At 38.5% G+C, this 104,520-nt stretch carries 103 protein-coding genes and 1 tRNA gene (1 of these 104 cut by a window edge); 69 read left to right on the top strand and 35 right to left on the bottom strand.

Annotated features, from left to right (window positions below; genetic code table 11):
- Positions 1-858: 858 nt before the first annotated feature.
- The 6 genes from HJC33_RS03705 (at position 859) to HJC33_RS03680 (ending at position 5,376) form a co-directional block, all read left to right on the top strand.
- Positions 859-1,194, top strand: a complete 336-nt coding sequence (locus tag HJC33_RS03705) for a single-stranded DNA-binding protein (protein WP_171657448.1) — start codon at positions 859-861, stop codon at positions 1,192-1,194.
- 70 nt (positions 1,195-1,264) lie between these two features.
- The gene (locus HJC33_RS03700; protein WP_171657447.1) at positions 1,265-1,714 is read left to right on the top strand and encodes a JAB domain-containing protein; all 450 of its coding nucleotides are present in this window, start codon (positions 1,265-1,267) and stop codon (positions 1,712-1,714) included.
- A gap of 18 nt (positions 1,715-1,732) precedes the next feature.
- Entirely contained in the window at positions 1,733-1,930 is a 198-nt protein-coding gene (locus tag HJC33_RS03695; RefSeq protein ID WP_171657446.1) for a hypothetical protein, read from the top strand.
- A 410-nt stretch (positions 1,931-2,340) separates the two neighbouring features.
- Entirely contained in the window at positions 2,341-2,910 is a 570-nt protein-coding gene (locus HJC33_RS03690) for a BfmA/BtgA family mobilization protein (protein WP_171657445.1), read from the top strand.
- Positions 2,879-3,907, top strand: coding sequence for a MobB family relaxase (mobB, locus tag HJC33_RS03685; protein ID WP_171657444.1), 1,029 nt, complete (start codon positions 2,879-2,881; stop codon positions 3,905-3,907). Before HJC33_RS03690 ends, mobB begins: the two co-directional genes overlap by 32 nt.
- Complete coding sequence (locus HJC33_RS03680; RefSeq protein WP_171657443.1) at positions 3,904-5,376, top strand: type IV secretory system conjugative DNA transfer family protein; 1,473 nt, start codon at positions 3,904-3,906, stop codon at positions 5,374-5,376. The genes mobB and HJC33_RS03680 overlap by 4 nt, the downstream gene beginning before the upstream one ends.
- Here HJC33_RS03680 and HJC33_RS03675 read toward each other — a convergent pair.
- Positions 5,373-6,221, bottom strand: a complete 849-nt coding sequence (locus tag HJC33_RS03675) for an AraC family transcriptional regulator (RefSeq protein ID WP_171657442.1) — start codon at positions 6,219-6,221, stop codon at positions 5,373-5,375. The two genes, HJC33_RS03680 and HJC33_RS03675, sit on opposite strands and share 4 nt — an antisense overlap.
- Before the next feature lie 241 nt (positions 6,222-6,462).
- On the opposite strand from HJC33_RS03675, the gene HJC33_RS03670 reads away from it, so the two are divergent.
- The 18 genes from HJC33_RS03670 to HJC33_RS03585 all read left to right on the top strand — a co-directional run bounded on the left by HJC33_RS03670 (position 6,463) and on the right by HJC33_RS03585 (position 29,537).
- On the top strand, positions 6,463-9,537 hold the full coding sequence (locus HJC33_RS03670; protein ID WP_171657441.1) for a SusC/RagA family TonB-linked outer membrane protein: 3,075 nt from the start codon (positions 6,463-6,465) through the stop codon (positions 9,535-9,537).
- An 11-nt stretch (positions 9,538-9,548) separates the two neighbouring features.
- Positions 9,549-11,168 carry a RagB/SusD family nutrient uptake outer membrane protein gene (locus tag HJC33_RS03665; protein ID WP_171657440.1) on the top strand — a complete coding sequence of 540 codons (1,620 nt, stop codon included), beginning with the start codon at positions 9,549-9,551 and terminating at the stop codon, positions 11,166-11,168.
- A gap of 26 nt (positions 11,169-11,194) precedes the next feature.
- Positions 11,195-12,319, top strand: a complete 1,125-nt coding sequence (locus HJC33_RS03660; protein WP_171657439.1) for a SusE domain-containing protein — start codon at positions 11,195-11,197, stop codon at positions 12,317-12,319.
- 169 nt (positions 12,320-12,488) lie between these two features.
- On the top strand, positions 12,489-14,447 hold the full coding sequence (locus HJC33_RS03655) for an alpha-amylase family glycosyl hydrolase (protein ID WP_171657438.1): 1,959 nt from the start codon (positions 12,489-12,491) through the stop codon (positions 14,445-14,447).
- A 9-nt stretch (positions 14,448-14,456) separates the two neighbouring features.
- Entirely contained in the window at positions 14,457-16,589 is a 2,133-nt protein-coding gene (locus HJC33_RS03650) for a beta-L-arabinofuranosidase domain-containing protein (RefSeq protein ID WP_171657437.1), read from the top strand.
- Positions 16,590-16,607: 18 nt separating this feature from the next.
- Positions 16,608-17,897 carry a serine hydrolase domain-containing protein gene (locus HJC33_RS03645; protein ID WP_171657436.1) on the top strand — a complete coding sequence of 430 codons (1,290 nt, stop codon included), beginning with the start codon at positions 16,608-16,610 and terminating at the stop codon, positions 17,895-17,897.
- Complete coding sequence (locus tag HJC33_RS03640; protein WP_171657435.1) at positions 17,890-19,893, top strand: beta-L-arabinofuranosidase domain-containing protein; 2,004 nt, start codon at positions 17,890-17,892, stop codon at positions 19,891-19,893. Before HJC33_RS03645 ends, HJC33_RS03640 begins: the two co-directional genes overlap by 8 nt.
- A gap of 14 nt (positions 19,894-19,907) precedes the next feature.
- The gene (locus HJC33_RS03635) at positions 19,908-21,317 is read left to right on the top strand and encodes a sugar porter family MFS transporter (RefSeq protein WP_171657434.1); all 1,410 of its coding nucleotides are present in this window, start codon (positions 19,908-19,910) and stop codon (positions 21,315-21,317) included.
- Positions 21,318-21,336: 19 nt separating this feature from the next.
- The gene (gene manD, locus HJC33_RS03630) at positions 21,337-22,548 is read left to right on the top strand and encodes a D-mannonate dehydratase ManD (RefSeq protein ID WP_171657433.1); all 1,212 of its coding nucleotides are present in this window, start codon (positions 21,337-21,339) and stop codon (positions 22,546-22,548) included.
- A gap of 2 nt (positions 22,549-22,550) precedes the next feature.
- Positions 22,551-23,357: an SDR family oxidoreductase gene (locus HJC33_RS03625; RefSeq protein WP_171657432.1), complete on the top strand. Its 807-nt coding sequence runs from the start codon at positions 22,551-22,553 to the stop codon at positions 23,355-23,357.
- Positions 23,350-24,222, top strand: a complete 873-nt coding sequence (locus HJC33_RS03620) for an SMP-30/gluconolactonase/LRE family protein (RefSeq protein WP_171657431.1) — start codon at positions 23,350-23,352, stop codon at positions 24,220-24,222. The genes HJC33_RS03625 and HJC33_RS03620 overlap by 8 nt, the downstream gene beginning before the upstream one ends.
- A 2-nt stretch (positions 24,223-24,224) precedes the next feature.
- A complete protein-coding gene (locus HJC33_RS03615) occupies positions 24,225-25,136 on the top strand; it encodes an aldose 1-epimerase (RefSeq protein WP_171657430.1) in 912 nt (303 codons plus the stop codon).
- Positions 25,133-26,179: a sugar kinase gene (locus HJC33_RS03610; protein ID WP_171657429.1), complete on the top strand. Its 1,047-nt coding sequence runs from the start codon at positions 25,133-25,135 to the stop codon at positions 26,177-26,179. Before HJC33_RS03615 ends, HJC33_RS03610 begins: the two co-directional genes overlap by 4 nt.
- A 26-nt stretch (positions 26,180-26,205) precedes the next feature.
- Positions 26,206-26,874, top strand: a complete 669-nt coding sequence (locus HJC33_RS03605) for a bifunctional 4-hydroxy-2-oxoglutarate aldolase/2-dehydro-3-deoxy-phosphogluconate aldolase (protein ID WP_171657428.1) — start codon at positions 26,206-26,208, stop codon at positions 26,872-26,874.
- Positions 26,875-26,956: 82 nt separating this feature from the next.
- Positions 26,957-27,790, top strand: coding sequence for an RteC domain-containing protein (locus tag HJC33_RS03600; protein WP_171657427.1), 834 nt, complete (start codon positions 26,957-26,959; stop codon positions 27,788-27,790).
- A gap of 260 nt (positions 27,791-28,050) precedes the next feature.
- Entirely contained in the window at positions 28,051-28,329 is a 279-nt protein-coding gene (locus HJC33_RS03595) for a helix-turn-helix domain-containing protein (RefSeq protein WP_171657426.1), read from the top strand.
- A gap of 6 nt (positions 28,330-28,335) precedes the next feature.
- On the top strand, positions 28,336-28,866 hold the full coding sequence (locus tag HJC33_RS03590; RefSeq protein ID WP_171657425.1) for a hypothetical protein: 531 nt from the start codon (positions 28,336-28,338) through the stop codon (positions 28,864-28,866).
- Positions 28,863-29,537 carry an ATPase gene (locus HJC33_RS03585; RefSeq protein ID WP_171657424.1) on the top strand — a complete coding sequence of 225 codons (675 nt, stop codon included), beginning with the start codon at positions 28,863-28,865 and terminating at the stop codon, positions 29,535-29,537. Before HJC33_RS03590 ends, HJC33_RS03585 begins: the two co-directional genes overlap by 4 nt.
- Positions 29,538-29,541: 4 nt before the next feature.
- Here the strand turns inward: HJC33_RS03585 and HJC33_RS03580 are convergent, their stop codons facing one another.
- From HJC33_RS03580 to HJC33_RS03570, 3 genes are read right to left on the bottom strand one after another with little or no spacing between them, the layout of a single operon-like run.
- A complete protein-coding gene (locus HJC33_RS03580; protein WP_171657423.1) occupies positions 29,542-30,351 on the bottom strand; it encodes an ImmA/IrrE family metallo-endopeptidase in 810 nt (269 codons plus the stop codon).
- Positions 30,338-30,739: a hypothetical protein gene (locus tag HJC33_RS03575; protein WP_171657422.1), complete on the bottom strand. Its 402-nt coding sequence runs from the start codon at positions 30,737-30,739 to the stop codon at positions 30,338-30,340. The genes HJC33_RS03580 and HJC33_RS03575 overlap by 14 nt, the downstream gene beginning before the upstream one ends.
- Positions 30,736-31,329, bottom strand: a complete 594-nt coding sequence (locus HJC33_RS03570) for a hypothetical protein (protein WP_171657421.1) — start codon at positions 31,327-31,329, stop codon at positions 30,736-30,738. Before HJC33_RS03570 ends, HJC33_RS03575 begins: the two co-directional genes overlap by 4 nt.
- Before the next feature lie 307 nt (positions 31,330-31,636).
- Here HJC33_RS03570 and HJC33_RS03565 point away from each other — a divergent pair, with 307 nt between their 5' ends.
- From HJC33_RS03565 to HJC33_RS03545, 5 genes are read left to right on the top strand one after another with little or no spacing between them, the layout of a single operon-like run.
- Entirely contained in the window at positions 31,637-32,593 is a 957-nt protein-coding gene (locus HJC33_RS03565) for a nucleotidyltransferase family protein (protein WP_171657420.1), read from the top strand.
- Entirely contained in the window at positions 32,593-34,260 is a 1,668-nt protein-coding gene (locus HJC33_RS03560; protein WP_171657419.1) for a ThiF family adenylyltransferase, read from the top strand. The genes HJC33_RS03565 and HJC33_RS03560 overlap by 1 nt, the downstream gene beginning before the upstream one ends.
- Positions 34,257-34,724 (top strand): Mov34/MPN/PAD-1 family protein, encoded by a 468-nt coding sequence (locus tag HJC33_RS03555; RefSeq protein ID WP_171657418.1) that lies wholly within the window; start codon positions 34,257-34,259, stop codon positions 34,722-34,724. Before HJC33_RS03560 ends, HJC33_RS03555 begins: the two co-directional genes overlap by 4 nt.
- Before the next feature lies 1 nt (position 34,725).
- Positions 34,726-35,541, top strand: coding sequence for a DUF6602 domain-containing protein (locus HJC33_RS03550; protein WP_246245476.1), 816 nt, complete (start codon positions 34,726-34,728; stop codon positions 35,539-35,541).
- Positions 35,528-36,604 carry a nucleotidyltransferase family protein gene (locus tag HJC33_RS03545; RefSeq protein WP_171657416.1) on the top strand — a complete coding sequence of 359 codons (1,077 nt, stop codon included), beginning with the start codon at positions 35,528-35,530 and terminating at the stop codon, positions 36,602-36,604. Before HJC33_RS03550 ends, HJC33_RS03545 begins: the two co-directional genes overlap by 14 nt.
- 73 nt (positions 36,605-36,677) lie before the next feature.
- Here HJC33_RS03545 and HJC33_RS03540 read toward each other — a convergent pair whose 3' ends face one another.
- A complete protein-coding gene (locus HJC33_RS03540) occupies positions 36,678-37,283 on the bottom strand; it encodes an N-acetylmuramoyl-L-alanine amidase family protein (RefSeq protein ID WP_171657415.1) in 606 nt (201 codons plus the stop codon).
- Positions 37,284-37,502: 219 nt separating this feature from the next.
- Between HJC33_RS03540 and HJC33_RS03535 the strand changes: the two genes are divergently transcribed.
- The 8 genes from HJC33_RS03535 to HJC33_RS03500 are packed head-to-tail and all read left to right on the top strand — an operon-like array spanning position 37,503 to position 44,282.
- A complete protein-coding gene (locus HJC33_RS03535; RefSeq protein WP_171657414.1) occupies positions 37,503-37,790 on the top strand; it encodes a hypothetical protein in 288 nt (95 codons plus the stop codon).
- Position 37,791: 1 nt separating this feature from the next.
- Complete coding sequence (locus HJC33_RS03530; protein ID WP_171657413.1) at positions 37,792-38,076, top strand: hypothetical protein; 285 nt, start codon at positions 37,792-37,794, stop codon at positions 38,074-38,076.
- Positions 38,063-40,465, top strand: a complete 2,403-nt coding sequence (locus HJC33_RS03525) for a TraG family conjugative transposon ATPase (protein ID WP_171657412.1) — start codon at positions 38,063-38,065, stop codon at positions 40,463-40,465. The genes HJC33_RS03530 and HJC33_RS03525 overlap by 14 nt, the downstream gene beginning before the upstream one ends.
- A gap of 18 nt (positions 40,466-40,483) precedes the next feature.
- On the top strand, positions 40,484-41,065 hold the full coding sequence (locus tag HJC33_RS03520; protein WP_171657411.1) for a conjugal transfer protein: 582 nt from the start codon (positions 40,484-40,486) through the stop codon (positions 41,063-41,065).
- 3 nt (positions 41,066-41,068) lie between these two features.
- Positions 41,069-41,911: a hypothetical protein gene (locus HJC33_RS03515; RefSeq protein ID WP_171657410.1), complete on the top strand. Its 843-nt coding sequence runs from the start codon at positions 41,069-41,071 to the stop codon at positions 41,909-41,911.
- Positions 41,912-41,945: 34 nt separating this feature from the next.
- Complete coding sequence (locus HJC33_RS03510; protein ID WP_171657409.1) at positions 41,946-42,593, top strand: conjugal transfer protein TraK; 648 nt, start codon at positions 41,946-41,948, stop codon at positions 42,591-42,593.
- Positions 42,574-43,503 (top strand): conjugative transposon protein TraM, encoded by a 930-nt coding sequence (gene traM, locus HJC33_RS03505; protein WP_171657408.1) that lies wholly within the window; start codon positions 42,574-42,576, stop codon positions 43,501-43,503. Before HJC33_RS03510 ends, traM begins: the two co-directional genes overlap by 20 nt.
- On the top strand, positions 43,500-44,282 hold the full coding sequence (locus tag HJC33_RS03500; RefSeq protein WP_171657407.1) for a DUF4138 domain-containing protein: 783 nt from the start codon (positions 43,500-43,502) through the stop codon (positions 44,280-44,282). Before traM ends, HJC33_RS03500 begins: the two co-directional genes overlap by 4 nt.
- On the opposite strand, the gene HJC33_RS03495 is transcribed toward HJC33_RS03500, so the two are convergent.
- The 3 genes from HJC33_RS03495 to HJC33_RS03485 form a co-directional block, all read right to left on the bottom strand.
- The gene (locus HJC33_RS03495; RefSeq protein WP_171657406.1) at positions 44,274-45,530 is read right to left on the bottom strand and encodes a site-specific integrase; all 1,257 of its coding nucleotides are present in this window, start codon (positions 45,528-45,530) and stop codon (positions 44,274-44,276) included. The two genes, HJC33_RS03500 and HJC33_RS03495, sit on opposite strands and share 9 nt — an antisense overlap.
- 265 nt (positions 45,531-45,795) lie before the next feature.
- A tRNA-Arg gene (locus tag HJC33_RS03490) sits at positions 45,796-45,869 on the bottom strand.
- Positions 45,847-46,218, bottom strand: coding sequence for a GIY-YIG nuclease family protein (locus tag HJC33_RS03485; protein WP_216366643.1), 372 nt, complete (start codon positions 46,216-46,218; stop codon positions 45,847-45,849). The genes HJC33_RS03490 and HJC33_RS03485 overlap by 23 nt, the downstream gene beginning before the upstream one ends.
- A gap of 10 nt (positions 46,219-46,228) precedes the next feature.
- Between HJC33_RS03485 and HJC33_RS03480 the strand changes: the two genes are divergently transcribed.
- Positions 46,229-46,741 carry an adenine phosphoribosyltransferase gene (locus tag HJC33_RS03480; RefSeq protein ID WP_171657405.1) on the top strand — a complete coding sequence of 171 codons (513 nt, stop codon included), beginning with the start codon at positions 46,229-46,231 and terminating at the stop codon, positions 46,739-46,741.
- On the opposite strand, the gene HJC33_RS03475 is transcribed toward HJC33_RS03480, so the two are convergent.
- Both HJC33_RS03475 and HJC33_RS03470 read right to left on the bottom strand, forming a co-directional pair.
- Entirely contained in the window at positions 46,738-46,881 is a 144-nt protein-coding gene (locus HJC33_RS03475) for an SsrA-binding protein (protein WP_171657404.1), read from the bottom strand. The two genes, HJC33_RS03480 and HJC33_RS03475, sit on opposite strands and share 4 nt — an antisense overlap.
- Before the next feature lie 94 nt (positions 46,882-46,975).
- A complete protein-coding gene (locus tag HJC33_RS03470) occupies positions 46,976-48,754 on the bottom strand; it encodes a DUF885 domain-containing protein (RefSeq protein ID WP_409557878.1) in 1,779 nt (592 codons plus the stop codon).
- A gap of 690 nt (positions 48,755-49,444) precedes the next feature.
- Between HJC33_RS03470 and HJC33_RS03465 the strand changes: the two genes are divergently transcribed.
- Positions 49,445-50,383 carry a calcium/sodium antiporter gene (locus HJC33_RS03465; protein WP_171657403.1) on the top strand — a complete coding sequence of 313 codons (939 nt, stop codon included), beginning with the start codon at positions 49,445-49,447 and terminating at the stop codon, positions 50,381-50,383.
- A 65-nt stretch (positions 50,384-50,448) separates the two neighbouring features.
- Here the strand turns inward: HJC33_RS03465 and HJC33_RS03460 are convergent, their stop codons facing one another.
- The gene (locus HJC33_RS03460; protein WP_171657402.1) at positions 50,449-51,459 is read right to left on the bottom strand and encodes a glutamine synthetase beta-grasp domain-containing protein; all 1,011 of its coding nucleotides are present in this window, start codon (positions 51,457-51,459) and stop codon (positions 50,449-50,451) included.
- Positions 51,460-51,666: 207 nt separating this feature from the next.
- Between HJC33_RS03460 and HJC33_RS03455 the strand changes: the two genes are divergently transcribed.
- The 10 genes from HJC33_RS03455 (at position 51,667) to pyrF (ending at position 61,572) form a co-directional block, all read left to right on the top strand.
- On the top strand, positions 51,667-53,853 hold the full coding sequence (locus tag HJC33_RS03455) for a glutamine synthetase III family protein (RefSeq protein ID WP_171657401.1): 2,187 nt from the start codon (positions 51,667-51,669) through the stop codon (positions 53,851-53,853).
- Positions 53,854-53,858: 5 nt separating this feature from the next.
- Complete coding sequence (locus HJC33_RS03450; RefSeq protein WP_171657400.1) at positions 53,859-54,851, top strand: serine/threonine dehydratase; 993 nt, start codon at positions 53,859-53,861, stop codon at positions 54,849-54,851.
- Positions 54,852-54,916: 65 nt separating this feature from the next.
- Positions 54,917-56,095: an AIR synthase related protein gene (locus HJC33_RS03445; protein ID WP_171657399.1), complete on the top strand. Its 1,179-nt coding sequence runs from the start codon at positions 54,917-54,919 to the stop codon at positions 56,093-56,095.
- Positions 56,096-56,141: 46 nt separating this feature from the next.
- Entirely contained in the window at positions 56,142-56,582 is a 441-nt protein-coding gene (locus HJC33_RS03440; protein WP_171657398.1) for a QcrA and Rieske domain-containing protein, read from the top strand.
- Positions 56,583-56,603: 21 nt separating this feature from the next.
- Positions 56,604-57,041, top strand: coding sequence for a thioredoxin family protein (locus HJC33_RS03435; protein ID WP_171657397.1), 438 nt, complete (start codon positions 56,604-56,606; stop codon positions 57,039-57,041).
- Positions 57,038-58,033, top strand: a complete 996-nt coding sequence (locus HJC33_RS03430) for an FAD:protein FMN transferase (RefSeq protein ID WP_171657396.1) — start codon at positions 57,038-57,040, stop codon at positions 58,031-58,033. Before HJC33_RS03435 ends, HJC33_RS03430 begins: the two co-directional genes overlap by 4 nt.
- A 9-nt stretch (positions 58,034-58,042) precedes the next feature.
- Positions 58,043-58,249, top strand: a complete 207-nt coding sequence (locus HJC33_RS03425) for a DUF4266 domain-containing protein (RefSeq protein WP_171657395.1) — start codon at positions 58,043-58,045, stop codon at positions 58,247-58,249.
- A 4-nt stretch (positions 58,250-58,253) separates the two neighbouring features.
- Positions 58,254-59,561 (top strand): DUF3570 domain-containing protein, encoded by a 1,308-nt coding sequence (locus HJC33_RS03420; RefSeq protein WP_171657454.1) that lies wholly within the window; start codon positions 58,254-58,256, stop codon positions 59,559-59,561.
- A 59-nt stretch (positions 59,562-59,620) separates the two neighbouring features.
- Positions 59,621-60,697 (top strand): peptide chain release factor 1, encoded by a 1,077-nt coding sequence (gene prfA / locus HJC33_RS03415; protein ID WP_171657394.1) that lies wholly within the window; start codon positions 59,621-59,623, stop codon positions 60,695-60,697.
- A gap of 44 nt (positions 60,698-60,741) precedes the next feature.
- A complete protein-coding gene (gene pyrF, locus HJC33_RS03410) occupies positions 60,742-61,572 on the top strand; it encodes an orotidine-5'-phosphate decarboxylase (RefSeq protein ID WP_171657393.1) in 831 nt (276 codons plus the stop codon).
- On the opposite strand, the gene HJC33_RS03405 is transcribed toward pyrF, so the two are convergent.
- From HJC33_RS03405 to purU, 4 genes are all read right to left on the bottom strand, one after another.
- Entirely contained in the window at positions 61,569-61,763 is a 195-nt protein-coding gene (locus HJC33_RS03405) for a hypothetical protein (protein ID WP_171657392.1), read from the bottom strand. The genes pyrF and HJC33_RS03405 overlap by 4 nt on opposite strands.
- A 158-nt stretch (positions 61,764-61,921) precedes the next feature.
- Positions 61,922-63,448 (bottom strand): helix-turn-helix domain-containing protein, encoded by a 1,527-nt coding sequence (locus HJC33_RS03400; RefSeq protein ID WP_171657391.1) that lies wholly within the window; start codon positions 63,446-63,448, stop codon positions 61,922-61,924.
- Positions 63,449-63,805: 357 nt separating this feature from the next.
- Complete coding sequence (locus HJC33_RS03395; RefSeq protein ID WP_171657390.1) at positions 63,806-64,507, bottom strand: DUF4197 domain-containing protein; 702 nt, start codon at positions 64,505-64,507, stop codon at positions 63,806-63,808.
- 69 nt (positions 64,508-64,576) lie between these two features.
- Complete coding sequence (gene purU, locus HJC33_RS03390; protein WP_171657389.1) at positions 64,577-65,425, bottom strand: formyltetrahydrofolate deformylase; 849 nt, start codon at positions 65,423-65,425, stop codon at positions 64,577-64,579.
- Between the two features lie 141 nt (positions 65,426-65,566).
- Between purU and HJC33_RS03385 the strand changes: the two genes are divergently transcribed.
- Positions 65,567-69,019, top strand: a complete 3,453-nt coding sequence (locus tag HJC33_RS03385) for a methylmalonyl-CoA mutase family protein (protein WP_171657388.1) — start codon at positions 65,567-65,569, stop codon at positions 69,017-69,019.
- A gap of 12 nt (positions 69,020-69,031) precedes the next feature.
- Here the strand turns inward: HJC33_RS03385 and HJC33_RS03380 are convergent, their stop codons facing one another.
- Positions 69,032-69,430, bottom strand: a complete 399-nt coding sequence (locus HJC33_RS03380) for a hypothetical protein (protein WP_171657387.1) — start codon at positions 69,428-69,430, stop codon at positions 69,032-69,034.
- A 123-nt stretch (positions 69,431-69,553) separates the two neighbouring features.
- Here HJC33_RS03380 and HJC33_RS03375 point away from each other — a divergent pair, with 123 nt between their 5' ends.
- Positions 69,554-70,006, top strand: coding sequence for an Lrp/AsnC family transcriptional regulator (locus HJC33_RS03375; RefSeq protein WP_171657386.1), 453 nt, complete (start codon positions 69,554-69,556; stop codon positions 70,004-70,006).
- Positions 70,007-70,070: 64 nt separating this feature from the next.
- The gene (locus HJC33_RS03370; RefSeq protein ID WP_171657385.1) at positions 70,071-71,486 is read left to right on the top strand and encodes an alpha/beta hydrolase; all 1,416 of its coding nucleotides are present in this window, start codon (positions 70,071-70,073) and stop codon (positions 71,484-71,486) included.
- Here HJC33_RS03370 and HJC33_RS03365 read toward each other — a convergent pair.
- Positions 71,473-72,159, bottom strand: a complete 687-nt coding sequence (locus HJC33_RS03365; protein ID WP_246245474.1) for a DJ-1/PfpI family protein — start codon at positions 72,157-72,159, stop codon at positions 71,473-71,475. The two genes, HJC33_RS03370 and HJC33_RS03365, sit on opposite strands and share 14 nt — an antisense overlap.
- A 109-nt stretch (positions 72,160-72,268) precedes the next feature.
- On the opposite strand from HJC33_RS03365, the gene HJC33_RS03360 reads away from it, so the two are divergent.
- Positions 72,269-72,907 (top strand): DUF1684 domain-containing protein, encoded by a 639-nt coding sequence (locus HJC33_RS03360; RefSeq protein ID WP_171657383.1) that lies wholly within the window; start codon positions 72,269-72,271, stop codon positions 72,905-72,907.
- Between the two features lie 60 nt (positions 72,908-72,967).
- On the opposite strand, the gene HJC33_RS03355 is transcribed toward HJC33_RS03360, so the two are convergent.
- From HJC33_RS03355 to crcB, 4 genes are all read right to left on the bottom strand, one after another.
- Entirely contained in the window at positions 72,968-74,023 is a 1,056-nt protein-coding gene (locus HJC33_RS03355; RefSeq protein WP_171657382.1) for an outer membrane beta-barrel protein, read from the bottom strand.
- A 124-nt stretch (positions 74,024-74,147) separates the two neighbouring features.
- Complete coding sequence (locus HJC33_RS03350; protein WP_171657381.1) at positions 74,148-75,431, bottom strand: ammonium transporter; 1,284 nt, start codon at positions 75,429-75,431, stop codon at positions 74,148-74,150.
- A 26-nt stretch (positions 75,432-75,457) separates the two neighbouring features.
- Complete coding sequence (locus tag HJC33_RS03345) at positions 75,458-75,796, bottom strand: P-II family nitrogen regulator (RefSeq protein WP_171657380.1); 339 nt, start codon at positions 75,794-75,796, stop codon at positions 75,458-75,460.
- Positions 75,797-76,066: 270 nt separating this feature from the next.
- Positions 76,067-76,441, bottom strand: a complete 375-nt coding sequence (gene crcB / locus HJC33_RS03340; protein WP_171657379.1) for a fluoride efflux transporter CrcB — start codon at positions 76,439-76,441, stop codon at positions 76,067-76,069.
- Positions 76,442-76,980: 539 nt separating this feature from the next.
- On the opposite strand from crcB, the gene HJC33_RS03335 reads away from it, so the two are divergent.
- A complete protein-coding gene (locus tag HJC33_RS03335; RefSeq protein WP_171657378.1) occupies positions 76,981-77,367 on the top strand; it encodes a pyrophosphohydrolase domain-containing protein in 387 nt (128 codons plus the stop codon).
- A 30-nt stretch (positions 77,368-77,397) separates the two neighbouring features.
- On the opposite strand, the gene HJC33_RS03330 is transcribed toward HJC33_RS03335, so the two are convergent.
- Entirely contained in the window at positions 77,398-78,465 is a 1,068-nt protein-coding gene (locus HJC33_RS03330; protein ID WP_171657377.1) for a branched-chain amino acid aminotransferase, read from the bottom strand.
- A gap of 194 nt (positions 78,466-78,659) precedes the next feature.
- Between HJC33_RS03330 and mnmC2 the strand changes: the two genes are divergently transcribed.
- The 9 genes from mnmC2 (at position 78,660) to HJC33_RS03285 (ending at position 87,672) form a co-directional block, all read left to right on the top strand.
- Positions 78,660-79,325, top strand: a complete 666-nt coding sequence (gene mnmC2, locus HJC33_RS03325; protein WP_171657376.1) for a tRNA (5-methylaminomethyl-2-thiouridine)(34)-methyltransferase MnmC2 — start codon at positions 78,660-78,662, stop codon at positions 79,323-79,325.
- A gap of 133 nt (positions 79,326-79,458) precedes the next feature.
- On the top strand, positions 79,459-80,418 hold the full coding sequence (locus HJC33_RS03320) for a TIGR01777 family oxidoreductase (RefSeq protein WP_171657375.1): 960 nt from the start codon (positions 79,459-79,461) through the stop codon (positions 80,416-80,418).
- A 128-nt stretch (positions 80,419-80,546) separates the two neighbouring features.
- Complete coding sequence (locus HJC33_RS03315) at positions 80,547-81,119, top strand: nucleotide exchange factor GrpE (protein ID WP_171657374.1); 573 nt, start codon at positions 80,547-80,549, stop codon at positions 81,117-81,119.
- Positions 81,120-81,125: 6 nt separating this feature from the next.
- Positions 81,126-82,244: a molecular chaperone DnaJ gene (gene dnaJ / locus HJC33_RS03310; protein WP_171657373.1), complete on the top strand. Its 1,119-nt coding sequence runs from the start codon at positions 81,126-81,128 to the stop codon at positions 82,242-82,244.
- Between the two features lie 184 nt (positions 82,245-82,428).
- Positions 82,429-83,367, top strand: coding sequence for an ABC transporter ATP-binding protein (locus HJC33_RS03305; protein WP_171657372.1), 939 nt, complete (start codon positions 82,429-82,431; stop codon positions 83,365-83,367).
- The gene (locus HJC33_RS03300) at positions 83,360-84,700 is read left to right on the top strand and encodes an ABC transporter permease (RefSeq protein WP_171657371.1); all 1,341 of its coding nucleotides are present in this window, start codon (positions 83,360-83,362) and stop codon (positions 84,698-84,700) included. The genes HJC33_RS03305 and HJC33_RS03300 overlap by 8 nt, the downstream gene beginning before the upstream one ends.
- A 6-nt stretch (positions 84,701-84,706) precedes the next feature.
- A complete protein-coding gene (locus HJC33_RS03295; RefSeq protein WP_171657370.1) occupies positions 84,707-85,606 on the top strand; it encodes a mechanosensitive ion channel family protein in 900 nt (299 codons plus the stop codon).
- A 35-nt stretch (positions 85,607-85,641) separates the two neighbouring features.
- Positions 85,642-86,499: a DUF6268 family outer membrane beta-barrel protein gene (locus HJC33_RS03290; protein ID WP_171657369.1), complete on the top strand. Its 858-nt coding sequence runs from the start codon at positions 85,642-85,644 to the stop codon at positions 86,497-86,499.
- A gap of 9 nt (positions 86,500-86,508) precedes the next feature.
- Entirely contained in the window at positions 86,509-87,672 is a 1,164-nt protein-coding gene (locus HJC33_RS03285) for a sigma-54-dependent transcriptional regulator (protein WP_171657368.1), read from the top strand.
- 1 nt (position 87,673) lies between these two features.
- On the opposite strand, the gene HJC33_RS03280 is transcribed toward HJC33_RS03285, so the two are convergent.
- Complete coding sequence (locus tag HJC33_RS03280) at positions 87,674-88,387, bottom strand: type 1 glutamine amidotransferase family protein (protein ID WP_171657367.1); 714 nt, start codon at positions 88,385-88,387, stop codon at positions 87,674-87,676.
- 179 nt (positions 88,388-88,566) lie between these two features.
- Here HJC33_RS03280 and HJC33_RS03275 point away from each other — a divergent pair, with 179 nt between their 5' ends.
- Both HJC33_RS03275 and HJC33_RS03270 read left to right on the top strand, forming a co-directional pair.
- Positions 88,567-89,451, top strand: coding sequence for a PPK2 family polyphosphate kinase (locus tag HJC33_RS03275; protein ID WP_171657366.1), 885 nt, complete (start codon positions 88,567-88,569; stop codon positions 89,449-89,451).
- On the top strand, positions 89,448-90,845 hold the full coding sequence (locus HJC33_RS03270; protein WP_171657365.1) for a M20/M25/M40 family metallo-hydrolase: 1,398 nt from the start codon (positions 89,448-89,450) through the stop codon (positions 90,843-90,845). The genes HJC33_RS03275 and HJC33_RS03270 overlap by 4 nt, the downstream gene beginning before the upstream one ends.
- A 62-nt stretch (positions 90,846-90,907) precedes the next feature.
- Here the strand turns inward: HJC33_RS03270 and HJC33_RS03265 are convergent, their stop codons facing one another.
- The 4 genes from HJC33_RS03265 to HJC33_RS03250 are packed head-to-tail and all read right to left on the bottom strand — an operon-like array spanning position 90,908 to position 93,006.
- The gene (locus HJC33_RS03265) at positions 90,908-91,327 is read right to left on the bottom strand and encodes a DUF1801 domain-containing protein (protein ID WP_171657364.1); all 420 of its coding nucleotides are present in this window, start codon (positions 91,325-91,327) and stop codon (positions 90,908-90,910) included.
- Between the two features lie 22 nt (positions 91,328-91,349).
- Complete coding sequence (locus tag HJC33_RS03260; protein WP_171657363.1) at positions 91,350-91,739, bottom strand: VOC family protein; 390 nt, start codon at positions 91,737-91,739, stop codon at positions 91,350-91,352.
- A gap of 5 nt (positions 91,740-91,744) precedes the next feature.
- Entirely contained in the window at positions 91,745-92,368 is a 624-nt protein-coding gene (locus tag HJC33_RS03255; RefSeq protein WP_171657362.1) for a class I SAM-dependent methyltransferase, read from the bottom strand.
- A gap of 35 nt (positions 92,369-92,403) precedes the next feature.
- Complete coding sequence (locus HJC33_RS03250) at positions 92,404-93,006, bottom strand: short chain dehydrogenase (RefSeq protein ID WP_171657361.1); 603 nt, start codon at positions 93,004-93,006, stop codon at positions 92,404-92,406.
- A gap of 241 nt (positions 93,007-93,247) precedes the next feature.
- Between HJC33_RS03250 and HJC33_RS03245 the strand changes: the two genes are divergently transcribed.
- On the top strand, positions 93,248-94,180 hold the full coding sequence (locus HJC33_RS03245; RefSeq protein WP_171657360.1) for a peptidylprolyl isomerase: 933 nt from the start codon (positions 93,248-93,250) through the stop codon (positions 94,178-94,180).
- 468 nt (positions 94,181-94,648) lie between these two features.
- On the opposite strand, the gene HJC33_RS03240 is transcribed toward HJC33_RS03245, so the two are convergent.
- On the bottom strand, positions 94,649-94,843 hold the full coding sequence (locus HJC33_RS03240) for a cold-shock protein (protein WP_171657359.1): 195 nt from the start codon (positions 94,841-94,843) through the stop codon (positions 94,649-94,651).
- Between the two features lie 86 nt (positions 94,844-94,929).
- Complete coding sequence (locus HJC33_RS03235) at positions 94,930-95,568, bottom strand: peroxiredoxin (protein ID WP_171657358.1); 639 nt, start codon at positions 95,566-95,568, stop codon at positions 94,930-94,932.
- 163 nt (positions 95,569-95,731) lie between these two features.
- On the opposite strand from HJC33_RS03235, the gene HJC33_RS03230 reads away from it, so the two are divergent.
- Positions 95,732-96,274 (top strand): YfiT family bacillithiol transferase, encoded by a 543-nt coding sequence (locus HJC33_RS03230; protein ID WP_171657357.1) that lies wholly within the window; start codon positions 95,732-95,734, stop codon positions 96,272-96,274.
- Here the strand turns inward: HJC33_RS03230 and HJC33_RS03225 are convergent, their stop codons facing one another.
- Genes HJC33_RS03225 through HJC33_RS03215 form a run of 3 tightly spaced genes read right to left on the bottom strand, consistent with a single transcriptional unit; the run spans position 96,275 to position 97,689 of the window.
- Positions 96,275-96,784, bottom strand: a complete 510-nt coding sequence (locus tag HJC33_RS03225; protein ID WP_171657356.1) for a GNAT family N-acetyltransferase — start codon at positions 96,782-96,784, stop codon at positions 96,275-96,277. It abuts the gene before it with no gap.
- Between the two features lie 7 nt (positions 96,785-96,791).
- Positions 96,792-97,118: a cupin domain-containing protein gene (locus HJC33_RS03220; protein ID WP_171657355.1), complete on the bottom strand. Its 327-nt coding sequence runs from the start codon at positions 97,116-97,118 to the stop codon at positions 96,792-96,794.
- A gap of 10 nt (positions 97,119-97,128) precedes the next feature.
- Complete coding sequence (locus tag HJC33_RS03215) at positions 97,129-97,689, bottom strand: thioredoxin family protein (protein ID WP_171657354.1); 561 nt, start codon at positions 97,687-97,689, stop codon at positions 97,129-97,131.
- A 110-nt stretch (positions 97,690-97,799) separates the two neighbouring features.
- Here HJC33_RS03215 and HJC33_RS03210 point away from each other — a divergent pair, with 110 nt between their 5' ends.
- Positions 97,800-98,717, top strand: coding sequence for a bile acid:sodium symporter family protein (locus HJC33_RS03210; RefSeq protein ID WP_171657353.1), 918 nt, complete (start codon positions 97,800-97,802; stop codon positions 98,715-98,717).
- Positions 98,714-99,760, top strand: coding sequence for a 1-acyl-sn-glycerol-3-phosphate acyltransferase (locus HJC33_RS03205; protein ID WP_171657352.1), 1,047 nt, complete (start codon positions 98,714-98,716; stop codon positions 99,758-99,760). The genes HJC33_RS03210 and HJC33_RS03205 overlap by 4 nt, the downstream gene beginning before the upstream one ends.
- Here the strand turns inward: HJC33_RS03205 and HJC33_RS03200 are convergent.
- The 3 genes from HJC33_RS03200 to HJC33_RS03190 form a co-directional block, all read right to left on the bottom strand.
- Positions 99,735-102,254 (bottom strand): M14 family metallopeptidase, encoded by a 2,520-nt coding sequence (locus HJC33_RS03200; RefSeq protein ID WP_171657351.1) that lies wholly within the window; start codon positions 102,252-102,254, stop codon positions 99,735-99,737. The genes HJC33_RS03205 and HJC33_RS03200 overlap by 26 nt on opposite strands.
- A gap of 86 nt (positions 102,255-102,340) precedes the next feature.
- Positions 102,341-102,712, bottom strand: coding sequence for a PUR family DNA/RNA-binding protein (locus HJC33_RS03195; protein WP_171657350.1), 372 nt, complete (start codon positions 102,710-102,712; stop codon positions 102,341-102,343).
- A gap of 82 nt (positions 102,713-102,794) precedes the next feature.
- Positions 102,795-104,520 carry the 3' portion of an ABC transporter ATP-binding protein gene (locus HJC33_RS03190; protein ID WP_171657349.1) on the bottom strand. Its footprint extends 26 nt past the window's final position, so the window shows 1,726 of its 1,752 coding nt (coding positions 27-1,752); the start codon falls outside the window, past its right edge; its stop codon occupies positions 102,795-102,797.

Raw genomic sequence — 104,520 nt, 5'->3', positions numbered from 1 at the left:
TTAATTTCAAATAACTTTTTGTTTAAAAACTCACGCTCCGGTTCTTTAACACACATCGGATATTCTTTTTACGAATTGTGAAAAAGAGGGCACCGAATAGTATGATTTTATATGAAATCAAATAGATTGGATCAAAATGAAAAAGTCTGTGAATCAATGATTTACAGACTTTTTGAATTAAGATAAAAATCCTGAGTGACCGCGGCAGGATTCCAATGTCCAAGCGGTAAGCCTTATATTTTATAGATTTTAATGAACTTGTTAAAATCAAGAGGTAACCGATTAGCTACCATATTGATTGAACTGGATTATTGAGAATTGAATTTCAATCATGGTAAAATTACATAAAATATTTCATCAAAATATCGGAAGGGCAACCCCCCGGTTTTCTTAACAGGATTATAGACAAAGCCTACTTGGGCCTTTGCTCGATAATCCTTAAAAACCTAGCTCCGCCTTGTACATTTTAAGGGGTTTATAATGGATAAAGCCTTTGTCGTTTTTCGGGGCGTCGAAAAACGGGCGCAGTATAACCAATTCTATTCCAAACCCCGTCCCCTTCACTCGCTTAACTACCTGTACGCTCCCTTGTGGGCGGCTTTTGAAGAATTGTTAATACTCTTATGGAACTTGTCAAGACTGTACAAAGTTTCAGTGAAAAATAAGGTTTCCACTGCCTTGTTTTTAGCCCTTCGGTAAAAACTACGTTGCAGACACTCCTGATATGTTCCCTAAAAGTCTTGACAAAACCCACTTTATCCATTTGTGCCATGCACGCAAGAAATCAAACAAACACCCCTTAAAATTTAATCACGATTGAATGGAAAATGGAATTATTAATCTTTTAAATATTTAGTTATGAGCAGTATTAAAAATCATGTACAGTTGATTGGAAACGTTGGGCAGGAACCGACCGTTACAAACCTTGAAAGTGGCAAAAAAGTAGCCCGTCTGTCATTGGCGACCAATGAGTATTACAAGGACAGCAAGGGCGAAAAACAGACCGACACCAATTGGCACACAGTTGTCGCTTGGGGCAAGGTTGCCGACATCATCGAAAAATATGCCGAAAAAGGCAAGGAAATCGGTATCGTGGGTAAGTTAAAGACCCGAACCTACACTATGGATGATGGCAACCAACGCTATGTTACCGAAGTGGTGGCCGATGAAATCCTGTTAATGGGCAACAAGTAAAAAAGTAAAGAGGGTGTTACCGTCGAAAGCTACACCCTCTTTTTCATCATTCACATTAAACTATAGAACAATGAAGAGTAAAGTTAACGAAATACAGATAAGTTACCGAGAAAAGATAGCAACTTTAAAATCCGAGCCTATCAAAAGTTCCGAGCATGCAGCAAAATTGCTTTATGAGAATTGGGACAAAAATACCATAGGATTACAGGAAACCTTTAAAATCCTGTTGTTGAACAACTCCAACAAAGTCAAAGGGGTCTATCCATTATCGACCGGAGGCATTACGGGGACTTTGGTAGATGTGCGCATCCTGTTCGCCATAGTACTAAAGACCCTTTCCGTTGGGATTTTACTTGCCCACAACCACCCGAGCTATAAGACCGAACCCAGTGAAGCGGACAAAAAGCTGACCGATAAGATTAAAAAGGCAGCGCAACTTTTTGACGTGAGGGTACTCGACCATTTGATTATCACGCCTAATGGGGAGTATTACAGTTTTGCCGATAACGGATTGTTATAACCTTTTAACATTGAAGCCATGATTCATTTAAATTATAACAATCTCGATGACGAAACCCAACAACGGTTGCTATCTATGTCAAAAAAAGACATTGAAAAGCGGTTTGGGGAACAATTAAGGAACTACGCCAGGGAACACTTTGAAAATTACCAGACCCTGTTGGAAGAAGAAGCGATACGAAATCTATACAATTACAGGTATATTTTTAAAATCTGAAATGTCAAACAGCACCAAACAGGCCCATTTATTATGATGGGCTTTTTTTATGCCCAACAAGATGAAAATCGTATCTTTAAAGCGTTATACAACAACATTTTTTTGGTCATTACCAATCCCGTCTCGATGGCTATCGGGATGGGCGATTTGACTTTCCTTGAATGACCAAATCCATAGAAATGTAACATAAAAGGCAACCGATTTTTAATCGGGTTGTTCGGAAAATTTTTGGTCCTTCGGGACGAAAATTGGAGAAGCAAGAGGGTAACACGCGCTGCAGTGTTACGGTTATTTGTTTTAATGTAAAATATTGTAAATCAACAATTAAAAATATTTAAGAAATTGATTAACAAGGGCTTTTACAGTAAATGCGGCCAGACCGCCCATAAACAGGCGATTTTTTACAGTAAATGGAAGAAAGTATCTATCAAAAATACCGGTTTTCGGCCATTAGTATCAAAAAAGACGTGGCTTTGCGCTTTCGGGAGTTTTCCCGTCTGGTGTCGGATTCGCATACCTTGACTTTGGTGGCCGTGATGGATTTTTTTGAACGAAACGACCTTTCTCCCAATGATGACTTGGGCATCAATAACAACCGCACCAACAAGCGCATCAATGCGGTCATAGCCATTTTGAAGAACATCGAGAAATATCAGACCCTGCCCACGAAGACCATGATGGATTCCCTTTTCCATGAGATGACGGAAATGGAAAAGGAGGAAGAGGAAACCCTCGATTTTGGAGCCCCGAAATTATGGGATGCCAACGAAGAGCTTGAGTTCTATAAAACCGGATATGGGAATCTACAGGAACAATTGACCAGTGTCCGGGAAAAAGTGGGTTCCCTCATGGAAAAGGTCATTTATGTAAAATCAGCATTTGGTCCCGGGTATTTAAAACTGGATTTGGACAGGGAGTCATTTGATAAACTTAAAAACGAACTGCAACATGTACATCACGATTACGGCACAGAAGATTGACAGCAACTATGCCCAAAGCTCCGCAGATTTTGTTTCCTATCTCGAAAAGGAGAACGAGGGCAAGGTTATGGAAGAACAGGAACTTTTTTTTAATCAGTATGGGGAGGAAATATCCGCAGACGAGGTCATTAAAGAAATCGACGGGAACACGGCCAAGCTCAAAAGGACCGAGCCAAAGTTCTATTCCATTACCCTCAACCCAAGTGCCAGGGAACTGAAGGCCATACAGGATTCCCCAGAGACACTTAAACGTTATACAAGGGAAGCCATGAAAGAATACGCCAAAGCATTTAATCGGGAAATCGATGGAAAACCCATCAACGTTGATGACATTAAGTACTATGCCAAGGTGGAACGACAGCGCACCTTTAAGGGCACCGATAAAGAAATCCGGGAGAACCAACCCTTTGCCACACAGATATTGGAACTTAAACAACAGATACGTGGAATTGAATCAGGTGGAAAGTCTGGCAACGTTAAACTATTGAACAAAGAAATACAGAGGCTGGAAAAGGAAGCCCCCCATCAATTGGATGGCAAACGCATTGTCCGTGGTATGGCCAAACCGGGACACCAGAGCCATGTCCATATCATCGTAAGCCGTAAGGATGCCAGCAACCGTTTCAGCCTATCCCCAGGGAGCAAGCACAAGGCCTCTGAAGTGGAGATGCACGGCAAGACCGTAAAAAGGGGATTCGATAGGGATGCGTTTATCAAAAATTCGGAAAAGACCTTTGATGACCTGTTCAAGTACCGGCGTAACTACGTGGAGACTTATGTAGCCAGAAAAACTTTTTTGAAAGACCCGAAAAAATATTTTTCAATGATTTCTGGCCTCCCCACCAATGAAAGGGCAATAGCATATAAATTGCTCTCCAAAACTGGTGTTCCCATCCCTAAAATTCCTGTTAATACCGTGCAGCTTACCTATAAGGCTATCAATAAGATTAAAAAGGGAATTGGAAAGGCCATTGAATCAGGTTCTATAGGAATATGAGTTGGGACTGGCCACATATCGTTTTGTTCTTTGTCGTTCCAGTGCTGTTTTTGGGTACAATAATTTATGTTTTTGTAATTGGCAAGAGCGCGAACAAAAAGGATAAAAAATACCAAGTACGTTTCAATATGAGAAATGGCAGATTTAAAATCGACAACATAAAACGTGGGGCATCCATCATTGGTTCAGCGGGAAGCGGCAAGACCGAAAGCGTGGTCCATAATTTCTTGCAGCATTTCGCCAAATACCATTTTAGTGGTGTTATCCATGACTACAAGGATTTTGAACTTACTGAGATTGCCTATCCTCTTTTTAAGGACAGTGAGACCAAATTTTATACGATAGCTTTTGACCAGATCCATTATAGGGTTAACCCCATTGCACCAAGATACCTTCCCAATGAGGAAAGTGTCAACGAGGTTTCTAGGGTGCTCATGGAAAACCTCTTGGAACAGAACCTTTCGGAAAACACGGGGAGCAACAAATTCTTTTCAGATGCTGTAGAGGGTTTGTTGGCGGGGCTTATTTGGAAGATGAAAACGGCGTATCCTGATTTATGCACCCTACCCCATATCATTGTCCTCTATCAGACCATGAGCACGAAAAAACTTGTGGCATTCCTGAAATCTGATTTTACCTCCTGGAACCTGGCCAGTGCCTTTATCAACGGTATTGAATCGGAGAAGCAAACTGCAGGTATAAAAAGTACACTTTCCAATGCCTTTAAAAAGATAAGCTCACAAAAACTGTTCTATGTGCTGTCCAAGGACGAAGTACCATTGGACATCAACAATCCCAAAAATCCGTCGGTCATTTCCTTGGTCAACCATCCAAAATACGATACGGTCTATTCGCCCGTAATCGCACTGATACTGCACACCATCATCAAACAGATGAGCATCCGGAATCGTAATTCCTCTTTTTTGCTGATGGAAGAGGCACCTACCATTAAACTGCCCAACATGCACCGCATTCCGGCTACGCTCAGGAGTTATGATATCTCTACCATTTACGTGATGCAGGATAAAATACAGAATGACTTATTGTATGGGGACAAGGCCAGTAAAGCAATTTTAAGCAACCTTTCCTATCAGTTTTTCGGCAAGGTGAACGACCCCGATACAGCCAAATATTACGAACGGTTTTTTGAGATTATAAAAAAGCCAACCATGAGCATCAGCAAAAATTCTGGTTTTACTTTGGAAAGTAGAATTACCAAAGGCGAAAAGGAGGTTTCTAAGCGTAGAGCAGATGTCTTTTTTAGGTTGAAACCAGGAGAATTTATTGCATTTGCTGATGGTAAGGATAAAAAAATTTATTTAGCTCCGATCGAACTGAACAACAATAACATAAAAATGTTACAACCCAAGTATATAACCAATGTAGTTCTTTTTAATCGCAGCCAAGAAATTTATTTGGAGATTGCTTTAACCTTTAATGTTAGCCCAATAATAAACAAAAAGAGTTAAGCTACGGGTTTAAATTGACTTCTGTATTCACTTGGCGACACACCGCAAGTTTTCTTAAACTGGCTACTGAAATTTGACCAATTACGAAAACCACTTTCATAGCAAATTTCTGTAATAGTCTTATCCGTGTTTTTGAGTAGCTTACAAGTATGTGATATTCTAACCTCATTCAAAAATTGAATGTAAGTCTTTTTAGTATTCTTTTTAAAATACTTACAGAAGTTTGAAACACTTTGGTTTGTAAGATTGGCTACCTGTTCCAATTTGATTTGGTCAGTAAAGTGGTTCAAGGTATAGTCAAAAACCGCACTTATTCTCATTTGCTCCTCTTCACTATAAGCTGAGAAATGCGTATTGGTCAACAGATCATACTCTTTTGAAAGACTGATTGAATGTAGACAGTCCAATAAAACGCTAATCTGTTCATAGCCATTCAAAGACTCTATTTTTGTAAGTCGCTTTTTAATTTGCTTCCTCAATCCCCCCTTAAGTCGTAGCCCCATACGTGAGATTTGGAGCAAGGATTTTATTTTAGAAAGTTCGGGAAGATTAAGAAACACTTGGCCAAAAAGATCTTCTTTGAACTGTACCACCACTGTTTTTCCCCGGAGATGATCCAGTTTTCTAAACCAATGCGGCAGGTTTTTCCCGAACATATAAACGTCCCCTACCTTAAACTCTCCTATGTAGTCACCAGCGAAAAGAGAGCCTTCCCCTGCTTGACTTAGCATTAATTCGACAGTTTCATGCTGATGCCAAGGAGTTTCATATAAAGGTGTTTCATAGGTTCTAGCTACGAATGAAGTTCCTTCAGATAATGGGAGCTTCTGAATTATCGGTTTCATCTGCTATATTTCTTGAATAAGACTAATTTCTTGTAAAGATAAGAAAATAACATATGTGATTAATAAAATACTGATTGGTGTTACATTAAAAAAATCCAACTTTTGAACCAATGAATAATCCTCAATATACAATCAAAATATTAATGAATTTAATAATATATGGTATTTATTTCTGACAATGTGTAATTATTGGCTGAAAAATAAGGATTGAGAACTTAGGAATTTAACTAAACTAATTAATATGAAGGAATTTTTCAACTCATTAAAAATCAAACCTTTAAAAAAAGGTGTTGATTCTTCCATTGGAATTTGTATAGCCCTCCTATTTTTCTGTATTTCCTTTTTACCTTCTTGGGCCAATGAGGGCAACCGAACATCATTAGTCAATTCAGAAACGGCAATCTATAATCAACAATTGACGGTAACAGGAATCGTCTTGGATGAGACAGGATCACCATTGCCCGGCGCGAGTATTGTGGAAATAGGAACCACCAATGGGGCTGTGACGGATTTTGACGGTGATTTCTCGATTACATTGGGTAATAAGACCGCACGCCTATTGATTTCCTATATAGGCTATGAAGCCCAAGAGTTGTTGCCGGATTTTGACAATCCTATGAACATTAGTTTGGTTCCTTCTTCACAACAATTAGATGAAGTTGTAATCATAGGCTATGGATCAACTACTAAAAAAGATGCAACAGGAGCGGTAGTTGGAGTAACTGAGGAAGAACTGAATCAAGGATTCATCGCTTCACCACAAGACCTTTTGGTGGGAAAAGCTGCTGGTGTAAATATTACAACTGCAGGAGGTGCACCAGGAAGCGGCAGTGAAATAAAAATAAGGGGGGGAGCTTCACTAGATGCCAGCAATACGCCCTTAATTATCATTGATGACGTACCCTTGGATAATGCTAACAATCCAGGTTCAAGAAACATATTTGATTTTATAAACCCTTCTGACATTTCATCATTCACTGTTTTAAAAGACGCTTCGGCAACCGCCATTTATGGCTCCAGAGCTTCGAATGGGGTCATAATAATAACAACCAAAAAAGGGATATCGGGAGAACTGAAATTTAATTTTGGGACGTCCATGTCCGTAAGTGCACTAACCGATAAAATAGACGTATTGAATGCCGATCAATTCAGGAGCGTGATTGCACAGCGATTGCCGGGTCGGGTTGCCGAATTGGGAAACTACAATACGGATTGGCAGGACCAAATCTTTAAAGGCGCTTTAGGAACTGACACTAATTTTAGTGTCAGAGGGGGTCTCTTCGGAATACCATTCAGGGCTTCAATTGGCTATACCCAACAAGATGGTATCTTGAAGACCGAGGCTCTGCAGCGCACCACGGCATCATTCAATCTATCCCCCAAACTATTTGACGAAAAGCTGAGAATTCAATTAAATGCAAGGGGATCCTATATCGAGAATAATTTCGCTGATACGGGTGCTATTTTTAACGCGATACAATTTGATCCAACACAACCTGTTTTTGACCCAACATTGCCGGAAGGTTACTTTGATTATTATGAGTCCAATGGTGTTCCTACATCAAATACGGCCGTAAATCCATTGGCCTTATTGACTCTTAGGGACAACAGTTCAAATCTGAGACGTTTGGTGGCCAATGCCAAGTTAGACTATCAACTGCATTTTTTTCCGGATGTTACAGCTACCTTAAATTTGGGTATTGATAAGTCTGACACAAATGGTGTCGATAACCAACCTGGAACAATTTCAACCCAGGCATTGACAGATGGTCGGTTCACAAATTACAGTCAAGATGAGGAAAATACTCTGTTAGATTTTTATGTAAAGTACAGCAAGGAGCTTGAAAAATTAAAATTGAGATTTGATGTTACCGCAGGCTATTCCTATCAAAATTTTAATGACAGGCAAAACTTTGATCAGGTAAGAGGAGATGGTGTTGGAGGAACTATTGTTACAAACACAATTCTTGAAAACAATTTACAATCCTATTTTGGTAGGGCCAACCTAATCCTCTCGAACAACTATCTGTTCACCTTTACTTATAGGAGGGATGGGTCTTCAAGGTTTGGTGGGGACAATCGTTGGGGCAACTTTCCTGCAGCCGCTTTTGCTTGGAACGTGAGCGATGAAAATTTCATGGAAAATTCGAAATGGTTTTCCAATCTGAAATTGCGTTTCGGGTGGGGTATTACCGGCCAACAAGATGTAATCCAGGGGAACAATACACAGCCCTATTTACCACAGTTCTCTCCTAGCTTTAATGGTGCCTCGATACAAGTGGGGCAAGATGACAATGGCAATCCAATCTTTTCATCAACACTGAGAGCCGAACCCTACGATGTAAACATAAAATGGGAAGAGACCACAACCTATAATTTAGGAGTTGATTTTGGCCTTTTTGATAATGTTCTTAGTGGTTCTGTGGAGCTCTACCAAAGAGATACTGAAGATTTGTTAAGCACAGTAAACATTCCATCGGGCAGTAACCTGTCCAACCGATTGCCGACCAATATAGGAAGTCTTTCCAATAAAGGTGTTGAAGTAACCTTGAATGCAAAGGTATTTGATACCGAAAGCTTCTCATGGGATTTGGGCTTTAATTATGCTTACAATGAAAATGAGGTGGAAGAACTCTTTCTTTCCAGTAATGATCCTGGTACGGGTATAGCGGTACCGGGCACCGTGCTGGTTGGTTTTGGTGGTGACGATGGCGCCCAATATCATTTAATTGGTGAACCTACCAGAAGTTATCTAGTTTATGTTCAAGCCTATAATTCTCAGGGCAATCCAATTCCCGGAACTGTAGTGGACTTAAATGGTGATGGTCGAATCAATTTCCTTGATAGAAGGCCCTACCGCCAAGCTGCTCCTTTAGTAAACCTAGGTCTCAATAGTCGCTTTAATTGGAAAAAATGGGACATGAGTTTCTCAATGAGAGCAAATATTGGCAACTACAATTACAATGGTGTTGAAGTTCAAAATGGAACCTTTGCCAATGTGAATATTGGTCAGGATCTGCGCAACGTTACCCTGGCAACACTCACCAATGGTTTTGCCAATTATATTGATGAAATTACCTTTTCAGATTACTTTGTTCAGGATGCTTCTTTCGTCAGACTCGATAATGTTTCATTGGGGTATACATTCAATGATATTTTCTCTGAACAATCTAGGTTGCGCCTCTATTCAACTCTACAAAATGTCTTTGTAATAACAGATTACGAAGGACTTGACCCGGAAGTGACAAATGGGATAGACAGAAATATTTTCCCTAGACCATTCATTGCCCAATTAGGACTATCTATTGACTTTTAAATAAAATTAGGATGAAAAAAAATCATTTCATATTACTCATATTTAGCGTACTGATCATCGTACTTTCCAGTTGTTCCGATGATCTTGAAAATATCGATACCAACAATCTGAATTCAGAAAATGTATTTGATAATCCGGAAACTTACCTTCAGTTTTTGGCAAAATTATACGCTGGGTTGGACCAAACGGGACAAGAAGCCCCAGAGGGCCAACCTGACTTGATAGGCTTTACGGAAGGCATTACCAGTTATATCCGTCTTTGGTGGAACTTAAATGAACTGCCCGCTGACGAGCTCAAATGGAGATACAATGAACCTGGCATTATCGATATGGTTAATCATTCCTGGACACAGGATAATGACTACTTCAGTGTCATGTATAGTAGAATATACTTTCAGATAGGTCAGGCAAATGAATTTCTGAGACAAACCGCACCCAATGTCTTGGATGAAAGAGGTATTACCGGTGAACTGCGGGGGCAGATTGAGGGTTACAGGGATGAAGCTAGATTCTTAAGGGCGTTGGCCTATTATCATACCCTGGATTTTTTTGGCGGCAATGTTCCCTTTGTGACCGAATCAGACCCCCCAGGTGCGTTTCTGCCACAACAGACCAATGGGAGCGTCCTTTTTGATTTTATCGAGTCTGAATTGCAGGCCATAGAGAATACGATAGCGCCACCAAGGCAGAATGGATATGGCCGCGCGGATAAAGGAGCCGTTTGGACATTGCTGGCCAAGTTATATCTGAACGCGGAAGCTTTTACGGGAGAAGCGAGATATGCAGATTGTCTTGAGTACTGTAATCTGATCATCAACGATGGCACCTATGCCCTGGAACCAATTTATGCAAACGTTTTTAGGGCCGACAACAATCGCTCCGATGAAATTATATTCCCGGTGACTTTTGATGGTGTTCAATCACAATCTTTTGGAGTAATGTACTCATTGACAAATGGCGTATTGGATGTCAATATTTTGGAGAGCGAACCTGGCGCTTTTGGTACCAACCTAAATGCTTTCGCCGCTTTGACATGCAAAGAAAGTTTTGTGAACCTTTTCGAGTTCGAGAACAACGATCCCTTTTTGGACAGTCCTGATGTAAGGGCCTCATTCCTATATAAAGATGGCCATTCTGTGGATTTGCCCTCAGAACCCATAGGAAGTGCTTTTCAGGAGGGTTTTGGATATACCAAATTTAGAAATGTCACTTCAGACGGGGTGCCGGGGGAGGGTGGTCAATTCGCTGATGTTGATTTTCCCCTATTTCGTTTGGCCGATGTTTACCTTATGTATGCCGAAGCTTTCTTAAGAGGGGGCGGGGGTTCAGAGTCACAGGCCCTCGATCTGGTCAACGCGATACGGGAAAGAGCGTATGGCGACGCTACAGGGAACATCAGCACTTTGACACTTGAATTTATCATTGATGAGCGAGCTCGCGAATTGGGTTGGGAAGGAAAACGAAGAACTGATTTGATTCGGTTTGGGCGTTTTACCGGTAACACCTATTTATGGGACTGGAAAGGCGGTGTCCAAAATGGGGTTTCAATTGATGGACATTTGGCCATTTACCCTATTCCCGCTTTTGATATTTCCGTAAATCCAAATTTGGAACAGAACCCTGGATATTAACAATAACAATTTTAAAACTACTGATTATGAATAAGATACTCAACACAGTTTTTATGGCATGCATGATTGCCGTTTTGGCTATCTCCTGCAGCGAGGATGATGGCATCAACATCGTATTACAACCTGACCCCACGGGCATTGAATTTACAAATTCCCTCTCGTCAAACTATCTGCTATCATCGGCAGCGGCATCGAATATAGCGGAAAGGTTGGTCTGGAACCCAGTGGATTTTGGTGCTCCAATCGAGGCCACTTTCAGGCTTGAGGGTTCAATCGATCAATCCATGTATACTGAAATTTCAACAAGCGGGGAGAACAACATCGCTGTAAAGGTGAGCGATTTGTTGACCCTTGCCGAAGAATTGGGCCTTGACGAAGATGCTGCCACCACGGATAATGTGGGAAACCCAAATAACACAGGAGTGGTGTATGTAAGGGTTGTTGGAATATCTGGAAGTAACAGCACGGCAAATACAGAACAGGTTATATCAGATGTATTGCCAATGAACATTGAATTGATCGAGTCTGGTGAGGCATTGGATCCTGTGGTACTTTCCTCTTTTGGTCTTGTTGGTGAAGCCATAAACAATTGGGGCGGTGATGGGCCGGATATTCCAATGTATACCCGAGATGAGAAAGTTCATTTTGTGGCCATCAACAATCCAGGTGCCGGTACACCCTTTAGTATTCGTCAAAATAATGATTGGGTGGTCAACTATGGTGGTGATTTAGATGCAGGTACTCTAGAAACGGCATCATTTGACAATGGCTTGGTGTTTCCTGAAGGAAATGTCTTTATCCTGGTAGTGGATACAGAAAACCTAACCATTTCTTTGGAAGAAGGTGATTCATGGGGGCTTGCCGGTGAGAATATCAATGCTTGGGGCACTGGCCCGGATATCCGATTGTCGCCAGATCCCAAGCAAGAGGGAATCTGGATCGCATTGAACGTTGATATACCAGCGGGAGCGGCAAACTTTAGACTCAACAACGATTGGAGCAGTGTTCTTTCACCCGTGGAGGAAGGCTCAAATATTTTGGGCTTGAATCTTGGTTTTGGACCGACCCTTAATTTGGACGCAGGGACTTTCAACATTACCCTTGACACAAGAAATCCAGATGAAATCACTGTTGATTTTGAAAGTTTGTAATGATAAAATAATGGCTTGAGTTAGTTATTTTGATTCTTGTGATTCCTAGCTGTCGAAAGACAGCTAGGATTTGCTCCATTGCTAGAATAATTCTTCAGGTTTGCACTTAGTTGATTAGTTCTTGAATAAGTAAAAATACTCATGAGATTAAATATTTGAACAACTTAATATGAAAAATATCGGGACTTTACTATATACAATGCTCATTTTGAATGTCCTGCTCGTATCAGGATGTAAATCCAAGTTGAAGGCTCCTTCTGAGCAGGAAGATGAACAAATAAGTATTACGGCTTTCGAAGATGTCCCCAATTGGGCAAAAGAAGCCATTTGGTACCAAATCTATCCAGATATTTTTCGAAATGGCGACAAAGGGAACGACCCCAAAGCAGAAAATATTGTGGGCTACTATCCTGGTCCCGTACCCTCAAATTGGGAAATCACGGATTGGGGTATGGATTGGTATAATCTACAGGAATGGAATGAGGAAATTAGAGGAATGACCGATATTGAAGGGTATGAAATTCAACATTTTGGTCAATTTAATCAATTACGCTATTACGGTGGTGATATTCAGGGTATTATCGACAAACTTGATTATTTAAAGAATTTGGGTATTAATGGATTGTATATCAATCCTTTATATGACGCCCCGTCTTCACACAACTTTGATGCCCGCAACTGGCGACACATTGATATCAATTTTGGACCAAAACCGGTAGATGATTTGAAAATAATGGCTAAAGAAACACCGGACGATCCATCTACATGGCAATTCACGAACGCTGACCAATTGTTTTTAAAATTAATAGAGGAAGTTCATAAACGCGACATGAAGCTGATTATGGACTATTCTTGGAACCACGTTGGCCTAGAATTCTGGGCATGGAAAGCCGTACTTAAAAACCAAGAACAATCCAAGTACAAAGATTGGTTTTGGATAAACACATTTGATGACCCAAATACACCGGAAAATGAACTCGATTACCCAAAATGGTTGGAATCGGTGAAGCATTTGGTACAAGTGAAGGAAACGGAATATGTAACGCACATACCAGAGTCTCATTATTGGGAGGGAAACTTGGCAAGCGAAAGCCTTAAACAACATATTTTCAACATTGCACGTCGTTGGTTGGACCCCAACGGCGATGGTGATCCATCTGATGGAATTGACGGTTACCGCTTAGATGTGTATGCTGAAATTCCTTTGGGTTTTTGGCGTGATTACCGAAAAGTGGTACGGGAAGTAAATCCCAATGCATACATTGTTGGTGAGGCATGGTTCAAACGCTTTCCGCATTCCATGCTAGATCCCGAACCCACGCTCCGTGGGGATATTGCCGATGGGGTAATGAACTATCGCTGGTACAAAACGGCAAGAGAATTCTTTATACATCCTGATAAGGGAATCGCTCCAACGGAATTTAGGGATTCTTTGGAGCGTATTACCAAAAATATAAGACCTCAAAATTTACGAGCTATGATGAACACGGCATCAACACACGATTCCCCGCGACTCTTGTCTTCTGTTTTTAATCATCAATATCCATATAAAGTCAACCAAAACCCAAATGCCGAAAATGGCTATAAAGTGTACAAACCAGATGCACAAGCCTATGAAACCGCTAAACTCATACTCGTAAACCAGTTCACTTTTTTAGGTGCACCACATATTTGGCAAGGTGAAGAATTGGGCATGTGGGGCGGTGATTTTCCTGATTGCCGTAAGCCTATGGTTTGGGATGATATTCAGTTTGAAGATGAAAAAACACATCCGTACGGAGTGGAACGCCCGGTAAATAAGGTAGAAGCAAACAAAGAGGTTTTCGGTTTTTATCAAAACCTTATTGAACTTCGTAAAAACAACCCGGTCTTGGTCTACGGTGATATAGCATACATTCATGCCGATGACCAAAAGAAAACCTTTGCCTACAGAAGGTTCAACGATACTCAAGAAGTGATTGTAGTGTTCAACACTTCTAGCACTGCTCAAAAAATCAAATTAGAAGCGAAATACAGTGGTGACGTGTATGACTTTTTCAAAAACCAAACCGTTCAAAAAAATAGTAAAAAGATACAATTAGAATTGCCGGCGAGGTCATCGGCGGTTCTTATTCAATCGCACAAATAGTTTCAAGATATGAAGAGTAAAACAAAATACATTGCCCAGGGTTTGATGATATTTCTATTATTCAGCCCTGCGGCTTGCAAAAAAAACCAAAAAGCTGAAGTGGGCAGTCAGGGTGCTGATTTTGAAAAGAATATAGCTGCTACTTTAAAAGACCCTAATCCGGTTCCAAATGACCAATTGGCTTTTTTTGAAGGAGACCGAAATCCGAAGGAAGCGTTTTTTGAATTGCTGCCATTAGGTGATGTAAAACCAAGAGGCTGGATTTATGACCGAATGAAACAAGATATCACAACAGGCTTTGTAGCGTTCTTAGATGATCTGGCTCCGGATATTATGAAAGGTGATGACCTTTTTAATACAACACGGAGAAATAATCTCACGGATATTCCCGATGTAGGCGACCAAACCTTAACGGGTGCAGCTTGGGAAATTTCCATGCAATGGTGGTCTGGTGAGACCTTGGGGAACTGGTGGGACGGATATATGCAAAATGCCTGGTTAACAGACGAAGAGCCTGCAAAAAAAAGAATCCATGATATTGTAGATTATATACTCTCAACACAAGATGATGATGGCTATATCGGTATTTATGGAAAAAAATTACGCTACAACCATAAAGGCTCCAATGGTGAATTATGGACGCAAACCACAGTTTTTAGAATGCTACTTGGTTATTACGAGCTGACTAAAGACAAACGGGTTTTGGGCGCTGTTGAAAAGGCCATGGCATTAACCATGAAACGCTATGGTCCGGAAGGGAATAGTCCCTTTAAAGTGGGCGTGGATTATGGTGGAGTTACCCATGGACTAATGATGACAGATGTTTGCGAGGCATTGTTTAGGATTACTGGGAAGCAAGCGTATAGAGACTATGCCGTGTATTTGTACCAAGAATTTTCAAGGTATCCGATTACTCGTTCCATGAACGATATGCGCTATGAATACCTCCTTCACGACTCACTTTATGTAAGCCATTCCGCGCATACCTACGAACATCTCCGAACGCTCATTCATGCTACATACGCAACTGGCTACCCTCAGTTGGACCAAGCTTATAATAGTGCCATGAATAAATTGAGTAAAACCATTTTACCCAGCGGTTCCGGTTTTGGAAATGAGTGGTTGAACGGTGAGGAGGCCGACCCGGAAACCACGGGGGCCGAGGTTTGTGGTATGTTCGAATTGGGTGGCTTCTTCGAATCTGCCCTACAAAAAGTTGGCGATCCAAAGTTTGGCGATATGATAGAGAAACTAACCTACAATGGTATATTGGGATCATTGAATGAAGATGGTTCAGGACTTGTGTATTGCAAAACCGATAATTCATATCGATTGGATAACACAGCGCCCCAAAGGGGTTTTGAGGAATTTGATTTCAGATATAAATACTCCCCCACACATGCCGATGCCGCCGTTTGTTGTAATCCAAGTTATTCCAAACATTTTCCGCAATTGGTAAGAAATATGTGGATGAAAACAAAAGACCATGGTCTGGCTGCGGTCATCTATGGTCCAAACGAGTTAAAAACCAATATAAACGGGCAGGAAATCACAATTACCCAAGAAACTAAGTATCCGCTAACAGATCAAATTACTTTCACAATTGGCGTGGACCAACCTACCCAAGTGTCGTTATATTTTAGAATTCCGAGTTTTTCACCGGAACTTTCTTTAGAAACAAAAGGAAAAATAACAAAAGAAAGCGGTTGTTACAAAGTTGACAATATATGGAAGAATGGGGATGAGATTATATTAAACATGAACAATAAGTTGCTAACATTTCCATCAAATGATAATACTAGATATTTTCAGCGCGGACCGATTGTATATGCATATGATATCCAACATAAAACCGAAGATATCAAAACCTATGGCCTAAAAGGTTTTACTGATTATTTGGTTTATCCAAAAGAGGAATTGTACGAGCACTTGACTTTAAAGGGTTCTGAAGACAATGCATTTGGTTTTTCGGTCAAAATCAATGATGTGCCAGCAGAAGGTAATATTTGGTATAGCGATATTAATTATCTGATGGGTACACTGTTAAATGGTCATGAGAATAAAGAGGTCGCCGTAAAACTGGTTCCTATGGGACGCTCTGTGCTCAGACGTGTAACTTTTCCACTCAATCAATTCCACTAATAAAAAAAATTATTTCATATGTACTTTACAAACAATCGATTAAAACAAAAAATTACAGTCCTTCTGATTTTTATGCTATTTGCAGGATTAAGCCTTAATGCTCAAGTTTTAACAACTGGTAGTCCCGAAGAGGTGGGCATGTCCAGTGAAAGACTAAAACGTATGGACAACATGCTCCAGTCGGCAATAAGCAAGAATGAAATTCCTGGTGCCGTGGCATTGGTGGCCAGAAAGGGTAAAATCGTCTATCTTAAATCCTTTGGGGCCGCAGATTCCGATAACAGAGCCTTAAAGGCAGATGACATTTTCCGGATAGCTTCCATGACCAAAGCGATTACATCTACCGCGGTAATGATGCTTTACGAAGAAGGGAAATTTCATTTGGAAGACCCCATTTCAAAATGGATTCCAGAATTTAAAAATCCACAGGTGTTGGATTCTCTGCTGGATGATGGCACCTATACCACCATCAAGGCGGACAAGGAAATTTCAATTCGTCATCTGCTTACGCACACTTCTGGTTTGGGGTATGGTGAAATTGATGCTGACGAACGCATGAAGCGCATTTATAAAGATGCCGGTATTAAGGAACTCTATTCAACCGAAGCGATAAGAATTCAAGACGTCGCAAAAGAAATAGCCAAACTTCCATTGCACCATGATCCTGGTGAAAAATTCACTTACGGGGTGAGCCTTGATGTGTTAGGAGCACTTGTTGAAATTGTATCGGGCAAACCCTTGGACCAGTTTTTTGAGGAATACATTTTTGAACCCTTGGGCATGAATGATACCTATTTCTATCTAGATGAAGAAAGGGCAAAGAGGTTGGTGCAAGTACAAACCAAAAAGGAAGGTGAGTTTGAACCGTTGGTAGCCGATTTCTATGATGTGGATTTTCCTATAAAAGGTGCAAAAACATTCTTTAGTGGTGGTGCGGGACTGTCGAGTACCGCTGAAGACTATGCCAAATTTTTACAGATGTACCTAAATAACGGAATGTATAATGGCAAGCGGTTATTGAGCAGAAAAACTATCGAGTTGATCATGTCCAAACAAGTAGACGATTTGTATGGTGAAGGGGCAAAACACTACGGATTGGCATTTAGTGTGGTGTACAAACAAGGTGGCTCTTGGGCAAGCTCGCAAAGCGTGGGCACTTTCATTTGGGGCGGTTATTTTAATACGTATTACATGGCCGATCCAGAAGAAGATATAATTGCAATTTTAATGAAACAAACCTTTGATATTGGTCTTGACACCACCACCCTGTTGTTTCAGCAAATTGTTTACCAAGCTATAAATGATTAATTCAAAAGTATTGATTAAGAAGATTCCGAGCCGTTCAGCTTTATTACTTATAGCCTTAGCGTTTACAATAGTCCAATGCGCACAGCAACCTGAAAAAAAAATGGTGGCCACCCATTCACACTTCGTTAAGATGTCCATTGATGAAATAGAACCAAAAGGATGGATTGTCGAGTTCTTGTCCAGACAAACGGACGGATTGAGTGGAAATATTGGCGTGGCAGGCTACCCGTACAATACATGCCTATGGGGATGCCCAAAAATGAAAGGATCCACGAAAGCCTGGTGGCCGTATGAACAAACGGCGTATTACCTCGATGGAATAAACCGGTTGGGGATCTTGACCAATAATAAAGGACTGCTCAGCGAGGTAAAAAGGAATACTGACTATATCAAGGCAAATATTGATTCCACCGGTCGGTTTGGCACTAATCTACAAGACCGTTGGTGGCGTTGGCCCTATACCAGTATCAATCGGGTTTTTATGACCGATTACGAATTAACGGGCAACGAAGAGTTGGTGCATCTGCTCGCAAATCATTATGGCACCTTTGCAGCAGAGGATTTTTGTGACGACCTCGAATTGGCCAACGTAGAGCAACTTTGCTGGCTTTATGGTGAAACTGCTGACAAAAAATTCATTGAAATGGGTGAAGAGGCCTACGCTTGTTTTAAATCGGATATTGAAAATAGGAATAGGTTAGACAGTGATATCCAATTTGGAGCGAATAGAAAGCCTGATCATCATGGGGTTGTCTATCTGGAGTTGGTTAAGATTCCAGCACTGCTCTATAAATATACGGGAAACAAAGCCTACCTAGAAGAGTCAATGAATGGTATCACAAAAATGGAAAAATATCATATGCTCGTTTCTGGATTGCCTAGTACTACGGAGCATTTTGCCGATGTGTCGGAGGTGGCGGGCCATGAGACCTGCAATACCGCTGTATTGCCACACACCTATGGATATCTTATGAGAATAACTGGGGAGTCGTGGTTCGGGGATCGAATAGAAAGGGCTGTTTTTAACGCCGGTATAGGTTCTGTAACAAAGGATTTCAAATCACACCAATATTTTTCAGCGCCTAACCAGATTTTGGCAACCATAAACTCCAATCCTTTTGGACACCATCCAACGAGAATGGCTTTTGCTCCCGGTCATGATGTCGAGTGTTGTACCGGTAATGTTAATAGATTTATGCCATACTATATAGAACAGATGTGGGCAACATCTAAGGATAACGGTCTTGTTGCCGCTCTCTACGGTCCTTCCACAATTTCAGCCAAAGTTGGAGAAAATAATCAACCAATCACCGTAAATCAGATTACAAACTATCCTTTTTCAAATAACATTAGGTTTGAAATCCTAATGGAACGACAGGATCAAGTGAATTTCCCTTTTTCAATGAGAATTCCGGAATGGGCCAATAACGCCAAGATTATTGTGAATGGGACAACAATTCAAAATGAAATAACTCCTGGATCATTTTTTAGACTAAAAAGGGATTTTAAATCTGGAGATATCATTGAATTGGAACTTCCAATGGAAATAAGAACTACTCAATGGCCCAATAATGGAATCGCAGTGGAAAGAGGCCCAATAGTCTATAGTTTGGCATTGACCGAGAAGAAAGACACCATTCATGACTATGAAAAATCAACCACAAGTTTTCCGGCGTTCACAATGAGTCCTACTTCAGAATGGAGATACGGTTTACCTAAAGATAATCTTGATTTTGAATTGATTCAAAAAGAATTCGATGGATACCCCTGGGAGGTGGCCAACACTCCGTTAAAAATCAAGGTTAAGGGATTCAAGATTAGGCATTGGCAACTGAACAACTACTTTGATGAACGCATTGACTCAGAGATTACCACAACCCCAAGTTTTCCAAAACAAGTTGAAGTTGAAGAAAACTCAGAAACCTCATTGGAATTAATCCCTTATGGTACCACGACCTTAAGAATGACTGTTTTTCCCGTCGTATCAAATGAGTAGCTTTTAAATAATTTATGAAAGAAAATCAAGCGAAAAATTATATTACCCTACTTTTTGTAAGTACAATTGCAGCACTTGGAGGTTTCCTCTTCGGATATGATACCGGAGTTATCAACGGTACACAATTTTACTTTAGCAAATATTTTGAATTAGACCCTGCTACAAAAGGATGGGTCGTAGGCAGTGCCTTACTAGGCTGTTTTACTGGAGCAATAGTTTCTGGGCCGCTTAGCAAACAATACGGAAGAAAAGTATCGCTTATTATCTCAGCTATTCTTTTTACAATTTCCGCTTGGGGTTCTGGTCTACCTGATTTTTTACCTCAAACTGTTCGGGTTCTAGTCTTTTTTAGGATTATCGGTGGCTTGGGAATCGGTATAGCCTCTATGAACGCCCCTATGTATATAGCAGAACTATCCCCTGCACATATAAGGGGACGAATGGTTACCCTATATCAAATGGCTGTTGTTTTTGGCTTTTTTATCGTATTCTTCGTTACTTACCAAATAGGTGCAGGAAAAACAGAAGCCTTTAATATCCAAGTTGGATGGAGATACATGTTTTGGTCAGAATTAGTGCCCTGTATTCTTTTTTTGCTGCTTCTATTCTTGGTTCCAAAAAGTCCAAGGTGGTTACTGCTAAAAAAACAAGAAGAAGCTTCACTTAAAGTGTTGGCAAAAATACATGGATTGGATCAAGCAAATACCAGGGCTAAAGAAATCAAGGATTCTATATCAAAAGATACGAGTATTGGTATTAAAGATATTTTCAAAAATGGAATACTACCAATAATCTTAATTGGAAGCGGGTTATCTTTTCTTCAACAATTCACAGGTATCAATGCCGTGCTATATTATGGGGCCGATATTTTCGAAAAAGCCTTGGGTTTTGGTCAGGAGGATGTTTTGGCACAACAAATTCTGCTGGCTGGCGTAAATGTAGCCTTTACTATTCTAGCCATGGTTACTGTTGATAAATGGGGGAGAAAGCCGTTGATCATTTCAGGTTCTTTGGGAATGCTGTTTGGCTTTGCACTTCTTGGCATTACTATAATGACGGATAATGTGGGGCTTCTTTCGTTGATAGGCATTCTATTTTTTGTCGGGGCCTTCGCTATGTCAATGGGACCGGTTGTCTGGGTCATATTATCTGAAATGTTTCCCAATAAAATCAGGGCAATAGGTATGTCCATAGCGGTAGCCGTACAATGGGGTGCTAACTATCTGGTATCTCAAAGTTTTCCTATAGTTGCTGAGAGCAAAATTAATGTTGAAGGAATTTGGCAGGGGTCACTTCCATACTTTCTATTCATGTTCTTTATAGTACTCATTATATGGTTTGTAAACCGACTGCTGCCGGAAACCAAAGGCAAAACCTTGGAAGATATTGAAACGGTTTGGAAAGAACGCTATCGTAATAAATAAACGAATAAGATAAGGAAATATGAAAATTATTAATGCAGAGGTAATCGTCTGTTCACCGGGTCGAAATTTCGTGACCCTTAAAATTGAAACGGACTCAGGAATATATGGCCTTGGTGATGCTACACTAAATGGCAGGGAGTTAGCGGTTGCGACCTATTTACAAGAGCATTTAATTCCATGTATAATTGATCGAGATCCTTTTGATTCCGAAGATATATGGCAATACCTGTATAGAGGTGTATACTGGAGAAGAGGTGCCGTAAATATGACCGCCATTGGGGCAATCGATATGGCACTTTGGGATATCAAAGGAAAGGCATTGGATGTCCCTGTTTATAAGCTTTTGGGTGGTAAAAGTAGACATAGGCTTTTAGGCTATACACATGCCCAGGGCAAAGATACCGATGAAACACTCCAAAAAATATCGGATACATTGAAAAAGGGGTTCAAAGCAGTTCGTGTTCAGTCCGGTATTCCCGGTATAGAAAAAATTTATGGAATTGCAAAAGATGAAGGTGCCTACGAACCCGCCATAAAGGGAAGCCGACCTGATGAAGAAACTTGGAATACTGAAAAATATCTAAATCACATTCCTAAATTATTCCAACGTGTTCGAAAGGAATTTGGGGAAGACGTACAGCTATTACATGATGCACATCACCGACTTACACCAATTGAAGCGGCAAGATTGGGTAAAGAACTGGAACCTTTCCATTTGTTCTGGTTAGAAGATACGGTAGCTGCAGAAAATCAAGAAGGTTTTGAAATAATTAGAAGGCATACAACCACGCCTTTGGCGGTTGGCGAAATTTTTAATACCATTTATGATTGTCATCATCTCATTACCACACAATCGATAGATTACATAAGAATGACGGTTGCACATGGCGGTGGACTCACCCCTATGTTGAAAGTAGCCAATTTAGCCAGCATCTATCATGTAAGGACCGGATGTCACGGACCATCTGATTTATCGCCCATAAATTTAGCCGCATGTCTTCATTTTGGTACCGCGGTAAACAATTTTGGAATTCAAGAATACATGGGATATGATCCACAAACGAGTAACGTGTTTTCATTTACACATCGCTTTGAAGATGGTCATTTTATTATGAACGATGAAGCCGGCCTGGGTGTCGATTTCGATTTTGAAAAAGTAAAAAACATTCCTTACAAACAGGCTTTTCTTCCGGTAAATAGATTGGAAGATGGCACATTATATCATTGGTAAATATGAAAAGATTTAAGAATAAGGTCCTTGTTGTAACTGGGGCATCCAAAAAAGGTGGAGTCGGTGCTTGTGTGGCAAAACTATTTGTTGAAGAAGGTGCCAAAGTACTTATGTTGGACATGGATGAAGAAAATGGAAATGACCTCCAAGAAGAATTGGGAGAATCAACCCTTTTCAAAAAGTGCAACATTGCACTGGAGGAATCCGTAAAATCCTGTATTACAGAAGGAATTTCAAAATTCGGAGATATTGATTACTTGGTTAATAATGCCGCTATTCTTGGCTATACGGCTGTTCACGAGACATCATTAGATGAATGGAACAAAATTATAGGGGTAAATGTTACAGGGCAGTTCCTTTGTGCTAAACATGTACTCCCCAGCATGATGAAAAAGGAAAATGGAGCGATTGTCAATGTTGGCAGCGCACAATCATTTATGAGCCAGAAAAAAGTTGCGCCCTATGTTACATCCAAAACAGCTATTTTAGGTCTTACCAGAAGTATTGCTGTTGATTATACCCCAAAAATAAGATGCAATGCCGTGTGTCCTAGTACTATTGACACACCCATGCTTCAATGGGCTTTAAAACAATCGCCTGACCCACAAGCTGTTCTTCAGGAAAGTATAGACATGCACTTATTAAAGCGCATAGCAAAACCCGAAGAAATAGCTTCGCTGATAGCATTTCTCTGTAGTGATGCCGCTGCCAATATTACAGGACAGTCCTTCCGAAGCGATGGAGGTATCGGTTTACTTATCGAAGGAAGCAAACAAGAATTAATGGAAACGGAACATCTACATGAATAAATGCAACACCATAGAGTTGGCCTTCAGTAGTGTACTGCAACATGGCGAGGGACCTATATGGGATGGAAGAAATGGTTGTTTTTATTGGGTTGACTTACTGAAGGGTAATCTTTACAAAGGGCATTTGAAAAGTGGGAAGGTCGATAGTATTAATATTGGTCAGGCCCTAGGTGCTGTTGGGCTTTCCAACACAAAAAATTTGGTCTTGGCTGTTGAAAAAGGTTTCGGTGTTTACAATATCGAAGCAAAGAATTTTATGTTAATCGACCCTATTGCAGAAACTTTGAATCCCAAGGTCAGGTTCAATGACGGCATTGTAGGGCCGGATGGGAAGTTCTATGCCGGAACGATGCATTGGGACGGCAAAAATGGCTTTGGAAGCTTAATTCGATTTTCTCCCAATGGCAAGTATGATATAATTGAAAGTAATCATACAATTCCCAATGGCATGGGATGGAATAACGATAGGGATACATTTTTCATGGTGGATACTGGACACCATTGCATCTATGCGTTTGATTTTGTAGAAGGTGAATTATCTCGTAAAAGGGTTATTAAAAAATTCAAGAATGATGAACATCCTGATGGTATGGCCATTGATTCTAAAGACCATTTTTGGATTGCTATGTGGGGAGGGGCAAAAATTGTTCATTTAGATGAAAAAGCAAACTATGTTGAAGAAATAGGCCTACCGGTAAAATATCCAACCAGTTGTTGTTTTGGAGGAGAAAATAAGAAACAGCTTTTCATTACTTCTTCCCGTCTGCCCTTAGATAAAAGTGAATTGGAGAACGATCTGCTCTCCGGAAGCTGTTTTGTAATCCAGACCGAACATACAGGCAAAACGGAATATAGATTTGGGTAATCATGGAAACAAGAGAGAACTACATTTCAGGAATTAAAACTATAGAAGTATGGGATGAAAATCATAACCTGCTTTTTACCATGACACCTTCAAAGGGAGCCAAAATTCTCCATTTGAACATGGTTAAAGATAATAAACCGGTACCCATACTTTGGAAAGTAAACGTAGATGAACTCGAAAATAATGAGTTTGGCAAAAACGATATTCTCTTTCCTTTTCCAAATCGGCTTAAGGGTGGAGTCTATCAGTACGGAGGAAAAAAATACACATTCCCTATAAACGAGATAGAAAGAAATAATAGCATCCACGGCTTTATAAGGGACCACGATTTTACCCAAAAAAATATCCAGGTATTAAATGATGCTGTAAATATGGCATTTTCATATACATTTCATGGCGAGCCATATTATCCATTCCCATTTAACTTTGAAGTTTCATATCACATTAAAAATGATTATTTCAGGATTGCGTTTTCCATCAAGAATACCGGAAATGGGAAAATGCCATTTGGATTGGGTTGGCATCCGTATTTTGTGTTGAAAGGGAACGAAAAAATCAAGATCCCAGGGGTAACGGAGTATTTGGTGGATAATAATTTTATTCCCACTGGCAATACCTTGGATTTTGAGAGTAAATATTTTGTTCCAGATAACACCTTCTACAATGCCACATTTAAAGCACTAGATGTTAAAAAACCCATATATAAAATATTCTCAAAAGATGATGTCATCGAATTGAGATGTTCAGAAAACTTTGGTTTCCTTCAGCTTTATACTCCACCAGATCAGCAAACCGTAGCAATTGAACCTATGACCTGCTGTATTGATGCTTTCAACAATGGTATAGGTTTAATGGAACTTAAACCATTAGAAGTTTTTGAAGGAAACATTGAAATTAAATTATTGAGTAGATGAATAAAGTAATCACATTTGGGGAAATCATGCTACGATTGGCACCCCAAGGATTTTTAAGATTTTCACAGGCCAACAACTTTGATGCGGTGTATGGTGGGGGAGAGTCCAATGTGGCGGTCTCCTTGGCCAATTATGGAGTCCCCGTGGATTTTGTGACACGGCTTCCCAAAAATGATATAGGGGACTGTGCCCTGATGGAAATGCGAAAAAGAGGAGTTGGTACGGAACATATTGTATTTGGCGGAGATCGTCTTGGGATTTACTTCTTGGAAACCGGCGCAGTTAGTAGGGGAAGTAAAGTGGTCTACGACCGTGCACACTCGGCCATGGCCGAGATTACCAAAGGCATGGTGGATTGGGACACTGTTTTTAAAGGAGCCGAATGGTTTCATTGGACAGGAATCACTCCTGCCATATCCCAAGGAGCTGCGGATGCCTGTATCGAAGCGGTCAAGGCCGCCAAGAAATTGGGACTTACCGTTTCCACAGACCTTAACTATAGGGCCAAACTATGGAAGTACTGCGACGATGCAAAACGGGAGGAAATCATGTCCGAACTCACCTCGTATTGTGATATCGTCCTAGGAAACGAAGAGGATGCCGAGAAACACTTCGGGATCAAACCGGAAGGATTGGATATCACCACCCAAGGTGAGCATGTAAAAGCAGAAGCCTTTTTATCAGTCTGTAGGCAGATGATGGAACGTTTCCCAAATGCCAAAAAAGTGATTACTACCCTAAGGGGATCAATATCTGCCTCGCACAACACTTGGGCAGGAGTTTTGTATGACGGGAAGACCATGTACAAGTCCAGTGAATACCAAATTACCCATATTGTGGATCGTGTAGGTGGTGGGGATTCGTTTATGGGAGGACTCATTTACGGATTGCTCAAGTACCCGGAAGATGACCAAAATGCATTGGACTTTGCGGTAGCGGCCTCTTGCCTTAAACATACCATCAAAGGGGATGCGAACTTGGTAACCGTGGATGAAGTGGAGAAACTCATGGGAGGAGATGCCTCTGGAAGGGTTGCCCGATAATAATTATTTAGAATAGAAGAAGATATATGGCAAGGTACAGTAGATTGGAAGTAGCACAGGTGATGCAGGAAACGGGCATGGTCCCGTTGTTCTATCACCCTGATGTGGAACTAGGAAAAAAAGTGCTCAAGGCATGTTATGACGGTGGGGCACGTTTGTTGGAATTCACGGCCCGTGGCGATTTTGCGTACGAGGTCTTTGCAGAGCTCAACAAGTATGCTTTGGACGAACTCCCGGGCATGATCCTGGGAGTGGGATCTATCACGGATGCAGCTGCCGCTTCATTTTTCATACAAATGGGAGCAAACTTCATCGTTACCCCATCGTTGCGAGAAGACATTGGGGTGACCTGTAACCGCAGAAAGATAATGTATTCGCCCGGCTGTGGCAGTCTAACGGAGATTAACCAGGCGGAAGAGCTTGGCGTGGAAATCATTAAACTGTTCCCAGGATCAACCTATGGCCCTGGTTTCGTGAAGGCGATAAAAGGACCCCAACCATGGTCCAGCATTATGCCAACTGGAGGAGTGAGTACTGAAGAATCTAATTTAAAAGCTTGGTTTGAAGCAGGTGTTACTTGTGTCGGACTTGGTTCTAATTTAATATCCAAAAACATCATCGAATCACACGATTTTGTTAAACTCAAATCGCTTACAGAAAGTGTGCTAAAAACTATAAAAAAAGTGAGAGGTTAATATGGATTTAAGAGTTAACTAAAATACCAGATGCATATAACTAACCGACATATTCATAGCAGTAACCTAAACCGACTGGAATATGTTCTATATAAATATTATCAATGAATTTAATAAAAAAATAACAGAGATAGAAGGTAGGGCCCAAACCGAATTAAAAAAAGTGAATGCCGGTATCCAAATTTCATCTTGGGCCCTGGATCTGTTCAAAGAACACGTAGCCGAGTTCGGGTTTGATTCTATCAAGGATGAAATCAGTTTTTTTAAAGGTATCAAGTGCATACCCATGAAACATTTGATTCTCTACACGGAAATACGTTCCTGCGAACTTCGTATACCCAAATCGAATGTAAAAAGGCAGCTCACATTTTTAGACAAACAGGCAAAAAAGGTCAACCAGTTCTTTGGTCGGCATACGGAGTTTTTACTCTACATGGAACTTGGCTATGACCATTTTGATGAACATTATTTTACACGTAAAAATCTGAACAACAACCCTGTCGTTAAAAGTTATCCTTACTACAAGGATTCAGTATTCAATACCTCCCATGATGAAATCTGGGCAAGAATAAAAGGGCTCGCCATGTATGTCAATTATCTAAAGAAAAAAAAGGAGGAATTAACCAATACTGATAAAAATATCGGCAAAGGGAAACTTAATTGGACCGGCAGTTATGCTGCTTTGGTAGAAATGCTCTACGGTTGCCAGGAGATGGGATATTTCAACAATGGAAATATTGGAATAAATAGTGTAATTGATACCTTCAGTGAATTTTTGAATGTCAAAAAAGGAAATCCCACCCGCACATATCAAGACCTGAAGGCACGTAAAGGTTCGCCTATAAAGTTTTTTGAGGAAACCGGGCAAAAGCTCCTTCAGAAAATGAAAGATGAGGACGATTTGTCCAATTCCTAAAAACCGAGTTTGGATTTCACTCGGTTTTTTAAACTTGCTATAATTTTATTGACACTATAACTTTTTAGCGTTTGAATTGAGCACCAAATCATACCAAAGCACACCAAAACTTATATGTGTTAAATTCTGCCCCAACTCGGTTTAGACTCTGATGGATAACCACCAGACTCTCACAATTTTGCTGAACGAAAGTCAAATCACGGCAAAGTCGCTTTAAAAAGAAATAACCTCGGCGGCTTTGCTTTTTTAAAACGTTTACAATGGGTGCAACGATTATTACTACGGAAGATCTGAGGGAGTTCAAGATGGAACTGCTGGACGACATCAAACAACTTTTACAAGATCATGATGGCCAGACCAACAAGAAATGGCTCAAATCCAATGAGGTCAGACAGCTTTTGGGAATTTCCCCTGGGACACTTCAAAATCTCAGAATCAATGGCACGCTACCCTATACCAAAATAGGAGGAGTGCTTTATTACGAATATCATGAGATTATGGAAGTCTTGGAAAAGAATAAGATCCATAATAGACTTTAAGGCTGTTTGGAAACCATCAATTACATCAAGCACCTCAATGGGGTGTTTGAGCAATTTTCCAAGGATAGTAGATTAAATCCAACCCATATTAGTTTGTATGTGGCTTTGTTCCAAATTTGGAACAACAACTTTTTTAAAGATGAATTCTACATCAACCGAGAAGAAGTCATGGGCTTTTCAAAGATTGGTTCCAAATCTACCTATCACAGATGTATTAAGGAATTGAGCCATTGGAATTATTTGCTCTATACCCCATCCCACAATCCATTTAAGGGAAGCCGCATCAAGATGTTCGATTTTGGGACAAGCAGTGGACAAGTGCTGTACCCAAGCCGTACCAAAAACGGGACAAGCAGTGGACAAGCACTGGTACCTATAAACAAACATATACAAACTATAGAAAACAGTGAAAACTTAAACAAACGGCAATTTTTAGAAAATTCAGATTCTGAATATAAAGAAAACCATTTGGCAAGTGTCCCATATCAGGACAACTTGAAGACAAGTAAAGATAAAAACTACAATGAGCCTTTATGAGCAATCCAAAGCCACATATCATTGTTGAAGGAGCTATACAATACTCATTAGGTACAATGCGAGGCAATCAAATTTTATATGATTTCGATAAAATGTTGGTCTACCTTGATGCTAAAGGCAAGTTGCTTTTTGGTCAGCAATTTAAAATCTACAAGGAAGACCGAGACATCCTCTACAAACTATGCCTGTACTTCATCCAGGATAGAATTGCTTGTGAAGAGTTTGGAATTGATATCGATAAAGGAATTTTACTTTCTGGTCCTGTAGGCTGCGGAAAAACTTCTTTGATACGATTATTAAAGCATCTCGTACCACACCGAAAGCCTTACGAAGTTGTACCCACTCGAAATATCGTTTTTGGTTTTAACCATATCGGTTACAAGACCATTGAAGATTATGGTAATTCCCAATTTTTCTGTTTTGATGATTTGGGAGTTGAACCTATGGGAAGGCACTACGGTAAAGACTGTAATGTGATGGGTGAAATCCTACTATCTCGCCATGAACTTTTTTGTCACCCTGAGCGCAGTCGAAGGGTAAAAACCCATGCTACTACCAATCTAAATGCTGCTGAATTAGAAGAGCTTTACGGCATTCGTGTTCGTAGCCGTATGCGACAGCTTTTTAATTTGGTGGCTTTTGATAGGGGAAGTAGGGATAAGAGGAAGTGAGGCTTTACTCCTCCCAAACAACACTCAATACTGAGTTATGTGAACTTGAAATAATACAATACTCAAAGAAATTAAAATTGTTGTCGTCTTCCCAATTTTTCAAATCAAACCATGTAGACTTCCATATCTTCTGTTTTGATTGAGCTTTGGAGTAAATCTTTCCTTTCTCAAAAAATTCCGTAGCAACAGAATCTTCAGGTGGTTCAAGTTTTGTTCTATCGATAATAAAATGCGGATAGCCCTCAGGCCATTTCCAATAACTTACCGTTTTATTATGCGAATGAAAAAGGCAAATAGGATGGTCACCTAAGTCAAAATATTTGAAAGCAATCGAAGTTATGCTGGTTTTGAAAAAGGAAGCCAAATCTCTAAGTAATTGAGGAGAGAATTTTTTCCCCTTTTGTTTTTCATAAAATAAAGTACTTGGCATTAGTAATTCAGAAGCAAACTGATTTGCTTCATACTCCACACGTCCATGTTTTGCTTGTTTTTCCTTATTATTGAACCACGATGTAGTAGCCTCATTATCATTATGAACATCAATGCCTTTATGAAGTATGAAATGCCCAATTTCGTGAGCAAGGGTAAAACGCTTTTTTTGTTCAAATTCAATATTCTCATTGATTTCAATTATTGTATGCTTTTTACCGAAGATTATTCTTCCATCTGAATTCAATAATGGTTTTTCGATTACCGTAGCCCCAAGACCACTGGCAAATAATTCTAACGGAAAGTCCAGTAAGCTATCAAAGCCATTTTGCTCTAATATGTTTTTAGCAGCAGCAGAACCTTTATTATATTTATAATTCTTCATTATCTAATTCATCCATCAAGTCAACTAAATTTTTCCCTTTGATAATTTCTTTTATTTCATCTGCAGTCAACTTATCTAAGTTTCTGAACTGTACTGACATTTTCTTTGACTCTACTAAGTTCATCAATGTCGCAATAGGCTTATCTATATTTTTATTAATGGCAGCTTGAAATTTCTCAACAATTTTCTCAATTAGTAATAGATTACTTTCTTGTACTAACTGAGCTGTTTGGGTGAATCTCAACTTTTTCAAGAATCTGTCAATTTCTGTACTCTCTTCAGATACATTCACACCTTCCTCCTGTAATGAATTTTTAATCAATTCAATATCAGAATTCAAATAAAACTCTGTAAGTCCCTTTTCTATTTTATCTTTTAAGTTGCTCATTTTAATTGAATGTTTAGTTTACTTTTTCTTCTTTCAAGCCTTTTAACTGCATTGTAAAGCTCTGTGACATCTACTTCCAGAAAATCCGAAATTTCTTTTGGCTTATAGATGCCATCACACCAGCATTCAAATATCAACATCTCCAAATCTGATGCTCCTGAGTCTTCAAGTAACTTAACATATTCATTTTTTATTTTTTTGTTATCCATTTCGTCGAAGGAAGGGTCAGTATGTCCAACTTCCTCTATATAAATTGGTATATCGAGAATATAAGATTCCTCATTCTCGTTTTCCTCCTCTGGAGGTTTACGTCTTTTAACTTTTTCGTGAAAAGAACTTATTTCGCTTTTTAAAACACCAAAAAGGAAATTTTCGAAGTCACATTCACTTTTATCCCATTTACGAATATTGGTAAGTGCCTTTTGGAATACTGTGAAAACAAAATCCAATTTTTGTTGGCCATTGTGGTTATCATCATAATCCCCAAGTTTTTTCTTAGCGAAAGCTCTCATTCTTAGAATGAGTTCATTTAATTGTTCATTGCTGTATTCTTTAAGTAGTGCCGCAACCTCTTGACTAGATTCCTCCATAAACTGTGGTATTCTATTAAGGTTATGCTTGTACAACTAAAAAATTTTCCATCTAGTGGCAAAAAAATAAAAAAGACAAGCATAAAAGTTTAGAAGCACAATATAAAAATATGCTGTTAGAAAAACCTTTAAAAATTGTAGGAATGTATGAGCGGAACTCCACAGCTCTGAATGGAGATTTTCTAACCTTAAAATTCAGCTTTTAATCGGCTGCTGTAATGAAATTTACAAATCAGCCAATTTGGCACAATAAATATTTAAAACTGATTGGTGTAATAATTGCAAATAAAATGTTAAAAATTAGAGTATGGATAAAAGTAACTATTTGAGTGAAGTGTTAGACACTCACAAGATGTCTCATATTTCATCCCTATTGGATAAGTATAGAGAAAAAAGACAAGAAATAAAGGAAGCGATTGAAGAAAAGTATGGAACTGACATATATAATCCGTTAAACTCTGGGTCTTATGCTAAGCATACGGCTATTAATACAAAGTTCGATTTGGATGTGGTTATCCCTTTTAAAAAGGATTCTTTTTCTACCCTTGAAGATATGTTTGAGGATATTTTCGATTTTCTGTATGACAAATATTCTGATGAAGCTACTGTTAGAAAGCAAAAAGTTTCTATTGGGATTGAGTTTTTTGCAGATGATGATGGTGATGTTATTAGTATAGATATTGTACCAGGTCGAGAATTAAACAAAGACCAATATGATGAAGATTATAAGCTGAACTTGTATGTTAATTCCAAATATGGTCTTATTTCTGAAAAAAGTTACATACAAACCAATATCAAGGCGCAAATAGACCATATTAAGAACAAAGAGAATGAAAGGAAAATAATCCGACTCTTAAAAATATGGAAGTCATCAAATAATGAAGATTACAAATCTTTTCTGTTTGAGCTTATTACTATTAAGGCTTTTGATAAAGCGAATATCAGTGGAAATTTGTGGGAAAAATTAGAAGCAGTAATGGAATACATCAGGGATAATATAACCAAAGACGATTTTTCTCTTAAAGACCCAGGAAACAGTGGTAATGATGTTGCTGATACTCTGGAGTCTTGGCAAAAAGAAAATTTATCAAACAAGATGAACAATATGCTCGATAGAATTGAAGAGAATGAAGATAACTTAAAAATATATTTCCCGACCAATGAAGCTTTTGAAGAGGATGATGATGAAAGTAAAAGCGGTTATGGTGTAAAAGAGGGAGCCAGTACCTTTTCGATTCCAACTCAAAATCAGCGATTTGGTTAATGAAGCAAAGTAGAATTAAGAGAGTTGAAAAGACGGTTGAGACAATTCCGTATGTATCAGTTATAAGAGCTTTTTCAGAAAACGATACCAACATTGAAGGCGTTGTATCTATAAATCTTGATGCTTTAGAATCCCCTCTTGAGTTCAATGTTGTTATTTACCCACAATACCCTTTTAAAAGTCACGAGTCCGAAACCATAAAGTTCTTCAATACGGATTTATTGGAGTATAATCATGTTATGGAGAATGGAGTGATTTGTATTCATACATCAAGCTGCCCCAATATTGAAAAAAAATTGCTTATAGATTTTGAATCTCTTAAAAATTGGATTGTAAAATATTATCTCAATAAAGATAATGACAACCATTACGAACATCTGATAGTTCCAGAATCTACTGTTAACAATGAGACTTATGCATTTTCATTTACTGAAGTTGACTACAAATTTTCAAAAGAGGACTATGGCTTTGTAAACTTAACATTCCTATCTACAGGGAAGTACCGAGAAACAAAAATAAATAATTACCTAACCCAAGGTTTTGTAAATGCCTATGGGGACAATCTTGCCCTCTGCAAATGGAATGATGCCTATAAGAAAAGTGAAAATTACAATCATGGAATTTTCGTCTTCTTGGAAGAGGCACCAGCAAAACATAAAAGATTTATACTCACAAACTGGATAGAATTTTCAGAAATATTAAGCGAGGAGTTTTTAAAATTTCTTCATAATTGTGAGAAAGAATATATTAAACAGAAGAGAAAAGGACAATATATCCCACTTTACGTGGGGTATAAAATTTCAGATACCGAAATTCATTGGCAAACAGCGATGATTGAAATCGGCAACTTCCCCATAACAGGCATCAAGGAAAATCAAAAGTGGTATAGTCGTTTAATAGAACAAGAAATAAAATGGGGGCTTACAAGAAATGCATCTTATAAATATTTCTTTGGAAGAGGCAAATTCGTCAATTCAATAACCGATAAGAAGATTTTAATAATTGGATTGGGAGCAATTGGGAGTATTGTAGCCAAAACGTTGGTAAGATGTGGGTGTAAGAAAATTGATTTAACCGACTATGATAGAAAAGAACCTGAAAATATATGCCGTTCAGAATATGAGTTCTTACCAGGAGTAGCAGATAAAGTTGAAGAGCTAAGTAATCATCTTTATCATGTTTCACCATTTGTTCATATAAATCATGTTAATCAAACTTATTTTGAAGTTGTCTCTAAGTCATTATTTGATGAACCAAAAGCAAAAAAAGAACTAGGAGATTTCCTGAATTCCTACGATATTATTTTTGATTGTTCTACTGATAACGACTTAATGTACATTCTAAATTCCTTGTCTTTAAATAATGAAATGATAAATATTTCGGTGACAAACCATTCCAAGGATTTGGTATGTGCATTTTATCCCAACATATACAACTTTGTAACAAATCAATTTTCTAAAGTACTGGACAATGATGTTGAAGACTTGTATAATCCCACAGGCTGTTGGAGTCCCACATTTAAAGCTTCATATAACGACATTAACTCTCTTGTTCAATACGCCTTAAAACAGATAAACTTGATTTTTCAAAAAAAAGCCAATAAGAACAACTTTGTTATATCTAGTGATATTGAAAACGGCTACCAATTAAAATTAAAGCAATATTGATATTTTTTAACGAGCATAAAAGTGTAAAAGTGGTATTTCCTGACCATCTCCTTGAGGAAATAGGAGTTTATGGAACTAAATCTTATCCAAAAGAGTTCGGTGGAATTTTAATTGGAGAGTACACTGAAGATTTTAAGACATTAAATATCAGAGATACAATCCTGCCCAAAAAATATAAAGGTGAACGTCATAGTTTTGAAAGGAGCATTACAGGTTTGGTAGAACATCTGAAAAAAATATACAAATCAACTCCAAGTCAATATTATGTTGGAGAATGGCATACACATCCAGATGGTTCAACTCATTATAGCAATACAGATTTGAATTCAATGATAGAGATTGCTGATTGCAAAACTGTTAATATCAAAAATCCCGTGCTACTAATCTTAAGTGTTAATAGTTTAAAAGTGAATGACTTAACACTGTATGTATATGATAATAAAAAACTTTTAAAATATGAATAAGATGGACCTAAAGGCACTGTTTTCAGGCCTTCAGAATCAAATGGCTACCCAGCTGAATACCAATAGAGACTTCATTTTACATCCAGGTTCAAAAGGGGATGCATTGGAAAATGCTTGGATAGAGTGGTTACAAAAATACTTGCCGAATAGGTACAGCGTAGATAAAGCTATAATTATAGACTCTGACGGACATACAAGTCATCAAATGGATATTGTTATTTATGACAATTGGTATACGCCTTTTATTTTTTCACAAAATGGATTTCATTATATACCAGCTGAAGGTGTTTATGCAATCTTTGAGGTAAAGCCAGATATTCAAGGAAACGTTGGTGAGAAAACTTACATTGAATACGCTGCGGAAAAAATCGAAAGTGTAAGAAAGTTAAAAAGAACTAGTACTAGTATGATTAACTCTGGAAGGAAGTTTGCACCAAGACCATTGACTAAAATAATTGGAGGAATATTAACAAGTACAAACTCTTTTACTCATTCAAATAATGACACCATTATTAATCATTTAAGTAAACAATCTGGCTTAAAAAGCATCGACTTGGGGTGTATAGCGGATTATGGTTCTTTCGTTGTTGACTATGAACCTAACGAAGAAATCAAAGATTTAGGAAATGACAAGTTTGTGGAGTTTTATGAAAATCGAAGTATAAAAGAAGTTCGATTTAGCCAACAGGAGAATTCATTAGTGACATTTTTTATGCAGCTAACCCGTTACTTACAGCAAGCAATTGGGACAGTGCCTGCTATTGATTTAAAAGTGTATTTAGATAAAATAGGGGAAAAATTAGATGAAGAAATCTGATAAAGAGACGATTGAAACAGGAGCTCTAATCGGTGGTATTTTGGGTATGATTATAAATACTACGGAGCAGCATAAGGAAAAACAGCTCAATCCTAATAAGAGTTTTGATTTTCAATCCTTGGTAGTGGCTGGTGCCATTGGAGCGATAATTGGTATAGCAAGTTTAAGTTTGATAAAGTTCTTTTCTACGGTTTTCCGTACAAGAAGAGAAATTCTAAATGATGCTGACGAAATAAGCTACCTCGGTTCTGTTTTAAAATCTTATCAACCAGATGAAATAGATTCTCTTGTATTATTGAAAGGAAAGAAAGTTAGAAACGCTATAAACCAAAGGTTTAATTCAGATTTATTGGGAAGAGCTAGTTATCAAGGTTCTGTTGAGCAAGGCACAGCATTAAGTGGGTTGTCAGACTTAGATATTCTTGTGAAATTCAAAAAGACAAGTTTTTACTCCGAACGGGAAATGTTCAATACAATTCATGACTTTTTCAAATACGAATTTAAGGATGTCGATTTAGTAAAAGTTCGAGAACAGAAAGTGTCAATCGGCTTAACCTTTGACATTGATGGATATGAAGAAACCATAGATATTGTGCCAGCATTAAGAACTGACTTTGTTCGTGGTAAGAACGATTATAGTTTATTTAAGAACCCTAAATTAGCTTCTGGTGGAAGAAAGATAAAGATGAACCCTTATAAACAGAAGGAGTTTGGTGATTATGAAGAGCACAAGAAAAATGTCATAGGGTTAATTAAGGTCTTAAAGGCAAAGGAGGAATTGCCTCTTAAATCATTTTTAATTAAAGAATTAACGAAGCAGGCATTTGATAAAAGCCATAATATTCCTAAGGGATTGAATGACAAACTAATAATGACCCTAAAGTTTATAAGAGACAATATCAAAACTATCGTGCTAAAATCACCTGATAATCCGAAGGTTCTTCTTTCTAATACAATCACTGACCAAGAAAAAGAAAAAATTTACGAAGCACTAGATGAAATACTGGATTTAATTCAAGAAGACAAAGATTATGTTCTGGAATATTTTCCAGAAAAATCTTGATTTTGAGAATGGCTTAGTAAAATACTTTCGTAATTTACTTATAAGCTAATCATAATTACAATAAAAACTTCCCTCACAACCCATTATTTAAATACCCCATAACCCCCATCAAAACAGTCAACGCCAACGCCTTAATATTTCTTGTTTCCAAAAAATAATCAGCTTCGTCAGTATCGGTCATAAACCCCATTTCTACTAGTACAGAAGGACAATAGGAAATAGTTTCCCGTAACACCTGAAAATTGGCAAACTTCACACTCCGTTTCTTAAAACCAAGTTTTTGGGTGTTTTCATTCAGGACAGCAACACCAAGAGCAAAAGACGTTTTACTGTTTGAACTTTCTGAATTATGCACATAAACTTCCACTCCTCTAGAAGTATTTTGGGAAGCATTACAATGCAAAGACACAAACACATCCGCTTTTAAACTTTTAGCCAATCGGCTTCTATCAGATAGGGAAATGAGGGTATCATTATATCGGGTCAAATAGATATCCAATTCGTTGTTAAAAAGGGACTTGTTCAGTTTCAAAATCTCTTGGGCAACATCCAAAACCACATCCTTTTCATAAATGCCATTTACACCGATAGCACCCGAATCCATTCCACCATGACCAGGGTCGATGACCACGACTTTTTTCTGACCAAAAACCAAACACATTTTCAGCAGTAAAATCATAAAACTGACGTTTTTGAGCGTTGGGCGATTCAAAAATTTTAGAGTTATCAACATAGATGTTTCAATTTTTCATACAAATTGATGCCAATTCACAGCATTGAAAATCAATTGGATATAAATAATATTTTATTCACAAAATACTGATTATCAGCATTTTGATGTTTAATATAGTGTATTTTTCAAATAACGAAATCCAACAAATTTTAAATCAATTTCGACATGAAAAAAACACTATTCCTGACCGCTTTTTTACTGCTCATTTCCAATACCATTTTTGCCCAGATTGGAGGTATCGAGGACTCAGTTAATGATGTTTCCGATACCATAAGAGCCATCTTTCCCATTATTCTGGGAGTCATCTTTCTGATAGGTTTTCTGTTCAATGCAGGACACTTTTTTGGTGAGAATGCAGACCTTAAAAAAGGAATTACCCGTGTATTGGTCTTTGTACTTATTGCGGGTGCGGTAGTGGGCATATTTACCTATCTCATAGGCATTGTAGTGTAGCATGAAACGCTACGAAATCTATAAGGATATCCGAAAGCGAGCTGTGATAATGGGATTGCCCATTTCATTGTTCGCTTTGATGATGACATCAGTCATCGGGTCATTGCTGTTTATCATCTTTTCCTTCAGCTTTTTGGTCATCATATCGGTATTCCTTTTTAACGGAGGTCTATATGTGGTATTGACCCAACTGACCAAACATCCCTCATTACTGCATTTTAAAAAAGTATTTCCAATCGCCATCAGTAACAAAAAGCAAAGTCTATTGCATTATGAAGAAAATTAACCTATCCGCATACCATCCTATCCTGAGCATAGAAAAGCATATCGTTTTTGCCAGTAATGGCAATGTAATATTGTGTTATAAAGCAGATTTACCAGAAATCTATTCCCTATCCGAAAAAGATTTTGAGGACATACACGGCTCTTGGTTTCAGGCATTCAAATCCCTACCGATAAGTACGGTTATCCATAAGCAGGATATCTACAAAAAAAATAGCTATGAGGCAGACAATCTACCAAACAAAAGCTTTTTAGAAAAGGCAACCTATCGTCATTTTAAAGGGCGGGAATGTCTCACGCATCAATCCTATTTGTACTTCACACTGCCTTTGGGTAAAGCTTTGAACGCTTCCAAGTTTACCAATCCGTTCCGTAAGGTGGGAAAGGGCATTCACAAACAACTGGACCATAATGTACAAGAGTTTATTGCTTCGGTAAATGATGCGGTTTCCTTTATCAATAACAGCCGCAGGGTGTCCCTGAGACAACTAAAAGAGGACGAAATTTTAGAGCTTACAAATGCCTATTTCAACGGGTTTAATGAAGGTTTTGATACGGATGTTCAATTGAAAAAATCAGCAATTGAAATTGGAGAAAACCATTTTGATGTATTGGCGGTAAATAGCGAACTCTGTTTTGGTGATGCGTTACAAAGCAGTAAAACCAATGATAAATTCACTTCTGATGATTTTGTATTCCATCAAGGCTTTATTGATGGATTGGGATTGAACCTAAATGAAAACCATATCATCAACCAAATCATTTACCTCGATGACAAACACAAATGGAGAAAGCTTCTGGACAAAAAAATTGAAGAACTCAGTAAGAGTTCCAACTTCGGAACACAGAACAAAGTCATTCAAAGGAAAATTGAAACCATTGTTGCTAAAATTAATGAAGACGACAGTTCAAGAATTATACGTGGGCATCTCAACATTGTTTTCTGGTCGCCAGAAGCCGGACAGCTAAAAACTATTGCCTCAAAAATAAAGACCGAATTCAAGGAGCTGGACATAGTTCCCTATTACCCAAAAGGTGAAGAACGAAAGCACTATTTTCTTAACTCTTATTGTTGTTTCAGTTCCAACTTCTCCAATGAGGATTTGTACGTCACCGCTTTAAAGCATGCGTTGTGTCTGTACATCAATAACAGCAATTACAAATCAGATGGGCAGGGTATCATTTTCAATGACAGGCAATACAATATTCCCGTTTTAAAAGATGTATGGGACGAGCAAAAGAAACGCATCAAAGCCAGAAACTTTGCCATTTTCGCCCCAACAGGGGAAGGTAAATCCTTTTTAGCCAATAATATACTTCGTCAGTATTTCGAGCAGCAAGTCCGACTGGTCATTATCGATTTGGGAGGTTCGTATTCCAAGTTTGCCAAGCTCTATCCCGATGACCATATTATTCTGAGATATGAGCAGGGAAAGAATTTGGGTATCAATCCCTTTTACATTTCCAATGAAGCGGATTTGACCCCTGAGCGATTGGAAGACCTCGCCATTTTCCTTTTGGAACTGTTGGCTGAAGGTAACCAGGTTTCAAAAGCTAAAGAAGTTGCCATTAAAAAAGTACTACTGCATTATTATAAACACATCCGTTTAAATCATTCACTAGCTTCTTTGTATCAATTTATAGACGATAAAAAAGATAGCCTCATAGAGGCTCTTAGTATAAGGGAAGAGCATTTTAGTGTTTACAACTTCCTGCATATCCTTTCTGAATATGTGGATGGTGGTTTGTACAGCTTCCTATTTAATGTGAGTGAAGACCAGACCTATAAAATCGAGGATAAGCGAATGATTGTCTTTGAACTGGATGAAGTGAAAGACAATAAGGAAATCCTTTCTGTTATGCTGAAGCTTATCAAATCAGCTATCCAAAGAACCATCTGGAGAAACCGTTCCGAACGGGGAATTATCCTTTTTGATGAGTTTGCCAAACAACTGAAGTTTGATAATGTTCTGGAAAGCGTGGAATTCTATTACCAGGCTATCCGAAAACAAAATGGAGCTATTGGTATTATTCTGCAATCCATTAACCAATTGCCGAACAATTCCACATCGGCCAGTATTCTGGAGAATACACAGGTTATTTACAGTCTTCGGAATGAAAAGGGATACGAAGAACTTCAAAAGCGATTGAACCTATCAAGCCACGATTTAAACCAATTAAAGTCCATTCGCAACAACCTTACGGGGGATAGAAAGTACACGGAAATGTTCATCAAAATTGGAAAGGAGAGCAACATTTTTCGCCTTGAAGTACCCAAAGAAGTGTATGCTGCCTACCTCACGGACGGCAAAGAAAGCGAGGCCATAATGGCCATTTATAATAGCACCAATAATATGGAAGAAGCTATAAAAACATTCATTAAACAATTATAAATCAAAAAAACGAGAACCATGAAGAACAAAATCAAAATCCTAGTATTAGCATTTGCCATAATCATTTTATTGCCTACTCGTGCTACGGGCCAGGGAATGCCTGTTTATGACAATACCAACTTTATTTCCTTTATGAAATCGTTGTTGGAGTCAGGTAAACAAACCGCACAACTATTAAAGACCGTAAAATTTTTAAAACAACAGAAGGAGAATATAGATAAGGTCAATAGTGTGATTAAACAGCTTAAGGCCGTAAAAGAATTAGCTAAGAACAACCAGAGGCTCTTCGATATCGTTCAAGATGATTTAAGGGAAATTCTCAATTCACCCTATATCAAACCCGATGAAGTGAATCGGGTCTCGGAATCCTTCAATTCCATCATTGAAAACTCCATTGATGGACTGGACTATATCGACCAGATTCTTTCCAGTGATAACCTTAAAATGACCGATGCTGAGCGTGCAGAAGTCCTAAAGGACATGGAATTGAAATCCAAAGAAATGGTGGCTGAGATTGAAGCCAAGACCAAACGCTATCGTGAGATTATCGCCTTTCGTGAAATGCAGGCCGTTATCAACGGCAGGAAAGCAAAAATTTAATTGATGTCAGGGATAACTTTAAGCATAGGGTTGGAATATGTTGATGCGGTATTTGCCACCATCAAGAACAGTGACTTCTCGCAGTACACCATTACGGGGATGAAGACGCTGGCCATTCTGTTCTTTCTCATCAATATCCTTAAAAAATACAACGAAGGTGTTGCCAATAACGAGGGGTATACCTGGGGACTAACTCCAGCAGAACTGGCAAAGAATTTTGCGGTGGTCATTCTGGTCATTTTCTCAACACAGGTATTAAATGTTTTTGATGCCATTCTGGTGGCTATCGAAACCCAATATCGGGACACGGCTCCTGCGCTCCTCCCGTTACAGATGCAGGACATCGATTTGGAACAGGATGTGGGCGCATTGGAAGCCGCCAAAAAAGCAATGGCCATGTTGTATGAGGCCCTGGTAACACCGCTGTACGGATTAAAGATGTTGGCTTTTATCATTGGGATATTTCTATGGCTATTGGATTTGTTCATCTATCCCTTATTCTTGGCAGAACGTTTCTTTCTGTTGGGTATCATGCAGGCTTTCTTCCCTTTGGTGATAAGTCTTGCCGTATTTGAAAAGTTCCGTTCATTGGCTTACAACTTCTTTAAACTCTATGCTGGGGTTTATATGTTGGTGCCTGCCTTTTTTCTGGTCAATGTATTTGTAAATAACCTTTATACGGAAATCAACACCAACTTTTGGAATACCCTCTTTGGAACGGATTGGGGCAGTACATTTTTTGCACCATTGCTTCAATTTGGCTCCATTGGATTTATCGTGTTACTCAAATTCAAGCTCTACCGTAGGGCGACATCATTCGTCTTTAAACTCTTTTCCGGTGCCTAAGGCACATTTGACAAATCCAATCAAAACTTAAAAAATGAAAACACCCTATCAAAATATTTACAACGTACTCCGCTTGAACCGATTCATTGTTTTGGCAGTCGTTATTGGAGCAGTTTTAGCTTGTGTTATCTCCGTACTTATGGTCATAAAACTTCACAAAGAATCCATCAATAATGCCTTTGTGGTCAATTCGGATGGTAGTGTCATTCCCCTTAAAATGGTACAGCAAAATGAAAACTTGGAAGTAGAAATATTATCGCATTTAGAACTGTTTCATACTTATTTCTATCACATCGATGCGAGCAATTATGAAAAGAACCTGGAGAAAGCTTTATGGCTAGGGAATAGTTCTGTGGATGCATTGTACAGACAGAAAAAAGCTGATGGCGTCTACAATCGATTATTGCAATATTCCTTAGTGCAGAAAGTCTTGAAAATTGAATCGAAAATCGATATCCAACAAGAACCTTATCGATTTGAAACTACTGTCATTTTTGAAATCAATCGTGGGTCGATAATCGATATTTATGAATTAACAACAACGGGAAATATTATCCATGTGGATAGAAACTTTCCTAACAATACCCACGGATTATTGATAACCAACTTTTTTGAAAACAAACTTAAAAAAGTCGATAATGAACATTTAAAAACTCACTCAAATGAAGATAGAGAAGAATAAAATCGTGTTCGCTGCCATTATTTTATGCGTGGTGCTCTTTATTGGCTCCTATGCAGTGATTGTGTTAGGAGATGAAGAAGAACCAACAATTGAAAACAATCAAATTCCAGTTCCAGAATTGGAAGATGGGCAAAAGGAATACGATTCTAAGTTAGAAGCCCTGGACGACCTAAAAGAAGTACGACAAAACAATGCTCCTAGTATTTATGATGAGTGTTTATTGGATTCCACAGGAGTGTATGACCCCGATTTATTGGATAAAGAAAAGATGCGAATTGTGGATAGTATCTATAATGAAGGGCGCATAAGCTATTCTGACCGAAGTTATAGAAACCCAAAACCTACTCTTCCTTCAGCAGTAGTTCAAAAGGATTCCACATCCAAAATCGCAAAGAAAGAAAGTGACATTGCATCCAAAGAATTAGGGTTGGAGCATCAACTCTTTTTCGCTTCACACCCTATAGAAAACGAAAATATAATTTCTCAAAATACCGATGACTTTATCTATGTTCGGGTAGATGGCACACAAACGGTACGGAACAATTATCGTTTGCAAATGCGATTGACCAAAGATGCACTCATCAATGGTAATACTGTCCGAAGAAATACACCTATTTATGGTTTCGTAAGTTTTAAGCCTAATCGAACCATCATAGAAATTGAAAATATCAATCACAAACCTGTCAAACTAAATGCTTTTGACCTTCAGGACGGAAGCGAGGGCATCTACATAGAGAACAGCTTTAGAGCAGAAGCCAGACAGGAAGTCGTCGGAGATATTGTGGATGATATCAATATCGTTGGCGTTCCACAAGTAAGCGGAATTAAAAGGATATTCCAACGTAATAACCGAACTGTAAAGGTTACCGTAACCGATAATTACCAACTCATTCTAAAACCTATCCTATGAAAACTATGATCATAATTACAATAGCACTGTTCACAAACCTTGTAGCTGCCCAACAAACATTGGATACCATATACGCCAACGATAAAAAGAATGTAGTCCTGTTTTTTCCAGAACCTATTCGCCAGGGAATTACAGGAACATCCAATTTTGTGTTTACGTACAACAGAGAAAAAGAGCAATACTTTGGTTTGCTGCAAGCCACTCCAGGAACCGAGAGCAACTTGCTTACGGTAACCAAAAATGGTCAGGTCTATTCCTATATTTTGAAGTATAAGGAGAAGTTGCCAAGGCTGAATTACTTCATTACATCTAACGAAAGTATCGGCAGTGAACGACCTCTAACTTTGAAACAAAAACCAGTCGCACAACCACTTGACAGGAAAGATTATTTCAGAAAATTCAGTAATCACTTATTGAAATCAGATTCTGGTCCTATAGCAACTAAGAGAAGAAAAGGCATTAAATTACAGTTGCAGAAGATGGTGTATAATGCTTCTGAGGTTTACCTAGTATTAGAAATCAAGAACAAGTCGGAAATTGATTTTGGGGTAGATTACTTAAATGTCTACAGAGTTAACGGCAACAAAAAACGTAAGGCTTCTTACCAAAAGCTCCTTGTAAAAGCTGATTATAAATATGAAATGCCCAATTCTGTGTCCCATGGCCAGACCCAACGTTTTGTATACGTATTGCCCAAGTTTGTATTGGGTGATGATAAAAAATTGATGGTTGAGCTTAAAGAACTGAATGGAGAAAGGAAAATCCAGCTTTTAAGATGAAGCTGAATTTCCTTTTTCTTCCTTCTTAGGGTTTAATTTCATTCGTAGCGCATTCATATCATCACTGAGTTTTCTATCAAGTACCCTAGCATAAATTTGTGTAGTGGCAATTTTAGTATGCCCTAACAATTTTGATACGGTTTCTATGGGAACCCCATTGGATAAAGTAACGGTTGTTGCAAATGTATGTCGGGCCATATGAAAGGTCAGGTTCTTTTTAATCCCTACTGCATCAGCTATTTCCTTGAGATACAAATTGATTTTTTCATTGGTAAGTACTGGGAGTAATGTTTCAGAAACAATGGTAATTGGATTCTCAGCATACTTTTCAATGATAGATTCTGCTTTGTCCAATAAGGGGATTTTAACGGGTGTTTTTGTTTTTTGCCTTTTGGTGTAAATCCATTTGCTACCGTCCATTCCCAAGACAATATTATCTACCGTTAACTTGATGATATCCGCATAGCTAATTCCAGTGTAACAACTAAAAACAAACAAATCACGAACCCTATCCAGTCGTTCCAATGGAAATGTATACGTTTCTAGATTAGAAAGTTCATTGGCACTTAAAAATTCACGTTGCTTTGTCTCAAAGGTGGGTTTCCATCTTACAAATGGATCTTTGTCTATCCATTCTAAATGATAGGCCAAAGTCACAATCTTTCTAAGTCTTTGAAGATGCTTCATCACAGTATTATGGCTCATCGCTTTCGGGTGCCCCTTTGGATAATATCCAATCAAAAAAGTTTCGAAATCTGATATAAATTTGTAATTGAGCTGTCTTAAGAAAACGTCTGAGGTCTTTAGTTTTTGTTGTAAAAAGCGATTGATATAATTTTCACTGATGCCGAAATTTCTAATGGTCCCAGGAGCTAGTGTTTTTTCAATTTTTTGATTATGATATTTTAGAATTTCTTGAAGAGTATTTGAGTCGCTATCTTCATTAAGATATTTTGCTTTGACCAAGCTGGCCGTTACCAGTTCTCCTTTCAAATTTAAGTCACTATAGCACTGAAATAGAGACGTTTCAACTTGTGCTAAGTATTTATTGATTTGTTTGGACTCTTTAGAACTTCCAATAGCTCTTTTGGCTTTTACATCCCAATTGTCAAGGTTCGCTTTACATTTTAAGCTAATGTTTACCCGTTTTTGGTTAACCGTTATTCTAGCATAGATTAATGCTTCGTTGTTTTTGGCCTTTTTTTGGTCGGCCCAAAAAAGAATGGAAAAGGTGTTTTTTGTACGCATAGTTGTCGTCTTTAAAAATTAAACATTCATCGAGACGAAAGTCAAATCAACTATACCAGTTCAATAAGATCATTTAGGCAAAGTGTCAGTTGAACTGACACTTTAAAAAATAACTGACGGATAGCTACCATTTTAATGCATATCCAATCAAATTAAATGAACCCCTAAAAACTAAGAAACCATGTAAATCATAAGACTTACATGGTTTTAAAGCAATTTGTTGTTTGCCCTTAGTGACCTCGGCAGGATTCAAACTGCCTTTCAGTGACCGCGGCAGGATTCAAACCTGCAACCTTCTGAGCCGTAATCAGATGCGCTATTCAGTTGCGCCACGCGGCCTAATATTTTCTTTTCTCCACTTTCTGCCTGCAGCTGTTTTTAGATACTTTTCTCTGCGTCTAGCTCCAAGCCTCGTGTCGAAACTTTCATAATATACCACCTCCCAAGGTAAATAGGCTTTGGTCGATGTGTTTTTTCCATTATTATGTTCATTCAGTCGTCGTCCTATATTTGTGGTAAGCCCTACATAATATCTGTCATTTTTTTCACTGTAAAGAACATAAACATAAAATATACTCGATGTTTCTATGCGCCCTGCCCTAAAGTGCCGTCCGGTACGGGCGGACACACGGACTTTTAATGGGGTGCAAATATATTTCTTTTTACCTTTATGGCAAAACCACTTCATCTAAAAACTTATGGATTTTCAACCCTTTATCAGGGATATTGCGGACTTTCCCAAACCCGGAGTTGTTTTTAAGGATATTACCCCACTGTTAAAAGATTATAAAGCACTTCAAAAAGCATGTGATGTACTTTGCGAAATGGTAGAAGGACATGCTATTGATAAAGTTGTTGGAGTTGATAGTAGGGGATTCATCTTTGCGCCTATGATTGCCTCAAGAATTAAAGCTGGCTTTGTGCCAGTCCGTAAAAAGGGTAAGTTGCCCTATAAGACGATGTCCGCCAACTATGAGCTTGAATATGGCACGGACACTTTGGAAATCCATACAGATGCTATATCAAAAGGAGAAAAGGTGTTGGTGCACGACGATGTGTTGGCTACAGGGGGTACTGCTAAAGCGGTATGCGAATTGGTGGAAAAATTGGGAGGCGAAGTAGTGCAGTGCAATTTTTTGATACACTTGACCTTTCTCAACGGAACCAAAAAACTTAACGGACGTGAAATTAAAAGTCTATTGGAATATTAACCCAATGCTCTAGTAGTTACATAATAACGCCAGCCAATAATGGCCAATTGTAGTTTTGAAGCTTTGGAGAGATCTAATTGCTTCTTGGAATAAGAGGGTAGTAACAATTTATTGATCTTAGCTAGAATTTTATACAGCATGATTTTTTGAGTTGGTGAAACAAATATAGTTAGGGTCTAAGCATCATGTTTTAAGGTTTTATAAATGGGGCGCCATAGGCGCCTCATTTCAATTTTACTTATTGGCTTCAATCCAATCATTGATTTTAGCTTCTAAAAGGGCTAGGGGGATACATCCTGTTTCCAAAACCTGGTTATGGAATTGGCGGATATCAAACTTGCTTCCAAGCTCATTTTTTGCCTTTTCGCGTAGCTCCCTGATTTTCAATTGTCCAATTTTATAGGAAAGTGCCTGACCTGGATTGGCCATGTAACGTTCAATCTCTGAAATGATACTTGCTTCGGATTCGGCTTCATTGTCCAAAGAATATTGAATGGCCTGCTCACGGGTCCAGCCTTTGGAATGAAGTCCAGTATCCACCACCAAACGAACAGCTCTATGCATTTCTGCTCCAAGCATTCCAAAAAGTTGATAGGGGTCGGTATAAAGACCTAATTCTGTTCCAAGAGATTCGGTATAAAGTGCCCACCCTTCACCGTAGCCACTGTACCATAAGGTTTTTCTGAATTGTGGCAGCTCTTTGTTTTCTTGGGTCAATGATATTTGATAATGGTGCCCAGGGATTGCTTCGTGCAAGAAAAGCGACTCATCTGAATACACATTGTATTTAGTGGCATCAGGAATCGGAACGTAAAAAACACCTGGACGGGTACCATCCAAAGAACCTGGATTGTATTCTGCACTGGCTGATTTTTCACGAAATGCTTCTGTGCGTTTTACTTCAAAAGGAGTTTTGGGCTTCATGTCGAACAGCATTTCCAACTTTGGTTTCATGTGCTCATGAATTTGGTTGAAATTATCGATGATTTGTTGGGGCTCGGTATAGGGCATCAATTCTTTGTTGCTTCTAACAAAATCGAAAAAAGCCTTCAAATCACCTTCAAAGCCAACTTGCTCCTTAATTTTTTCCATTTCAGAGCGAATGCGGGCCACTTCATTCAATCCTAATTCATGAATTTCAGAAGCGGTCATATTTGTAGTGGTGTATTTCTTGATTTGATGGGCATAGTAGGCATCACCATTAGGTTCACCTTGAATGCCACTTGATTCTCTGCCAGCTTCCAAATAATCTCCTGCCATGAATGTATGAAGCCTGGTATAGGCAGGTATTATTTTATCGTTGACCATTTGTTCATAGGCAGTGGTGAGCTCTAATTTTTCCTCATCCGAAAAACTATCTGGAAGGTTTTTGATTGGGGAATAAAAAAGATGTTGGTCCAAATTAGCCACTGTAAGAGGTTTCAATTGTGGGAGTACTTTCAAAATCAAAGATTTTGGCAGTACATAGCCTTTTTCCATACCTTCTTTCATTTTATCCTCCGCACTGGACAGCCAATCCAAATAGCCATCAACACGGGTCATCCAATTTTTATAATCCTCTACAGTTTTAAAAGGTTGGGCACTTGAACCACTGGCCAATTGTCCCATAAATAGATTAATGGACCACATTTGGTCTATTGGGGTAAGATTGGCATTATGCTTAAACTCATCCAAATTAATATTGCACTCCCATTCCAAAATTGCTTTACTCATTTGTTCGCTTGGCAAAAGACTGTCCTTTGGAAACTGCTCTAGTTTCTTTTTATAGTCTTCAAAATGCGACTTATTCAAAGCTGCATATGCATCTGAGAGAAAGTTGGGGAACTCATCATTGTAACGATTGTCACCTGCAAGAGTAGCATTAATGGGGTTAAGCTTTAGTCCATCTTCATAATAATTGTCCAAAAGCGCGGCAAATTCTGAATTAGGTTCTAGTGGAGCCACTTCTTTGGAATCCTCTTTGCAAGAGTACATTAATACGATGGTGGTTAGTAAAAATGTTATTTTTTTCACTTTTTAGCGTTTAAATTGTTATAAAACCTAAATGTAGCCAAAAAACATAACTTTTACGCTCTAACACAATTCTGTGTGTATCAATACATGATGCATCAAAAAGTAATGGATAAATTACTGAAGGATTGCTCAATCAGTTCTTTACAATTCTGAGGTTCAAAGAAAAATAATGGCGATGAGCTCTATGAGTAACATCACAAAAAATTTGACGATTGTAATCATTGGTCGATTGATTTTTAAGTTGAAAAATGGTGTTATTGAACCGGTTACTTTTTGAAGATAAAATGAGAAAAATCATGTTTCCAAATTTTACGACCAGAATCTATACAATTGCATACAAGATTGTAGGGTTTTAAACGGGAAAGCACTATGATTTTTATTTTTCGTCTTGATAAAAATTACAAAATGTAATTAGTTAGTGCTGTTATTGGTAATAAATGTTAGAATTATAGGGGCGTTTTTAGTGCTGTTTTGAAAACCTAGGGGCATTTTGTTTAAAAAATGACTTCTTTAGAAAATCTCGTTTGTATTGTCAGCTTTGGGTTCTGTTATTTTATGGATTTAATTTTCGCTGTTTGTGGCAAAAAAGTGATGATTTTAAGCTTGCTTTTTAACCTTTTCTAATGGCTTTTGATATTTTAATGATAACCACAAATAGATCTTCATCTATATTTGCGCAAATTCTGACTTTTGGAAAACTTACTTTATATAGTTCTAGGTTTGGTCTTGCTTATTGTGGGTGGTAATTGGTTGTTAAAAGCAGCAGTTGCATTGTCCCTTAGGTTATCCATTCCAAAAATTGTAATTGGCATGACCGTGGTCTCCTTCGCCACTTCAGCTCCTGAACTTATTGTGAGTGTTAAGGCTGCCCTTGATGGCTTTCCTGATTTATCCTTCGGAAATGTAGTGGGTTCCAATATCGCCAACCTTGGACTTGTTTTGGCAATTACGGTGATTTTGGGCAGTATTAACGTACGGAAAAGTTTTTATACCACAGATTGGCCCGTAATGATGGTAGCTTCATTGTTGTTTTGTGGGTTTGTTTACTTTGATGGGGTTTTACAGCGTTACGAGGGCATCATCATGATAGTCTTTTTGTTTTTGTTCTTGGTTTATCTGCTTAGGTTTCAGAAAACTGCTGTTGAAGATGAAATGCCAGAGGATGATGTGCTTTTACCCCACTATAAAACCGTTCTTTTCTTAGGAATAGGGGGAGTCGGATTATGGGGAGGTTCCGAATTATTGATTGATGGTGCCGTGGGAATGGCCTCAGCTTTTGGTGTGAGTGATAGAGTGATTGGGATAACCGTGGTATCCGTGGGGACAAGTATTCCGGAATTGGCTGCCTCTGTAATTGCGGTAATTAAAAAGGAAAAAGCTATATCCGTAGGGAACTTAATAGGATCCAATATTTTTAACCTGTTGGCTGTATTGGGTATTACTTCCATAATTACTCCAATAACAGTGGTGGATCAAGGGTTGCTGTCCAATGATATTTTTTGGATGCTGGGAATTTCCTTCTTGATTTTACCCTTAGTATTTTTCCCAAAGGGACTGCGTTTGGGTTGGAGGGATGGATTGATTTTGCTAGCGTTTTACGTTAGTTTTATTTACTTGACAGTGCAATAAAAAACCGCCCCAAAAAAAACTGGAGCGGTCACATCTATAATCAACAACTAATTTATCTATTCTTCTTACACGTCTGCAGACTTAACTGTCTTAATGATCCTTGCAGCAACTTTGTATGGATCAGCGTTAGAAGCAGGTCTTCTGTCTTCCAACCAACCTTTCCATCCTTTTTCAACGGTCATGATAGGAATTCTGATAGAAGCACCCCTGTCAGAAACGCCATAGCTGAAATCCTTGATAGAAGCGGTTTCATGCAATCCTGTTAAACGTTGATCGTTGAATTCACCATATACTGCAATGTGTTCAGAGGTTACAGGTCTGAAAGCTTCACAGATTTTCTCATAAACTTCTTTGGAACCACAAGTTCTCAAAGTTGTGTTGGAGAAGTTGGCGTGCATACCAGAACCATTCCAATCCCCTTTAATAGGTTTTGGGTGATATTCGATATAGTAACCGTAGCTTTCGGTCAATCTTTGTAATAAATAACGGGCCACCCATATTTCGTCACCTGCTTTTTTAGCTCCTTTTGCGAACAATTGGAATTCCCACTGTCCGGCAGCAACTTCTTGGTTGATACCTTCAAAATTGATTCCGGCTTCCAAGCATAGATCGGCATGCTCTTCAACCAAATCTCTACCCCAAGTGTTTTTTCCACCTACGGAGCAGTAGTAAAGACCTTGAGGTCCAGGATAACCACCAACAGGGAAACCTAGTGGCAACAAAGTAGCGGTGTCCATAATAAAGTACTCTTGCTCAAATCCAAACCAGAAGTCATCATCCTCATCATCAATGGTAGCTCTTGAATTACTTTCGTGTGGAGTTCCATCAGCATTCAAAACCTCGGTCATTACCAAGAAACCATTTTTTCTTGCAGGGTCTGGGTAAATGGCAACAGGCTTCAATAAACAGTCGGAAGAACCACCTTCGGCCTGTTTGGTAGAGGAACCATCAAAAGACCACATGGGGCAATCTTCCAATTTACCACTAAAATCTTCTTCAATTCTTGTCTTGCTTCTAATGTTGGCGGTTGGCTCATAACCGTCCAACCAGAGATACTCTAATTTAGATTTGCTCATAATTACGGTAGTTATTTGTTCTCAAATTTATGATTGACAAAAATAGTAGATTTGGACTATAATATATGTTTTGAGGGGTTAAAATCACAAATTGGACGTGATAATTTATATTACCCCTATTTTGAGTGGGGTTGAATGAAAAAAAAGTAATTTTTCTTAGTAATATTATTAAATTGTTAATTGTAGTTTTGTAAAAAATAATGAGAAATGCCTAAGATGCGATTTGAAGCCTTGGCGGAAAGCCGAAAAAGAAGTCACACTAAAATTGATGAAATTGGTAAGCGTTCGGAGCTGTTTGGAAAGTATGTTTTCAATGAGGAAAAAATGCGTCAATTTTTGACCAAAGAAGCTTTCGATAATGTCAAGTCCGCTATATTTCAAGGGAATAAGATCGATCGTAAAATTGCCAATCAAGTGGCAGAAGGCATGAAGGCGTGGGCATTGTCCATGGGGGCAACACATTATACACACTGGTTTCAACCGTTAACGGGTTCCACGGCAGAAAAACATGATGCTTTTCTTGACATTTTACCGGAAGGTAGAGCCATGGAAAGATTTGATGGAGGGCAGTTGGTGCAACAAGAGCCAGACGCGTCCAGTTTTCCCAGTGGAGGGATTAGAAATACTTTTGAAGCTAGGGGCTATACTGCATGGGATCCTTCTTCTCCTGCATTTGTTTACAAAACAACCCTCTGCATACCAACAGTATTTGTTGCTTATACCGGTGAGGCCCTGGATAACAAGGCCCCATTGCTGCGAGCTTTGCACGCTATAGACGAAGCCGCTACAGGGGTGGCTCAATATTTCGACAAAAACGTTAGAAAGGTTTACGCTACGTTGGGCTGGGAGCAAGAATATTTTTTGGTGGATAAAGCTTTATTAAGGTCTCGTTTGGATTTGGTGATGACAGGACGAACCTTGGTGGGAAATTCAGCAGCAAAAGGTCAACAGTTGGATGATCATTATTTTGGAGTAATTCCGCCTCGTGCGTTGAGCTTCATGAGCGATTTGGAAAAAGAATGCATCAAACTGGGGATTCCTGTAAAAACCCGACATAATGAGGTGGCTCCAAATCAATTTGAATTGGCACCAGTATTTGAGGAAGCCAATTTGTCCATAGACCACAACCTTTTGTTGATGGATGTAATGGAGGAGATAGCAGATAAGCATGATTTAGCGGTTCTTTTTCATGAAAAACCTTTTGCAGGTGTCAACGGTTCAGGAAAACATAACAACTGGTCTTTGGCCACAGATACAGGAGTGAATCTTTTGAGTCCGGGATCTACTCCCATGAAAAATTTGCAGTTTTTAACCTTCTTTGTGAATACCATAAAGGCAGTGGATACCTATGAAGAATTGTTGCGGTCCTCAATAGCATCTGCCAGTAACGATCATAGATTAGGGGCCAATGAGGCACCTCCATCCATATTGTCCATTTTTATAGGAAAACAATTAAGTGATGTTCTGGATGAACTTGAAGGTGTTTCCAAAGGAAAATTATCACCGCAGGAAAAAACTGAGCTCAAACTCAATGTAGTGGGTAAGATTCCAGAAATCCTTCTGGATAATACGGATAGGAACAGGACATCCCCTTTTGCTTTTACAGGAAATAAGTTTGAAATGCGTGGGGTTGGTGCCAAAACCAATTGTGCCAAACCAATGACCATTTTAAACACTATTGTTGCTAAACAATTAACTGATTTCAAAAAAGAGGTCGATCAATTGATAGATAAGAAAAGTCTAAAAAAAGATGAAGCTGTTTTTAATGTCCTTCGAGAGTACATCAAAACCTCTAAAAGAATACGGTTTGATGGTGATGGTTATGGTATGGAATGGCAGGAAGAAGCCAGAAGGCGTAAGTTGAGCAATAATAAAAACACACCAGAAGCTCTTCAAGTATTAACGGCCAAAGAGAGTGTTGCCCTATTTAAGGATATGGGAGTAATGAGTGAAGTGGAGCTCAAAGCACATCAAGAAGTGGAACTAGGGGCCTATGTTTTTAATATTCAGATTGAAGGTAGGGTTTTAGGAGAAATGATTTACAACCATATTATTCCGGCAGCTATTCGTTATCAAAATATTCTTCTTGAAAACATTGGCGGACTAAAAGATGTTTATGGGGCAGCCCATAAGAAAGTTGCTGATGGACAGTTGAACATTCTGGAACAGATTGGAGAGCACATTTCAGAAATTAAGGGATTGACGGATAAGATGACCGAAGCTCGTAAGCGTGCCAATAACCTGTCTTCCATCAATAAGAAGGCTCAAGCCTATTGCAACAATGTAAAACCGTATTTTGAAGCTATACGTACTCAATCCGATAAGTTGGAAAAACTTATTGCTGATGACCTATGGCCATTTACAAAGTATCGGGAAATGTTGTTTGCAAAGTAGCTCAAATGAGTTTGAATCTTAAGCACATAGAAAAAGCCAAGTCCAGGATTTTGGGCTTGATCAATCAAACCCCAATATTGACTTCCCAATTGTTGAATCAATGGTTGGGGCATGAAATTTTTTTTAAGGCTGAGAATTTTCAAAAAATAGGAGCTTTTAAGGCACGCGGGGCCTGCAATACCTTGGCTTGGTTGCAAGAAATAGGGGAAAATCCAAAGCATATTGTGGCAAATAGTTCTGGGAACCATGCCCAGGCGGTTGCATATGCGTCAAGTAAATTGGGTATTTCGTCCACTATTTTTATGCCGGGGTATTCTTCCAAAATAAAAATTCAAGCTACAAAGTCCTATGGTGCTCAAGTGGTTTTAAGTGAAACTAGGGATATTGCCGATCAAGAAGTGAAAGAGGCGGCACGGCAGCAAGGCACCTATTGGATTCCGCCATATAATCATGAACAAGTGATTTGTGGTCAAGGTACAGCAGCTTATGAGGCATTAACGGAGCTGCAAGAAATTAATGCGCTTTTTGCACCCTGCGGCGGTGGAGGCTTGTTATCTGGTAGTCTTCTTGCCACTAGAGGATTATCTCCAAAAACCAAGGTAATGGGGGTGGAGCCACTCAATGCAAATGACGCTGCTGAATCCCTTAGACATGGAACCATACAAAGATTGTCCGGTGTGCCCGATACTTTAGCGGATGGCGCCATGACCATGGCCGTGGGCAAAATTACTTTTGAATATCTAAAACAGCTGGATGATTTCTTTGAAATAGAAGAAGAATATTTAATGTATTGGACACAATGGCTATCCCACTTGCTCAAATGCCGTGTGGAACCCACAAGCGCTATGTCCATGGAGGCGGTGAGAAGGTGGTTAAGTACGCAAAAAACCAAACAGAAAGTTTTGGTTATTATATCGGGAGGAAATATAGATCAACCCACCACTCAAAAAATTTGGAAAAAGGATTGTTTGGGTATTGTTCCCAGTATTCTGAATTAAAAACTCGTTCTATAAAAGCTAGCTAAAGATTCTAGTTTGCCTATTTTTGCCCAAACCTTTACAAGATGTCTTCAGATTCAAGTAAAAGATATGCGCAACGGGGAGTTTCTGCTTCCAAGGAAGATGTGCACAATGCCATAAAAAATATAGACAAAGGATTGTTTCCTAAGGCATTTTGTAAAATTGTTCCAGATTATTTAACAGGCAGCGAAGACCATTGCCTAGTAATGCATGCAGATGGCGCAGGGACTAAATCATCCTTGGCGTATATGTATTGGAAGGAAACTGGAGATATTTCGGTTTGGAAAGGGATAGCACAAGATGCCCTTATTATGAATGTAGATGATTTGATCTGTGTTGGAGCTATAGACAATATCATGCTTTCTTCGACTATAGGTCGAAATAAGAATTTGATTCCTGGAGAAGTGATTTCGGCTATCATCAATGGAACCGAGGAATTGATTGCTGATTTGGAAAAACACGGAATAGTTATCCGGTCTACCGGAGGAGAAACTGCTGATGTTGGCGATTTGGTAAGAACCATTATTGTTGATAGTACTGTAACGGCTCGAATGAAGAAAGCGGATGTGATTGACAATGCGAATATCAAACCTGGAGATGTTATCGTTGGTCTTACTTCTTATGGACAGGCCACTTATGAATCGGAATATAACGGTGGTATGGGGAGTAATGGACTTACTTCTGCACGACATGATGTTTTTGGGAAATACTTGGCCCATGAATATCCTGAAAGTTATGATCCCTCAGTTCCGGATGAGTTGGTGTATTCTGGAAATGTGAAATTGACAGATTCAGTACAAGACGCACCGCTGGATGCGGGTAAATTGGTCTTGTCCCCAACACGTACTTATGCGCCAATCATCAAAAAAATATTGGAAAAGTATAATTCAGCAGATATTCACGGTATGGTACACTGTAGTGGAGGTGCCCAGACCAAAATTCTCCACTTTGTGGAGAATCTGCATATCATTAAGGATAATCTTTTTCCAATCCCCCCATTATTCAGGCTGATTCAAGAGCAATCCAATACAGATTGGAAGGAAATGTACCAAGTGTTCAATTGTGGGCATCGTATGGAATTGTATGTTGATGCTGAAGTGGCAAACGATATAATTGCCATCTCGAAAAGCTTTAATGTGGATGCCCAAATTATAGGTCGGGTTGAATCTGCCGAACACAAGAAACTAACCATCCAGAGCGAGTACGGAAAGTTTGAATATTAGCATACGATTCACCATAATTTAGCGTTCTTTCTATAAACCTCACGCTATGGAAAGAAAAGAATTCCTCAGGAGTTTGGGCGCTGGTGCTGCTTTTGCTCTTACTTTTCCCTGTATTCATGGATGCTCAAAGGATGAAATCCAAGGAGATATCGTAGAAGAACCTACTGGAGTGGATTTTACTATCGATTTGACTTCTGCTGAGGCTCAAGCCCTAGGTGCAAATGGAGGTTTTATACTTAAAAACTTGGTGGTCATTGCAAGAAATTTGGAAGGAGAGTACATAGCTGCAAGTCAGGTTTGTAGTCACGAATCTTACGATCAGGTACGATTTGTGGACCAAAGCGGAGGAATTTTTTACTGTGATGTGCACGGTTCCCGATTTGATCAAGATGGAAGTCCGTTAAATCAAGTGGATAGTAATCCGGCCAAACCCATCAAGGTTTACAATACCGAGCTTGATGGTTCCTCTTTGAGGGTATTTGAGTAGATTTTAGTACAATCAGATGAAATGAAAAAACTATTAACACTAATAGGTTGTCTTTGTTTTGGTCTTATTCAGGCCCAAGAATGGCATATGAATTATGCTGATGCTGTCAAACAAGCTAGTGAAGAGGATAAACCTATAATTTTAGTATTCTCTGGTTCTGATTGGTGTGCTCCTTGCATACGTCTTAAAAGACATATTCTGGATTCAGAAGAGTTTAAATCCTATGCAGCTACGCATTATGTGCTTTACAAAGCTGACTTTCCAAGGAAAAAGAAAAACCAACTTTCAGAAAAAATAACAAACAGCAATAGGTCCCTTGCCGAAAAATTTAACCCTAAAGGATATTTCCCATTAGTGGTGGTTTTGGATAAAAAAGAAACTGTCTTGGGAAAAACAGGTTTCTATACCAAACCTTCTCCAGAAGATTACATTGCGCTGTTGAACAGTTTTGTGCAATGAGAATAGTTCTGATTCTTGTTTGCAGTCTTGCCTGTCTGCTGTCCTTTGGGCAGTCAGAAAAAGATATTACCGTTAAGAGAACCCTTAAACTTATGGGCACTAGGTTTGAGATAACCGTTGTTGCCCCCAATGAAGAAATTGGATACCTGGACATAGATGAGGCCGTTTCAGAAATAAAACGCATTGAAAAGATAATCTCCTCTTGGGATGAAGAATCCGAAACCTCATTGATCAATAGAAATGCAGGGATTAAGCCGGTCAAAGTAAGTACAGAACTTTTTGGATTGATAGAGCGTGCAAAAAAGATTTCAGAAATAACAGATGGAGCTTTTGATATATCCTATGCTTCTATGGATAAAATCTGGAAATTTGATGGATCTATGCAGCAGAGACCATCAGAAAAGGAAATTCAACGGTCCATTGCCAAGATAGGACATCAAAAAATAGTATTGGATGCGGAAAAGCATACTGTTTTTTTGACCGAACCTGGAATGCGCATAGGATTTGGTGCTATCGGTAAAGGATATGCCGCGGATCGTGCCAAAGAACTTTTGGTCTCCAAACAGGTAAAAGGAGGTATCATCAATGCTTCTGGTGATCTTACCACTTGGGGAACAAAGGCAACTGGAGAGAGATGGTTGGTGGGTATTGCCAACCCCTTGAGCAAGGATAGGGTGTTCAGCTGGTTGCCAGTGATTGAATCTTCGGTGGCTACATCTGGAAATTATGAGAAATACATTATTCTGGATGATAAAAAATACTCGCACATTATTGATCCCCGTACCGGATATCCAACAACAGGAATCAATAGTGTTTCGGTTTTTGCAAAGCAAGCAGAGCTATGTGATGCTTTGGCAACAGCTATTTTTATTATGGGTAAGGATAGTGGTATTCACTTGATCAATCAAATTGATGGGGTGGAAGTGGTTGTTGTGGATTCCGATAATAAAATTCACAAGAGTTCTGGGATTTTTTTTGATACGAATCAGTAATTTTAAGCTATGGCAAGACCTATTTTTTTATTGCTTTTACTTTTGGCCAGTTCCTGTGTTGTGGTAAGAGAGTATGACAAAGCGTATGTAAATGATGAGGAGATGAGGTTAGGTGCAAAGGTGTGTGAACGCTTTGAGACCAATTTTCATATCTACCGTGAAGCTTCTTCCGGAGCAAATGGAGGTAAAACAGGTGGTGGCTGTGGATGCAATTAATAGTATGGGCAAAGTAATTGGTGTAAGGTTCAGCACTATCCATTTTTTAGGTTTTGCTATTTTCTTCCTGACAGTTGGTTTTGGATGGTCTCAACAGACCGATAATTCCTATGCCAAAAGGGTGCTGGAGGCCAGTGAAATTGATGTATTGTTTAGTTATTACGATCAAGATGGTCAAAATGCAGCGGTTACTGGTGGTGAAGGAACCGAAGAACTCACGGATGCAACCTCTTCTTTAGTGTTGCGCATGCCCATGAATGAAAATGATGTATTGACTGTGGATGTAGGTCTTTCTGCCTATACTTCTGCCTCTTCAAGTAATGTTAACCCTTTAGATGGGGGATTCAATGTAACTCCTTTTGATGCTTCTTCTGGAGAATCGAGAAAAGATGTGTTGGCTTATATCAATCCCAGTTATCAGCATAGTTCTGTTGATAGAAATACCATTTGGAGTGCCAACGCTTATTTTTCTTCAGAATATGATTATTTCTCTATTGGTTTTGGAGGAAGTTTCACCAAACTTTTCAATGAAAAAAATACCGAACTTACTTTAAACGGTCGGGTATTTTTAGATAAGTGGAATGCTATTTACCCGGTAGAGCTTCGTTCGGGATTTTTTGATGACCGAATTACGGGCAATGGAACTTACACTCCTAATTTTACCGGATTTGATCAAGAGAACCGAAATTCCTATTCGCTTTCTCTAAGTTTTTCACAGATTTTGGGGAAGAAATTGCAAGGAGCGCTTTTTATGGATGTGGTATCGCAAAATGGTTTGTTGAGTACGCCCTTCCAAAGAGTTTATTTTGGAGATGTTGAGGACTTTTTTATTGATGATTTTCAGTTGGCGGACGATGTCGAGCGTTTGCCGGAAAATCGATTCAAGATGCCTTTTGGGGGAAGATTGAATTACTATCTTAATGATTTGTTGGTTCTTCGAACATACTATCGTTTCTATTGGGATGATTGGGGTATTACTTCTCATACCGCCAGTCTTGAAATTCCTTTTAAATTGACTGATAAATTTACCTTGTACCCTACCTACAGATACTATACCCAAACAGCAGCGGATTATTTTTATCCCAAGGAGGAGGCGCTTTCAACGTATGAATTCTATACTTCAGATTATGATTTGTCCAAATACGACGCCCATCAATATGGAGCGGGAATCCAGTATAAGGATATTTTTACCAGTGCCAAGATTTTTGGCTTTGGATTGAAGACCATAGATGTACGTTTCAATCAATATGATCGTAGTGATGGTCTTAGCGCTTTTATCATCACCTTGGGAACTACTTTCATAGCAAATTGATTCAAAGAAGAATCCATTCAAAAATCGTAAATTCGCATTCTTAATACGCGGATTGATTTATGCTTGACAAACTCAATATTGTAAAACAACGTTTTGACGAGGTTTCAGATTTAATTATTCAGCCAGATGTTATTGCTGATCAAAAGCGGTACGTTAAGTTGAATAAGGAATATAAGGACCTAAAGATTTTAGTGGATAAAAGAGATCGTTACGTTGAACTCACAGAAAACATAAAGGAGGCTGAGGAAATCATTGGCGATGGCAGTGATGCTGAAATGGTTGAAATGGCCAAGATGCAGTTGGATGAAGCTAAGAGTGCCCTACCACAATTGGAGGAAGAAATAAAATTTCTTTTAATCCCCAAAGATCCTGAGGATGAGAAAGATGTGGTTATGGAGATACGAGCTGGAACCGGAGGTGACGAAGCCAGTATTTTTGCTGGGGATTTGTATCGCATGTATGCTAAATATTGTGAGTCCAAAGGGTGGAAAACCAATATCATTGACTTGAATGAAGGTACCAGTGGAGGGTATAAAGAAATTCATTTTGAAGTAAGTGGTGAAGACGTTTATGGTACTTTAAAGTTTGAGGCGGGCGTGCATCGGGTGCAACGAGTGCCGCAGACAGAAACACAAGGAAGGGTTCATACCAGTGCGGCCACGGTGATGGTAATTCCTGAAGCTGAAGATTTTGATGTGCAAATTGACCCAAAAGATGTCACAATAGATTATTTCTGTTCTTCTGGGCCTGGGGGACAATCAGTAAATACAACCTATTCAGCTGTTCGATTGACACACGTGCCCACAGGACTTGTGGCACAGTGCCAAGATCAAAAATCACAGCACAAAAACAAGGAAAAAGCTTTTAAGGTACTTCGATCTAGATTGTACGATTTAGAATTGGCCAAAAAGCAGGAAGAGGATGCTGCAAAGCGAAATTCTCAGGTAAGTAGCGGAGACCGTTCTGCAAAAATTAGAACTTACAATTATCCGCAAGGTAGAGTAACGGATCACAGAATAGGTCTTACACTATATGACCTTCAGAATATCATCAACGGTGATGTCCAAAAAATAATTGACGAGCTGATGTTGGTTGAAAATACAGAGAAGCTAAAAGAGGCCTCCGAGATTTTTTAAATACTAATAGTTGTTAGTTCAAGAGCAGTCGAGAACCAATTGAAATGAAGATAGCACATCTAATTTCCCAAATCCGACAAAAAAAATCCTTTCTCTGTGTAGGCTTGGATACAGATCTGGACAAAATACCCCAGCATCTTCAAAATGAAGATGATCCCATTTTTGCATTCAATAAGGCCATTATAGATGCCACACATTCCTATTGTGTAGCCTATAAGCCCAATATAGCTTTTTATGAAGCTTATGGTTTAGAAGGATGGAAGTCTTTGGAGAGAACCATGGATTATTTGAATGCCAATCATCCAGAAATATTTACCATTGCTGATGCCAAAAGAGGGGATATTGGAAATACTTCTACTCGCTATGCCAAAGCTTTTTTTGAAACCCTAAATTTTGATTCCATAACTATTGCGCCTTACATGGGCAGGGATTCTGTGGAGCCCTTTTTAGAGTTTGAGGATAAGCATACTATTTTATTGGCATTGACTTCCAACCAAGGAGCTTTTGATTATCAAACTAAAAAGGTAGGAGAGCAAGAACTCTATAAAGAGGTTTTGGCTGTTTCTAAAACCTATGCAAATTCTGATCGGCTCATGTTTGTGGTTGGAGCTACAAAAGCTACCTTTTTAGAGGAAATAAGACAGATAGTTCCTGAAAGTTTTTTGTTGGTACCTGGCGTTGGTGCACAAGGTGGCAGTTTGCAAGAAGTTTGCAAATATGGAATGACTAAGGATGTTGGTTTGTTGGTAAACTCTTCAAGGGGTATCCTCTATGCCTCGCAAGATGATGATTTTGCAGAAGAAGCTACCAGAAAGGCTAAAGAGCTACAAAGAGAAATGGAGGTTGAACTGGGAAAAGCAGGATTTTTGTCTTAGGACAAATTCTCCAATACTTTTTGAATCCCCTGTGCCTTTCTCTTAAAAAATTCACCCAAACTGGTGTTCATATAGGCAGTATCTGCAGCTTTTTCCACAAAAGCTTGATACCTGAACTCCAAAGCAGCTATGGCTTGGGTGCCACTCGTGATTGGAGTTACTGATCCAACTTTGCAATATTGATTATTCATACTAAAAGATTTGTTATAACAAAGATACGTTCAAAACTTCTCGTTGGACTATCGATAAAACGGGTATACACCTATAAATCAAGTAGTTTATCTAAAATTTAACATCCGAGCGATATTTTGGAAACTTGATATGCTTTTTTTGACAAAATCTTAAGAATTTAATGATTTACAGTGCTTCTTTGGTATTGAGAAGGTGTGAGTTGGGTATCTTTTTTGAAAGCTTTATTAAAGGTCACTTTATTGTTGTAACCAACTTCATATGCAATGTTGATGATGTTTAAGCGCTGGGATTTTTGTGCCAAGAGCAACTCTTTAGCCTCTTTTATTCTATATGTGTTTACAAATTCATGGAAGCTTACGTTAAAATGTTCATTGATTATTTGGGATGCATTATGTCGAGTAGTATTAAGCCTATTGGCCACCATGTCCAAATTTATATTGTTTTCCTTGTATATTTTTTCTGTGCCAAAAAGATAAAGTAAGTTTTCCTTGAGCTCTATCGATAAGCTAGGGGTTAAGCCAGACTTTTGATACTTGGAGAACAAACCATTTGTATAAGTATAGGCCCCATTAAATATTTGGGGCTGAATGTTTGCCGAATAACCCACATATAGGACCATAGCTGCCATGGTAATGGCCGTAGTGTCGAATAGTATCCCGGTTGCTACTCCATTCATAATGGTTATGCCGTAGATAGTATAAGTTATTACATAAGAAGCATGAATTAGATATATATGTTTTTGCCATATGTAATTCTTGGCATCCAATAACTTTTCTCTTTTGCCTTTTACATATACTCTCCGGATAAAATATCCATAAACGGTAAGGGAAACAATTTTTAAAACTACCAACAATATCAGTTTATCAGAATCTTGTGGGTTAAGTCCATGTTGGATTCTTGAAAGCATATAATATCTTTTCTCGTCAAAAGAGAGGCTATATACGTCAACTATGAGATAAGCCGTAAGTAAAACGGTTGGAATAAGATGCAGTAAGTCAATTTTTTTATACTGATACTTCTTGGAGATTTTCTTGAAATAAAAAAACAAAAGCGGTCCATACAAAAAAGAGGCCCAAGTGGACATCAAATATGTATGTGGGTACTCAAGGGTATAATTGGCTCTGCTGATACTAATGTTCAGCATAAAGATAGAATGGATAAAAATGAAAAATGCAATTAAAAAGCGAGAGCTCGGGTGTATTTGTTTGTTTATACTGATGAGGAATACAACATAGAAACCTACTAAGGCAACAAAAAGAAATATGATGGACCACGTTGTCACTTTGGGAATCAATCGAGCAGTTGCACCTTTGAATTCCTCAGTTTTTCGAATAGAATCAAAATCTTCATTCAGTAGAAAATTGGGATTGTATTCCAGTTGCAGGTATTCATGAATATTTTCAATGGATTTTGACGCATTGCCCAGCCCTGCTTCACCTAAAGCTATTTTTTTTAGTAAATGAGGTTTGTCTGCGTCAGGATTTTCTAAGTTTTTCTGGTATAGGGATATAGCCTTTTCAAATAGGTGGATGTTATAATAATAATCAGCCCACTGCAATGAATCTTGTTGTTCTTGGAAAATGGCACCGTCGAATGGGGGTTCAAAGAGGATTCGGGAAGTTTTTGAGTAACAGTTGGCACCAATGACCAAAAACAAAAAAACAAGGAAACTTGAAGCTCTCATTTTTTGGTTTGAATTAGCTTCATTCAAGTTACTTATTTAACAAAACCAAAATGTTAAAAAAAGATTAAAAACCGTAACCCCCGATAATAGTTTACCTTTATAAGTGCCGCATGTAAAGGTTTTTGGCCTGAATTTTGACAGAAAAACATGTATTAAAACAACAAAAAAACCGGTGCTAACACCGGTTTTAAACTAACTAACTCAAAAAAATGCTAACTCAGATAATTTGCTACAAAATTCTATGATAACCTTCAGGCCAAGGTTAATTTAACTTTAGGATTTTGTTATAATTGCCTAGTTTTATTGATGTTATAACGCTGATACAGAGGGCATATTGTATGAATTAAAAAATATTTTTTAATCCTGAAGAGCAAATACCCTTTTCAAAATATCTGTAGTTCTTGAAGAAACTTTGTTTCTAATTTCCTTTTCTTCAACAGCAATCATTGTGTAAACACCAGCAAGTGCTTCTTGAGTTGTGTAATCTGTTAAATCTGGGTTTACATCTGCGGTTAGAGGTAAACTATTGTATTTAGTAATAATATTATTCCAAATTTTATTCGCACCCACTTTTTTGAACGAATTGGCAATAATGGGATTGAATTTATCATATAACTTGGTTCTAGTAGCTTGTTCCAAATAAGTTGTGGCAGCATTATCACTTCCCAATAAAATTTGTTTGGCATCATTAAAGGTGATTCCTTTGACTGCATCTACAAATATTGGTGTGGCTTCTCCAACGGCATCTTCTGCAGCTCTATTTATAATTCGCAGACCTTCATCGGCTAAACTGCCTAAACCAACATCTCTCAAAGTTTTATCCACTTTTTTAAGCTCTTCGGGCAATAGAATTTTTACGAGTTCATTTTTAAAAAAACCATCAGTATTGGCCAGAGAGCTAACTTGCTTGTCGATTCCTAAGTCAAGAGCCTCACGAAGTCCTTGTGCTATTTCTGCATTACCAATTACGGTACCTTGGGGTAATTGGTTTACAACTTGCTGCAACTCTGTGCATGCCATGAGTTGGAAAGCCAATAAACATAATACAATTCGTTTCATGATTTAGTGTTTTAGAATTGCGATGAAATTACGGCTAAAGTTGAAAAAATCAACCTTGGTCAATAATATTTAAGAAAAGATTACAGTCTTGTTATTGTACACCATTGTTTTTCTGGCAACATGAAGTTGTACTGCCCTGGATAGCACTATTTTTTCCAAATCCCTTCCTTTTGCAATAAAGTCCTTAATAGAGTGGGAGTGGGAAACGGTAGTTACATCTTGTTCAATGATTGGTCCGGCATCCAACTCTTCCGTTACATAGTGGCTAGTGGCCCCAATTATCTTAACACCGCGCTCAAAAGCCGCATGATAAGGTTTAGCTCCAGCAAAGGCAGGTAAAAATGAGTGGTGGATATTGATTATTTTCTGTGGAAATTCATTGATGATCTTAGGGGAGACAATTTGCATATACCGGGCCAAAACGATGAAGTCCACTTCATGTTTTCTAAGAAGTTCCAATTGTTGTTCCTCAGCTTCATTTTTGGTCTCCTTTTTTACTGGAACGTGGTAATATGGTATTTGAAACTGCTCCGCTATAAATTCCAAATCTTTATGGTTGCTCAGTACAAATGGAATATCAACAGATAATTCCCCAGAATTGAACCTGGTCAAAAGATCATAAAGACAATGGTTGTATTTAGATACGAATAGAGCCATTTTAGGCTTATAGTTGTCCAAATGAACATCCCATTCCATATTAAATCTTTGGGCTAATTCCAGTTGAAATGTGTTTTTAAATTCTTTAGGCTCCAGTGGTTGCTCAAATTCACTTTCCAATCTCATGAAGAACACACCAGCTTGTTTGTCCACGTGCTGGTCTAGATAAATAATATTACCTTTTTGTTGGTGAATAAAACCAGTTACCGCACTGATGATTCCAGATTGGTCTGGGCAGTGAATGAGAATGGTAAGCTTCATAAATAAATTTTGACCGATAAAATTATGATATTCAGAATAAGGAAATATAAACAGATGAAATTTTTATAATATTCTAATCAAAATCGATTTCCAATTGCATTTTCTGTAAATTGCAAGTCAAAATCCGACTCTTTATTATCAATGGAGCAAATTAAACCCTACACCCCAAAAAATAAGATACGTATTGTAACCGCTGCTTCCCTTTATGATGGACATGATGCTGCCATCAATATCATGCGGAGGATTATCCAGGCAACCGGAGTGGAAGTAATTCATTTGGGGCATGACCGTAGTGTTATGGAGGTGGTGAATTGTGCCATTCAAGAGGATGCCAATGCTATTGCTATGACCTCTTATCAAGGAGGACATAACGAATATTTTAAGTATATGTATGATTTGCTTCAGGAAAAGGATGCGGGTCATATAAAGATTTTTGGCGGCGGCGGCGGGGTCATTCTTCCCAAGGAAATAAAAGAGTTGATGGATTATGGTGTAGAACGCATTTACTCCCCTGATGATGGCAGGGAAATGGGTTTGCAAGGAATGATCAATGATTTGGTTCAACGCTGTGATACTGAAGTGCCAGATTTGAAGCTTCCCAAAGGGAAAAAAGTGAAAAATCTTTTATCAGAGAAACATACCAATACAATAGCTCGTTTGATTTCCTTGGCTGAAAATAGGTATGAATCTTATGGAGCTTACGTAAAGGACATTCAAAAGAAAAGTGTTCCTGTTTTAGGGATTACAGGAACCGGAGGCGCAGGAAAATCCAGTTTGGTGGACGAGCTGGTCAGGCGTTTCCTGACTGATTTTCCTGAAAAGCATATCGGAATAATTTCTGTCGACCCTTCCAAAAGGAAAACCGGGGGTGCTTTGTTGGGGGATAGAATCCGGATGAATTCCATTAATAATGAACGCGTGTACATGCGGTCGCTGGCTACTCGACAATCAAATTTAGCGCTCTCCAAACATGTTTCCGAAGCAGTGGAAGTCTTAAAAGCTGCCGAATACGATTTAATTATTTTGGAAACTTCTGGGATTGGACAGTCAGATACAGAAATACTGGAACATAGTGATGTTTCTTTGTACGTTATGACCCCTGAGTTTGGTGCTGCAACACAGCTAGAGAAGATTGATATGCTGGATTTTGCAGATATTGTGGCCATCAATAAGTTTGATAAAAGAGGCGCGTTGGATGCGCTTCGAGATGTAAAAAAACAATATACCCGCAATCATGGTTTGTGGGGCGCCAATCAAGAAAACCTGCCCATTTTTGGTACAATAGCTTCTCAGTTCAATGACCCTGGGATGAACAGATTATACAAAACCATTATGGATACTTTGGTTTCCAAGGTAGGTTCCGGTTTAATTTCCAATTTGGAAGTGACCCAAGAAATGGCAGAGAAAATCTTTGTTATTCCTCCTGCAAGGACAAGATATCTTTCAGAGATAGCTGAAAATAATCGGTTTTATGACTCCAAAACAAAAGAGCAGGTGAAAGTTGTGCAGCGACTTTACGGTATTTTTTTGACGCTTGCCACTACTTTGGAATTAGACCAAACTGAAGCACAAGGTTTACTGTTGAATGCTTCCGGTTTGGATGAAAAGGCCATAGAAAACCATTCAAAAAATGCATCCAGTAGTGAGTTCATTTCTCGTTTGACCGAAGAATTTCGCAAAGCGAAAAAAGATTTAAACCCTTACCATTGGGAGGCTATTTTGAAATGGAATGAAACTGTCAAAAGGTACCGTTCAGCAATCTACTCTTTTAGGGTTCGTGATAAGGAGGTCAATATCAAGACCCATACAGAATCACTTTCGCATAGTCAAATCCCAAAAGTGGCTCTGCCAAAATATCAAGCTTGGGGAGACATATTGCAGTGGCTTCTACAGGAAAATGTACCGGGAGAATTCCCTTATACTTCTGGATTGTATCCTTTTAAACGAGAGGGAGAAGACCCAACCCGAATGTTTGCTGGTGAAGGAGGTCCGGAGCGCACCAATAGAAGGTTTCATTATGTGAGTTTGGATATGCCGGCCAAACGCCTTTCCACCGCTTTTGATTCGGTAACCTTATATGGAAATGACCCAGACCATCGCCCAGATATTTACGGAAAGATTGGAAATGCAGGAGTGTCCATCTGTTGCTTGGATGATGCCAAAAAATTGTATTCTGGTTTCGATTTGAGTAATCCAATGACTTCGGTTAGTATGACCATCAATGGGCCTGCTCCCATGCTTCTGGCTTATTTTATGAACGCAGCCATTGACCAGAATTGCGAAAAATACATCAAACAAAATGGACTTGAAAAGAAAGTGGAAGAGAAAATCAATGCCATTTTTAAGCAGAAAGATAGTAAACGACCCACTTATTTAGGAGAACTTCCCAAAGGGAACGATGGATTGGGCTTGATGCTTTTGGGTGTCACAGGCGACCAAGTATTGCCCAAAACTACGTATGACGAAATAAAGCAAAAGACCCTAAATCAAGTTAGAGGGACTGTCCAGGCTGATATTTTAAAAGAAGACCAGGCCCAAAACACGTGTATTTTTTCTACGGAGTTTGCTTTGCGGTTGATGGGCGATGTGCAGGAATACTTTATTGAGCATCAAGTGCGCAATTTTTATTCGGTTTCCATTTCGGGATATCACATAGCAGAGGCCGGAGCCAATCCTATTACACAATTAGCTTTTACGCTCTCGAACGGATTTACCTATGTAGAATATTATTTAAGTAGGGGAATGGACATCGATAAATTTGGTCCAAACCTCTCTTTCTTTTTCTCTAATGGAGTAGATCCTGAATATGCTGTTATTGGTAGAGTGGCCCGAAGAATTTGGGCGAAAGCCATGAAAGAGAAATATGGGGCCAATTCAAGGGCGCAAATGTTGAAATATCATATTCAAACTTCTGGAAGAAGTCTGCATGCCCAAGAAATTGACTTCAACGATATACGTACGACCTTACAGGCACTTTATGCCATATACGATAACTGTAATTCGTTGCACACCAATGCGTATGACGAGGCCATTACCACTCCTACGGAAGAATCTGTGCGTAGAGCAATGGCCATTCAGTTGATCATCAACAAGGAATTGGGATTGGCTAAAAACGAAAACCCAATGCAAGGGTCATTTATTATTGAAGAGTTGACAGATTTGGTGGAAGAAGCTGTATTGTTGGAATTTGATAGAATTACGGAACGAGGCGGGGTTTTGGGGGCTATGGAGACGATGTACCAGCGCTCTAAAATTCAGGAGGAGAGTCTTCATTATGAAACCTTGAAACACTCTGGGCAGTATCCGATTGTTGGCGTAAATACTTTTTTGAGTTCCAAAGGGTCGCCAACTATACTTCCAGCCGAAGTTATCCGAGCTACTGAAGAGGAGAAGCAGCATCAAATTGAAACTTTAACCAATTTACACCATAGAAATCAAAAGGAAACAGTAATTCAATTGAAAGAACTACAACAGGTCGCAATTCAAAACCAGAATCTTTTTGAAAAGCTCATGGAAGTTTCCAAATATTGTTCACTGGGCCAGATTACCCAAGCACTGTTTGAAGTTGGAGGACAATACAGAAGAAATATGTAAAAAATGAATTGGCTAATCTCTATTAAGTAGTGATTTTCTCCATTTTTTAAATGAAGATCGGAAAGTCTTGATTTCTCTTCTTAATAAATTAAGATATTCCTTTTCCTTGACACCATCACGCTCTAGGCCATTGCAATAGGCCAAAATGTTTCGGGTCATGATATTGATGAAAGTCAAACTTTTCATCCTTGTTGCATGGGAGTTGCTCAAAGCGGCCTGTTCCACCTCTTTGGTAATCAACAAGGCATCGGTCATCAAAGATTGGGTGATGTCATCACGAAAGCTATCAATTTTTCGCAACGACAATATTTCTTTGTTGTAAGAGAAATAAGAAGCTATGGCTTCGCTTAAGTCACGAAGTGCCAGAGATTTTCGGTATACTCCTAGAGAATGTAAAGAACTTCTCTCCATTTTTTCAAAGCAATTTTCAATTATAAAATTACATACGAAATCCATATTTCAACTTTGCTTTTTAAAGCAAAAAAGATTGTTTACTTTTGAAAGTAAGTATTATCTCCAAAATTTTCTTAAAAAATGAAGATTGATGCACTTAACTGGCAGATATTAGGGTATTTACAACAAAATGCCAGGGAGTCTTTTGCCAATATAGGACGCAAAGTAGGGTTGACCCCACCTGCAGTTGCAGAGCGTGTTAAGAAAATGGAAGATATGGGTATAATTGAGGGGTACGACACTAAGGTTTCGTATGCTCAAGTAGGTCATCAGCTTAAGGCCATTATCATGTTGAGGGCATTTATGGGTAAATTAAAACCTTTCCTTACTAAGGTAAATTCTTTTCAAGAGGTCATTAATTGTTATCGAATTACAGGGAATGAAAACATCATCATGGAAGTAGTGCTGAGAGATCAGTCCCATTTGGAAAAATTCATAGATGAATTGATTGTTTATGGGGAATGCAGAACACATATTGTATTGTCCAATGTGGTTGCCAATGCTCCAATTAAAGAAGTCAAAGATGGAAAGTAGTGCACAGTTTCAAAAAAGGAATCATTTTTTTTCTTTTTGGCGAGATTTTTGTTGCGCTTTAAATATGAAAAAAACTTACGTTGCACTTTTTCTTTCCATTTGCTATGTATCCATTACGTTTGCTCAGGAAATGGTACTGAAAAAGGGGGCGATTATGGAAAATTTGCCCATCAATGATTCTATTTCCGAAACCTTTTCCTTGTATTTGCCCACATATTTTGATACAAACAAAGAGTGGCCTCTTTTACTTGTTTTTGATTTACAGGCGAAGGAAAAACAGGCTCTTTCCATGTTTTTGAACGCTGCTGAAGAAGAAGGTTATGTGTTGGCGGCTCCCAAGATTTTAGATAGTATTTCATTGTCAGCTAATATGGTCACCACTGATGCAACCATAAATCGAATTTTTGACCTATTGCCCATCCAAAAACAATCTATATATGGCGCTGGAGCATCTTCGGGTGCCCGTTTCGCAAATTTGGTTCCTATATTCATTCGAAAGGTGAAAGGAGCCATTTCAATTGGATCCTCGGTTGCCAATACTGAATTGTTTAATGCAAAACAACCTTTTCATTTTATAGGTATTGTGGGCAAGGATAATTTCAACTATACATCAATGTTGGCAGTGGAAAAGATTTTGGATAGACTTAGGTTTCCAAATCAGATATTGTTGCATGAAGGTAAAGGTGATTGGCCAGACTTGAATTATTTAAAAAAATCCCTACAGCTCTTTAAGTTGGCAGGAATGGCAAAAAACTATATTCCCAAAGACTCGATTTATATTGAAAGTGCATATCAGGAAGATTTGATCAAAGTGGGGCAATTGAAAAATATGCGAAAACTATTGTTGGCTGAGCAATACATGGGTGAAATGATGTCCATGTACGGACCACACAAAAATTTAGATTCACTACGTTTGGTTTTAAGGGATTTGCGAAGGGACAAGATTTATAGGTCCATGAAACGTTCGGAGAATACTGCGTTTCTAAAGGAATCGCTTTTAAAAGAAGACTACCAATATTATATGGATGAGGATTTTGTAAGCCATAACTTCAATAATCTAGGTTGGTGGAATTATCAGTTTGAAGAAATCAATAAATTTATTTCTGGCACTGATGTGTATGAAAAAGAAATGGGGCATCGTCTGCTCGGATTTATAAATGCTCTTGCCATAGACAATATCAACTATGTGCAATCTCAGGATTTAATTGATGAAGATGCTTTGGCTTTCTTGTACATGCTCAAGACCATTTTGGAACCCAACAATTTTGATTATTACCTTAAGGTAGTTTCTTTGAGCTCCAAAAATGAAGATTACGGAACGGCCTTGTTTTATTTGGAAGAAGCTCTGAAGAATGGATTTAAGGATAAAGAAAAGTTATATGGATTGGAAGATACCGCACTGTTCCGGATAACACCTGAGTTCAATAAACTTGTTTCGAAGTATCTTAAAGACGCTCGCTACGAGATTATTGAGGAATAAGTTTGGACACTTTTTCCAAGTTCCAATCAATCACCAAGCCACCTGCCAAGGATTGAGCAATTTCCCTTCCGTATAAATGTTCACATAAATAAAGTGTTGCCTCAAAACTTTTGGCCCCACCTGCAGAGGTAATGAATTTTCCATCATGTACAAAAAGTACGCTATCCTTGACTTTTAGATGTGGAAACATGGTTTTGTACCTATCAATATCACTTGGAAAGGTTGTTGAGGTAACGCTGTCCAACACTCCTGCTTTGGCCAATACAAAAGCACCGTCACAATGAGAGGTTACGAATAGTGCTTCCTTACTTACTTTTTTCACAAAATCGATCATAATGGTGTCTTTCAAATCACTGTCCAAATGATGTTCCGCACTTGGGACTACCAAGATGTCGATTTTTGGAATGGAATCTTGGGTGTAATCAAAATCAGGGAGGATGCGAACACCCTCGAATGAAGTGATGGGTTTTAAGGTATTTGCCACGGTAAATGTGTTCATGGCCTTAATGCCTTTTCGATATTGTGTGTGTTGAAAAATATCAAAAGGGGCAGTAAACTCTGTGTTGTAAACACCATCCATAATCAAAAAAGCCACATTATATCGATTGGCTTTTAAGTCGGGCAGAAATCTTTTTTCTTTTTCTGTGGGCATCTCTTTTGAGGATTGTTCCATGCATGAAACAAGTAATCCAACTAAAATAAAGGGGAGTAGTTTTTTAATCATAATAACACTAAGGTACTACTAAGAATGATTTCCGCTACTTTTGACATAAATAATTGTAATGAAGCACGGAATTTGGGTTATTGTTTTAGCGCTTTTTGCATGTGGCAGGGGTAAGAGATATCATGACCAGACCAAGCCGATGGAGAATGTATCGCCTTTGGTGATGGAGATTTTGGATTTTCAAAAAGAGCAGAATGTCAGTTTCAAAAATCCTGAAACATCACCATTGCCTGATAAATACCGCAAAGATTTTGAAAGCTTGGATTTTTTTGAGCCTGATGCCAACTATATAGTAAAGGCACATTTTGTGCGTACACCCGATGCAGAACCTTTTTTAATGCCCAGCACTACAGATAGAAAATCCTTGGAAGTGGTCTATGGCGTGGCCCATTTTAGTTTGAACGGAGTCCAACATCAATTGGAGGTGTACCAGAGTTTGGACTTGGTGGATCAGGAGGAGTATAAAGATTATCTGTTTTTGCCGTTTTTGGATAATACCAATGGCAACGAGACTTATGGTGGAGGACGTTATATTGATTTGACCATTCCAGATGGAGATACCTTGGTCATAGATTTCAACAAGGCTTATAATCCCTATTGTGTGTATAACAAAAAGTACTCCTGCCCTCTAGTGCCAAGGCAAAATTATTTGAGAACTAATGTGAGAGCAGGAGTGAAAGACTTTAAAGTCGATTAAAAAAGCCTTAATCCATTTGGAAAAAGGCTTTCTATTAGCATTAAATTAAGTTTCTTGGTTCTAGAAAGAATAGATAGCTGCAAAAAGTACAGATGCTAAACTTCCAGTGGCCTCCATGTCATTATCGATAAAAGCATCTTCAGAAGCACTATCCAATCTAATTTCCGGCTTAAGAATCAAGTCCCCAATGGTTGCGCTACCAGTCAATGTTACTGCAAGAACACTTGAATCACCATCAACATCTGAAGCTCCAATTGCGCCGAAGAAATCAGTTTCCATGAAATATTCACCTCTTAAACCAATGGTAAAGTTATCTGAAGTTGCCAACTGTGGGTAAAGCGCAACACCTGTAAAGCTACCACCATCATCTTCTTGGCTAAAGTGGGCTGCATTGATTCCTAAGAAAAAATCTTCGGAAAGATCAAACCCTCCCGTGAAGTCAACTTCAAAACCACCTTGACTGTACAAGAAGTTCAAGAATTGACCTGAGTAACCCAACTGAGCACCTACAGCATAATCTCCAGTGCCATTCAATTCAGTCAAATCAGTTGGATTCATAACTGCCAACATAGCACTCCAATCGTTACCTAAGTCAAAGTCCGCTTTAAGACCAGTATGGCTGAACGGGCCATAGGAGAATAGGTAAGAAGTACTGTAGTTAAAGTTGGCGGCAGGTGAAATTACCTCGTACCCTAGAAATGTGTTGAAGTTACCAAAAGTCAAAGTAACATCATCACTTACATTCCAGTATACATACAATTGGTTAACAATGTCACCAGTGGCTGAATACATCGGAGAGGCGAAAATTGCATCGGTACCTCTTGGACCAAATACAAGGTCGGCAACGAAACCTACTTTATCACCTTCGTAAGCAGCAATAACATTGGCCATACCCAAGGCAAATCCATCAAGATTTGCAAAAGAAGATCCGGGGGCTATTGCATCTTCTCCATTGGGTGCAGTAAGGTTGGTTCTGTAATATGCATCAACAGTACCACTAAATTCAAATTTTGGTTTTTCTTCCTCCTCTTCCTGTGCAAAAGCACTTGTTGCTATTAAAGCCAAGGCGGCAAAAGCTAAATTTTTTACGTACTTTGTATTTATAATCGTTTTCATAATCTTGATAGTTTAGGTGCCCCAATAAACAAGGGGCGTTTATTCGAATTTATTTGAGTTTTAATTTTTGAAAAGGTTATTCAACGGAGCGTTTGGCAGAACGCTCCGTTTCCTTTTTCAGTTGTTAGTTATTTTGGGATGAAATGTGCTCAGGGTAAGCTTCCATTCCATGCTCATGCATATCCAAGCCATCCAACTCTTCTTTTTCAGAAACCCTTAATCCAATGGTTTTCTTCAAGATGAAAAGAACGATGAAGGAAGCAACAGCAGCCCAAAGAATATAAGCAAGGGAGCCATAAGTTTGTACCCAGAGTAGGCTGGCATCTCCACCGTAGAAAAGACCACCATCCAAAGCAAATAGTCCAATCAAAACAGTTCCTAGGAAACCGCACACACCGTGTACTGAAATTGCACCTACAGGGTCGTCAATTTTAAGTTTTTTGTCTATAAATTCAATGGAAAGTACTACTACTATACCACAGATAAGGCCAATGAATAATGCTCCCCAAGTGTTAACAGCACCACAGCCAGCTGTAATTCCTACCAAACCTGCAAGTGCACCATTAAGAGTCATGGAAATATCAGCCTTTCCATATTTTATCCAAGTAAAGAACAATGCAGCTACTGCACCGATTGCTGCGGCAATATTGGTATTGATAATTACACTGCCAGCGGCAATGGTATCATCGCCACCCCAAGCCAATTGAGACCCTCCGTTGAAACCGAACCACCCCAACCAAAGGATAAATACGCCAAGTGCTCCAAAAGCCATGTTGTGACCTGGAATTACCTTGGCCTTGCCATCAACATATTTTCCAATTCTTGGACCTACCAAAATGGCAGCTACCAAAGCAGCAGCTCCACCTACGGCATGTACTACTGAAGAACCTGCAAAATCAACAAAACCAGCAACATTTAGCCAAGCATCATCATCAAATGGCCAGTACCAGCTACCGGAGATAGGATAAATAAGGGTGGTAAGGATAGCTGAGAAAATCAAATAGGTTGAGAATTTAGTTCTTCCAGCAATTGCTCCAGATACAATGGTTGCAGCTGTTGCACAGAATACTGTTTGGAAGAATAGGTTGTACCAATCTGATGCACTAAAGAAGAAATATCCTTGATCAGAAGGGCTGGATCTAAAGAATCCACCACCTATTACATCGCTACCATACATAATAGCGTAGCCAACTGCCCAAAACATGATGGAACCTATGGCAAGGTCCATTACGTTTTTCATAATAATATTACCAGAGTTCTTACTGCGAGTGAACCCTATTTCCAATAGAGTGAACCCTGCTTGCATAAAGAATACCAAAATAGCTGCAAGGGTAATCCAAAGGGCACCCATATCAGCATTGATGGCCTCTACTGCTGTTTCTATCGTTTCTTGTGTTTCTAAAATCATAATCTTTGAGTTAATTGGTTGTACATTTAGTTGACTCCAGCGCTGCCGCTTTCCTTGGTTCTGATTCTATACGCTTCAATAACATCGGAAACGAATATTTTACCATCTCCAACATTTCCAGTTACTGCCGCGTCCAAGAGTGTGTTCACGGTGCGCTCAAGGAAGTCATCTGATACTACGATAACCAAATACCTTCTTTGTATATCGGAAGTACTATAGGAAATACCTCGATATACGTGTCCTCGTTTTTCATTTCCAACTCCCGTTACATCCCAGTAACTAAAGAAGTTGACCTCAATTTCATGAAGTGCTTTTTTCACCTCATCAAATTTGGATTTTCTAATAATTGCCTCGACTTTTTTCATAATTAAGTAGTTAATTGAATCGTTCAAATATATGTTAAATCGAATAAGACCTTGTAAATCGATAGGGTATTGAGTAGATTTTTATGAGTATAAAAAAAATACCCCTAAATTTTTAGGGGTATTCCATTTTGAAGTAATATTTTTTAATCATTTAATGATTATTTGATAACATAAGGGTCTAATAAGTGAGTTTTTTTATTGAAAAGAGGATTTTTTTATGAAATATGTTCAGAGATTAACAAAAAATAACAAAAAAAATGAATAATATAACTAATCTCCTAATTTTGAGAGCCAGATGCCCAGCGCCACGGCCAAAATACCCACCACTATACTGCTTACCGTGTAGAAAAGAAAACTAAGAAGCTCTCCGTTTTTTAAAAAGGTATGTTTTTCAAAAGCAAATGTGGAAAAGGTAGTGAACCCACCACAGAATCCGGTGGCCAAGAATAATGTCGTGTTAAGTGAAAGTAATTGGTTCTTTTCTGAAATACCCAAAATAAGACCTATTAATAGGCATCCAACAATATTGACAATAAAAGTACCCAGATAAAAATTGTGGAATAAAAGGTTGGTAGGTCTGGAAATTATGTAGCGAAGTACGCTACCCAATCCACCTCCTAGAAAGACAAGAAAAACCTGCTTCATACCCTAAAGGTACAAACTAAACAGCTTTCTTGTATTTAGTTTCGGAAGACTCATTGGGGAACAATCTGGTAATGGTAGTCTCCGAAATTTTTTGAATTGATTTTCCAAATTGCTCATTTGCACCATTCACACTAAAAATAAGAAGTATGATATTGATTGCTAGTAAGCCGATAAGGATTCCAAAAAAAGTCACCATATTGTATTTGCTAAACTAATGTTAAACAAAAGTACGTCTTTTCCTATGCGATACGAATTCTATTCGACTTAAAGTTGTAAAAACATCAATTTTTGTGGTGTAGTCAAAACTGATGTTAATTTTTGAGAAAGTATTTAATAATAAATAGAATTATTATGAAGGAGACAAAAGAAACCATAATCCATTTTACCCCTTTGTAGTTTTTTGTATGCATTTTTTTATCCTTTTTATAAGACATTGCTATAATAAGCACAAAAATCACAAAAAAAAGAGCGGCAAAAATTAACTGTCCGGTGCTGAACATATTTTATATTTTTAGCAAAACTAAATCAAAATAAGTGCAATGAAAAGCAAAATAAAAGCCGTGGAACTATTCCACAATTCTTTTGGACTGGGAGTTTTACAAGAACCCAAAGCAGATTTGGGAAAGGGCAAGAACTTATTGCGCTTCAATCTTATGGATGAGGAGAATAAGGAGTACTTGGAAGCTGCCAACAATGGTGATCTTGTAGAGGTGGTAGATGCTCTAGGTGACATGCTCTATATTCTTTGCGGAACCATCTTGGAGCATGGAATGCAATATAAAATCGAAGAAGTTTTTGAAGAAATTCAACGAAGTAATATGAGTAAACTTGGAGCAGATGGAAAGCCAATATATCGTGAGGATGGTAAAGTGCTCAAAGGACCAAATTACTTTAAGCCCAATATAAAATCGATTATGGACAAATAAAAAAAGCACCTTTAGGTGCTTTTTTTATTTTTAGATTACTTTAAAACGCCACCCGAATTTATCTTCGGCTCGGTTATATTGAATATCTGTAATTGTTTGTTTTAACAATGATGCATAGCTGTTCTCGAGTTCTGGAAGATCATAATCTGTACCATTATAACCAAAACCAGCTATTGGAGAAACCACTGCAGCAGTACCGGCTCCAAACATTTCCTTGAGGCTGTCGTTTTTAGCAGCTTCAACCACTTCATGCACTGATACCTTGCGAACCTCAGTAGCTATTCCTTGATCTTTGGCAATGTCCAATATGCTTTTTCTAGTAATTCCATCAAGAATGCGATCATTGGTAGGAGCTGTGATCAAAGTGTCATTGATTCTAACAAAGACGTTCATGGCGCCAGCTTCTTCAATAAATTCATGGGTGTTGTCATCTGTCCAGATAACCTGTTGATACCCTTTTTCTACAGCCAGTTGGGTAGGGTAGAATTGTCCAGCATAGTTTCCGCCGGCTTTTGCATATCCAACACCCCCATTGGCCGCTCGAGAATACGTTTCCTCAATCAGCACTTTGACTTTTCCGGAAAAATAAGCTCCAGAGGGTGCGCAGGCGATTATAAATTTGTATTCATCTGCTGGTGAAGCATGGAATCCATTACCAGAAGCAAAAATAAAAGGACGTATGTATAAGGAACTCCCTGGATTTTGAGGAACCCAATCTTTTTCCAATTGTAGCAAGGCCGTTAGCCCTTCCATGAAAACTGCTTCAGGAAGTTCGGGGATTGCCAATCTTTTGGATGATTTATTCAATCTTTTGAAGTTTTCCAAGGGTCTAAAAAGCCAAACTCCGCCATTCTCATCCTTGTAAGCCTTCATTCCTTCAAACACAGACTGACCATAATGGAATATCTTGGCAGAAGGATCTAGACTAATAGGTTGATATGGAATAATTTTTGGAGCTTTCCATTCCCCATCGGCATAATCACAGACCAACATATGGTCCGTATAAGTGCTTCCAAATGCAAGATTGTCAAAATCCACTTCATGGATTTTGGAAGTTTTTGCTTTCTCAACGACCAAAGTATTCGCCACTGTTTCCATTTTTAAAAGAATTTGAACAAATAAAAGTACACAATAAGCCAGAGCACCGCATACTTTTAAACTAAAATTATACAGTTTTGTATTGAAATTTTAGAATTTTCATATTCTTGAAGTGATTTAACAGTTTTGATGCCTCAACTACAACGAATAAATGGTTTCTATGGCTAATTCTCAAAAGAAAAATTGTCAATAATTTGAAAAGAAAGATTATCACCACGGCAGATGGCTCCAAAACGATACAATTGGAGGGGTGGAATGAGCAATATCATTCCAAACACGGTGCTGTGCAAGAAGCTTATCATGTCTTTATTGAACATGGCTTAAAGCAGTTTACAAATACACATGTCAACTTGTTGGAAATAGGTTTTGGTACAGGACTTAATGCACTTATAACAGTAAAAGAATCGGAAAAATTGGGATTGACGGTCAACTATGTTGGGGTAGAGGCTTATCCTGTTTCCATATCGGAAATGCATGAATTGGATTATTGTTCGCAATTGGGATTGAAGGATTGCAAAAGTATTGAGGAATTGATGCATATTTCACCTTGGGAGAAAGAAATCCCTATTTCTGAAAACTTTACATTGATTAAACAAAAGAAAGATTTCAAGGAAATTTGTGATGAGAATTTGTTCAACCTTATTTATTTTGATGCTTTTGGGGCTCGAGTGCAACCTGAATTATGGACGGAGGAAATTTTTTCAAAAATGTATCTGGCGCTCAAGAGCGAAGGCGTTTTGGTGACATATTCTGCGAAAGGCAGTGTTCGTAGGGCGCTACAGTCGGTAGGGTTTACTGTGGAAAGACTGCCAGGGCCTCCGGGGAAGCGAGAAATGCTTAGAGCCACCAAAATGGAATGATTTACAAAGGAACTGTTAACTTGGCACATTACATTAACATAAAAAAGATTAAACTTTAAACATTTGTGTTAAACCTAAATTAACGTCTCAAAAACAGGGACTTAAACCGCTAAATTTGGATAAAAATGATTGTATGAAGGTGTTGATAACAGGAGCTACTGGTTTAGTGGGCAAGGCTATTACCAAAATTCTGCATGAGAGGGGAATTTCTGTCAACTATTTGACCACCAACAAGGAAAAGATTGTTTCCGGCGAAGATTTTCAAGGTTTTTACTGGAATCCAGCCGAAAATGAAATTGATTTGGAGTGTTTTGCCAACGTGGGGGCTGTAATAAACTTGGCCGGTTCTCCAATTGCCAAACGTTGGACAGATGACTATAAGCAAAATGTGTTGAATAGTCGAATCAATAGTTTAACAACCCTTTACAATGGGCTTCGAAAGATTGATTCTTCTCAAGTATCTTCATTTATATCCGCTTCCGCTATTGGGATTTACCCAAATTCACAAACCCATTATTATGAGGAAAGTGAAAAATCTGTAGACGATAGTTTTATTGGGGAAGTGGTCAAAAAATGGGAAAATAGCATAGATACTTTTAAAGATTTTAACCTTCTAGTTGCAAAAGTAAGGATAGGAATTGTATTATCTGCTGAAGGAGGTGCACTGCCCAAAATAGCCAAACCCGTAAAAAACTTTGTTGGAGCGCCTTTGGGTTCAGGAAAGCAATGGCAATCTTGGATACATATTGAAGATTTGGCCCAATTATTTGTCTATATTCTTATGAATAGGCTCAAAGGAACATTCAACGGGGTTTCTCCTAACCCAGTCACCAATGCAAAACTTACCAGGCAATTGGGCAAGGTTCTCAATCGACCTATTTTATTGCCGAATGTGCCCAAGTTCATTTTAAGCGCAATACTGGGTGAAATGTCATATTTGCTATTTGCCAGTCAAAGGGTGAGCAGTAAAAAAATTGAAAAGAAAGGATTTAATTTCCTTTACCCCAATATAGGTTTGGCGTTGGAAAACCTCTATTCCAAAAGGGAGAATGGTGAATTCTCAAAAGCACCCCTAAAGAACGAATTGGTTTAATTTCTTTCCTTTTTAGAAAAATAATATCTGCTGAAAGCGGATTTTTTATGTTTTACTGTGACATTTTGACATTTTTAGACAAATGGCAGTACTTTTGCCACTTCAAAAAAGAAATTAAATAAACGTTTATGAGCAAGAAAAGTAAGGTTGAGGAAATGGAAGAGGAGCTAAAAGATGTTTCTGCTAATGAAAATCCTGAAATGAGCGATGAAACGGAAGGTAATGGAACCGATGCTTTAGGAGAAAAAGTTTCTGAAGAAGACCAATTGCGTGAGGATTTGGCCAAGGAAAAGGACAAGTTTTTACGTCTTTTTGCGGAGTTTGAAAATTTCAAGAAAAGAACTTCTAAAGAACGAATGGAACTCTTCAAGACTGCAGGTCAAGAAGTAATGGTTGCTTTGTTGCCTGTATTGGATGATTTTGATAGAGCCCTGAAAGAGCTTTCCAAATCAGAAGATAAAGAAATGTTCAAGGGAGTAGAGCTCATCAATAATAAGTTCAAGGAAACTTTGAAGAACAAAGGACTGGAACAGATAGAGGTAGGGGAAGGAGACGTATTTGATGCAGAAGTGCATGACGCCATTACCCAAATTCCTGCTCCAGACAAAAAAATGAAAGGAAAAATCATAGATGTGGTCGAGAAGGGATTCAAACTTGGAGATCGCATTATACGACACCCTAAGGTGGTCGTAGGCAACTAAGTCTATATGAAGGAGGATTATTACGAAATATTGGGCGTTTCCAAGGGGGCATCCGCTGCAGAAATCAAAAAGGCCTATAGAAAAAAGGCCATTGAATACCACCCGGATAAAAATCCAGGTGATGCCAAAGCAGAGGAAATGTTTAAAAAGGCTGCTGAAGCCTATGAAATATTGAGCGACCCAGATAAACGTGCCAAATACGATCAATTTGGTCATGCAGCCTTTGAAGGCGGTGCCGGATTTGGCGGTGGAGGTATGAACATGGATGATATCTTCAGCCAGTTTGGAGATATCTTTGGAAGTGCTTTCGGTGGCGGATTTAGCGGTTTTGGTGGATTTGGCGGTGGTGGTCAGCGACGTGTCAAAGGAAGTAATCTCCGTATTAGAGTAAAACTTACCTTGGAGGAGATTGCCAATGGGGTTGAAAAGAAGGTAAAGGTCAGAAGAAAGATTCAGGCTGATGGTGTTACGTATAAAACCTGTCCAACTTGTAACGGTACAGGTCAAATCACCAAAATTACCAACACTATTTTAGGTAGAATGCAAACGGCTACTACCTGTACCACTTGTGGAGGCTCAGGTCAAACAATAGATAAAAAACCTTCTGGGGCGGATGCTCAAGGGTTTATAGTACAAGAAGAAACAGTTTCTATAAAGATTCCGCCAGGAGTGGAGGATGGAATGCAATTGAAAGTTTCTGGAAAAGGAAATGCAGCACCTGGCAACGGAATAGCAGGTGATTTGTTGGTGGCTATAGAGACTGTTGAACATGAAACCCTGAAAAGAGAAGGTGACAATCTGCATTATGACCTTTATATAAGTATTTCAGAAGCGGTTTTGGGTAGTTCCAAAGAAATAGATGCAGTTGGAGGTAAGGTTCGTATTAAATTGGAGCCTGGAATTCAATCTGGGAAAATCTTGAGATTGAGAGGTAAAGGAATCTCAAGTTTAAATGGCTATGGTAGCGGTGATTTACTGGTTCACGTGAACGTATGGACCCCAAAAACCTTGAGCAGGGAGCAGAAAGAATTTTTTGAACGCATGCAGACAGATGAAAATTTTATTCCAAAGCCCGAAAAATCAGATAAGTCCTTTTTTGAAAAGGTAAAGGATATGTTTTCCTAAGCATAAAAAGACTTTCTGTTTAAATAAAAAACGTATATTTGGAACTGATGTTGGGTAACCAATATCTAATTTTCTTTTTCATAGCAATTTTTTTCCCATCCTTGAATTTTTTAAGGGTGGGTTTTGTTTTTATGGATATATGAGCGTTATAGGGCAAATACATATCTTTGAAAAAATAGATTAAATGGATCATATCCTTGTTGCCAATAATGTTTCCAAAGCTTATGGAGACTATACTGCGCTGAGCAACATTTCATTGGAAATACCCAACAATTGCATATATGGCCTCCTTGGTCCCAACGGAGCAGGAAAGACCTCCTTTATTCGGATTATCAACCAAATTACCTATCAAGATGAAGGAGAGGTTTTGTTCAACGGAGAACCCCTTGCGCCTCATCATATAGCACAAATAGGTTATTTGCCAGAGGAGCGTGGACTTTATAAGAGTATGAAGGTAGGTGAACAGGCACTTTATCTGGCTCAGCTCAAAGGACTTTCAAAGGCAGAGGCCAAGAAAAGACTCAAATATTGGTTTGATCGTTTGGAAATAGGAGATTGGTGGAACAAAAAAATCCAAGAGCTTTCTAAAGGAATGGCTCAAAAGATACAGTTTATAGTCACGGTGTTGCATGAACCCAAATTGCTGATTTTTGACGAGCCTTTTAGTGGTTTCGACCCCATAAATGCAAACATCATCAAAGATGAAATCCTGCAACTCAAGGAAAAGGGAACGTCCATTATATTCTCTACACATCGGATGGAGTCTGTGGAAGAATTGTGTGAGTATATAGCCCTAATCCATAAATCAGAGAAAATTTTGGATGGTAAACTATCCGATATCAAGAAAGCTTACAAGAACAATATTTATAATGTTGGTCTGCAATTGGAGGAAGATACAGAAGCTTTTTTAGCTGAACTGAAAGATAAGTTCAGTATCCTTTCTTCCAATTACGAAAAAGGAGAAAAACAGCTGGATTTGACATTGCAGTTACCTTCAAGCCAGACTTCAGAAGTGTTGGCAATTTTGTCTGGAAAAGCTAACATCAATAGGTTTGAAGAGACCATACCTTCTGCCAATGACATATTTATCCAAACCGTAAATAAAAAAGACAATCATGGGTAAATTGCCATTGATCATACGAAGAGAATATTTGGCAAAAGTGAGGAACAAGTCATTCATTATAATGACGATATTGAGCCCATTGCTCATTGTGGGCATGATTGTACTCATAGCTTACCTGACCAAAATAAACGATAATGAAAAAAGGGTAGTTTCTATTCTTAATGAGAGTAGTTTTTTTCATGGTGATTTTGTTACTTCTGAGAACATTTCCTATGTAAATTTTGATGACCTTACCTTGCAAGAAGCCAAGGATTCTACAAGCTCTTTAGGGTATTATGGGTTATTGCATCTTCCCAAAGGAACTGATGAAGAAGCGGTGGCCCGCAACTCTTTTTTATATGCCAAGGACAATCCCAATACTACGACCACTCAACTTTTAGAGGACATTTTTCAGAAACAATTGCGCCAAAACCGATTGGAAAGGTTAGGAGTATCACCAAAACAGTTTTCAGCTATAGAAAAACCTTTTGAGATAAATTTGGCCACTTTTGATGGTGAAAAGAGTATAAAGGGAATCAATGAGATCAAAGCATTTATAGGTGGCGGATTTGGTTATGCCATTATGATGTTCATTATCATTTACGGCGGATTTGTAATGCGCAGTGTCATTGAGGAAAAAACAAGTCGAATAATAGAAGTGATCATTTCTTCGGTTAAGCCTTTTCAATTGATGCTGGGCAAAATAATCGGGACGTCTCTGGCAGGGATTACCCAGTTTACAATTTGGATTATCTCGGCATCATTGCTGTTGTTCCTAGTGGTATTGTTTTTGGATATTGATTTAGCTGCTTTGGCAGGAGAAACGTCAATGGCGCCGGGTGGAATCAATACAGTTTCTCAACTTACACCGCCCATGAATGATGAAATGATGCTCTACGCCAGAGAACTGCTGAATATACCCTGGGCACTCTTGATAGGATCTTTTTTAATTTATTTTATACTAGGGTATTTAATTTACAGTTCTATTTATGCGGCCATTGGTGCTGCAGTGGATAACGAAACCGATACGCAGCAGTTTATTTTTCCTATAATTCTGCCATTGATGTTGGCCATTTACGTGGGGTTCTTTTCCGTTTTCAGTAACCCTCATGGTCCCATTGCAGTAGGATTTTCGTTGTTTCCACTGACATCACCCATAGTTATGTTGATGCGTTTGCCAGGCGGTATTGGGGAAGGAGGCGTACCTTTATGGCAGTTGTTGTTGTCCATTGCATTATTGATAGGTACTTTTTTGGCCATTGTAACTCTGGCAGCAAAAATTTATAGAGTTGGGATTTTGATGTATGGAAAAAGACCCACGTACAAGGAATTGTTCAAATGGTTAAAATATTAAGGCCAGATGCAGGAACAAGGCACTGAAATAAAAGAAATTATTCAAGAAGATATTTGGGGTTCCATAAAAGAGTTTTTAAACTATGGAATCCATTTGGGCGAAGGAGAAAAATCCATACATCTTACGGTTGGGTTATTACTTTTAGTAACTATTGCCTTTATAGTGACAAAATTCGTCATGAAATGGCTCCGTCGTTTGTTGACCCGCAAAATGGAGCACGAGGACAAACAAAAATTCACCAGTATTTTTAAGTTCATCAACTATGTTATTTATCTGATAGTTGTATTGGTGACCTTAAGTGCGGCAGGGATTGATATTACCCTTATAATCACTGCTTCAGCTGCTCTTTTTGTTGGCTTGGGACTTGCGTTGCAAGAACTTTTCAAGGACATTCTTGGGGGTATTTTCATCATCATAGACAAATCATTACAAGTAGGTGACATTGTTGATGTAGATGGGAAAGTGGGCAAGGTTTTTGAAATTAAACTAAGAACTACCCGTGCTATTACCCGAGATGACAAGGTGGTTATTATCCCAAATCATAAGTTCATTAGTGATACTATGTTCAATTATACCCAAAACCACAAAACCACTCGCGAAAAAGTAAGTGTGGGAGTGGCTTATGGGAGTGATGTTGATTTGGTGACAAGTATTTTGGAAGAAGTGGCCGCACAACAGAAGAAAGTACTTAAAAATCCAAAACCATTTGTGCTTTTTGATGACTTTGGGGATTCAGCGCTTTTGTTCTCACTCCATTTTTTTACCAATGATAGTTTTACGGATCCAAGGATAAAAAGTGATATCCGCTATCAAATCAATAAAAAGTTCAAAGAGAACAATGTGACCATTCCGTTCCCCCAAAGGGACGTGCATATATTTCAGCAGCAAAAACCTCAGGAACAATAAGAACTGTAGCATACCATACTATTGTTTGGGGAGTAATGGCATCTTTGGCACTTTTGTGTTGTCATCAAGTTGTTGCACAAAGTACCGATATTTTTAGGTTCGAATACCTCAATATTCCAGAAAATGATACTGGTATCAAAACACAGCGGTATAAAATGTTGTTCAACCTACCCATCAAACTGAATGCAAAGAAAGATTATCTGATAACTGGAGCTGAGTACAATAGGTTTGATATTGGATATTCCCAAGAGTTTCCTTTTGATAAGAGCGAATTGATTCGTTTTCATGTGGCAGATTTGAATTTGGGGTTCATTACCAAATGGAATGAAAATTGGAATTTTTTGGCCATATTAACACCAAGGGTGGCCTCTAACTTTGTTAGCGGAACCATTACTGATGACTTTTTTTTAAATGCCACAGCCACATTTTGGAAAGAAAAGCCCAATGTGGAAAAGCCATTCCGAATAGTTTTGGGGCTTTCCTATAACAGTACCACGGGATTGCCCATACCCTTACCCGTAATTAGCTATTATAGAAAGTTTCATCCCAATTGGTCGTATACCTTGGGAATCCCGCGTTCCAACTTTAAATATCATATGGGTAAGAAACATTCGTTGGAAATGGCATTGTTATTGGATGGATACTTTATAAATGTTCAAAACAATATTGTTTTGCCAGATGACCAACTAGGTTCAAAGATATCGCTCTCCGCATTGGTGGGGGCAGTGGGATATCAATACAAGATTTCCAAGCGTATGTCGGTTTTTGCCCTTGCAGGAAGATCTTTTGAACAGGAAGGAAAGCTTCGAAATGATAATAAGGAGGATGTTTTTTTATTGAATGACGAGTCAAATCTTTATATTAGAACTGGCTTCAAAATAGGAATCTTTTAAAAAGAAAATATGTCAAAAATATTGGTAATAGAGGACGAATCTGCCATTAGAAGGGTTTTGTTGAAAATCTTGAGTGAAGAAAATGAAGGGTATCAGGTGCAAGAGGCTGAAGATGGGCTAAAGGGAATTGAAGCTATTAAAAAAGAGGATTTTGATTTGGTTCTGTGCGATATCAAAATGCCAAAAATGGACGGTGTTGAAGTGCTGGAAGCTACCAAAAAGATAAAACCAGAGATACCTTTTATCATGATCTCAGGTCATGGGGATTTGGACACAGCGGTAAATACCATGCGCCTAGGAGCGTTTGACTATATTTCCAAACCACCAGATTTAAACCGTTTACTTACTACGGTCAGAAATGCTTTGGATAGAAAAGAGTTGGTGGTTGAGAATAAAATCTTGAAAAAGAAAGTTTCCAAAAACTACGAGATGATTGGGGACAGTAACGAGATTGAAGCCATAAAAGAAATGATTGAAAAAGTAGCCCCTACAGATGCCAGAGTTCTTATTACTGGACCTAATGGAACCGGTAAGGAACTTGTGGCCCATTGGTTGCATCAAAAAAGCCCAAGATCCTCTGCTCCTTTTATCGAGGTCAATTGTGCCGCCATACCATCAGAATTGATAGAGAGTGAACTTTTTGGACACGTTAAAGGTGCATTTACATCGGCAGTGAAAGATAGAGCCGGAAAATTTGAAGCGGCCAATAAAGGCACTATTTTTTTGGATGAGATTGGAGATATGAGTTTGTCTGCACAGGCCAAGGTGCTTCGCGCACTACAGGAAAACAAGATTTCTAGAGTGGGAACTGATAAGGACATTAAAGTGGATGTTAGGGTATTGGCGGCTACCAATAAGAATCTTAAGAAAGAAATTGAAGAAGGTAAATTCCGGGAAGATTTATATCATAGATTAGCTGTTATCCTTATTAAGGTTCCGGCTTTAAATGATAGGCGGGATGATATTCCGAAGCTAATAAACCATTTTTCAAAAAAAATAGCTTCAGAACAAGGTACGGCAACAAAGGAATTTTCTACTAAAGCGATTAAATTGTTGCAAGGTTACGATTGGACAGGTAATGTCCGTGAGTTGCGCAATGTAGTTGAACGCTTGATTATTCTTGGCGGTCAAGAAGTTTCTGAGGAAGATGTAAAGTTATTTGCCAGCAAATAGTTTAGTTATGGGCACAATCCCCTAATCTTTCCAGTGCATCTTTGCATATCACCCTAACACGTTGGTGATACTCTTTTTTGTGATCTGAAAGTTCAGTATCCATAAGTGTTAAAGTGGCCTCATTATACATTTTTGTAATGAATACCCTTGCTTCTTCGCATGCTACATCAGTAACCACTTTATCCAAAGAAGATTGAAAGCCTAATAGGCAATTATGGACTTTTTGATGCAGGTGACCATCGTGTGGCAACATAATTCTACTCTCGTTTTCAATAGCTTCTTTGGTGTTCATCACCAAAATATTGTTATTGTAGCTATTGGAAAATTCTTGTTCAAATACCCTAAGTACTTTAAGTGCTACAATGGTGTGTTCCATGGCATTATGTAAAAAGGTCTTTGAGGAATGGAAAGAGGAGGCACGAGTGGCCATTTTTAGTTCGTTGAGTGTGGTTTCAAGATTTGCTATGGCTCCATCACAGCCACAATCCAGAAAGTTTGCTTTTGTTTTTTCAATGCCATTTAGTGCTTTGTAGGCAAAATATTTTGATTGTTCAAAATCGTCTGCCATAATCGCAGCATCAATTTGTTCTCCAATATATTCGATGTTGGAAGCAGCATATTCGCATGCATTCCTATTGGTAAAGGAAGACATTAACCATAGGCTAACAATGCCTAAGATAAAGACTATAAGTAGGATAATCTTTCTTGTTTTCATGACGCTTGATTTGGGACTAAAGCGTAATTAGCTGAGTTCTAAGTTATTTTAAGAAATGTCCTACAAAGGAAAAAAATCGATGAAAATACGTTCAATTCCTATGAATGGTAAAAATATCGACGAACAACACTTTTGCATGAAGGTTGAAGGAATGGTCAAAAAAAGCTATATTCAATCCCATGGAAAACATAGATATTCAATCATATAGGGCTAATGAGGGTGAAAAGCTTTCAGAAAGAAATACTTATGAAGATTTTGGGGCGTCAGAGAAGGAGTTGGAAAAGGCCCTTAAAAAGATCCGCAAAGATTTGGGAAATTTTCAAGATACCTTATATGCCCATGGTAAATATGGAGTTCTGGTCTGCTTGCAGGGAATGGATACTTCGGGCAAGGATAGTTTAATTCGCGAAGTGTTCAAAGATTTTAATGTTCGTGGTGTAGTAGTGCATAGTTTTAAGGTGCCAACCCCTTTGGAACTCAAACACGATTATTTGTGGAGGCATTATATAGCTCTTCCAGAGAGGGGGAAGTTTTCCGTATTCAATAGAACACATTATGAAAATGTACTGGTCACTCGGGTGCACCCAGAGTATATTCTGGGGGAGAATATTCCCGGAATCGATGCTGTTTCAGATATCGATGACACATTCTGGGAAAAGCGCTTTGAGCAAATCAACAATTTTGAAAAGCATATTGCGGAAAATGGGACTTTGGTGTACAAATTCTATTTGCACCTTTCCAATGAAGAGCAGCGCCAAAGACTTTTACGAAGAATACGTCTAAAAAGAAAAAATTGGAAGTTCTCCCCTGGAGATTTAAAAGAGCGAAAGTTATGGACCCAATATGAAGCCTATTATGAAGAAATCTTGGATAAAACTTCTAAAGACCATGCACCTTGGTATGTAATTCCTGCAGATAATAAAAAGGCAGCAAGGCTCATTGTGGCTTCAATTTTGTACGAAGCGTTAAAAAAGTACAAAGATATCAAGGAACCAGAGCTGGATGAAGAAATAAAAGCTAATTTAGAAACCTTCAAACAAGAACTTGAAAAAACAACCGAATGAGAACAGTCCTACTTTTAGCTTGTTTATTGGCATGTACACCATTTTTTTCCCAATCAGAGGATGAACAACAAATAAAGGCTATATATGACACCGCATTGACTGATGGCCAAGCCTATGACTGGTTAAACTACCTTTCCAATCAAATAGGGGGGCGTCTTTCGGGTTCGGTACAAGCGCAACAAGCTGTGGATTACACCAAAGGTCAATTGGACTCCTTGGGACTGGACAGGGTGTGGTTACAGCCTGTTATGGTGCCAAAATGGGTCAGGGGCACTCCTGAGTTTGCCTACATAGAAACCAAGCCGGGCTTGACCACCAATGTGCCTATTTGTGCATTGGGAGGGTCAGTAGCTACTCCTGATGGTGGTCTAAAGGCCAATGTAATTGAAGTACAAGGTATTGAGGACTTGGAAAAATTGGGAAGGGAAAAGATTGAAGGCAAAATAGTGTTCTATAACCGTCCGATGGACCCTACCCAAATAAGTACATTTGCCGCATATTCTGGTTGTGTGGACCAGAGGTATTCTGGTGCAGCCGAAGCTGGTAAATATGGTGCTCTTGGTGTAATTGTTCGTTCCATGAACTTACGATTGGACGATTATCCTCATACCGGTTCCATGGGCTATGGTGATACCGCTGTAGAAAATAGAATTCCTGCTGCTGCTATCAGTACTAAAGGTGCAGAGTTGTTGAGCACAACGCTAAAACTTAATCCTAGTATCAAATTCTACTTTAAACAAAGTTGCAAGCAATACCCAGATGTGGAATCCTATAATGTAATTGGTGAAATACGAGGGACTACCTATCCCAACGAAGTAATGGTTGTAGGAGGACATTTAGATTCTTGGGATTTGGGAGATGGTTCCCATGATGATGGTGCAGGATGTGTTCAAAGTATGGACGTATTGCGTTTGCTAAAAGAAACTGGTTACAAACCCAAAAGAACCCTTCGTGTTGTACTCTTTATGAATGAGGAAAATGGTCTGCGTGGAGGAAACAAATATGCTGAAGTGGCCCGAAGCAAAAACGAAAAACATGTATTCGCCTTGGAAAGTGATTCTGGAGGATTTACTCCGAGAGGCTTTTCCTTTGATTGTTCTGATGAAAATTTGAAACAAGTGCAAAGCTGGGCATCTTTATTTGAACCCTATTTGATTCATATGTTCGTGGAAGGATATAGTGGGGCAGATATTGGTCCTCTAAAAGATGAAGGGTTGGTGCTTGCCGGACTTCGTCCAGATTCACAGCGTTATTTTGATCACCACCATGCGGAAAATGATACGTTTGAGCATGTAAATAAGAGAGAGCTGGAACTGGGAGCAGCTACGATGGCAAGTTTGGTTTATTTGATAGACAAATATGGAACTATTCCATCAACGAAAATTAAAGGGTAGGTAAAGCCTAAATTATACTTTTCTTGGATAAGTTTAAGACTTTATAAGGTCAGTTTTGATGCTTATATACCTAAAGTTGGCAAGTGTTTCACTTGGTGATATGTCAAAGCAGCCTTAATGCACAATTTTAGTTTTTCTTGGTCTATTTTGTCGTCCAATTGAAAAACAATGGCTCTTTTTCCCTCAAAAGTAAAGGTGTTTTTGAACATCGCCCTGAAAGTTTCAACCAATCTACTACTGCATTGAAAGTACAACGCATATTGATTTGGGGATTTTGACTTCCAATCCATCCGAAGTGTACTGCCTGTTTTGGTCAAATAACTTGGCTCCCCCCATTTTAAGGTTTCTTCCAGCTTGGTTATATCTTCTATTTCTTTTGCAGTAGCTATGATCAGTTTGCGCAGAGCTATCATTTTTGGGCGTATGTGATCAGGATAGTTATCGAAAATTGACTTAACCTCAGGAGTAGTGGTGACCAGCATATTTTCTATGGGTTTTATCAGTTTAAGTGTTACTTTCTTTCAAACGCCATGGAGGATTCAATCTATTTTCCCCTGCAAAATATAAGATAAGTTGATTGCCATCTGGATCTTTCAATCTAGCTTCTCGCCACAACCATCGCTGATCTAGGGGGATATGTTCAAAAACGATCCCTTTTTTAATCAGTTCATTTACTACATCATCTAAATTTTCACATTCAAAATACACATAAATACCTTCTCCTTGGGGCAAACTTTTGGTTTGATGCAGCGAAAAAGTGGATTGTCCGTCGGGGCACTCAAATCGAGCATAATGCGGTAGCGCTTCAACAATTAATTGCAGTCCCAGTTTTTGATAGAATGGAATGGATTTAGATAAATCCAAAGAAGGAACAGTTATTTGGTTGAGGTTCATGTAATTTACTTTTTTCGGCCTACAAATCGTACAACTGAGCCCTTTCCGTTGTGATATAGTCCTTCTTGTAATTCAACTTCGGTTTCCACCAGCTCCAATATATCATAATTGGGAAAATCAGCCTTTAATTCTTCAACAGAGAACAATGAATCTACATCTTTAGGACCTCCTATTTTTTCATTTTTCTGACGATATTCTAAATGATTTTTTCCAAATGCCTCAAAAATGACAGTGCCTCCAATGCGCAAGTATTGGTGCAACAAAGTATGGTATTGTGATTTTATTTCTGGAGGAAAATGTGCGTAGATCAATGCAATGGCATCAAACTGCTCATTTTTGTAGCCCAATTCTGGAAGTTGCCCAATTTGATAATCAATCTGTACAGCATTGTTTTTGGCCAGCTGCAAAGCTTTGTTTTTGCCTTCAACACTAATGTCAAAAGCGGAAACTGTCCAACCTTGTGTTGCTGCATAAATGGCATTTCTTCCCTCACCTTCGGCCCCAAAAAGAATGTTGCCGGTTTTCAGTTGATCCAATTGTATTTTTAGATATTCATTGGGTTCTACGCCATAGGCATATGCAGACTCACTATACCTATCGTTCCATTGATTTAACCAATTATCTGACATAAAATGGTATTAACTTGAAGTTAGTATTTGCTAGGTTAATCATAATATCTGATAATTTGTCCCCTATCCTTGCCTTCAACACTTCTAACGTATGCATTAATCGCCTTTTTCATGGGAATGGGATTGTGGCCGGGAAAATAGTCCTTGTATTTTTCGTAGGCATCTTCAACCAATCCCAGAGAAACGGCATTTACCCTTATTTCATTTTCAATTTCAAGGTTGACTGCTCTCACAAAGCTGTGGATAGCTCCGTTGACCATGGCAGCGCTAGCAGTTTTTTGAACTGGATCATCCGCTAAAATCCCTGTAGATAAAGTTATGGAACCACCTTTATTGAGATATTCTTTTCCGATTCTGACCAAGTTTACCTGCCCCATCAGCTTGCTTTTTAAACCGATATAATAGTCATCCTCAGATAGTTTGTTGAAATCGTCCCATTTTGCCTCGCCCGCAATGGAGACAATGGCATCCAATTTGCCTATTTGGGCTAGAGCATTTTTGATGGATTCACTCTGTGCAATATCAATGGTCACATCAGCATTAGATCTTCCACCAATCAAAACTTCATGTTTTATTTTTAAATGGTCGGATACTTTCTGACCTATCGTTCCTTTACCTCCAATAACCAATATTTTCATAACGTTCTATCTTTTGAGTTGTCTTGAATAGTAAAATCTTTTTATAAAGGTAAGAGGAATAACTGATGGTAGATTGCTTTTAAGAAAGAGTTGACAATGCGTTTGATCTCACTTCATGAATTTGGAAGAAAGCCATCAAATTTAGAAATAATCCCATCAACATAAACACATTAAAAACCCATACCTTTGCCATCTTGGAAAATCCAAGGATATTGACATTGAATAATCTTTACAACTAAAAATGCAAGACGGAATATACGCGAAGTTCAATACCTCAAAAGGGGAAATATTGATCAAACTAACACATGACAAGACTCCTGGAACGGTAGGTAATTTTGTTGCTTTGGCTGAGGGGGACATGGAAAATTCAGTAAAACCACAAGGGACTCCATATTATGATGGATTGAAGTTTCACAGGGTGATCGCTGATTTTATGATTCAAGGAGGATGTCCGCAAGGGACTGGAACTGGAGACCCGGGCTATAAATTTGATGATGAGTTTCATCCAGAGTTGACCCATGAAGGCCCTGGGGTACTTTCTATGGCGAACGCAGGTCCAGGAACCAATGGCAGCCAGTTCTTTATTACCCACGTACCTACACCTTGGTTGGATAACAAACACACTGTTTTTGGACATGTAGAACATGGACAAGAGGTGGTGGATGCAATTGCGCAAGGCGATACCATTGAAAGCTTGGAAATAGTTAGAGTAGGTGATGAAGCTTCCAATTGGAATGCCATTGAAGCTTTTAGGACTTTTGAAGGAGCTAGAGAAAAACGTATAGCTGAAGCCAAGGCTAGGGCAGAAGCGGAAATGGAAGAATTGGCGGCAGGTTTCAATAAAACGGAAAGCGGCCTTAGATATACAATTATTCAGGAAGGAAACGGTGCAAAAGCTGAAAAAGGAAAAACGGTTTCTGTGCATTACGAAGGTTGTCTTTCCAACGGACAAGTATTTGATTCATCCTATAAAAGAAATCAACCTATAGATTTTACTTTGGGTATTGGCCAAGTAATCCCCGGTTGGGATGAAGGCATTTCTTTATTGAAAGTTGGTGATAAGGCCCGATTTGTAATTCCTTCCCATATGGCCTACGGAAGCGCTGGTGCAGGCGGGGTAATTCCTCCAGACGCCACTTTGATTTTTGACGTGGAACTTATGGATGTGAAATAAGCGTAATTTCACATAAAAAATAAAAAAGCTCCAGAAAATTTTCTGGAGCTTTTTTACTTAGCCCTATTAACACTTAGTAAAAGCAAACCAAGATTAACGGCTAACAGTATTAATAATATTGTAAAAAAGGTATTCATTGGGTATAGGTCTTTTGTTGATAACAATCCAACGCCCAAATACCCTACCATATTGTATGGAAAGTATGTTTACTTCATCCAAAAACGGGAGACGGATTACTTTTTTGAACCGTTAACACTCAACACCAGTAATATTAAATTGATGACCAACAATGCTGAAAGAACTGTAAAGAAGATACTCATAGATTCGTTATTTAATGGTTAAGGGGAACGGTGTGGTTGTTGCCCTTTAGATTAAAAAAAACGATAGGGTTGCGTGGAGTGTTGATAAAAAATAAAAAACCCGGAACAAGTAGTCCGGGTTAGTTTTATAAAAAAGTGTGCTGATACCTTAATCTATAACTTGTACATTAACGGCGTTCAATCCCTTTTTACCTTGTTGTAGTTCGAATTCTACAGCATCACCTTCCCTAATTTCATCGATTAAGCCTGAAATATGTACAAAGTGATCTTTGTTTGAACCTTCTTCGGTGATAAAGCCATAGCCTTTTGAATCGTTGAAGAATTTTACTGTTCCTTTACTCATAATAAAAACTAAAAAATTAAATGAGCCGCGAAGGTACGTTTAATTTATTGAGAATTAGGGGTTATTATTATTTTCTTCAGAATTAATTACGTAGTTGGGTCGGGTGTCAACCTCAAATACGGTTTAACTTCCTCCACACCTTTCGAGAATATTTCCTTGGCCTCGTCCGTTGGGATAGATGGGCTCACCACAACTTTTTCTCCATGTTCCCAGTTGGCAGGAGTGGCCACTTTGTGGTAAGCAGTAAGTTGTAATGAATCAATTACTCGTAAAAGCTCATAAAAATTACGGCCTGTTGAAGCTGGATAGGTGAGTATCAACTTCACTTTTTTATCAGGGCCCACAATAAAAACCGAACGCACGGTTAGCGTGTCATTGGCATTTGGGTGTATCATGTCATATAGGTCAGACACTTTTCTGTCCTCATCGGCAATGATAGGAAAATTAACCTCTGTGTGTTGCGTTTCATTAATGTCTTTGATCCACTCATTATGGGATTCGGCCCCATCCACGCTCAAGGCCATCATTTTTACATTTCGTTTGTCAAACTCCTGCTTGAATTTAGCAGCGGTTCCTAGCTCTGTTGTACAAACTGGTGTAAAATCTGCAGGGTGAGAAAAAAGAATTCCCCATCCGTCACCCAAATAATCATAAAAGTTAAGTGTTCCTTGGGAGGTTTCAGCAGTAAAATCCGGGGCAGCATCGCCCAATCTGATAGTTGCCATATCTATTGAATTATTTTGATTAAAAAATGATTTTCCTACAAAATTAGTAGATAAAAAAGCGCTACGATTTTGAAAGCGTTAAATGTCTATTAAAGTTTTAAATTGAACCATGATTTTGGTCATTCCGAAAAGTTTTCAGATTAAAGTTTGCTACTTTTAAAGTATGGAAAAAGATACTCTAGAACAACTGCGATACCCTATTGGGCTCTATGAAATTCCAAATCCGATAACCGAAGGCCATATCAACGAATGGATTGATGTTCTTGAGCATTTGCCAGGTAGGTTGAAAGCCATGGTAACTCCGTTGTCAGAAACGCAATTGGAAACCCCATATAGGCCTGATGGTTGGACTGTTAGACAGTTGGTGCACCATATTTCTGATAGTCATCACCATAGCTATATCCGTTTCAAATGGGCACTTACAGAGGATAATCCGCTAATTAAACCCTATTTTGAAAAGGAATGGTCCAAACTTTTTGATGCGAAATCAGCTCCCATACAAATGTCATTAGATCATTTAAAGGCCGTGCATGCCAAATTGGTGTATTTGTTGAAGGGACTTTCCAAGGATGAATTGCAACGAAAATTCACGCACCCTGAAGGTAATGAGGAAACTACCTTGGAAGAAAATATAGGACGTTATGCTTGGCACGGCAGCCATCATTTTGCGCATATCGAAAATTTAATCAAGAGGGAGGGCTGGTAGTCAAATTTGCTTGGTCAAAATCCACATGGGTTTTTCCTCTGGTTTTGCTCCAGGAAGTTTTACTTCACCTGCTCGTTTAATTTCATAGCCATTTTTTTGATAGAAATGGATGGGATTGCCTTTTTGCATGGTATCTAGCCAGACTATTTTTTTGTTTAGACCTTGGGCATAACTTTCAATAAGTTGTAGCACTTTTTTTCCGATACCTTTACCAGAATAGGCCTTTAAAAGATAAATTTTCTGTGCCAATAGAGACTCTTCGGCTGTAAATTCATCCAAAGAACGGTCTTTGACCAGTTTTACAATTCCTACAACAGTATCGTTCCACTCTACCAAATAGTTTTGGGCATTGGGGTCTTCCAATTCTTTTTGAACCACTTCCTGTGTAAAGCTTGTGGAGAGATAGGGGGTAGGATCTTCATTTTCCCAAAGATGGAGATAATGTTCAACATAAGAAATTCTACCTACCTGGATATAAATATCCATATTGGAACTGTTAACGGGTTTCAAGCTTACTTCATTTTTCATGGGCTTCACCTCCTTCTGGGCCATAGAAAAGTACCCAAGTCACAAAATCATCTGTAAAGTTCTCAAATCGATGTTCCACCCCAGCTGGGACAAATAAAAAATCCCCAGGAGCAAAAGTTGTACGTTCCCCTCCATTCAAAAATTCTCCAGTTCCTGAAACCACCACATAAACCTCGTCTCTAGTATGAGGTTGTTGCCGGTCTACTTTTTCAGGCTTGTAGATTTCAACGGATAAGGTACCGTGTTTAAACAAGTTCAAAAAAGGGGAATCTGATTGGGCCAATTTATCAAGAGCCCCTTTGGGGTTGATTTTCATACTATTCCATTTAGCTTTGAAACCATTTAATGTTACAGCCAATGCTTGGCTTTTGGTTGGAATCGATTTCTCGTTCTTCCAAAAGAGCGTCCATCGCATTTCGTAAGTCTGATCCAGTTAAAGGAATACCGTTCCCAGGTCTGGAATCATCCAGCTGTCCTCTATACATTAATTCCAGATTGGAATTGAACAGGTAAAAATCTGGTGTGCAAGCTGCATCATAAGCCTTGGCTATTGCTTGGGTCTCATCATAAAGATAGGGAAAGGAATACTCCTCTTTTTGGGCAACCTCTTTCATCAAATCCGGAGCATCTTGAGGGTAATTAACAACATCATTGCTGGAAATGGCAACAAAACCAATCCCTTTTGACTGATATTCCTTGCCCAGTTTGGAAATTTCAGGGTTTACATGGATTACAAACGGGCAGTGATTACAGATGAACATAACCACTGTTCCTTTATCACCTTTGATGGTTTCCAAAGTACAAGGTAAATCTGTTGTTGTATCAATCAGATTAAAATTTGGAGCTTTAGTACCTAAGGGTAGCATATTGCTTGGAGTACGGGCCATTTTCTTATATCATTTTTGGAATCATGAATTTAGTGCACTTTGCGCTAAAAAGTAAGCAAAAGTTAAAAATTGAAAGAATCCTGTATATTGTAGGCTAAACACTTTTGTTTTTGGAACAAATAATTGATAACGTTCACATCAATTTTGATGAAAAATCCCTTTGGACACTTAATGTGGCCCTGGCCTTGGTCATGTTTGGGGTTGCCTTGGAAATTTCACTCAACGATTTTAAACGACTTTTAAAAACCCCAAAACCTGTAATTACAGGAGTTTGTTGTCAATTTTTAATACTTCCGGCCATTACTTTTGTGCTTGTTTGGACTACTGAGCCGTTGCCAAGCATTGCATTGGGGATGTTTATGGTGGCCGCATGCCCAGGAGGAAATGTTTCCAATTTTTTCACCCATTTATCTAAAGGAAATTCTGCCTTGTCGGTTACTTTGACAGCAATTGCAACATTATTGGCCATATTCCTAACACCATTTAACTTAAATTTTTGGGGAGGCCTCTATGAACCAACCGAATCCATTTTAAAGCAAGTTTCCATTTCCCCTTTGGAAATGATCAAATTAGCGGCCTTGCTACTTGGAGTGCCATTGATTTTGGGAATGTTGTTCAACCATTATTGGCCCAGAATGGCCAAAAAGTTGGCCAAAGGTTTCAAAATGGGATCGTTACTATTTTTTGTGGGTTTAGTTTTCTTGGCGCTCTATAAAAACCGGGATATTTTTATGGAGTATGTCTTCTATGTTTTTTGGTTGGTGCTACTTCATAATTTGGTGGCGTTGCTTACGGGGTTTTCAATTGCCAAATTGTTGGGGTTCTCACAAGAAAATGTAAGATGCATCACCATTGAGACCGGAATACAGAATTCAGGATTGGGATTGTTATTGATTTTTACCTTTTTTGATGGTTTGGGTGGAATGGCATTGCTGACTGCTTTTTGGGGCGTTTGGCATTTGGTTTCTGGTCTTGTCTTAGGAATGGCGTGGGGGTACAAGCCTATTAAAAAAGAAGAATTGGTGTGAGGTATTTAGGCTACCTTTTCATCCAACTTTGGGTGCGTGTCGGGTTGTTTTGCTACTATCGAAAAATTAAAGTGGTTGGTTTGGAAAATGTTCCATCCAGGAAACCTGTGATGCTCCTTTCCAATCATCAAAATGCCCTTATGGATGTATTGTTGATTGCCACCCAATATAAAAAAAGACCATGGTTTGTTACTCGGTCAGATGTTTTTAGAGGAACTTTTCTAAAATCACTTTTTGGATTTTTGCAAATGTTGCCCATCTATCGCATGAGGGATGGTAAGACTAACCTCCATAAAAATCATGCTGTTTTTGATCAATGTGGGAAGTTGTTGAATAAAAATGAGGCTATTTTACTGTTTCCAGAAGCCAATCATAATTTGCAACGTAGGGTAAGGCCATTGAATAAAGGATTTACCCGAATCATTTTGAATGCATTGGAAAAAAATCCAAAACTGGATTTGCAATTGATTCCAATAGGTCAAAATTACATATGCCCAACACAGATGGGGGATTCTGCTGCGCTACATTTTGGGTCACCTATTGCTGTTCAAAATTTTATAGGGTCGCCAAATTTTGTGGTGGAAATCAAACAAAAAGTATCTGAAAGTTTACAACAATTGACCACCCATATCCCAGAATCGGAATATCAATCGGTGAGTGGGAAGTTTGTAGGGTTGGAAGAGCTTTTCCTTAAACCTGAACATGTCAATGCAATAATTGCTGATAGAACATATCCAGATACTTTAACGCATAAAATTAGCCCAGTCCGAAGGATTTCGAGATTCTTTTTTTATGTATGGAACCTACCTCTTGTTTTTTTATGGAGAGTTTTTCTCAAACCAAGGGTTCCTGAACTTGAATTTGAGGCAACCTTTAGATTTGGATTTACACTTTTGGCATACCCATTGTTTTATTTGGTTTCAATGGCAATCTTGTGGAATGTATATGATATAAAAACGGCATGCCTTTTTGTTGTAGGGCACGCCGTCATCAATATTTTTTTAGTGAAACAGGGAATTACATCATCTGTCCGAAAAAGATAGCATTCATCAACAATTTGTTGGTGCCATACCAAAATGCCCTGAAATTCGTATTGTCCGTAAATAGAATAACTCGGCCTTTACCCATTCTTTGTACTTTAAAAGGAACACTGTTTTTAATCAGTTTTACATTCTCTTCAGAAATATAACCACTTTGCAAAGGGTCACTAGTGTACTGGATAGGATTATCATAACTGTTCTTTTCTGGTTTTAAATAGATATTGGTGTTTCGGAACAGTGATAATTTGTCGTTTTTATAGCCAAAGTTGATGGGGTGTGAACGATCCAATTTTGCTTCAAAAATGGCACCGCCGGTAACTTGGGCGCCTTTAAAATCATTTTTTTGGTCAAAAGCAATGTTTTTGGCAACCAAAGTATCTTTTTTGGATTCAAATTTTAGCAACTTATGTTTTTTGAACCAATTGGCTACAGTTCTATATCCAATAACAGTTCCTCCATTTTGCACCCAAGTTTTTATTTTTTCGGCACCTTCTTTATCTAAAATCTGACTTCTCCATCCGCTAGGAACAATTAGGTCGGTATACCTGCTTAAATCCACACTATTGAAATAACGGGTATCGATTTTAGTGATTTTCATATCGTATCTAGTATCGAACAAATGCCAAACTTCTCCAGCATCATAAGACCGAATACCATCCCCTACCAAGATAGCGACTCTTTGTTTTTTGATAGGATCAAAATCATTACTCCCCAAATCGATACCTTGGGTAAGCCCGGTGGAAACACCTATGATTTTTGTAGCACTTTCTTGGGCAATTTTATGTAGAAAGCTGTAAAGTTCGTCTGGGTTAAGCTTTTGGTTTTGAACTGGAACCATGATTGTTCCATAATCGTATTGCTTGCCTTCCAAAGAAAAAGGTGTTTTAGCTGTTTTAGCTCTGAGTCCTTTGTTCAGAATTTTGTTCAACACCTTTGGGGTGTAATATTCATGCCATTCAAATAGGTAGGCATAATTACTCTTTTTGTCGACACCACCCGATGGTTTTTTGAAATCGGTTACTTCCGGACCGGCATTGGAGAGCGATGTTAAATTAGCATAATCTACATTAAAGGACAATGGGAAGGTCCAAGCGGAAACATCATAGAACAAACTATCAGTAAAAGTTGTTCTTTTTTCGAACATGGCATTGATGAGCTTGGGATTCTTCTGATTCATTGGAATAATGTAACCATACCCCTTTTTATAGGTTTTTCCGCTTATGGTTACATCGTCATTCAGTTCATGAAATTTTATTTTGTGTCTGTTCAAAATTTCAGCCAAATGATATGTTTTGGCAGCATCTTTACTATCGCCAAAAATGATGCCATTGATCCTATTTTTAGAAGCATTGGCCCTCATGTCAGTATAGAATTGTTGCTGATAATCCAAAATTTTAGAACGCATGTTCTTGGCAGCTTCCACTGTAGAAAGTGCTGTGGTGAATTGGTTTCTAACAGTAAATGGAAAAGTAAGGATGCCATTTTCACTTTCTTGGATATGTCCGCGGGAACTACCTTGTTCAAACAAAATACCAATACCTCCATTGACATCTGGGAAAGTTGAACCCTTTCCATAGTAATAATCGTCGTAATTCTCTTCTGAGTAATAAAGAGAGCCTATTTTGTCCAAAGCCTTGGCATGATAGGTTCCAATTTCTTTGGTAAGTTCTTGATTGATTTCAGGGGTCAAAGGGTGGACTCTGGATGGTTCTCCAGGTTGAAAGAAGAATGTAGAATTGGTTCCCATTTCATGATGATCTGTTAAGATGTTGGGCATCCATTTATGGAATGTGGCGATACGAGCTCTACTTTCTGGCAATTGAACTGGTAGCCAGTCACGGTTCATATCAAACCAGTAGTGATTGGTTCTTCCGCCCGGCCATACTTCGTGGTATTCCCTTTCATTGGGGTCGGGATTTAGATTTTGACTCTTATTTGTGTTGGCCCAATACGCAAATCGCTGTAGTCCATCTGGATTAAAACATGGATCCAATAGAATGATCATGTTGTCCAACATCGCTTCAATTTCCGGTCCTTGCGCAGCGGCCAAATAGTAGGCATAGGCCAAACCTGCATTGGAGCCACTGGCTTCATTGCCGTGAATTGAAAAGCCTTGGTAGACCACTATGGGCATTTCCGAGGTGTTTAGACCACCGGTTTCTGTCAATGCAACATGTTGTTGTCTTATATTTTCAATATTTCCATGGTTCTTCGGTGAAGTGATAGTAAGCAACAAGATAGGTCTACCTTCAAAAGTACTTCCACGATTTTCTATTGCAATTCGGTCGCTTGCATTGGCCAATTGTTGCATGTAAAACACCAACTTATCATGGGTTACATGCCATTCGCCAACCTCATGGCCAATAACTTCTGCAGGTTTTGGAATATTGGGGTTATAGGTTACATTTTTTGGGAGATAGTAATCCAATGTAACGTTTTGTGCACTTAAGCCAAGGCATGCAAGTGCCATTAAAAACAGAGTATAGCGTTTTTTCATAAAGGAGTGATTGAATTAGTCTATGCTAAAAATAAAAAACGGCCTGCACAGGGCAGGCCGTTTTTGGTTTTTTTTAAGACAACTATCTAGATGTCATCGAAATCAACATCGGTAAAATTATCTGATACGGTCCCATTGTCTTGTGGACTAACATCTTCTTTCTTAAAATCTTTTTGATGACGCTCTGAAATGACCTCAAGGCCCTTTTCATCAATGATATAATCCATCATTTCTTCCATAATTTCCCTAAAAGCAGTAAAATCTTCTTTGTACAAGTAAATTTTGTGTTTTTTATAATGGAACGAGCCATCATCGTGAGTGAATTTTTTACTTTCAGTAATGGTTAAATAATAGTCGCCTGCTTTGGTGCTTCTTACATCAAAAAAGTAAGTTCTTCTCCCAGCCCGTAAGACTTTGGAGTAAATTTCTTCTTGATCGATTATATCTTTCTCGCTCATGTGGTATAGAATGTGTAGTTAGTGCAATGTTGAATAATTCTACCAAAAATGTAAAAAAAATGCTAATCCAGCAACTTTTTTGTCATTCTTTCTCAGAGAGTTGATTGAGATAGAGCTCTTTATAGTAACCTTCAATATTGTTTAATTCTTCATGGGTGCCTTCTTGGATTATTTTACCATTTTCTAGCACTATAATTTTATCGGCATTTTTAGCCGACGAAACTCTATGACTTACTATGAGAGTGGTTTTGCTTTGGGAAACTTGCTTCAGATTGTTTAGGATTTCTTCTTCGGTTTCAGTGTCAACAGCAGATAAACAGTCATCAAAAAGATAAATTTGTGGGTCTTTGAGCAATGCGCGTGCAATAGAGACCCTTTGCTTTTGTCCCCCACTTAAGGTAATGCCCCTTTCGCCTAGAATAGTATCATATTTTTTGGCAAAACCTTCAATGTTTTTATGGACAACAGCTTTTTTGGCAACAGATACAATTTCATCAAAAGATGCATTTTCATTGCCAAAACGAATGTTGTTCTCTATAGTGTCTGAGAATAGGAAAGCATCTTGTGGAACAGCTCCAATTGAACTTCGTAAACTATTTAAGTTTAATTTTTTGACCGATTTTCCATCTACCAAAACCTCGCCAGAATCGGTGTCGTATAAACGAGCCACCAAATCCAGAATGGTGGATTTTCCAGACCCTGTTTTTCCTAAAATGGCAACTGTTTGTCCAGCTTTTATGTGGAAAGAAATATTATCTAAAGCTGTAATATCTGTATCCTCGTAGGTATAGGTCACATTTTTGAATTCAATATCACCAACAATTTGTGAAAGTTTCACAATATCATTTTTGATGGCCGGATCTTCTTTTAGAAACTCATTGATCCTTTTTTGTGAGGCTTCAGCCCTTTGTATTATTGAAGTTAGCCAGCCCACAATGGCTACTGGCCATGTCAACATGTTGACATATAGAATAAACTCGGCAATAATACCTACAGATTCAATATCACCATTGATGTATTGTTTTCCACCGATATAAATGACAAAAATGTTACTGATACCGATAAGTAAAATCATCAAGGGAAAAAACCAAGCGTTCACCTTGGCCAAATCCATACTTGTATTTTTACCCTCTAAAGCTAAATCACCAATTTCTGAATTGATTTTTGGCTCCAGACTATAAGCTTTAATTACTGCAACGCCTGAAAAAGATTCTTGGGTAAATGTGGACAGTGTGGATAAAAACTCCTGAACTTTTGTACTTCTCTTGTGTATTATCTTACTGATTTGATAAATCAATACGGATAAAATTGGCAATGGTATTAGTGTGTAGGAAGCCAATGTGGGTGCCTTGATGAACATAAGAGGAATAACGCAGGCAAACATGGTAAGGGTGTTGATGCCGTACATAATGGCAGGCCCGGCATACATGCGTACCTGATTAATATCCTCACTGATACGGTTCATTAAATCCCCGATCCTATTTTTTTTGTAGAAGCTCAGGTTCAATATTTGATAGTGATCAAAAACTTCATTTTTAAGGTCGTACTCAATATATCTGGAGACATTGATGATGGTTTGGCGCATTAAAAAGGTAAAAAGCCCAGATAAGAGAGCTGCACCAACAATTATTAATATATAGTCAAACAGCAGACCTTTAGTCTCAGAAATGGTTATTGCATTAGCGGTAAAATTCTCAATGGCCTTTATAGACTTACTCACATACGAAGGCATGATAAGTGCAAAAACCCTGGCAATGATAGTGATTAAAATCCCCATCAATAATTTAAACCAGTACTTTTTAAAATAT

The sequence above is a fragment of the Flagellimonas amphidinii genome (assembly GCF_013090115.1).
Classification (GTDB): domain Bacteria; phylum Bacteroidota; class Bacteroidia; order Flavobacteriales; family Flavobacteriaceae; genus Flagellimonas; species Flagellimonas amphidinii.
The sequence above is the reverse complement of the archived record's forward strand: the minus strand, read 5'-3'. Positions and strand labels throughout refer to the sequence as shown.

Excerpts from the sequence above, each read along its gene's own strand:
- HJC33_RS03705 (WP_171657448.1), top strand. The coding sequence starts at position 859 with ATGAGCAGTATTAAAAATCATGTACAGTTGATTGGAAACGTTGGGCAG.
- HJC33_RS03700 (WP_171657447.1), top strand. The coding sequence starts at position 1,265 with ATGAAGAGTAAAGTTAACGAAATACAGATAAGTTACCGAGAAAAGATA.
- HJC33_RS03695 (WP_171657446.1), top strand. The coding sequence starts at position 1,733 with ATGATTCATTTAAATTATAACAATCTCGATGACGAAACCCAACAACGG.
- HJC33_RS03690 (WP_171657445.1), top strand. The coding sequence starts at position 2,341 with ATGGAAGAAAGTATCTATCAAAAATACCGGTTTTCGGCCATTAGTATC.
- mobB (WP_171657444.1), top strand. The coding sequence starts at position 2,879 with ATGTACATCACGATTACGGCACAGAAGATTGACAGCAACTATGCCCAA.
- HJC33_RS03680 (WP_171657443.1), top strand. The coding sequence starts at position 3,904 with ATGAGTTGGGACTGGCCACATATCGTTTTGTTCTTTGTCGTTCCAGTG.
- HJC33_RS03675 (WP_171657442.1), bottom strand. The coding sequence starts at position 6,221 with ATGAAACCGATAATTCAGAAGCTCCCATTATCTGAAGGAACTTCATTC.
- HJC33_RS03670 (WP_171657441.1), top strand. The coding sequence starts at position 6,463 with ATGAAGGAATTTTTCAACTCATTAAAAATCAAACCTTTAAAAAAAGGT.
- HJC33_RS03665 (WP_171657440.1), top strand. The coding sequence starts at position 9,549 with ATGAAAAAAAATCATTTCATATTACTCATATTTAGCGTACTGATCATC.
- HJC33_RS03660 (WP_171657439.1), top strand. The coding sequence starts at position 11,195 with ATGAATAAGATACTCAACACAGTTTTTATGGCATGCATGATTGCCGTT.
- HJC33_RS03655 (WP_171657438.1), top strand. The coding sequence starts at position 12,489 with ATGAAAAATATCGGGACTTTACTATATACAATGCTCATTTTGAATGTC.
- HJC33_RS03650 (WP_171657437.1), top strand. The coding sequence starts at position 14,457 with ATGAAGAGTAAAACAAAATACATTGCCCAGGGTTTGATGATATTTCTA.
- HJC33_RS03645 (WP_171657436.1), top strand. The coding sequence starts at position 16,608 with ATGTACTTTACAAACAATCGATTAAAACAAAAAATTACAGTCCTTCTG.
- HJC33_RS03640 (WP_171657435.1), top strand. The coding sequence starts at position 17,890 with ATGATTAATTCAAAAGTATTGATTAAGAAGATTCCGAGCCGTTCAGCT.
- HJC33_RS03635 (WP_171657434.1), top strand. The coding sequence starts at position 19,908 with ATGAAAGAAAATCAAGCGAAAAATTATATTACCCTACTTTTTGTAAGT.
- manD (WP_171657433.1), top strand. The coding sequence starts at position 21,337 with ATGAAAATTATTAATGCAGAGGTAATCGTCTGTTCACCGGGTCGAAAT.
- HJC33_RS03625 (WP_171657432.1), top strand. The coding sequence starts at position 22,551 with ATGAAAAGATTTAAGAATAAGGTCCTTGTTGTAACTGGGGCATCCAAA.
- HJC33_RS03620 (WP_171657431.1), top strand. The coding sequence starts at position 23,350 with ATGAATAAATGCAACACCATAGAGTTGGCCTTCAGTAGTGTACTGCAA.
- HJC33_RS03615 (WP_171657430.1), top strand. The coding sequence starts at position 24,225 with ATGGAAACAAGAGAGAACTACATTTCAGGAATTAAAACTATAGAAGTA.
- HJC33_RS03610 (WP_171657429.1), top strand. The coding sequence starts at position 25,133 with ATGAATAAAGTAATCACATTTGGGGAAATCATGCTACGATTGGCACCC.
- HJC33_RS03605 (WP_171657428.1), top strand. The coding sequence starts at position 26,206 with ATGGCAAGGTACAGTAGATTGGAAGTAGCACAGGTGATGCAGGAAACG.
- HJC33_RS03600 (WP_171657427.1), top strand. The coding sequence starts at position 26,957 with ATGTTCTATATAAATATTATCAATGAATTTAATAAAAAAATAACAGAG.
- HJC33_RS03595 (WP_171657426.1), top strand. The coding sequence starts at position 28,051 with ATGGGTGCAACGATTATTACTACGGAAGATCTGAGGGAGTTCAAGATG.
- HJC33_RS03585 (WP_171657424.1), top strand. The coding sequence starts at position 28,863 with ATGAGCAATCCAAAGCCACATATCATTGTTGAAGGAGCTATACAATAC.
- HJC33_RS03580 (WP_171657423.1), bottom strand. The coding sequence starts at position 30,351 with ATGAAGAATTATAAATATAATAAAGGTTCTGCTGCTGCTAAAAACATA.
- HJC33_RS03575 (WP_171657422.1), bottom strand. The coding sequence starts at position 30,739 with ATGAGCAACTTAAAAGATAAAATAGAAAAGGGACTTACAGAGTTTTAT.
- HJC33_RS03570 (WP_171657421.1), bottom strand. The coding sequence starts at position 31,329 with ATGGAGGAATCTAGTCAAGAGGTTGCGGCACTACTTAAAGAATACAGC.
- HJC33_RS03565 (WP_171657420.1), top strand. The coding sequence starts at position 31,637 with ATGGATAAAAGTAACTATTTGAGTGAAGTGTTAGACACTCACAAGATG.
- HJC33_RS03560 (WP_171657419.1), top strand. The coding sequence starts at position 32,593 with ATGAAGCAAAGTAGAATTAAGAGAGTTGAAAAGACGGTTGAGACAATT.
- HJC33_RS03550 (WP_246245476.1), top strand. The coding sequence starts at position 34,726 with ATGGACCTAAAGGCACTGTTTTCAGGCCTTCAGAATCAAATGGCTACC.
- HJC33_RS03545 (WP_171657416.1), top strand. The coding sequence starts at position 35,528 with ATGAAGAAATCTGATAAAGAGACGATTGAAACAGGAGCTCTAATCGGT.
- HJC33_RS03540 (WP_171657415.1), bottom strand. The coding sequence starts at position 37,283 with ATGATTTTACTGCTGAAAATGTGTTTGGTTTTTGGTCAGAAAAAAGTC.
- HJC33_RS03535 (WP_171657414.1), top strand. The coding sequence starts at position 37,503 with ATGAAAAAAACACTATTCCTGACCGCTTTTTTACTGCTCATTTCCAAT.
- HJC33_RS03530 (WP_171657413.1), top strand. The coding sequence starts at position 37,792 with ATGAAACGCTACGAAATCTATAAGGATATCCGAAAGCGAGCTGTGATA.
- HJC33_RS03525 (WP_171657412.1), top strand. The coding sequence starts at position 38,063 with ATGAAGAAAATTAACCTATCCGCATACCATCCTATCCTGAGCATAGAA.
- HJC33_RS03520 (WP_171657411.1), top strand. The coding sequence starts at position 40,484 with ATGAAGAACAAAATCAAAATCCTAGTATTAGCATTTGCCATAATCATT.
- HJC33_RS03515 (WP_171657410.1), top strand. The coding sequence starts at position 41,069 with ATGTCAGGGATAACTTTAAGCATAGGGTTGGAATATGTTGATGCGGTA.
- HJC33_RS03510 (WP_171657409.1), top strand. The coding sequence starts at position 41,946 with ATGAAAACACCCTATCAAAATATTTACAACGTACTCCGCTTGAACCGA.
- traM (WP_171657408.1), top strand. The coding sequence starts at position 42,574 with ATGAAGATAGAGAAGAATAAAATCGTGTTCGCTGCCATTATTTTATGC.
- HJC33_RS03500 (WP_171657407.1), top strand. The coding sequence starts at position 43,500 with ATGAAAACTATGATCATAATTACAATAGCACTGTTCACAAACCTTGTA.
- HJC33_RS03495 (WP_171657406.1), bottom strand. The coding sequence starts at position 45,530 with ATGCGTACAAAAAACACCTTTTCCATTCTTTTTTGGGCCGACCAAAAA.
- HJC33_RS03485 (WP_216366643.1), bottom strand. The coding sequence starts at position 46,218 with ATGAAGTGGTTTTGCCATAAAGGTAAAAAGAAATATATTTGCACCCCA.
- HJC33_RS03480 (WP_171657405.1), top strand. The coding sequence starts at position 46,229 with ATGGATTTTCAACCCTTTATCAGGGATATTGCGGACTTTCCCAAACCC.
- HJC33_RS03475 (WP_171657404.1), bottom strand. The coding sequence starts at position 46,881 with ATGCTGTATAAAATTCTAGCTAAGATCAATAAATTGTTACTACCCTCT.
- HJC33_RS03460 (WP_171657402.1), bottom strand. The coding sequence starts at position 51,459 with ATGAGCAAATCTAAATTAGAGTATCTCTGGTTGGACGGTTATGAGCCA.
- HJC33_RS03455 (WP_171657401.1), top strand. The coding sequence starts at position 51,667 with ATGCCTAAGATGCGATTTGAAGCCTTGGCGGAAAGCCGAAAAAGAAGT.
- HJC33_RS03450 (WP_171657400.1), top strand. The coding sequence starts at position 53,859 with ATGAGTTTGAATCTTAAGCACATAGAAAAAGCCAAGTCCAGGATTTTG.
- HJC33_RS03445 (WP_171657399.1), top strand. The coding sequence starts at position 54,917 with ATGTCTTCAGATTCAAGTAAAAGATATGCGCAACGGGGAGTTTCTGCT.
- HJC33_RS03440 (WP_171657398.1), top strand. The coding sequence starts at position 56,142 with ATGGAAAGAAAAGAATTCCTCAGGAGTTTGGGCGCTGGTGCTGCTTTT.
- HJC33_RS03435 (WP_171657397.1), top strand. The coding sequence starts at position 56,604 with ATGAAAAAACTATTAACACTAATAGGTTGTCTTTGTTTTGGTCTTATT.
- HJC33_RS03430 (WP_171657396.1), top strand. The coding sequence starts at position 57,038 with ATGAGAATAGTTCTGATTCTTGTTTGCAGTCTTGCCTGTCTGCTGTCC.
- HJC33_RS03425 (WP_171657395.1), top strand. The coding sequence starts at position 58,043 with ATGGCAAGACCTATTTTTTTATTGCTTTTACTTTTGGCCAGTTCCTGT.
- HJC33_RS03420 (WP_171657454.1), top strand. The coding sequence starts at position 58,254 with ATGGGCAAAGTAATTGGTGTAAGGTTCAGCACTATCCATTTTTTAGGT.
- prfA (WP_171657394.1), top strand. The coding sequence starts at position 59,621 with ATGCTTGACAAACTCAATATTGTAAAACAACGTTTTGACGAGGTTTCA.
- pyrF (WP_171657393.1), top strand. The coding sequence starts at position 60,742 with ATGAAGATAGCACATCTAATTTCCCAAATCCGACAAAAAAAATCCTTT.
- HJC33_RS03405 (WP_171657392.1), bottom strand. The coding sequence starts at position 61,763 with ATGAATAATCAATATTGCAAAGTTGGATCAGTAACTCCAATCACGAGT.
- HJC33_RS03400 (WP_171657391.1), bottom strand. The coding sequence starts at position 63,448 with ATGAGAGCTTCAAGTTTCCTTGTTTTTTTGTTTTTGGTCATTGGTGCC.
- HJC33_RS03395 (WP_171657390.1), bottom strand. The coding sequence starts at position 64,507 with ATGAAACGAATTGTATTATGTTTATTGGCTTTCCAACTCATGGCATGC.
- purU (WP_171657389.1), bottom strand. The coding sequence starts at position 65,425 with ATGAAGCTTACCATTCTCATTCACTGCCCAGACCAATCTGGAATCATC.
- HJC33_RS03385 (WP_171657388.1), top strand. The coding sequence starts at position 65,567 with ATGGAGCAAATTAAACCCTACACCCCAAAAAATAAGATACGTATTGTA.
- HJC33_RS03380 (WP_171657387.1), bottom strand. The coding sequence starts at position 69,430 with ATGGAGAGAAGTTCTTTACATTCTCTAGGAGTATACCGAAAATCTCTG.
- HJC33_RS03375 (WP_171657386.1), top strand. The coding sequence starts at position 69,554 with ATGAAGATTGATGCACTTAACTGGCAGATATTAGGGTATTTACAACAA.
- HJC33_RS03370 (WP_171657385.1), top strand. The coding sequence starts at position 70,071 with ATGAAAAAAACTTACGTTGCACTTTTTCTTTCCATTTGCTATGTATCC.
- HJC33_RS03365 (WP_246245474.1), bottom strand. The coding sequence starts at position 72,159 with ATGGAACAATCCTCAAAAGAGATGCCCACAGAAAAAGAAAAAAGATTT.
- HJC33_RS03360 (WP_171657383.1), top strand. The coding sequence starts at position 72,269 with ATGAAGCACGGAATTTGGGTTATTGTTTTAGCGCTTTTTGCATGTGGC.
- HJC33_RS03355 (WP_171657382.1), bottom strand. The coding sequence starts at position 74,023 with ATGAAAACGATTATAAATACAAAGTACGTAAAAAATTTAGCTTTTGCC.
- HJC33_RS03350 (WP_171657381.1), bottom strand. The coding sequence starts at position 75,431 with ATGATTTTAGAAACACAAGAAACGATAGAAACAGCAGTAGAGGCCATC.
- HJC33_RS03345 (WP_171657380.1), bottom strand. The coding sequence starts at position 75,796 with ATGAAAAAAGTCGAGGCAATTATTAGAAAATCCAAATTTGATGAGGTG.
- crcB (WP_171657379.1), bottom strand. The coding sequence starts at position 76,441 with ATGAAGCAGGTTTTTCTTGTCTTTCTAGGAGGTGGATTGGGTAGCGTA.
- HJC33_RS03335 (WP_171657378.1), top strand. The coding sequence starts at position 76,981 with ATGAAAAGCAAAATAAAAGCCGTGGAACTATTCCACAATTCTTTTGGA.
- HJC33_RS03330 (WP_171657377.1), bottom strand. The coding sequence starts at position 78,465 with ATGGAAACAGTGGCGAATACTTTGGTCGTTGAGAAAGCAAAAACTTCC.
- HJC33_RS03320 (WP_171657375.1), top strand. The coding sequence starts at position 79,459 with ATGAAGGTGTTGATAACAGGAGCTACTGGTTTAGTGGGCAAGGCTATT.
- HJC33_RS03315 (WP_171657374.1), top strand. The coding sequence starts at position 80,547 with ATGAGCAAGAAAAGTAAGGTTGAGGAAATGGAAGAGGAGCTAAAAGAT.
- dnaJ (WP_171657373.1), top strand. The coding sequence starts at position 81,126 with ATGAAGGAGGATTATTACGAAATATTGGGCGTTTCCAAGGGGGCATCC.
- HJC33_RS03305 (WP_171657372.1), top strand. The coding sequence starts at position 82,429 with ATGGATCATATCCTTGTTGCCAATAATGTTTCCAAAGCTTATGGAGAC.
- HJC33_RS03300 (WP_171657371.1), top strand. The coding sequence starts at position 83,360 with ATGGGTAAATTGCCATTGATCATACGAAGAGAATATTTGGCAAAAGTG.
- HJC33_RS03295 (WP_171657370.1), top strand. The coding sequence starts at position 84,707 with ATGCAGGAACAAGGCACTGAAATAAAAGAAATTATTCAAGAAGATATT.
- HJC33_RS03290 (WP_171657369.1), top strand. The coding sequence starts at position 85,642 with ATGGCATCTTTGGCACTTTTGTGTTGTCATCAAGTTGTTGCACAAAGT.
- HJC33_RS03285 (WP_171657368.1), top strand. The coding sequence starts at position 86,509 with ATGTCAAAAATATTGGTAATAGAGGACGAATCTGCCATTAGAAGGGTT.
- HJC33_RS03280 (WP_171657367.1), bottom strand. The coding sequence starts at position 88,387 with ATGAAAACAAGAAAGATTATCCTACTTATAGTCTTTATCTTAGGCATT.
- HJC33_RS03275 (WP_171657366.1), top strand. The coding sequence starts at position 88,567 with ATGGAAAACATAGATATTCAATCATATAGGGCTAATGAGGGTGAAAAG.
- HJC33_RS03270 (WP_171657365.1), top strand. The coding sequence starts at position 89,448 with ATGAGAACAGTCCTACTTTTAGCTTGTTTATTGGCATGTACACCATTT.
- HJC33_RS03265 (WP_171657364.1), bottom strand. The coding sequence starts at position 91,327 with ATGCTGGTCACCACTACTCCTGAGGTTAAGTCAATTTTCGATAACTAT.
- HJC33_RS03260 (WP_171657363.1), bottom strand. The coding sequence starts at position 91,739 with ATGAACCTCAACCAAATAACTGTTCCTTCTTTGGATTTATCTAAATCC.
- HJC33_RS03255 (WP_171657362.1), bottom strand. The coding sequence starts at position 92,368 with ATGTCAGATAATTGGTTAAATCAATGGAACGATAGGTATAGTGAGTCT.
- HJC33_RS03250 (WP_171657361.1), bottom strand. The coding sequence starts at position 93,006 with ATGAAAATATTGGTTATTGGAGGTAAAGGAACGATAGGTCAGAAAGTA.
- HJC33_RS03245 (WP_171657360.1), top strand. The coding sequence starts at position 93,248 with ATGCAAGACGGAATATACGCGAAGTTCAATACCTCAAAAGGGGAAATA.
- HJC33_RS03240 (WP_171657359.1), bottom strand. The coding sequence starts at position 94,843 with ATGAGTAAAGGAACAGTAAAATTCTTCAACGATTCAAAAGGCTATGGC.
- HJC33_RS03235 (WP_171657358.1), bottom strand. The coding sequence starts at position 95,568 with ATGGCAACTATCAGATTGGGCGATGCTGCCCCGGATTTTACTGCTGAA.
- HJC33_RS03230 (WP_171657357.1), top strand. The coding sequence starts at position 95,732 with ATGGAAAAAGATACTCTAGAACAACTGCGATACCCTATTGGGCTCTAT.
- HJC33_RS03220 (WP_171657355.1), bottom strand. The coding sequence starts at position 97,118 with ATGAAAATCAACCCCAAAGGGGCTCTTGATAAATTGGCCCAATCAGAT.
- HJC33_RS03215 (WP_171657354.1), bottom strand. The coding sequence starts at position 97,689 with ATGGCCCGTACTCCAAGCAATATGCTACCCTTAGGTACTAAAGCTCCA.
- HJC33_RS03200 (WP_171657351.1), bottom strand. The coding sequence starts at position 102,254 with ATGAAAAAACGCTATACTCTGTTTTTAATGGCACTTGCATGCCTTGGC.
- HJC33_RS03195 (WP_171657350.1), bottom strand. The coding sequence starts at position 102,712 with ATGAGCGAGAAAGATATAATCGATCAAGAAGAAATTTACTCCAAAGTC.